Genomic DNA, 115,343 nt, shown 5'->3' on the forward strand with positions numbered 1-115,343 from the left:
GCTCTGGTTTCTATCCCCTATGTCAACCTGGTCACGCCCCGTGATATTGCTGCTTTGCGGCCTGATGTTAATGACGGTCGCAATTGCCGTGCTGAATACGCTCGTTCCACTGTGGCTGACGCATGACTTACTGACAACCTGGCAGGTGGGCATCGTAAGCTCCTCCTATTACACCGGTAATCTCGCAGGAACTCTGCTGGCTGGCTGGTTAATCAGGCATTACGGCTTCAACCGCAGCTACTACCTGGCTACCTTGATGTTTGCCGTCGCAACCCTGTGCCTGGCGATGATGTCGGGTTTCTGGGCATGGAGTTCAATGCGTTTCATCGCCGGTGTCGGCTGTGCGCTGATGTGGGTGGTGGTCGAGAGCGCACTTCTGTGCAGCGGAACGGTACGTAATCGGGGACAGCTGCTGGCGGCCTATATGGTTGTCTATTACATCGGCACCGTGACAGGCCAGTTGCTGGTCAGCAAACTGTCTACGGAATTACTCAGCGTGATTCCGTGGGTGACGTCGCTGGTCTTCTGCGCCGTGCTGCCACTGGTCTTTACTCGCGTCTCCGCCAGCGGTGAAGCGACAGAAGCCGCTCCGGCCCGCATCTGGCCGATGCTGCGTCGCCGTAGCTCACGTCTGGGCATCAATGGCTGCATTATCTCTGGCATCCTTCTGGGCTCGCTTTATGGCCTGATGCCGCTTTACCTGTCACATCAGGGAATGAGTGATGCCAATGTGGGTTACTGGATGGCGTTGCTGGTCAGCGCAGGCATTGTGGGCCAGTGGCCAATTGGCCGTCTGGCCGATCGTTTTGGTCGCATGCTGGTGCTGCGAGTCCAGGTATTTGTGGTTATCCTGGGTGCGATGGCCATGTTAACCAATGCCGCGATGGCGCCAGCGCTATTTGTTCTGGGACTGGCAGGCTTCACACTCTATCCGGTGGCGATGTCCTGGGCTTGCGAGACGGTCGCACATCATGAACTGGTAGCGATGAATCAGGCACTGCTGATGAGTTATACCGTGGGCAGTCTGGCTGGACCGGCAATGACCTCTGTTCTGATGCAGAATTATTCTGACCAGCTACTGTTCGTGATGATCGCTGCTGTGGCGCTGATTTATCTGGTGATGCTGCTGCGCAAAGCGAATCATCAGGCTACGCCAGTGGCACATGCCTGATCGCTGAACAGCAAAAAGGGAGCGTTAAGCTCCCTTTTTTTGTGGCAGATTCTTCAGTACATCACTTCGTGGCCATAGCTGGCGAGAATGTTTTTCACGCGCTCCATTGTCTCTTTGCTCGGTGGCTTCACCCCGTCCAGCTTGTACTCTTCACCCATCGCAATCCATTTATGCTTACCCAGCTCGTGATAGGGCAGCAATTCAATCTTCTCAACGTTCTCCATATCACGCGTGAACTCCCCCCAGCCGATGCGCGGTGTCATCATCGTCGGAATAGCCGGGCACCACGACAAAACGGATCCATGTCCGTTTGCCTTTTTTCTGCAGGTAACGGGCAAAGTCCAGCGTACGGTGATTAGAGACACCCACCAGAATCTGATGGACGTCATCATTCATCTGTTTCAGGTCGAGCATCACTAAGTCGGTAACGTCGAGCAGTTCATCGATCACCGGATCATAGCGGCGTACGAAGCCGTTGGTGTCGAGACAGGTATGAATACCTTCGGCCTTACAGGCACGGAACCAGTCGCGCACAAATTCAGCCTGAAGAATGGCTTCACCACCCGACGCCGTGACGCCGCCGCCAGAGGCGTTCATAAAATGGCGATAGGAGAGCACATCCGCCATAAGCGCTTCGACGCTGATCTCTTTGCCACCGTGCGTATCCCAGGTGTCGCGGTTGTGACAGTAGAGGCAGCGCATCAGGCAGCCCTGGAAGAAGGTGATAAAACGGATACCGGGACCATCGACGGTGCCGCAGGATTCAAATGAGTGGATACGACCGTTAACTGACATTGCGATGTTTTCTCCAGTAAGTCTGCCGGGACAGACGGCGCAATCTCTGTTGCGCTCAGGGCAGGAAATCGATTCTGGTGGGAACCTTGATGGAGATGACCACCAGAACAGACTTTTAATTAAAAGGCTCCGCGAGGAGCCTTTTTTTATCAGGTAGAGCAGTAATTACAGTGATTTAGTGAAGGTTCGGGTAATCACATCCTGCTGCTGTTCTTTAGTCAGTGAGTTAAAGCGTACAGCGTAACCGGAAACGCGAATGGTCAGCTGCGGATATTTCTCTGGATGTTCCATCGCATCCAGCAGCATTTCACGGTTCATAACGTTAACGTTGAGGTGCTGACCGCCTTCGATGCTGGCTTCGTGATGGAAGTAACCATCCATCAGACCGGCAAGGTTGGTTTTCCGCACGTTATCATCTTTACCCAGCGCGTTTGGTACGATTGAGAAGGTATAAGAGATACCATCTTTCGCGTAGGCAAACGGCAGTTTCGCGACGGAAGTCAGTGAGGCAACTGCACCTTTCTGGTCACGACCATGCATCGGGTTAGCACCTGGTCCAAACGGCGCGCCAGCGCGACGTCCATCTGGTGTGTTACCGGTTTTCTTACCATATACCACGTTCGAGGTAATGGTCAGAACAGACTGCGTCGGCACGGCATTACGATAGGTGTTCAGCTGCTGAATTTTCTTCATGAAGCGTTCAACCAGATCGCAGGCCAGGTCATCTACCCGTGAGTCGTTGTTACCGAACTGCGGATATTCGCCTTCAATGTCGAAGTCGATGGCCAGACCATCTTCGTCACGAATCGGTTTCACTTTGGCATATTTAATGGCAGAAAGTGAATCCGCAGCGACGGAGAGACCCGCGATACCACAGGCCATGGTGCGGTAGACATCCCGATCATGTAAGGCCATCAGTGCCGCTTCGTAGCTGTATTTATCATGCATGTAGTGAATGATGTTCAGCGAAGTCACATACTGTTTTGCCAGCCAGTCCATGAAGTGATCCATACGCTCCATGACGGTGTCGAAATCCAGTACGTCGTCGCTGATTTTGTCGCCTTTCGGTCCAACCTGCATTTTCAGCTTTTCATCCACGCCGCCGTTGATTGCGTAGAGCAGCGTTTTCGCCAGGTTGGCACGTGCGCCAAAGAACTGCATTTGTTTGCCGACAATCATCGGGCTCACGCAGCAGGCGATTGCGTAGTCATCATTGTCGAAATCAGCACGCATCAGGTCATCGTTCTCATACTGCAAAGATGAGGTATCGATAGAGACTTTAGCGGCATATTTTTTGAAATTAATCGGCAGTTTTTCTGACCACAGGATGGTCATGTTCGGCTCAGGTGAAGGACCCATGGTGTAGAGGGTATTCAGGAAGCGGAACGTACTTTTTGAGACCAGGGTACGGCCATCAACGCCCATACCTGCCAGGGATTCCGTTGCCCAGATTGGGTCACCTGAGAACAGCTCATCATATTCAGGTGTGCGCAGGAAGCGAACCATACGCAGTTTCATCACCAGATGGTCAATCAGTTCCTGTGCCTGCTCTTCAGTTAGTTTACCGGCTTTAAGGTCACGTTCGATGTAAACATCAAGGAAGGTTGAGACGCGGCCAAATGACATGGCAGCACCGTTTTGTGATTTAACTGCAGCCAGGTAGCCATAGTAAGTCCACTGTACTGCTTCAACCGCATTGGTAGCCGGACCGGAGATGTCATGGCCATATTTTGCTGCCATCTCTTTAATCTGGGCCAGCGCATGATGCTGGTCAGAAATCTCTTCACGCAGACGAATAGTCGCTTCCAGATTAACGCCATTCTCTAAATCTTCCTGCAGTGAGGCGAACTGAGCGAATTTATCCGCCATCAGGAAATCGATGCCGTACAGCGCCACACGACGATAGTCACCGATAATACGGCCACGGCCATAAGCATCAGGAAGGCCGGTCAGGATACCTGATTTACGGCAGCGCAAAATGTCCGGGGTATAAACATCGAACACGCCCTGGTTGTGCGTTTTGCGGTATTCGGTGAAGATTTTTTTCAGTGAAGGGTCGAGTTCACGGCCATACACTTTGCATGACCCTTCGACCATTTTGATGCCGCCATAAGGAATGATGGCGCGTTTTAATGGCGCTTCGGTCTGCAGACCGACAATTTTTTCCAGTGGCTTAATGATGTAACCCGCGTCGTGCGAGGTAATGGTTGAGGCGAGATCGGTGTCGAAGTCGACTGGCGCGTGGGTGCGGTTCTCAATTTTGATGCCTTCCAGCACGCTTTCCCACAGTTTGGTGGTCGCTTCGGTGGCACCCGCCAGGAATGACTCGTCACCTTCATATGGGGTGTAGTTTTTCTGAATGAAGTCGCGCACATTGACGCTATTCTGCCATTCGCCTTCAGCAAATCCTTCCCATGCTGAAGCCAGTTTTGCATTAAGTTCGGTCATAATATACCTGCCTTATATGAGGAGACTTTACGGTCGGGCACAGCCAACTTCCTGTGCCGTCAAAAATGCGTTTAATGAACCTGGTCACCTTTACGGAGATAGATAACCCAGTAGGTCAACCCAACCAGAACGCCGCCGCCGATAATGTTTCCGATGGTCACGGGAATCAGGTTGTCGATAATAAAGTTACTGAGGGTCAGCGAGTGAAACTGTGCCGCCGTGGTGCCAGCTGCCTGCCAGAATTCAGGTGTCGCGAAGTCACGAATAGCAATGGCATAGGGTATAAGAAACATGTTGGCGATACTGTGTTCGAAACCGCTTGCGACAAACATCGCAACAGGCAGAATCATCACGACCAGCTTATCGGTCAGGGTGCGGCCTGAGTAACTCATCCAGACGGCGAGACAGACCAGCAGATTGGCCAATGTACCCAGACAAACCGCCTCTATGAAGGTGTGATGCATCTTGTGGTCGGCGGTTTGCAGGACATTTAATCCCCAGGCACCATTCGCGACCATGTGCTGTCCGGCAAACCACATCAGGGCGACAAAGAAGAGTGCACCTGCAAGGTTACCGGCGTAGACGTTAATCCAGTTGCGGGCCAGCTGGCCCCAGCTGATACGGCCACTGGCTTTGGCGACAACGATTAATACAGTAGAGGTAAAAAAGGTCAGCACCACATACCACGACCAGCATTAAGCCAAGTGAAAAGCAGATACCTCCAATCAGTTTGGCTATGCCATAGGGCATCGCGCCGCTACCGGTGGTTGCTGTAATATAAAAAACGAATGCGATTGAGATAAATACGCCGGCGTTTATTGCCAGAAAGAAGGTCGTAAAAGGATGTTTGGTTGCTTTATAGATACCCGCGTCTTCGGCCACTTTCGCCATCGCGGCGGGTAATAAAAGATTAAAAGGGTTGTCAGTTTTCACACTAACTTACTCCTGAAGTTGTCTGAAAAAATACTAACAAAGGAGTATAGGTCAGTAATTGATATGGATCATGTTTGCCAGGGTGGTAACCCACTGGTCGCCAATTAATGAGAAAATTATGAGTTAACTAACTGAATATAAACAAATAAATTTATTTTAAAAATACAAAAATATTTTAATATAAAGTGATGCGCCACTTTTTTTAGTTCAGCCTGTGTTATTAATTAATGGCTTATATGTTAATTAAAATGATGTGATGTAATGGGAAGGAATTTTAAAGTAGCTAATGTTTCATAGAGAAAGTGGGGAAGGATGGCACCAGATAAATCCAGTGCCATGTTTAACCGTCTGCTTTCAGTCTGACGCGTCAGGGCTTACGCGTTTTTCCAGTAGTGACGTTTGGCGTTTTGCAGTTTTTCGTAGGCGGCAAGCAGCGACTGATGGGCAGGGAAGGCCTGCAGCTCATCATCAACAGCCTGAAGGCCGTTAAACGGATTCTCACCACTGATCGCGGCGGAGGCTGCTTCCATTGCGCTCTCACCATACATCCGCAGGAAAGCGTGATGATACTGCAATGGATCACGCTCATCTTCCATAGCCAGTAACAGCAGGGTCTGCAGGCAACGATAGTAGTTAGCGCGCTCTGGCGTAAAGATTGAGCTGTTAAACTCCATCGTCCATTCTGTCCAGATCAATGCCTGATCCAGATCGCCGCCCGCCAGCGCCAGCATCGCTTTTAATTCGCCAACACGCAGCGTGTACCAGCCATTGTCTTTACCGGTCGCCAGACCCAGCAGCTCACGAACGCGGGTGAAGTCATCAAAGCCTTCATCATCAAGCTGTCCAATCAGATCCAGATACTCTTCCGGATTCCAGTTGCTGTCAGGCAGGGCCAGCAGGGTTTCACGCATGCCCGCTCCCATGCTGTTGTTCGCCAGGAACAGGTCTTCTGCCGGGTAGATATCAGACATGCCTGGCACGATGATGCGGCAGGCATAGACACCCAGATGCTCGTAGTCTGCAATATAGACTTCCTGATCTTCCGAGGTGAAGATTGCCATCAGCGTGGCGAATTCCTGTTCGGTGCTGCCCGCGAATGACCAGTCGACAAAAGGATAATCCGCAGTTTCTTTAAACAGATCCCAGGAGATCAGGCCGCTTGAATCGATGAAGTGTGTTTCAAGGTTGGCATGCTCAGCCACTTCTTCGTCATCAAAGGTCGGTGGAGTAAACACATCCAGATCTTTGAGGCTTCGGCCCTGCAGCAACTCGGTAACGGTACGCTCCAGCGCCACACCGAAATCAGGGTGAGCACCAAATGAGGCAAAACAGGTTCCGTTGGTTGGGTTAAACAGCACCACGCAGATAACCGGATATTTACCGCCGAGAGAGGCGTCATAAGCGAAAATCGGGAAGCCTTCCGCTTCAAGACGTGCAATGGCTTCGATCACCTCAGGATAACGCTGCATCACGTCATCAGGAATCGCAGGCAGGCTGATCGCTTCAGCAATAATGCGGTTTTTAATATAGCGCTCAAACACTTCAGACAGCCCCTGAACACGCGCTTCGTTCGCGGTATTACCTGCCGACATGCCGTTTGAGACATAGAGGTTGCCGATAATATTCATCGGGATATAGACAGTCTGCTGGTCGGACTGACGGGTAAAGGGCAGGGCGCAGATACCACGTTCAGTATTCCCGGACTGCAGATCAATCAGGCCGGAAGCCGTCAGGGCATTATCGGGATCGTAAAATGCGCGCAGGCGTGGATCCAGAATACCTTCAGGTAAGGACTCATCATCAGGTAACGCAAACCATTTTTCATTGGGATAGTGAACAAAATCGCCGTTAGCGATCTTTTTTCCCAGCCAGAAGTCAGCAAAAAAATAGTTAGTTGAGAGACGCTCGAAATACTCGCCAAGCGCGGAGGCCAGCGCCGCTTTTTTTACTGGCGCCCTTGCCGTTGGTAAAACAGAGCGGGCAATCGCGGTCGCGGATATGCACTGACCAGACATGGGGGGACAGGATTCAGCCAGGATGCTTCTTCAATGTTAAAGCCAAGATCCTGCAGCTTGTTCTGGAAACGCGCAATGGAGTCTTCCAGTGCGGCATCTTTGCCCGGGATAAATGTTTGCGTCATAGTGCCGCTCTCTCAGTTGTCATAGGGTGCGTAAAGCGCGCAATGATACGGATTTTGCTAACAGACCGCTATCAGGGCGGGACATTTTTACCGGCTTACTTTACCGGCTTAGTTTTCATCACTTTCGCTCTCAGGCCAAACGCGGATTAATGGCGCTGGATAAAGCCTCACAAAATTCCGCGCAGGTTTGCATTGGTAACATAACCTCCGGCGAGCCAGATTCAGAAAATGTGACCGCTCCCTGATTTATGATTGCAGCTATCAGAATGCAGTGATAAAACCGGATGGTTATTCATAACCGTTCGATATGACAGTGGTGAGGGGAAATGACGCAAGTTTATAATTTTAGCTCTGGCCCGGCGATGCTACCGGTTGAAGTGCTTCGTCGTGCAGAACAGGAACTGACGAACTGGCGCGGTCTGGGTACCTCTGTAATGGAGATCAGTCACCGCAGTAAAGAGTTTATTCAGGTGGCTGAAGAAGCGGAGCAGGACTTCCGTGATCTGCTAAAAATACCGTCGAATTACAAAGTTTTATTCTGTCATGGCGGGGCGCGTGCGCAGTTCGCTGCCGTACCGGGAAATCTGCTGGGTAAAGCGACCAGTGCCGACTATGTTGATGGCGGTTACTGGGCGCATAGCGCAATAAAAGAAGCGGAAAAGTATTGTTCCCCACGCACGCTGGATGTCAAAACAACGCGCGACGGTAAACGAGCCATCCTGCCGATGAGCGAATGGGAGGTGAGTGAGACGTCCGCTTACCTGCATTTCTGCCCGAATGAAACCATTGATGGCATCGCGATTGACGAACAGCCCGACTTTGGCAGTAAAACTGTTGTTGCTGATTTCTCATCCACCATTCTGTCTCGCCCGATTGATGTGAGTCGTTACGGTGTGATCTATGCGGGTGCGCAGAAAAATGTGGGCCCGGCCGGATTAACGCTGGTTGTCGTTCGCGAAGATCTGCTGGGTCAGGCGCACGCCTCTGTGCCCTCAATCCTCGATTACAAAGTGCTGGCCGATAACGATTCGATGTTTAACACCCCGCCGACTTTTGCGTGGTATCTCTCAGGGCTGGTGTTTAAATGGCTGAAAGAGAAGGGCGGTGTCGCTGAAATTGATCGTATCAATCAGGCAAAATCTGACCTGCTTTATGGCGTAATCGATCACAGTGGCTTCTATCGTAATGATGTGGCAACAGAAAACCGCTCACGCATGAACATCCCTTTCCAGCTGGCCGATGCTTCACTCGATGCGCTGTTCCTGGAAGAGTCGTTTAAGGCGGGATTACACGCGCTTAAAGGCCATCGTGTAGTAGGCGGTATGCGCGCCTCTATTTATAATGCGATGCCGCTGGAAGGTGTGAAGGCCCTGACCGATTTCATGGTCGATTTTGAACGCCGTCACGGCTGATTATTAAGATATCAGCATTGATGCTGATGCCAGACCTCGTCACACGGCGAGGTCTCTGTATTTTTTGAGGATTTCGTTTCACATGCAGGACTCCCTGACTCTCCAACCGATTGCGCGCGTCAACGGCACGGTAAATCTGCCCGGCTCAAAGAGCGTTTCCAATCGTGCATTGCTGCTGGCTGCTCTGGCTAAAGGTACAACCCGTCTTACCAACCTGCTCGACAGCGACGACGTTAAGCACATGCTGAACGCGCTGACCGCGCTTGGTGTAAGCTATACGCTTTCCAGCGATCGCACCCTGTGTGAAGTGACGGGAAATGCCGGGCCACTGCACGCATCTCAACCGCTGTCACTGTTTCTGGGCAATGCCGGAACCGCAATGCGTCCGCTGGCCGCGGCGCTTTGTCTGGGCCAGCACGATATCGAACTGACCGGCGAACCCCGCATGAAAGAGCGTCCAATCGGGCATCTGGTTGACGCACTTCGTCAGGGCGGAGCAACCATTGAGTACCTGGAAAACGAAAACTATCCGCCGCTGCGTTTACGCGGTGGTTTTACCGGGGGTGAAGTCAGTGTGGATGGCAGCGTTTCCAGCCAGTTCCTGACAGCGCTGCTGATGACCGCGCCGCTGGCACAGCAGGATACCTGCATCACCATCAAAGGTGATTTGGTGTCGAAACCTTACATCGATATTACCCTTAATCTGATGCAGTGCTTTGGCGTCGAGGTTGAGAATCAGAACTATCAGCGCTTCCTGATCAAGGGACAGCAACAGTATCAGTCGCCGGGTGATTACCTGGTTGAAGGCGATGCCTCTTCCGCTTCCTATTTCCTGGCCGCTGCCGCTATAAAAGGCGGAACGGTTCGCGTCACCGGGATTGGACGCCAGAGTGTGCAGGGTGACATCCGGTTTGCTGACGTGCTGGAAAAGATGGGCGCGACGATTGAGTGGGGCGATGATTACATTGCCTGTACGGCCGGCAAACTGCAGGCCATCGATATGGACATGAACCATATTCCGGATGCTGCAATGACCATCGCGACTACGGCGCTATTTGCAGAGGGCACTACCCGGTTACGCAATATTTATAACTGGCGGGTAAAAGAGACCGATCGACTGAGCGCAATGGCCACAGAGCTGCGTAAAGTCGGGGCAGAAGTCGAAGAGGGTCATGACTACATCCGCATTACGCCGCCAGCGACGCTGATTCATGCGGATATTGGCACCTACAATGACCACCGCATGGCGATGTGTTTCTCTCTGGTTGCACTTTCTGATACCCCAGTGACCATTCTCGATCCTGGCTGTACTGCAAAAACCTTCCCGGACTATTTCGTTCAACTGGCTAAAATCAGCCAGAGCGCCTGATATCTTCCCTTCCGGTGCGGTTCGCACCGGAACTCCCTGATTTTATCTGGCTGTAACAGGCCAGAGATCCTCTGAATTGACTAAGATTACGAACCTGATCAGTGCGAAAGGGTAACCAAGCCGTGCTATGCAGCGTATAATGCTAGTCATTAATGGTGACCGAAAGGTCAGGAAGCACGCAGCAACAGGAGGGAATAATGACAGTAACTGCCCCGGTCATAACTATTGATGGGCCAAGTGGAGCGGGAAAGGGAACCCTGTGCAAAGCGATGGCGGAATCGCTGCAGTGGCATCTGCTGGACTCCGGTGCTATTTATCGCGTGCTGGCGTTGGCCGCATTGCATCATCAGGTGGAGATTGAATCTGAAGAAGCGCTAGTGCCGATTGCTGCTCACCTGGATGTGCGCTTTGTGTCACAAAATGGTGAAATGCAGGTCATACTTGAAGGTGAAGATGTCACCGGTGAAATCCGTACTCAGGAGGTCAGCAACACCGCTTCTCGTGTTGCCGCTTTTCCCCGGGTACGCGAAGCATTATTGCGCCGCCAGCGCGGTTTCCGCGAGATGCCGGGCCTGATTGCTGATGGCCGTGATATGGGCACCGTGGTTTTTCCGGATGCGCCAGTGAAAATTTTCCTTGATGCCAGCCCGGAAGAGCGTGCTCAGCGCCGTATGCTACAGTTGCAGGATAATGGCTTTAATGTTAACTTTGACCGCCTTTTAGCCGAGATAAAAGAACGCGACGACCGCGATCGTAATCGCGCAATTGCGCCTTTAGTAGCCGCTGGCGATGCATTGGTTCTGGACTCTACCGAGATGTCTATCGATCAAGTCATTGAAAAAGCGCTACAATATGCCCGCGAGAAGCTGGGTATTACGGCTTAACTGAATCTACCACCCTGTACCATGGATCCGGTGCCGGGCATGTGAAACAACCCCATCCGACATGAAGTCAGATGGACGTTAAATTGAAGAATCCTGAAGATTATCAATATGACTGAATCTTTTGCTCAACTATTTGAAGAATCCTTAAAAACAATCGAAACCCGCCCGGGTTCTATCGTTCGTGGCATCGTCGTTTCTATCGACAAAGATGTCGTTCTGGTTGATGCGGGTCTGAAATCTGAATCTGCAATTCCTGCAGAGCAGTTCAAGAACGCAGCCGGCGAACTGGAAATCCAGGTAGGCGACGAAGTTGATGTTGCTCTGGATGCAGTGGAAGACGGCTTCGGTGAAACCCTGCTGTCCCGTGAGAAAGCTAAGCGCCATGAAGCATGGATCACGCTGGAGAAAGCTTACGAAGACGCTGAAACTGTTACCGGTGTTATCAACGGCAAAGTTAAAGGCGGCTTCACAGTTGAGCTCAACGGTATCCGTGCGTTCCTGCCAGGTTCACTGGTAGATGTGCGTCCGGTGCGCGATACGCTGCACCTGGAAGGCAAAGAGCTTGAATTCAAAGTGATCAAGCTGGATCAGAAACGCAACAACGTCGTGGTTTCACGTCGTGCGGTTATCGAATCCGAAAACAGCGCAGAGCGCGATCAACTGCTGGAAAACCTGCAGGAAGGCATGGAAGTCAAAGGTATCGTTAAGAACCTGACTGACTACGGTGCATTCGTTGATCTGGGCGGCGTTGATGGCCTGCTGCACATCACTGACATGGCATGGAAACGCGTTAAGCATCCAAGCGAAATCGTCAACGTGGGCGACGAAATCACCGTTAAGGTGCTGAAGTTCGACCGCGAGCGTACCCGTGTTTCTCTGGGTCTGAAGCAGCTGGGCGAAGATCCATGGGTTGCTATCGCTAAACGCTATCCGGAAGGCACTCGCCTGACCGGTCGTGTTACCAACCTGACTGATTACGGCTGCTTCGTGGAAATCGAAGAAGGCGTTGAAGGTCTGGTACACGTGTCTGAAATGGACTGGACCAACAAAAACATCCATCCGTCTAAAGTTGTTAACGTAGGCGACGTGGTTGAAGTTATGGTTCTGGACATTGACGAAGAGCGTCGTCGTATCTCCCTGGGTCTGAAGCAGTGTAAATCTAACCCATGGCAGCTGTTCGCTGAGACGCACAACAAAGGCGATCGTGTTGAAGGTAAAATCAAGTCAATCACTGACTTTGGTATCTTCATCGGCCTGGATGGCGGCATCGACGGTCTGGTTCACCTGTCTGACATCTCCTGGAACGCGACTGGCGAAGAAGCCGTTCGTGAGTACAAAAAAAGGCGACGAAATCGCTGCCGTTGTACTGCAGGTTGATGCAGAGCGCGAGCGTATCTCTCTGGGCGTTAAACAGCTGGCAGAAGATCCGTTCAACAACTACATCACTTTGAACAAGAAAGGTGCCATCGTCACCGGTAAAGTGACTGCAGTTGATGCTAAAGGTGCTACAGTTGAATTAGCAGACGGCGTTGAGGGTTACCTGCGCGCTTCTGAAGCTTCACTGGACCGCATTGAAGATGCAACTCTGGTTCTGAACGTTGGCGACGACGTTGAAGCTAAGTTCACCGGCGTTGATCGTAAAAACCGTGTCGTAAGCCTGTCTGTCCGTGCGAAAGACCAGGCTGATGAGAAAGAAGCTATCAATACTGTTAACACCAAACAGGAAGAAGGCAATTTCTCTAGCGCTATGGCTGAAGCGTTCAAAGCGGCTAAAGGCGAGTAATCGGCCTGAAGCACCGGGTGGGCAACCACCCGGTTTCGGTAAAAGCTGTCATACATTCCCATAGGGATAAACCGGAGGTTACATGACCAAGTCAGAACTGATCGAAAGACTGGCGGGACAGCATACTCATATACCGGCGAAAGTCGTTGAGGATGCAGTAAAAGAGATGCTTGAGCACATGGCCACTACGCTGGCACAGGGCGAACGCATCGAAATCCGGGGATTCGGCAGCTTTTCTTTGCACTATCGCGCTCCGCGTACTGGACGTAACCCGAAAACGGGTGACAAAGTGGATCTGGAAGGCAAATACGTTCCCCACTTTAAGCCAGGCAAAAAGAGCTGCGCGATCGCGCAAATATCTACGGCTAAGCCGATACCGAACCAGATAAACGACATCTCCGGATGTCGTTTTTTTTTGCCTGCGATTCAGGCTCAGACCTGACATCCGGATTGCTGTCATCAACACTGCAACACCACACTCTCTTTGTGAGAGCGCTCCAGCCTGCCTGATCATCCGCTGTTACTTTCATCTCCTTTGCCCAGAATAATCGAACTGAATCAATGGATACGATTATGCTGACATGGACCGTTCTGGCGCGACTGGCGATCGTTGCAACGTTACCGCTAATGCTGATGGCCCGGCTGCCTTCCGGTGAGGTGATGTGGGGCTTCCTCCTCACAGGACTGGCTCTGCTGCATTGCCCTTACCAACCCGTCCGTCTGGCCGGTATTACTCTGCTGTTGCTGGCATGGGCCTGTAACGACGCCCGTCTGATAGTGCGGGATATCGAAAAGTTCTCGGCGCGTCCTGCCACCTACACCCTTCAGATCAGTGAACTGCGGAAAGAGCGGAAGCAAATCCGGGTTCGTCTGCTGAAAGAGGAGGGCAGGATGATTTTTCCGCCTCGCTTTGCCTGGATCTGGTTTGATGCTGATCCGGAGGTCTACTGTCCAGGACAACGCTGGACGATGAAACTGCGTCTGCGATCGGTACATGCCCGCCTTAATGAGGGCGATTTTGATGCGCAGCGTTTTGCACTGGCTAATAATACGCCGCTTCAGGGACGAATCCTTAAGCAGACTGCGGTAAGCGATCGCTGTGATAGCCGCTGGCGATTTATTTTATGGCATCGTGACAGGACCCGTGCAATGCCTGCACGTGCAACGCTGGAGGCACTGGCTTTTGGCATTCGGGATGAGATGAGCCAGCAGACGCGTCAGCTACTGCGGGATACCGGTACCGCGCATCTGATGGCGATATCGGGCATGCATATCGCCCTGGCCGCCAGCACCGGCTGGATGATTGCGCGTGGGGTGCAATTTATCTTGCCAGCCCGTTATATCAGCTATCTTTTCCCCCTCATCGTGAGCTGGCTGTTTGCTGCAATCTATACCTGGCTCTCCGGTGCACAGCCTCCCGCAGAGCGTTCGCTGCTTGCCCTGACGCTATGGGCGATAACACGGTTTGCGGGTGTTCAGCTGAATAGCTGGCAGGTCTGGACGTTCTGTATTGCGTTGCTGCTGGTAACCGACCCGCTGACCGTGCTCTCTGACAGCTTCTGGCTCTCGGTACTGGCTGTGGGCATGCTGCTGGTCTGGTATCACTGGTTCCCGCTGCCTGCGGCGTTCCGTCAGCAACGGCGCTGGATTCCGTTACAGCTGCTGCATTTACAGGCGGGCATGATGATTTTAATGGTGCCGTTGCAGGTGGCGATTTTCAACGGCATCAGCCTGACTGCGCTGGCGGCGAATGTTGTCGCGATTCCGGTCGTCTCGTTTATTACCATGCCTCTGGTGACGCTCGCCCTGCTGCTGCCGGTGGCGAATTTATCTGGCTTCTTCTGGGGAGCGGCCGATCTCTCTTTACGTGCACTGTTTCATTGCCTGACGTTGCTGCCACCAGGCTGGTGGCCGCTGAGTGGCACAACCTGGTTTACGGTTATGGTATGGGGCGGCCTGATTCTCTGGCGTGCGCAGCTCTTCTTCTCTCTGCCACTAAGCAGTTGCGCCTTAGCGCTGGCGATGATATTGAGTCGCCAGCCAAATCCGGAGCAGGGCTGGCGCATCGATATGCTGGATATCGGGCACGGTCTGAGTCTGGTGATCAGCCAGGGCGACGAGGCCGTGATGTATGACACCGGCCCGCGCTGGCAGAACGATAATGCGGGGAGTCGGGTGATCATTCCATGGCTGGAGCGCAGGCAGTTACGGTTAAAACAGGTCATCCTGAGTCATAAACATCTGGATCATACTGGCGGGCTGGCGGCGATTACTCAACGCTGGCCAGCGGTTGAAGTCAGAAGTGCGCTGGCTGATGAGGCACACTTACCCTGCGTACGGGGCACGCAGTGGCGCTGGCGGCAGCTCCACTTTCGGGTGGTCTGGCCGCTGACGGCACCCCTGCCGGGCGGAAATAATGACTCCTGTGTGGTGATCGTCGATGATGGTCAGGTCCGGCTGATGTTAACCGGTGATATTGAAGCGAAAGCGGAACGCCAGCTGGTGGCGCTGGAGAAGCAGGGGCTGAAGGTCGATATTCTGCAGGTCCCGCACCACGGTAGCCGGACGTCGTCGACCTCATTGCTGCTGCGTAAAGCCGCAGGCCACACCGCTATCGCCTCGCTGGCACGCTACAATGCATGGCGCATGCCCGCGAAAAATGTGCTGGAAAACTACCGAACGGCCGGTTTTCAGTGGCTGGATACGGGCCAGTCAGGACAAATCAGTATCAGGATAGAGCAGGGCAGAGCGCAGGTTTCTACCCTGCGGGAACAATTAATGCCCCGTTGGTATCATCAGTGGTTTGGCGTCAAACGCGAATCCAGGTAGAATGGCCGGCTATTTCCAACAGCGTGAATAAATAATGCATCAAGATAAAGATCTCTCTACGTGGCAGACGTTTCGCCGACTCTGGCCGATGATCGCGCCTAATAAAGCGGGATTAATTGCGGCCTCAGTCGCCCTGATTATTAATGCTGCGGGCGACGCCTTAATGCTCTCACTGTTGAAACCGTTACTGGATGATGGTTTTGGTAAAGCTGACAGATCGGTGATGCTGTGGCTGCCGTTAGTGGTTATTGGCCTGATGCTGGTACGCGGAGTCACCAGTTATATCTCCAGCTACTGCATCTCCTGGGTCTCTGGCAACGTCGTGATGAACATCCGCCGTCGTCTGTTCAGCCATATGATGGGCATGCCGGTTTCGTTTTTCGACCAGCAGTCAACCGGCACCCTGTTGTCACGCATTACTTACGATTCTGAGCAGGTCGCCTCCTCTTCTTCGGGCGCGCTGGTCACCGTAGTGCGTGAAGGGGCTTCCATTATTGGCCTGTTTATCATGATGTTCTACTACAGCTGGCAGCTGTCGCTGATCCTGATTGTACTGGCACCTATCGTCTCCTTTGCTATCCGCACCGTCTCTAAGCGCTTCCGCACCATCAGCAAAAGTATGCAGAACACTATGGGGCAGGTGACAACCAGCGCCGAGCAGATGCTGAAAGGGCACAAAGAAGTGCTGATTTTTGGCGGTCAGGACATTGAATCGGAACGCTTTTCCCGCGTCAGTAACCGGATGCGTCAGCAGGGAATGAAACTCGTTTCAGCCTCCTCCATTTCCGATCCGATTATTCAGCTGATCGCGTCGCTGGCACTGGCTTTTGTGCTCTATGCCGCCAGCTTCCCCAGCGTCATGGATACCCTGACAGCCGGTACCATCACCGTGGTCTTCTCCTCGATGATTGCCCTGATGCGCCCGCTTAAGTCTCTGACCAACGTCAACGCCCAGTTCCAGCGTGGGATGGCGGCCTGTCAGACACTGTTCTCTATTCTGGATAGTGAGCAGGAAGTGGATAACGGTACGCGCGAAATCACCCGTGCTAAAGGGGATATTGAATTCCGTGATGTGACCTTTACCTACCCAGGTCGTGAAATTCCGGCACTGCGTAATATCAATCTGTCGCTGCCAGCAGGAAAAACGGTGGCGCTGGTGGGCCGTTCCGGTTCCGGTAAGTCTACGATGGCGAGCCTGCTGACCCGCTTTTATGATATCCAGCAGGGCGAAATCCTGCTGGACGGTCATGATCTGCGTGAGTACAGCCTGCGCTCATTGCGTAATCAGGTGGCGCTGGTGTCACAGAATGTGCACCTCTTCAACGACACGATTGCCAATAACATCGCGTATGCCCGCAGTGAGCAATACAGTCGTGAAGAGATCGAGCAGGCGGCCACCATGGCGCATGCCATGGACTTTATCAATAAAATGGATAAGGGCCTGGATACGATGATTGGCGAGAATGGCGTGCTGTTATCTGGCGGTCAGCGTCAGCGTATTGCCATCGCCCGTGCGTTATTACGTGATTGCCCGATCCTGATCCTCGATGAAGCCACCTCGGCGCTGGATACCGAGTCTGAACGCGCGATTCAGTCTGCACTGGATGAGTTGCAGAAGAACCGTACCTCGCTGGTGATTGCGCACCGACTCTCTACCATCGAGAAAGCGGATGAAATCGTGGTAATTGAAGATGGGCAGATTGTTGAACGCGGTACGCATCAGGTGCTGTTAGCAGAACGCGGTGCCTATGCACAGCTGCACAAGATGCAATTCGGCCAATGATTGAACGTATCTGGAGTGGTCGCTCACCGCTATGGCTACTGCTATGGCCATTCAGCCTGCTGTATGGTGCGATCACGGCCCTGATACGCTTCAGTTACAGGCGCGGCTGGCGTAAAAGCTGGCGTGCGCCTCTGCCGGTCGTGGTGGTGGGTAACCTGACTGCCGGCGGGAATGGAAAGACGCCGGTGGTCATCTGGCTGGTCGAGGCATTACAGCAGCGCGGCCTGCGCGCTGGCGTGGTCTCCCGAGGATATGGCGGCAAGACGGACCACTATCCCTTGCTGGTCACGGCGCAGACCCCCACCGAACAGGCCGGGGATGAGCCGGTATTGATCGCCCAGCGCACCGGGGCGCCGGTCGCGGTCGCCCCTCAACGGCGCCGGGCGATTGAGGCGTTACTGAAACAGGGTTCGCTGGATGTGATCATCACGGATGATGGCCTGCAACATTACGCCCTGCAGCGCGATCGCGAAATCGTGGTGGTTGATGGGGTCCGTCGCTTTGGTAATGGCTGGTGGTTGCCTGCCGGTCCGATGCGTGAACGTGCCGATCGTCTGCAGCAGGTCGATGCCGTGATCATTAACGGCGGCGAAGCACAGCCCGACGAGATTGCCATGCAACTTCAGCCTGGGCTGGCCACCAATCTGCTGACCGGTGAAACCTGCCCGCCGGAGCAACTAGGTGCGGTAGTCGCCATGGCCGGTATTGGTCATCCCCCCGCGTTTTTTCACCACGCTGAAACAGCAGGGTATAACGCCGGTCGCAGAGATCGCCTTTGCCGATCATCACGCCTACAGCAAAGATGAACTGACCCGATTAATCCAGGCGGGGCAGCAACTGCTGATGACCGAAAAAGACGCGGTGAAATGCCGTCATTTTGCCCAGCCTGACTGGTGGTATTTGCCGGTCGATGCCCGTTTGACCGGTAACGCCGTGACGCCGTTACTGGATGACATTGAACAACTCTGTCGCCATATTTCCTGATACCCGCCCCCGTTCAGGTGAAGCCTGATAAGGAAGAGGATGAACAGTACGCATTCACTTTCGTTACAGCAAGCACGCCACCTTCATCTCGCCGCGCAGGGCCTGCTACGAGCTCCGGCAAAACGCGCTGTTTATCAGGATCTGATTAACTGCATTTCCCGCATGTCGCTGCTGCAAATCGATACCATTCATGTGGTGGCCCGCAGTCCGTATCTGGTGCTGTTCAGTCGCCTGGGGAACTATCCTCAGGCATGGCTGGAACAGGCTCTGGCACAGGGCGAACTCTTTGAGTACTGGGCGCACGAAGCCTGCTTTATTCCCCGTGCCGATTACAGACTTCTTCGTCATCGCATGCTGTCGCCGGAACGTCTGGGCTGGAAATACAATGCGCAATGGGTCGCTGAGCACCAGCAGGCTATTGCCGAATTACTGCAGCAGATCAGAGACAACGGCCCGGTACGCGCCGCCGATTTTACCCATGCCGATAACCCGAAGTCAGGCTGGTGGGCATGGAAACCGCACAAACGTCATCTGGAAAATCTCTTCAGCGCTGGTGAGCTGATGGTCACCGAACGCCGTAATTTTCAGCGCTTCTACGATCTGCGCAGCCGCGTAATGCCTGACTGGCAGGATGCGATACATGGCATCAGTGAAGCGGAGGCGACCCGTCAGATGCTGATGAACAGCGCCCGCAGCTTAGGGATTTTCCGCGCGGCCTGGCTGGCGGATTACTACCGCCTGAAGCGGGCACCCGTGAACGACTTTATCGCTGATGCCCAGGCTGCGGGCGATCTGGTCGCCGTCAATACAGAGGGACTAGGTGAGATGTGGCTGCATCGTGACTACGTGCCGTTGCTGGATACGCCGCTGCAGGCGACGCACAGCGCGCTGCTGTCACCGTTTGATCCGGTGGTCTGGGATCGCAAGCGTGCGCGTGAGCTGTTCAATTTTGACTACCGTATTGAGTGCTATACCCCAGAGGAAAAACGCAAATTTGGCTATTTTGTTTTGCCCATCCTCCATCGCGGCCAGATAAAAGGGCGGCTGGATGCCCGCATGCTGCGTCAGGCAAAACAGCTGGAGATTAAAAATATCTGGCTGGAGGAGAAGACCCGCGTTACGGCACGATTTTTGCTGGATATCCGGCGTGCTATCGAACGCTTCGCGACGTGGCAGGGTGCTGAAAGTGTCGCTATCCTGCAGGCACCCGACGCGCTTAACGATCAGTGGCCAGCCCTGTGGACGCTGGATTAATCAATTTTGCGGCAGCCGCTGCGGGATGGCGTTTTACCCCATCCCGCACGCGCCGCGCTATGGTATGCTTGAATCCTTAAGCATTCGGTCCCTGATGGAGGACATATGGATCATCGTTTACTCGAAATCGTTGCCTGCCCGGTTTGCAATGGCAAACTCTACTTCAACAATGCTCAACAGGAGCTGATCTGCAAACCTGATGGCCTGGCCTTCCCGGTCCGGGACGGCATTCCGGTGCTGCTGGAAACCGAAGCCCGCACGCTGTCAGTTGAAGAGATTCATCCATGAGTTTCACCGCTATCATTCCTGCGCGTTATGCGTCAACCCGCTTACCCGGCAAGCCGCTGCTCGATATCCACGGTAAACCGATGGTCGTGCATGTAATGGAGCGGGCCCGTGAATCGGGTGCCAGCCGGGTCATTGTTGCCACCGATCATCCCGACGTGGCGCAGGCAGTGGAAGCGGCAGGCGGCGAAGTCTGCATGACGCGCGCCGATCACCAGTCTGGCACTGAGCGACTGGCGGAAGTGATCGAAAAATATCAGTTTGCCGATGATGAAATCATCGTAAACGTGCAGGGCGATGAGCCGATGATTCCGGCCGAGATTGTGCGTCAGGTGGCGACCAATCTGGCGGGGTCGGCGGCCGGGATGGCGACGCTGGCGGTGCCGATCACCGATGTGGAAGAAGCTTTTAACCCGAATGCGGTGAAAGTCGTCATGGATGTGAATGGCTACGCGCTCTATTTTTCACGGGCGACCATACCCTGGGATCGTGAACGGTACGCCGCATCGCGCGAGCAGATCGGTGATACGCTGCTGCGCCACATTGGCATCTACGCTTACCGTGCTGGTTTTATACGCCGCTATGTCGCCTGGGCGCCTTGTCCTCTGGAACAGATTGAGCTGCTCGAGCAACTGCGTGTTTTATGGTACGGCGAAAAAATTCATGTCGCCGTCGCGAAAACCATTCCCAGTGTGGGTGTGGATACGCCAGACGATTTGCAACGCGTTCGTGATGCCATGCAGGCCTGACAAGCGGGGAGCCTGTCTCCCCGTTTCAGCGCAACGTTCTTGATCCGCCGCTAAACTTATCTCCAACACTTCCTTCAGGATATTGTGATACTCATCTGAGGAGGATGCCGCATGGAACAGCTTAAATCGGAACTCACGCTGGCGCTGGGTGAAACCATCAGCCGCCTCGAAATGATCAGTGAACATCCACCCACCCGGCTTTATGCGTTATACGATCGGGACGGGCGCCCCATGCCGGTGGTGGCGAAATATTTTCGTCATCAGGGCCGGGCGGCGATGGAAGCCAGAAAGCTGGCGCTGCTGGGCCAGGCCGGACTGATCGCCGTGCCAGCGGTCTATGGTCTGGTGATGAGCCAGCAGCCGCCGGTGCATGAAATGCTCCTGCTGGCGCGACTGAATGGCGTAACGGCGGAAGCGCCTGCGCGGGATGCTCAGCGCTGGCAACAGTTTTGCGAACAGGTGGTCGAGGGAGTGCTGGCCTGGCACCGGCTCGACAGCCATGGCCTGGTCGGTACGGTGGACAGCACGCAGCAGAACAGCTGGCCCGCCTGGTATGCACAACGGGTTGAGGTGCTATGGGCGACCCTGAGCTATCTGCGTCCTCCAGCCTTTACGCTGGAAGATCGTCAGATTCTGTTTCGCTGCCGGGCACGACTGGCGCATCTGTTTCGCGGCTTCGACGATCCCTGCGTGATGGTTCACGGCAACGTTCAGCTGCAGAGCATGCTGAAAGATAGCCGCAGTGACCAGTTAATCGCGATGACACAGCCGGGCACCATCCTCTGGGCACCCCGTGAATACGATCTTATCCATCTGGATACCTCGCCTGCAGAAACGGCGCTGCTGCACAATTACCTGCAACGGGCGCCGGTTTCAGAGGGTTTTGTCTGGCGTCGGTGGGTTTATCAACTGTGGGACTGCATTGAGCATCTGGTACAGACCGGCACGTTTAATCGTCCGCGTTTTGACCATGCACGCGCGCAATTACTTCCCTGGCTCGGCTGAGTCCGACTCCTCGCCTTTCAGCCGTTGCAATAGTGTGCCAAGCGTTTCGTAGACCGCACGTTCGCTGTGACTCAGCCAGATCGATGAGGGTATCGCCCGCTCCCATCCATTCAGCGGTGACGTAATCGCCAGCTGATTCGCGGGAGCGGCCATTGGCTTCAACCCGATCGCGTGGAAAAAGCGTATTGCGCGCGGCATATGATTCGCGGATGTGACCAGCAGAAACGGGCGATCGCCCACCACGGTTTTGACCGCCTGCGCTTCATCCGCGGTGTCGCGGGGCTGGTCGAGAATCTGAATATGTTCGCGGGGAACGCCCAGACTTTCCGCCACCTGTGACGCTACCCAGGCGCTACTCTTTGGATTGGTGCCGCCCGCTGCGCCGGTAAAAATCAGCGTCGACTGCGGATTCCGCTGCCACTGACGAACGCCTTCTGCCACGCGCGGCAGACTGTTATTCAGCAGGTTTGAGCTGGGTGCCCACGCCGGGTTAAAGGTGTAGCCTCCACCCAGCACCACAATGTAGTCCACCTTCTCTGATCCGTTCCAGGTCGGATAGCGGCTATCCAGCGGCAAAAGCAGACGATCGGCCAGCGGTTGCAGGCTCAGCAGCAGCAGTAACAGCCAGCTGACGGAGATCACGGTTTTGCCGCTTTTCTGCCAGCCAGTAAACCAAAGCAGTAAAATGCCAAGCGCCATCAGCAAAAGCAGAAACGGCAGGGGTAAAAGCAGCCCGCCGATAACTTTTTTAAGGGTAAATAACATCAAAAAAAGAGTCCTGTTGTCCGAAAATAGAGCACCCGGAAGGGAAGATGGGGATGAAAGGTTCATTCTTCTGGTGCCTGTGACAAAATAGCACAAGTCTCACCGCAGCATACCGGAGCGCATGCCATGCAGGATCGTAACTTTGACGATCTCGCGGATAAATTTTCGCAAAATATTTACGGCACCACTAAAGGGAAGATACGCCAGGCCATTCTCTGGGATGAGCTGGAGAAGATTCTGCCCGGTCTGTCACCGCACCCGCTATCGGTGCTGGATGCTGGCGGCGGTGTCGGCCAGGTCTCCAGCGGGCTTGCTGCGCAGGGCCATCAGGTTCTGCTGTGCGACCTTTCCAGCGAGATGCTGCGCCGGGCCGGGGAAAATGCGGCGGCGCAGGGTGTGAGCCACAACATGCAATTCAGACAAATTAGCGCTCAGCAGGTGGGTGAACATTTGGATAAGCCGGTGGATCTGGTATTGTTCCACGCTGTGCTTGAGTGGGTCGCTGAACCGGAGAAGGTGCTGAAAGCGCTGTTCGATCTGCTGCGTCCGGGGGGGCGTCATGTCGCTGATGTTTTACAATCTGCACGGCCTGACATTGCGCACCTTAACGCTGGGTAACTTCGGCTATCTGCGCACCAACCTGACTAAACGCAAAAAGCGAACGCTGTCGCCTGACTATCCGCGCGACCCCGAGCAGGTCTATCGCTGGCTGGAGGCGTGTGGCTTTATGATTGAGCAGCGTGCCGGGATCCGGGTGTTCAGTGACTACATGAAGCCGCCGAAGGGCGAGCCAAAAAGCGACGACGAAATTATTGAGATGGAGCGGCGTTACTGCCGTCAGGAACCCTTTTTGAGCTTAGGGCGCTACATCCACGTGACCGCGCGTAAACCCGGGCAGAAGGACGAATTATGAGTGAATTTTCCCAGACGGTACCTGAACTGGTCTCCTGGGCGCGCAAAAATGACTTTTCCCTTGCGCTGCCAGTGGAACGTCTGGCCTTTTTTGCTGGCTATCGCCACCCTCAACGGTGAGCGGATGGATGGCGAAATGAGCGAAGGCGATCTGATTGATGCTTTCCGTCACGTCAGTAAAGCTTTCGAACAAACCCATGAAACCGTGTTGGTTCGTGCCAACAACGCCATCAACGACATGGTGCGACAGCGCCTGCTCAACCGTTTTACCAGCGAAATCACGGAAGGCAATGCCATCTATCGCCTGACGCCGCTGGCGATCGGCATCACTGACTATTACATCCGTCAGCGTGAGTTCTCGACCCTGCGCCTGTCGATGCAGCTGTCGATTGTGGCCAATGAGCTTAAGCGGGCAGCCGATGCCGCGCAGGAAAATGGCGATGAGTTTCACTGGCACCGCAATGTTTTCGCGCCGCTGAAATATTCCGTGGCGGAGATCTTTGACAGCATCGATATGACCCAGCGTCTGATGGATGAACAGCAGCAGGCGGTTAAAAATGATATCGCCGAACTGCTGAACAAAGACTGGCGCGCGGCCATCTCCAGCTGTGAAATGCTGCTTTCTGAAACCTCAGGAACGCTGCGTGAACTGCAGGATACGCTTGAAGCCGCGGGCGACAAACTTCAGGAAAATCTGCTGCGCATTCAGGATGCCACGCTGGACAGTCCCGATCTGGGCTTCGTCGATAAGCTGGTGTTTGATCTGCAAAGCAAACTCGACCGTATTACCAGCTGGGGCCAGCAGGCGATTGACCTCTGGATCGGCTATGACCGCCACGTCCATAAATTCATTCGTACCGCCATCGACATGGATAAAAACCGCGTCTTTGCGCAGCGCCTGCGGGTATCGGTGCAGAATTACTTCGACGCGCCCTGGGCGCTGACCTATGCCAACGCCGACCGCCTGTATGACATGCGTGATGAGGCGCTGACGCTGCGTAACGACGAAGTGATGGGCGAACTGCCGCCGGAGATGGAGTACGAGGAGATTAACGAAATCCGCGAACAGCTGGCAGCGATGATTGAAGAAGCGCTGCAGGTCTACAAATCGCAACAAAAACCGCTCAACCTCGCGTCAGTGATGCGCGACTACCTGGCCCAGTATCCCCGAGCCCGCCATTTCGATCTGGCGCGCATTGTGGTGGATCAGGCGGTGCGCCTTGGCGTAGCGGAAGCTGATTTAGCCGGTTTGCCTGTGGAATGGCAAGCCATCAATGATTACGGAGCCAAGGTGCAGGCACATGTCATCGACAAATATTGAACAAGTGATGCCGGTTAAGCTGGCACAGGCACTGGCCAACCCGATTTTTCCCGCGCTGGACAGCCAGTTACGCGCCGGACGCCATATCGGTATCGAAGAGCTGGATAATCACGCTTTTCTGATGGACTACCAGTCGTTTCTCGAAGAGTTTTACAGCCGCTATAACGTTGAGTTAATCCGTGCGCCGGAAGGCTTTTTCTATCTGCGTCCGCGTTCAACCACGCTGATTCCGCGTTCCGTGCTCTCTGAGCTGGACATGATGGTCGGGAAGATTCTCTGCTATCTCTATCTCAGCCCGGAACGACTGGCCAATGAAGGTATCTTCACCCAGCAGGAGCTGTACGACGAACTGCTCTCTCTGGCCGATGAGAACCGCCTGCTGAAGCTGGTCAACCAGCGCTCAACCGGTTCGGATCTGGATCGCACCAAACTGCAGGAGAAAGTGCGCGCCTCTCTGAGTCGTCTGCGTCGCCTTGGCATGGTGTGGTTTTTCGGCAACGACAGCAGCAAGTTCCGCATCACGGAATCGGTGTTCCGCTTTGGTGCCGACGTGCGCGGCGGTGATGATGCCCGTGAAGCGCAGCTTCGTCTGATTCGTGATGGCGAGGCCATGCTACTGGAAAACGCGACAGCACCGGTCGACACCGATGACGGTGAAGGGCAGGAAGGCGACGCGAGTGAGAACGCAGAGGAAGAACAGGCATGATTGAGCGCGGAAAGTTTCGTTCGCTTACGCTGATCAACTGGAACGGCTTTTTTGCCCGTACTTTTGATCTCGATGAATTAGTGACCACGCTGTCAGGCGGTAACGGTGCGGGTAAGTCCACCACGATGGCGGCATTTGTCACCGCGCTGATCCCCGATTTAACGCTGCTGCACTTCCGTAATACCACCGAAGCGGGCGCGACATCAGGATCTCGTGACAAGGGTCTGCACGGTAAACTGCGGGCTGGCGTCTGCTACTCCATGCTGGATGTGGTGAACTCACGCCATCAGCGAGTCGTGGTCGGTGTCCGTCTGCAACAGGTCGCCGGACGCGATAAAAAGGTCGATATTAAGCCATTCAGTATCCATGGCCTGCCCACCGACACCAACCCAACCGATATGCTGACGGAAGTGCTCAACAGCCGTCAGGCTCGCGTATTACCGCTGAACGAAGTCAAAGAGCGGGTTGAGGCGCAGGAAGGCGTGCAGTTCCGCGCCTATAACTCAGTCACCGATTATCACGCCATGCTGTTTGATCTTGGTGTGGTGCCGCGTCGTCTGCGCTCTGCCAGCGATCGCAGCAAGTTTTATCGTCTGATTGAAGCCTCGCTGTATGGCGGTATCTCCAGCGCCATCACCCGATCGCTGCGTGATTACCTGCTGCCAGAAAACAGTGGCGTGCGCAAAGCGTTCCAGGATATGGAAGCCGCGCTGCGCGAGAACCGCATGACGCTGGAGGCGATCCGCGTTACCCAGTCTGACCGCGATCTCTTCAAGCATCTGATCTCCGAGGCGACCAGCTACGTTTCGGCTGACTATATGCGCCACGCCAACGAGCGTCGGGGACATCTCGACAGCGCGTTACAGCTGCGCAACGAGCTGTTCAGCAGCCGCAAGCAGCTCACCACCGAGCAGTATCGTCATGTTGAGATGGCGCGCGAACTGGCCGAGCACAGTGGTGCAGAAAACGATCTAGAAGTCGATTATCAGGCCGCCAGCGATCACCTGAACCTGGTACAGACGGCGATGCGTCAGCAGGAGAAGATTGAGCGCTACGATGCGGATATCGAAGATCTGACGCTGCGGCTGGAAGAGCAGACCGAAGTGGTCGCCGAAGCGCGTGAAATTCAGGAAGAGAATGAAGCGCGGGCCGAAGCGGCTGAGCTGGAAGTAGATGAGCTGAAAAGCCAGCTGGCCGATTTCCAGCAGGCGCTCGACGTGCAGCAAACCCGCGCTATCCAGTATCAGCAGGCATTGCAGGCGCTGGAACGCGCCCGCACGCTCTGCCAATTACCCGATCTGAGCATTGAAAATGCGGCTGAATGGCAGGAAAGCTTCCAGGCCAAAGAGGAAGAGGCGACAGAACGGTTGCTGCGCCTGGAGCAGAAGCTGAGCGTAGCGGAAGCGGCGCACAGTCAGTTTGAACAGGCGCTGGCGCTGGTGACCAGCATTGCCGGTGACGTGACCCGTCAGGACGCCTGGCAAACCGGCCGCGAACTGCTGCGTGATGCCAGCAACCAGCGTCATCACGCCGAACAGCTCTCTTCGCTGCGTCTGCGTCTCAATGAGCTGGAACAGCGTCTGCGCGAACAGCATGAGGCGGAGCGCCTGCTGGCGGAATTCTGCAAGCGTCAGGGGCAGCATTATGAAGCGGATGCGCTGGCAGGCCTGCAGCAGGAGCTTGAAGCACAGATTGAACAGCTGAACAGCAGCGTCTCCGACGCCGGTGAGCAGCGCATGATGATGCGCCAGGAGCTGGAGCAGCTGCGCGAACGCATCACCAGCCTGACCGCCCGTGCGCCACACTGGCTGGCGGCGCAGGAGATCCTGACTCAGCTCAGCGAACAGACCGGCCAGGCGCTGAACAGCAGCCAGGACGTGACCGAATATATGCAGCAGCTGCTGGAGCGTGAGCGTGAAACCACCGTCGAGCGCGACGAAGTGGCCGCTCAAAAACGTGATATCGAGCGGCAGATTGAACGTCTTAGCCAGCCAGGCGGTGCGGAAGATGCGCGCCTGACCCAGCTTGCCGAACGTTTTGGCGGCGTGTTGCTGTCAGAGATTTACGATGATGTGACGCTGGATGATGCGCCTTACTTCTCGGCGCTCTACGGTCCGTCGCGTCATGCGATTGTGGTGCCGGATCTCTCGCGCGTTCGTGAGTTGCTGGATGGTCTGGAAGAGTGTCCGGAAGATCTCTACCTGATCGAGGGTGATCCGCAGTCGTTCGATGACAGCGTCTTCAGCGTCGATGAACTGCAGAATGCGGTGGTGGTGAAGGTGGCAGAGCGTCAGTGGCGCTACTCCCGCTTCCCGAAAATTCCGCTGTTTGGCCGCGCGGCGCGTGAGAATCAGCTAGAGCTGCTGCACCTTGAGCGCGATAAGCTGGCCGAACGCTACGCCACGCTGTCGTTCGACGTGCAGAAAACGCAGCGTCTGCATCAGTCATTCAGCCGCTTTATCGGCAGTCATCTGGCCGTCGCCTTTGACGCCGATCCGGAAGCGCAGATCCGTCAGCTCGGCGCACGCCGGGGTGAGCTGGAGCGCGCGCTGAATCAGCATGAGAGCAACAATCAGCAGCAGCGTCAGCAGTATGAGCTGGCCAAAGAGGGCGTATCACAGTTAAACCGGCTGCTGCCACGCGTCAATCTGCTGCTGGATGAGACGCTGGGCGATCGCTGCGAAGAGATCCGCGAGCAGGTCGATGCGGCACAGGAAGCGGCGCGCTTCCTGCATCAGCATGGCGCTAAGCTGGCGAAACTGGAACCGATCATCGCCGTGCTGCAGAGCGATCCTGAACAGCATGAGCAGTTACAGGCGGATTATCAGCAGGCGCAGCAGCAGCAGCGCAACGCCCGTCAGCAGGCCTTTGCCCTGACAGAAGTGGTGCAGCGTCGCGCCCACTTCAGCTACGACGACTCGGCCAGCATGCTCAACGGCAACAACGACCTCAGCGATAAGCTGCGTCAGCGTCTGGAGCAGGCTGAGGGCGAACGCAGCCGCAGTCGTGATCGCCTGCGTGAACATCAGGCGCAGCTGACGCAATACTCCCAGGTGCTGGCCTCGCTGAAAAGCGCCTATGATGCCAAGCGCGACATGCTGAAAGAGCTGCAGCAGGAGATGCAGGACATTGGCGTCCAGGCTGACAGCAGCGCGGAAGAACGCGCGCGCGTTCGCCGTGACGAGCTCTACACGGCACTGAGTCATAACCGCGCCCGCCGCAATCAGCTGGAGAAACAGCTTACCTTCTGCGAAGCGGAGATGGATAACCTGCAGAAGCGACTGCGTCAGCTGGAGCGTCAGTATCATCAGGTGCGTGAGCAGGTGGTCAGCGCCAAAGCGGGCTGGTGTACCGTACTGCGTCTGGTGAAAGAGAATGGCGTTGAGCGTCGTCTGCATCGCCGTGAACTGGCCTACCTGAGCGGCGATGAGCTGCGCTCTATGTCGGATAAAGCGCTGGGTGCGCTGCGTCTGGCGGTGGCGGACAACGAACATCTGCGCGACGTGCTGCGACTGTCGGAAGATCCAAAACGTCCGGAACGTAAAATTCAGTTCTTTATTGCGGTTTATCAGCATCTGCGCGAGCGTATTCGTCAGGATATTATTCGGACTGACGATCCGGTCGAAGCAATTGAGCAGATGGAAATCGAACTGAACCGTCTGACGGAAGAGCTGACGGCGCGTGAGCAGATGCTGGCAATCAGTTCGCGCAGTGCGGCCAACATCATCCGTAAAACGATCCAGCGTGAACAGAACCGTATCCGCCAGCTCAACCAGGGCCTGCAGACCGTCAGCTTTGGTCAGGTACGCAGCGTGCGGCTCAACGTGAACGTGCGTGAAACCCACGCCATGCTGCTGGATACGCTGTCGGAAGAGCACGAGCAGCATCAGGATCTCTTTAACAGCAATCGCCTGACCTTCTCGGAGGCGCTGGCGAAGCTCTACCAGCGTCTTAATCCGCATATCGACATGGGGCAGCGTACGCCGCAGACCATCGGTGAGGAGCTGCTGGACTACCGCAACTATCTGGAGATGGAAGTGGAAGTCAACCGCGGTTCCGATGGCTGGCTGCGCGCAGAGAGCGGGGCGCTCTCAACCGGTGAAGCGATCGGTACCGGTATGTCCATTCTGGTGATGGTGGTGCAGAGCTGGGAAGAAGAGTCCCGTCGTCTGCGCGGCAAAGATATTTCGCCATGCCGACTGCTGTTCCTTGATGAAGCGGCCCGTCTTGATGCCCGTTCCATCGCCACGCTGTTTGAACTCTGTGAGCGACTGGAGATGCAGCTGGTGATTGCAGCGCCGGAGAATATCAGTCCGGAAAAAGGCACGACCTACAAACTGGTGCGTAAGGTGTTTAATAACACCGAGCATGTGCATGTGGTTGGTCTGCGTGGTTTTGCTGCCGATCCTTCGCCGGTGCGGGCGGGAAGCGACGCAGATGCGCTGCCCGATTTAACCGCTGAAAATTCGCAGGCGGAAACGTAGTCAAAAACTGAACCATTCGTTAATCTGGTTACGGCATTTGTCGCATGAGGCAAATGCCGTTTTTGTTTGTATACTCACATGATGAGTCACGGCGCGGTCGCAGTGGATACAGGGAACACTGCGAAGTTGAAAAACAAGGGGGCAGGGATGTTGCTGGTAAAAAAAATTAAATCATCATCGCGTTCTATCATTGTTAGCGCTGGCGCTAACCGTTGTTCCATTTACGCTACCGCAGGCCGCTGTCATCGCCGCTTTGCCCGGGACAACGCAGGCGGCTATCTCCGTTTCCGAAAGTCAGCAACGCATCCGGCAGGCGTTTTCCAGCGCCGATCAGCCGTTTTATCTGGCACCGCTGGCGACGCTCTATGCATCCCGCCATATGCAACCGCTCTGGCAGGATCCCCAGGCGATACAAAAATTTCAGCAGCAGCTGGCTGAAGTGGCGCTTTCTGGTGTTCAGCCACAGTTCACGCGCTGGATTGAGCGTCTGACAAACCCGGCGATCACCGGCTTTGCCCGGGATGTCGCGCTGTCCGATGCGATGCTGGGCTATCTGCAATTTGTTTCGAATGTGCCGACGCAGGGTGAAACCTGGCTTTACAGCAATGTTCCCTACCGGCTGACACAGCCGTCGGTGGCGGTCGTGAATCAGTGGCAGAACGCGGTCAATGCAGGATCGGGCAACACGTTTATTGCGTCACTGCAGCCGCAGCACCCGCAGTATCAGCCGATGCACGCCGCGCTGAAAACCCTGCTAGGTGATAAGCAGCCCTGGCCGCAGCTGAAGAGCAGTGAAACGCTGCGTCCGGGACAGGTCAGTGACGATGTGCCGGCGTTGCGTGAAATCCTGCAGCGCAGCGGCATGTTAACGGCGCAGGTTAATGCACCTGCACCGGATGACGATGCGGTGCCGGTGGCCGCCTCACCAGTGACCCACAGCGACCAGCCGGTTGCGGTCAGCCCTTCTGCCGCGCCAGTCACCGATCTGTCTGCGCCTTCACTGCAATCGCCGGGTAACGTTCAGAGTCAGACGCTGGAAGGGAACACCGCCAATGTCTATGACGAGACGCTGGTGGCGGGTGTGAAGCGTTTCCAGCAGTGGCAGGGACTGGATGGCGACGGTGCTATCGGTGCCAGAACGCGGCAGTGGCTTAACGTCTCTCCGCAGATGCGTGCTTCGTTGCTGGCGCTGAACATTCAGCGACTGCGCCTGCTGCCGGACGATATGCACAACGGCATAATGGTGAACATCGCCAACTACTCGCTGATTTATTACAACAACGGCAACAAGATCCTCTCATCACGGGTCATCGTCGGGCGTCCGGATCGCAAAACGCCGTTGATGCGCAGCGCGCTCAATAATGTGGTGCTGAACCCGCCGTGGAATGTGCCAACCACGCTGGTGCGTAAAGATATCATTCCTAAAGTGAAGCAGGATCCGACCTATCTCTATAAGCATGGCTATACCCTGCTGTCGGGCTGGAGCGCTGACGCTGAAGTGATCGACCCCAGCATGATCGACTGGCGCATGGTCACCGCTTCATCGTTCCCCTATCGGTTGATTCAGGCACCGGGTGTGGCGAATGCGCTGGGCCGCTATAAATTTAATATGCCCAGCTCAGATGCGATCTATCTGCACGACACGCCGAACCACAACCTGTTCCAGCGGGATATCCGCGCGCTCAGCTCAGGCTGCGTCCGGGTAAATAAAGCGTCCGAACTGGCGGGCTTATTACTGCAGGACGCGGGCTGGAACGATGCCCGCATCTCCAGTACGTTAAAAGAGGGTGACACCCGCTACGTGCCCATTCGCCATCGTATTCCGGTCAATCTCTATTATCTGACGGCGTGGGTCGCTGATGATGGCAAACCACAGTTCCGCACAGATATTTACAATTATGATGACACCGCGCGTTCGGGCAGTCAGGCTTTGAGTCGGGCTGAGCAATTGCTGCTCTAGTGATTGATTTTAAATCGTTAGCGGCGGGCCGGTTATTCAGAAAAATGTTATCAAATGGCGATTCCTGCAGGGATCGCCACGCAAACAGGTTGCAGATGGGTTGACGCTCTACTGAGAGAAAGTTATGGTTCGGGCTGTGCGCTTTTTGCACATTTCTATGGCTTCACTCTCAGGTAAATCGTTACATGTCTACTATTGATTCTTTTCGTCGCAAACTACTGCTGTGCGGTAGCGCCGCCGCCGGTCTGGCATTATTACCCGCTTCTGCAAGGGCTTCGCTTTCTACCTCTCGCCCGCGTGTATTGATGCTTAATAATCTTCATACCGGTGAAACCCTTAAAACTGAGTTTTTTAATGGTAAGAGTTACGACAAGGATGAGTTGTCACGATTAAATCACTTTTTCCGTGACTATCGCGCCAATAAAGTGAAAAGCATCGATCCGCACCTGTTTGATCAAATCTTCCGCCTGCAGGCGCTGCTGGGAATGCGTAAACCGATACAGCTGGTTTCGGGCTACCGTTCACTGGCAACCAACAACATGTTACGTGAGAGCGGTCCTGGGGTGGCAAAGCACAGCTATCACACCAAAGGCCAGGCAATGGATTTCCATATCGAAGGAGTTTCTCTGGCTAATGTACGCAAAGCGGCGTTATCTCTGCGTGCGGGTGGTGTAGGATATTATCCCCGCAGTAACTTTGTACATATTGATACCGGGCCGATCAGGCACTGGTAATGACACCGGCAACGCTGCGTGAGCCGGTCATGGAGCGTTATGAATTACCACATTATTCCTGTTACCGCGTTTGCCCAGAACTGTTCAGTTATCTGGTGCGAGTCCACTCGTGAAGCCGCGCTGGTCGATCCAGGCGGCGATGCCGATCTGATCAAAGAGACGCTGGAACAGCTCAGACTTAAACCTTCCCGGATTCTGCTGACTCATGGACACCTTGATCACGTCGGGGCCGCCGTTGAGCTGGCTGCCTTCTGGCATATTCCGATTGTCGGACCACAAAAGCGTGATGCATTCTGGCTGGAGGCGCTGCCTACCCAGAGCCGGATGTTCGGACTTGATGAGTGCGCGCCTTTTACCCCCGATCGCTGGCTGGAAGAGGGGGAGAGCGTACAGGTAGGGCTGACCACGCTGGAAGTCCTGCACTGTCCGGGCCATTCGCCTGGCCACGTGGTGTTTTTTGATCGTCCGGGACGGTTATTGATCTCAGGCGATGTGATTTTTAATGGTGGTGTGGGACGCACAGACTTCCCACAGGGCGATCATCAGCAGTTAATCGAGGCTATCCGCACGAAACTGCTGCCGCTGGGCGATGATGTCACTTTTCTGCCCGGTCACGGCCCGATTTCTACGCTGGGGCATGAACGCATCAGCAATCCTTTCCTGCAATAAAAAATGGGCCAGCAGGCCCATTTTTCAATTCGGTCATCCTGCTTACAGCACGGCGACAATCGCTTCGCACAGCGCCGACATATTGTCTGGCGTCATGCCCGCCACATTCACCCGACCTGAGTTCACCGCGTAAACGCCAAACTCTTCACGCAGGCGAATGACCTGCTCTTTGGTTAAGCCACTGAACGAGAACATGCCGTTCTGCTTAATAATAAAGCTGAAGTCGCGCTGTGCGCCTTTTTCCGCCAGCGTGTTTACGAAGAGCTGGCGCATGCGCTGAATACGCTGGCGCATGTCCGACAGCTCCTGCTCCCAGATGGTACGCAGGGTATCGTTGCCCAGAATGGTGGCGACGATGGCGGCGCCATGTGCCGGCGGATTGGAGTAGTTCGCGCGAATGGTGTACTTCACCTGACTGAACGCGGTATCAGCCACGCTTGCTTCGGCGGCAACCAGCGTGATGGCACCAACACGCTCGTTATACAGGCCGAAATTCTTGGAGTAAGAGCTGGCGACGATCAGTTCCTGATGCGAGGCGGCAAAAATACGCAGGCCTTCTGCATCTTCCTCCAGACCACGGGCAAAACCCTGGTAAGCGAAGTCAAACAACGGCAGCCAGCCGTTGGCCTGTGACAGCTCCGCCAGCTGTTGCCACTGCTCAGCGGTCGGGTCGATACCGGTCGGGTTATGGCAGCAGCCGTGGAACAGCACCACATCGCCTGGCTGAACCTGTTTCAGTGACGCGACCATGCCATCGAAATCCAGCGTATGGTTTGCCGGGTCGTAATAGTGGTATTCACAGACCTCAAGACCGGCAGCGTTAAACACGTTGTTGTGATTCGGCCAGCTTGGATTGCTGATCCAGACCCGCTTCACCGATGTTTGCGTGGCGAGGAAATCGGCTGCAACGCGTAGCGCGCCTGTACCACCCGGTGTCTGAGCCGTGCGAGCGCGGCCAGCGGTGATTAGCGGGCTCTGGTTGCCGAACAGCAGGGCCTGTGTGCAACGGGCAAAATCAGCCAGACCATCAATACTGAGATAGTTTTTGGTGGTTTCATTTTCCAGCAGATATTGCTCAGCTTTTTTAACACTGGTCAGCACCGGGGTCTTGCCGGTTTCGTCTTTATAGACGCCAATGCCCAGATTGATTTTTTCCGGGCGGTCGTCAGCACGAAACAGATCGGCCAGCCCAAGAATAGGATCGGCGGGTGCAGCAGAGATCGATTCAAACATGTGTCAGGTCCATTAGCGTGAACTTAAGCAAGAGAGCTCTCAGGTTAGCGTCCGGCCAGGCAAATGCCAACCGTTTGCGAGACAAATTCATACATTTTGCGGTGCGGATTGCGCGACGGGGAAGTAAAGACGTTTTAGCGGAGTAGAAGGGCGTGAGGAAACAGAGTTCTGGTGAATAACAGCCATAAAAAAACGGGACCGTAGCCCCGTTTTTCAACATGTTCGAAGCAGGATTAGAACTGGTAAACCAGGCCTACACCAACCACGTCGTCTGAGTTCATACCCAGTGCGTTGTCGTCATCCAGCTGGTTGATTTTGTAATCAACATAGGTAGACATGTTTTTGTTGAAGTAGTAAGTCGCGCCAACATCGATGTATTTGTACAGGTCAGCATCGCCCACGCCTTCAATATCTTTGCCTTTCTGCTGCACGTATGCGATGGATGGACGCAGACCGAAGTCAAACTGATACTGAGCAACTAACTCAATAGTCTGGCTTTTGTTAACATAGGCAGTGCCATTAGTGGTTGAGCCAGGGAGAGCGCCAGCGGCGGTGTTAGGTACGGTAGCGTCATAAAATGAAGAGTTACGGCCTTCGCCATACATTGCCGCCAGGTAAACGTTGTTCGCATCATATTTCAGCGCAGTTGCCCAGTTCTCTGCACGTTTGCCCTGACCGATTACGTTACCGTTCGCGTCAGTAGTACCCGCTGCCTGTGCATTAGTACGGTCGCTGCTGCTGTATGCACCAACGATGCCTACACCGATTGGTGAGGTGTAAGAAGTTGAGAACGCGTAGCCGTCGCCGTTAGAACGACGCACACCGTCGCTGTTACCGTCACGATCGTTTTTACCCTGATACTGAGCAGCAAAGTCCCAGCCATCAACCAGACCGAAGAAGTTGGTGTTGCGGTAGGTCAGCAGGCCGCCGCTACGACCGTTCATGAAGTTATCTGAGTTACCCCAGTCACCACCAAATACTGGCAGCATATCGGTCCAGCCGATTGCATCGTAAACCAGACCGTAGTTACGGCCGTAGTCGATTGAACCTGCATCGCCGAATTTCAGACCGGCAAAGCCCAGACGGGTTTTGTTGCCGTCTTGTGCGTCAGAACCTTCAGAGTTGTTCGCCTGAACGTTGTATTCCCACTGGCCGTAACCGGTCAGCTGGTCATTAATCTGGGTTTCGCCTTTGAAGCCGAAGCGCACATAAGACTCATCGCCATCATCACCAGCGCTATCAGAGAATTGGTGACGCGCATCCACTTTACCGTACAGGTCCAGTTTGTTGCCGTCTTTGTTATAGATTTCTGCAGCGTTTGCTGCGCCAGCTACTAACAGAGCAGGGATAACCACTGCAAGAATATTGCGCTTCATCATTATTCATTACCCTCATTGGAGTTATTTGTACACCTGCCACTGCCGTCAGGAAATCTTTACAGAACCCTGAACGAAGTTTGGTGTCTTCCTGTGTCTGCACGCATCTTTCCATCCCACCCGCCGTAATTCTAGCGCTTAAATGCTACTAAACTCGTAATCTTGTTTCAGTAAGAAAATATGTATTACAAAATGTAAAAAAACACGGAACTTTGTGAGAGAACTCAAAATTTACAAAAATAAAAAAAGGCCGGCAGTGCCGACCTCGTTATATATATGAATTTCTTATATTTAATGCCGAATATCAGAAACTCGCGTTGCGTGGGGTGCGCGGGAAGGGGATTACGTCCCTGACATTTTGTACGCCGGTGACATAGGCGATCAAACGTTCAAAGCCTAATCCAAAGCCAGAATGTGGCACGGTACCGTAGCGACGCAGGTCACGATACCACCAGTAATCTTCTTTATTCAGACCCATCTCTTCCAGACGCGCATCCAGGACATCCAGACGTTCTTCACGCTGTGAACCGCCAATGATCTCACCAATGCCTGGCGCCAGAACATCCATCGCCGCCACGGTTTTGCCATCGTCATTCAGGCGCATATAGAACGCTTTAATGTCTTTCGGATAGTTTTTCACCACCACCGGCGCTTTAAAGTGTTTCTCGGCCAGGTAACGCTCATGTTCAGAGGAGAGGTCAATACCCCATGAGACCGGGTTTTCGAAGGTCTGACCGCAGTTCATCAGGATCTCAACCGCATCGGTGTAATCCACCTGCGCGAAATCGGTGGTGATGAAACGCTGCAGACGCTCAACCGCCTCTTTATCTACCCGCTCAGCAAAGAAGGCCATGTCATCGGCACGCTCTTCCAGCACCGCGTTGAAAACATACTTCAGCATTGATTCGGCCAGTGCAGCGGCATCATCCAGTGAGGCAAAGGCGATTTCCGGCTCCAGCATCCAGAATTCCGCCAGATGGCGGCTGGTGTTGGAGTTCTCTGCGCGGAACGTCGGACCGAAGGTGTAGATCTTCGACAGGGCACTGGCATAGGTTTCGCCATTCAGCTGACCTGAAACGGTCAGGAACGCCTCTTTACCAAAGAAATCTTCGCTGAAGTCAACTTTGCCCTGATCGTTACGCGGCAGGTTTTCCATATCCAGCGTAGAGACACGGAACATTTCGCCGGCACCTTCGGTATCGGAGGCGGTAATCAGCGGCGTCGAGACCCAGAAATAGCCATTTTCATGGAAGAAGCGATGCAGCGCCTGCGCCAGGGTGTGGCGAACGCGGGCGACCGCGCCAATCAGGTTGGTGCGCGGACGCAGGTGAGCCACTTCGCGCAGATACTCGATACTGTGGCGTTTCGCCGCCATCGGGTAGCTATCGGGATCTTCCACCCAGCCCACGACTTCAAGGCTGGTCGCCTGAATCTCAAACGCCTGGCCCTGACCCGGCGAGGCCACCACTTTACCGGTGACGATAACGGAACAGCCCGTGGTCAGACGCAGCACTTCATCCTGATAATTATTCAGAGAATTATTGACGACAGCCTGAACGGGATTAAAGCAGGAGCCGTCATAGACAGCGATGAAGGAAAGACCGGCTTTGGAATCTCTTCGGGTACGCACCCAACCACGTACGGTGACTTCACTGTCAACCGCGACGCGACCGTGCAGTACGTCCGCTACAGGCACTACGCTCATAAATATCTCTCTATATAGAAGAAGTGAGTAAAAAAGTTGCCCCATCCGGGGTTTTGCTATGTTACTTGCGAGTCTTCAGGAAACAAGCAAAATTCAGGGGGGAAAGCAGATTTATTACAGCAGAGGCGGGGCGTATCAACGCCCCGATAAGAAGAGGATTAACTCGCTTTTTTCACCAGCGGCAGATCAAAAGCTTTACGCAGGGCTCTGACAAAGGCTTTATCCTGGCAGATAGTTTTGCCCGGGCTGTCTGAGAGTTTCGCCACCGGCTTGCCATTGCACTGCACCAGTTTGATAACGATGTTAAGTGGCGTCACGCCCGGAATATCGCAGGTGAGGCGGGTACCGATGCCGAACACCACGTTAGTTCGCTGGCCAAAGTGGCGGTAAAGCGCTAGCGCTTTGTCGAGATTTAAGTTGTCAGAAAAGACCAGGTGTTTGCTTTGCGGATCGATACCCAGCTTCTGGTAGTGGGCGAGGGCTTTCTCGCCCCATTCGACCGGATCGCCGGAGTCGTGGCGCAGTCCCTGGTAGCGGCGGGCAAACACCGGGCCGAAATCGCGCAGGAATGCGTCCATAGCGATGCAATCGGTCAGGGCGATGCCCAGCTTATCGTCATACTCATCCAGCCACGCCTGCAGCGCAGCGCGCTGGCTGTTGGCCAGTACCGGACTGATCTGCTGGAAGGCCTGGAACCACTCATGCGCCTGTGTTCCCACCGGCGTCAGTGACAGACGGCGCGCCAGATCATAGTTACTGGTGCCAATCAGCCACGGAAATTCCTGTTTCAGCGTTGAGACGATCGACTGCTGCACATCCTGCGAATAACGACGACGGGTGCCAAAATCCATCAGGCGGAAGCGTGACATATCAAGGTCAGCCACCTGGGCTTTAAAGTCGCCGAGTTTCTGATGTAAGTGGTCAAGTGCCTGCTGAGTAGTGACCTGCGGCGTGCGATGACGATGCACAATCTCACTGATCAGCGCCAGCAGCGGCACCTCCCACATGATCACTTCTCGCCACGGCCCCTGAATACGGAGTTCCAGCTTGCCATGATGATTGCGCACCTCAACCTGATCCGGGTTATAGCGGAACTGGCGTAACCAGCTGAGGTAATCCTGCCGGAAGAAGGGAAGGTGAGACAACCAGGTCGCTTCATCATCAGTCAGCGCCAGGTGTTGCATTGCGGTTATCGCGTCACGAATTTCGTCAGCGTAGAGACCCAGCAGTTCGTCGCCGCGGCAGCGAAACTCCGCCGCCACCGTTATGTCATGATAGCGGTGGAAAACGGCCTGCTGCATATGGAGCTTATAGGCGTCCGTATCCAGCAGCGAGGTCAGTATCGGGGAAGCATGTCCTGTCATGGCGCGTTTCAGCATCCTGTTCGGTGGCGCAGAGCCCGGTGTTGTACACAGTCATAAAGACGCAAAAGTATAATTCACTATCTGAAGCCGATCACAGCATATTTCAGACGGGCGGGTCGAGGCCAATCTGTGCCATTGTTAACAAAGTGTAGCCATTTCACCCTTTAGGTGCATTGTGCGTGGCAAGCTTGTAGTAACAAGCTTAGACTTTGCCGGTAAACTTATAACAACGCGAGACGCAATATGACGCAACAGCCCCAAATCAAGTATCGCCACGACTACCGTGCGCCTGAGTACACCATCACCGATATCGATTTAACTTTTGAACTGGATGCGTCCACCACCCGCGTAACGGCCATCAGCCAGGTTAAACGACTGGGCGACAGCCAGGCTGAGCTGCGACTGGACGGCGAAGCGTTAACGCTGATAGCGCTGGAGGTCGACGGGCAAGCCTGGACGGCCTTCCGTGAAGAAGAGGGCGCACTGGTCATCAGCCAGCTGCCGGAAAGCTTCACCCTGAAAATTATTAACGATATTCATCCGGACCAGAACACCGCGCTGGAAGGGCTGTACAAATCGGGCGAGGCGCTCTGCACCCAATGTGAGGCTGAAGGCTTCCGTCATATTACCTGGTATCTCGATCGCCCCGACGTGCTGGCGCGCTTTACCACCACCATTTATGCCGATGGTGAGCGCTATCCATTCCTGCTCTCCAACGGTAACCGCATTGACAGCGGCCGGGATGAGCAGGGTCGCAGCTGGGTGAAGTGGCAGGATCCGTTCCCGAAACCCTGCTACCTGTTTGCGCTGGTGGCGGGCGATTTCGACGTGCTGCGCGACAGCTTCACTACCCGTTCAGGACGTGATGTGGCGCTGGAGATCTTCGTCGATCGCGGTAACCTCGACCGTGCCGACTGGGCGATGACGTCGCTGAAAAACAGCATGAAGTGGGATGAAGAGCGTTTCGGTCTGGAGTATGACCTCGACATCTTTATGATCGTGGCGGTGGACTTCTTCAACATGGGCGCCATGGAGAACAAAGGCCTTAACGTCTTCAATGCCAAATATGTGCTGGCTAAAGCGGAAACGGCGACGGACAAAGATTACCTGGGCATTGAAGCGGTTATCGGTCACGAATATTTCCATAACTGGACCGGTAACCGCGTGACCTGCCGCGACTGGTTCCAGCTCAGCCTGAAAGAGGGACTGACAGTGTTCCGCGATCAGGAGTTCAGCTCTGATCTGGGTTCACGCGCGGTGAATCGCATTGATAACGTGCGTATCGTACGCGGTGCGCAGTTCGCCGAAGATGCCAGCCCGATGGCACACCCCATCCGTCCGGATCAGGTCATCGAGATGAACAACTTCTATACCCTGACGGTGTATGAAAAAGGGTCAGAAGTGATCCGTATGATGCACACCCTGCTGGGTGAAGAGAATTTCCAGAAGGGCATGAAGCTCTATTTTGATCGTCACGACGGCAGCGCCGCCACCTGTGATGATTTTGTTCAGGCGATGGAAGATGCCTCGAATGTTGACCTGTCGCAGTTCCGCCGCTGGTACAGCCAGTCCGGTACGCCAGTGCTGACGGTGCGCGACGATTACAACCCGGAGCTGGAGCAGTATACGCTGCACGTCACGCAGCACACGCCAGCGACTGCCGATCAGAAAGAGAAGCTTCCGCTGCATATCCCGCTGGATATTGAACTCTACGATGGCGAAGGCAAGGTGATCCCGCTGCAGAATAATGGTCATCCGGTGCATCATGTGCTGAATGTTACCGAGGAGTTCCAGACCTTTATTTTCGATAATGTCTACTTCCAGCCAGTGCCGTCGCTGCTGCGCGAATTCTCTGCCCCGGTGAAGCTTGATTACAAATGGAGTGATGCTCAGCTCACCTTCCTGATGCGTCATGCACGCAACGACTTCTCCCGCTGGGATGCGGCTCAGAGCCTGCTGGCGACCTATATCCGTCTGAATGTTGCCCGCTATCAGCAGGGCCAGCATCTGTCACTGCCGCTGCATGTCGCCGACGCCTTCCGCGCGGTGCTGCTGGATACCGACTGCGACCCGGCGCTGACCGCGCTGATCCTGACGCTGCCGTCGGAAAATGAGATTGCCGAGCTGTTTGATACTATCGATCCGCAGGCAATTGCGCTGGTGCGTGACGCGCTGCAACGCACGCTGGCACGCGAACTGGCCGATGAGTTTTTTGCGATCTACAACGCCAATCAGCAGCCTGAATACCGCGTGGAGCATGACGCGATTGGTCAGCGCAGCCTGAAAAATATCTGCCTGACCTATCTCGCCTTCAGCGATGCGCAGCTGGCGGATAAACTGGTGCAGACCCAGTATCACCAGGCGACCAACATGACCGATGCGCTGGCGGCGCTTTCTGCTGCTGTTGCGGCACAGTTACCGTGCCGTGATGCGCTGCTGGCAGCTTACGATGAGCGCTGGCATCAGGATGGTCTGGTGATGGACAAATGGTTTGTGCTGCAGGCGACCAGTCCGGCCGCTAACGTGATGCGCAATGTGCGTCAGCTTCTGAATCATCGCTCCTTCACCATGAGTAATCCGAACCGCGTTCGCTCGCTGGTGGGTGCCTTTGCCTCGGCTAACCCGGCCGCCTTCCATGCTAAAGATGGCAGCGGGTACAAGTTCCTGGTGGAGATGCTTACCGACCTTAACACCCGCAATCCGCAGGTTGCGGCACGGATGGTGGAGCCGCTGATTCGCCTGAAACGTTATGACGAAGGCCGTCAGGCGATGATGCGCCAGGCGCTGGAGCAGCTGCTGGAGCTGGATAAACTTTCTGGCGACCTCTACGAGAAAATTACCCGGGCACTGAACGCCTGATAATTAAAAAAGGGGAGTGTCTGAGACACTCCCCTTTTTTAGCGCTGCTGCGCGTAACGAACCGGCTGCGGTCGTTCCGTACGCTGCATGACCCGATCCAGTACCTCTGCTTCCAGCTCGGCCAGCCGCGCCGATCCGCGGCGGCGGGGACGGGGCAGATCCACCAGCAGATCCAGCCCGATCTGACCCTCTTCGATCAACAACACGCGATCTGCCATCACCACCGCTTCACTGACATCATGCGTGACCAGCATTACGGTAAAGTGATGCTGCTGCCACAGTGACTCAATCAATCCCTGCATTTCAATGCGGGTCAGGGCATCCAGCGCCCCCCAGCGGTTCATCCAGCAGCAGTAAACCGGGCCGGTGGATCAGCGCTCTGGCCAGTGCGACGCGCTGTTTCTGGCCGCCGGAGAGGGCGGCTGGCCACTCATCAGCCCGATCGGCGAGGCCTACCGCCGCCAGCGCATCCAGCGCTGCGCTGCGCCATTCGCGTCCGCGCAGACCCAGTCCGACGTTATCGATCACTTTTTTCCACGGCAGCAGTCGCGCATCCTGAAACATCAGGCGGGTATCTTCACGAGCCGACTGCAGCGGCGCATTGCCTGCCAGCAGTTCACCGCTGGAGCTCTGTTCGAGACCGGCCAGCAGGCGCAGCAGCGTGCTTTTGCCACAGCCGCTGCGACCCACCACCGCCACAAACTGACCGGAGGGAATATGCAGGTCAATCTTATTCAGAATGGTGCGGCTGCCATACTGTTTGCTGACGCCGTTAACGCCAACCGGGGTGCCGGTGTTGAGGCGCGCCGGTGAGAGAGTCTGGCTCATGCGTTCTCCTCCTTCAGTTGATAAGCGGGATGCCAGCGCAGCCAGACACGTTCAAGCAACAACGCGGCGACATCCGCCAGTTTGCCGAGCAGGGCGTAAAGAATAATGGCGACCACCACCACATCGGTCTGCAGGAATTCACGCGCGTTCATGGCCAGATAGCCGATACCCGCGTTGGCAGAGATGGTCTCTGCGACAATCAGCGTCAGCCACATCAGGCCCAGCGCGAAACGCACGCCGACCATAATATTGGGCAGCGCGCCGGGCAGGATCACCTGAATAAACAGGCTCCAGCCGGAAAGGCCATAGCTGCGCGCCATCTCAACCAGCCCGCGATCGATGTTGCGGATGCCGTGATAAGTATTCAGGTAGATCGGGAACAGCGTCCCCAGCGCCACCAGAAAGATCTTGGCGGACTCATCAATACCGAACCAGAGGATTACCAGCGGGATCAGCGCCAGATGCGGCACATTGCGCAGCATCTGTACCGAGGTATCCAGCAGTCGTTCACCGGTTCTGGAGGTGCCGGTAATCAGCCCGAGCAGCAGGCCGATAGAACCGCCGATACTGAAGCCGATCAGCGCCCGCCAGCTACTGATCGCCAGGTGTTGCCAGAGCTCACCACTGGCGGTCAGCTGCCAGAAGGTGGTCACAATTTTCTCCGGTGCGGGCAGAATACGGGTCGACAACCAGCCGGTTTGCGAGGCAATCTGCCACACCACGACCAGCAGCGTCGGCAGCAGCCAGGGCACCAGCGTATCAGCAAGGCGTTTTCGGGTTCTGGTCATCATGCTCTCCTCAGCCCCGGGCGACTTTTTTCTCAGGGGTAAAATCGTTGGCTACCGCTTCACCGTGTGCCTGAACCACGCGCGGCTGGGGCACCAGTGGAACCTGCAGATCAAGATGCGGGAACAGCAGTTCGCCGACGCGATAAGCCTCTTCCAGGTGCGGATAACCCGACAGGATAAAGGTCTCAATGCCCAGCGCTTCATACTCTTTGATGCGAGCGGCCACGGTCGGACCATCGCCGACCAGCGCGGTCCCGGCTCCGCTGCGCACCAGGCCGACGCCTGCCCACAGGTTAGGGCTGATTTCGAGCTTGTCGCGGCGACCGCCATGCAGTGCGGCCATCCGGCGCTGCCCCACAGAGTCTGCCCGCTGGAACGCCGCCTGCGCTTTCGCGATGGTGGCGTCATCCACATTGGCAATCAGTTTGTCTGCGGCCTGCCAGGCCTCTTCATTGGTTTCACGCACGATCACATGCAGACGGATGCCGAACCGGACGGTGCGCCCCTGGGCTGCCGCTTTCGCGCGCACCTGATCAATCTTCTCTTTAACCTGCGCAGGTGGTTCGCCCCAGGTGAGGTAAACATCGACCTGTTCGGCCGCCAGCTCCTGGGCGGGTTCAGAAGAGCCGCCAAACCACAGCGGGGGGACGAGGCTGCTGCACCGGTTTAAACATCAGACGCGCACCGCGAACCTTCACGTGCTTGCCTTCATAATCGACGGTTTCGCCTTCCAGCACCCGGCGCCAGACGCGGGTAAACTCGGCGGATTCCGCGTAACGCTCGCGGTGATCGAGAAACACGCCGTCGCCCGCCAGCTCTTCCGGATCGCCGCCGGTCACCAGATTAAACAGCGCACGTCCGTTAGAAAGACGGTCCAGCGTGGCGGCCTGACGCGCTGCCTGGGTTGGTGAAATCACCCCAGGACGCAACGCCACCAGGAATCGCAGGCGCTGCGTCACCGGAATCAGCGAGGCGGCAACCAGCCAAGCATCTTCACAGGAGCGGCCGGTCGGGATCAGTACGCCGCCAAAGCCAAGGCGGTCAGCGGCCTGCGCCACCTGTTGCAGGTAGGCGTGATCAACCGGTCGCGCCCCTTCGGCAGTACCAAGATAGTGGCCGTCGCCATGCGTCGGCAGGAACCAGAAAATGGATACGCTCATTGTTGCTCCTTATTGCGTCACGGTATGCGGATGCCAGATGCGATCCTGAATCGTCACTTTTACTGGCAAGAGATGATTGGCATAGAACAGGTCAGCGGTGCGCTGCTGGGCGGCCGCGGTTTCGGCACTGACCGGCGAAATGCGGGTTGGCGGCCGATGGCTGAGGTAGCTGGCGATAACCGGTTCGGGCAAGCCCATCGCCTGCGCCAGTAACGTGGTGCTCTGCTGACGCTGGCTGATTGTCAGCGCGTCAGCAGTGCTGAAGGTGTCGAGCACCTGCTGAATAAACGCGCCATGGGCTTCGGCGTAGCTGCGGGTCGCTAAATAAAAGGAGCCGGTCAGGTTAAGGGAGCTGCCATCAATCAGCAGGCGCGAATTCCCCTGCAGCATCACCGATGAATAGTAGGGGTCCCAGATTGCCCAGGCATCAACGTCACCCTGCTGGAAGGCGGCGCGCGCATCGGCGGGGGTGAGATAAACCGGCGTGATGTCTTTAAAGGTCAGACCCGCCTGCTGTAAGGCGCGCAGCAGTAAGTTGTGAGAGCTGGAGCCTTTCTGGAAAGCCACTTTCTTGCCTTTCAGATCCGCAACCTGTTTCAGCGGGCTGCTTTTTTGGCACCAGAATCACTTCCGCTTTGGGTTTTGGCGGCTCCGCGCCAACATAGAGCAGATCCGCGCCCGCGGCCTGGGCAAACAGCGGGGGGAAGATCACCGGTACTGCCCAGGTCGATACTGTTGATATTCAGCGCTTCCAGCATTTGCGGACCTGCAGGGAACTCGATCCACTTAATCCGGGTATGGGGAAAACGCTTCTCCAGTAACTGATGTGACTTCGCCAGCACCATGCTGACCGAACCTTTCTGATAGCCGATGCGAATCTCAGACGGATCGGATTCGGCGGCCTGTACCTGAAGGCCGGCCAGCAGAAGTCCGGCCACCAGCCACTTTCTCAATCTCAGCTTCATCGATCGCTTCCTTATACCGCTTGCGCAACGGGATGGTGGTGACGGGTCAGTGCCAGCCAGAAGGCGGAGACGGCCTCATCCAGGCGCTGTGACAGTGAATCCTGCAGTTCGGGCTGACGGTCGTAATGACTGATCTGATGATCCTCGGCATAAACACCATGCAGGATCTCCTGCGCCTTTAAGGCGTTGAGCACCGGCTTCAGGGCGTAGTCCAGCGCCAGCATATGACCGGCACTGCCGCCGCTGGCCAGCGGTAACACGACTTTGTGTTCCAGTGCGCGTTCAGGCAGCAGATCGAGCAGCGTCTTCAGCGCACCCGAAAACGACGCTTTATAGATAGGTGTCGCAATAATCAGTCCATCAGCCGAAGCCAGATCGTCACGCAGGGCGAGAAGCGCAGGTGCATCAAAACGCGCATTGATTAAATCGTCAGGCTGAAAGTTGTGAATATTCCACGGAATGACTTCAATACCACGCGCCTCCAGCTTGTGCTGACACAGCGTCAGCAGTGAGGTTGAGCGGGAGGGGAATCGTGGGCTGCCTGCCAGCGTAATAACTCGCATCATCACTCCTTATAACTAAAAGTTATTGATTATCAAATGTTGAGAACTTATGCCTTCATACTGTCAGAGCAGGGGAGTGGGCTTAAATGATTTATCCGGCAAAGTAAGGGTGAAATCTGCAAATAGAAGGCGTTGCGACAGATGTCAGCATCACCGCTTCCGATAATTCTTAAATTAAGCGCTGACAGCGAAACAATTCATTAAGGGGCATGATACGAGATCGTCAAAATGTGTCGGTTGAGCAGAAAAAATATCTTTCGTCTGATTGCATAATCATTTTTTCTGAGAGTGGCGCGGCCATAAAGCGCAACGGCTGACAAAATAGCGCTGCGAAGCAGCACAGAATCAGCTTATCTGCGGCAGCCTCTGCCAAAGATTAAGATTTATTGCAGAAAGCAAACTGTAATAATAATGAAGGAATGCTGAAATTATTCATCGTTTCAGATGTTCGCTTACAGATTCCTGAATCTGGTTACGTCTGCTTTGCAGGGCTAATTTAAATCGATCCTCAACGGTTTTAACATTACTGCGGGCTATAGATGCACTTTCGTTAAGAGTGATGCTCACGTGAAACATTAAGATGATTTTTACGGCTGGTCTTTTTTTCGCATTACAGGTTTAAGATAATCGGGCTCAATGAAAGCAATCATAATAATCGCGCCTTACTCTTTTCGACGTTTCGCCTCTGGTCAGAACCTGCATCAGGCAGGTGAATCGTATTGTCATTTTCTAACAGCAGAGAATTGCATATGTCTGACATCCTGTTATCCGTTATTATTCCAACCTACAATGTTGAGAAATATATTGTAGAGTGCGTCGATTCGTTATTACGCCAGGTTAAAGCGCCCAATGAAATAATCATTGTGAATGATGGATCTACTGATGGAACATTAGCCTTAATTGAACAGAATTATGCGCACCTTTCTCAGGTGAAAGTGATCACCATTGAAAATGGCGGCCTCGGCAATGCACGGGACACCGGCATTGCACTGGCAAAGGGTCAGTTTCTCTTTTTCTGTGACCCGGATGATGTCGTGGTTGATGGCCTCGTCACTGAGCTGGCAATGGTGGCGGAGAAGCATCCTGAAACGGATCTTTTCTGTTTTAACTCCTGCGTCTATGAAGATGGCCACATTGATATCACCTCGCCAAAAGTGAAGCATGACCAGTTTGGCCAGCAGAAACCACAGGAGGTCTTTCTGCGCCTGCTGCGTAATGGCAGATATACCTCTGCCGTCTGGAATTACGTCTTAAGAAAAAGCGTCATTGAACAGCATAAGTTGCGCTTTGTCCGTCGGGTTCATGAAGACCACAACTTTACGCTCTCCGTGTTTATGAAATGCCAGCACGCATGGGTCAGCCGTCAGGTCTATTATAAGCAGCGCATCCGCAGTGGTTCACTGACCAACAGTACCAAAGGCAATGAGTTTTTCTATCAGCGCTATGACGCTTTTATGCATGCTTATAATACGTTAACCAGTTCGCTCCCTAAATCAGCCTGGCGTAGTTCGCTGGAAAAGTCTTATTTACTTCATTCGTTCCGTCTGATGATCTATTTGTCTCTCTATAATAAAACGCCGGTGCCGGAATATGTCTGTAATGCCATTCGCTTTATGGGTCGTAATGTAAAATCAGAAAATCTTAAAGAGTGGTTGTTGTTTAATCGCCCGGAGCTCTTTATTGCGCTGCAGCACTACAAGGTTAAAAAAGAGCTCAAGCGCGCAGCCTGATTCTGAAAAATGTTTAGCGATATTGTTTATGCCTTAGCGAAATGAGAAGGTGAGACATGCAATGTGTATAAGGTTGTTGCGACATGGCAAAAGTACTCGATAAAAGTCTGGTTATTAATATTTTCTCGCTGCTGGCTTACCGTGGCGCATCGTTTCTGTTTCCGCTGGCCACGCTGCCCTATCTTGCCCGCGTTCTGGGTGTAGAGCAGATGGGTACGCTGGCGCTGGCGATCGCCTGCGTCCTCTATTGCAGCACCATCTCCGACTGGGGATTCAATGTCTTTACCACCAAAGATATTGCTCACCATCGTGATGACAAAGAACGCGTCAGCCAGCTCTTCTGGTCAACATTCAACGCCAAGCTGATGCTGCTGGTGGTCACCAGCGGCACGCTGCTGACCGCGACCTGGTTCAATCCCTCCTGGCACCCTCTGTTCTTCATCATTCTGGCGAACTGCACCACGCTGGTCGGCTCGCTGTTTTCATTCGGCTGGCTGATGCAGGGCTTTGAGAAGCTGGGTAAGACGGCGATGATCGCCACCTTCGGTAACTTCTGTGCGATTCCGCTGACCTTTTTGCTGGTGAAATCTCCGCAGGATACCTGGCTGGCTGCCCTGATCCCTGGCGCGGTCTCCATTATCAGCGCGGCGATTACGCTGAAGTTTGTGCTGGAGATGAAAGTCATAGGCCGCTACCGCTTTGAACCGCGCGAAATCAAACAGCGCATCACCGACAGCATGGATGTGTTTATCGCCATCGCCGGCGCTAACCTTTTCAACAGCGTCAACGTGGTGATTCTCGCCACCTTTGCTTCTACTTACATGGTCGGGATCTACAACGGCGCCGATCGCCTGCGTAAAGCGGCTAACTCTGTGCCGGAGCAGATCGGCAGCGCCTTCTTCCCGCGCGTCAGCCACCTGTTCGGCCGGGATAAACGGGCCGCGATTGCCGCGACACGCAAAAGCCTGCTGCTGTCGTTTTCCCTGAGTCTGTCGATTGTAATCTTCACCTGGTTCTTTGCTGACCTGGTGGTCTCAATATTGCTGGGTAAAGACTTTATCCAGTCAGCGGATGTGCTGCGCGTCTTTGTGCTCTGCTTCCTGTTTGGCAACATTGCCTACCCGGCTGGATTACAGATTCTGATCCCACATGGTCTGGCCCGCCAGCGTATGTGGGTGATGATGGCCGCTGGTGTGGTTAACGTGCCGCTGTGCTGTTTCCTGGCGTGGAAGTTTGGCGCAATCGGTGCCGCATGGTCGATGGTCGGGGCTGAAGCGTTTGTCTGTCTCGGTATTTTTGGCATCATGCAACGTCACGGCATCCTGCGGGAATATCTGTTTCCCTCTGAGGTGAAAAATCACCCCGTAAACGATTCCGCCGCGTAAGATCAAAGCATTTTCAGATAGTTTTATGCATCCCCGCTGTTCGATTTACTTTTGCGCCAGAGCACTTTACCATTCTGGCGCACATTTTCCCGTGCACCGACTTCCACGATCGCTTCCGTCCTTCAGGAGAGTGCATGTTTTATCCTATCGTCCGACCGGCGCTGTTTAAACTTGATCCCGAACGCGCACACGAACTCACTTTTCAGCAACTGCGTTTTATGAACGGCACCCCACTGGAGATGTTTTATCGCCAGAATCTGCCGTCGCGTCCGGTCACCTGTATGGGACTGACCTTTAAGAATGCCCTTGGCCTGGCGGCGGGTCTGGATAAGAACGCAGAGTGCATTGATGCGTTTGCGGCGATGGGCTTTGGCTTTGTTGAAGTCGGCACCGTCACGCCGCGCGCCCAGGCAGGAAATGATAAGCCACGCATGTTTCGTCTGGTGGAAGCGGGCGGAATTATCAATCGGATGGGGTTTAATAATCTGGGTGTTGATCACCTGGTTGAAAACGTGAAGAAAGCGCGCTTTAACGGCGTGCTGGGGATCAATATCGGTAAAAATAAAGATACGCCGGTCGAGCAGGGCAAAGATGATTATCTGATCTGCATGGAAAAGGTTTATGCCCACGCCGGTTATATCGCCATCAATATTTCCTCACCTAACACCCCAGGTTTACGTTCGCTGCAATATGGCGAGGCGCTGGATGATCTGCTTTCTTCCATCAAACAGAAACAAAAAGAGCTGGAACAGCGTCATCTGAAATATGTTCCGCTGGCCGTAAAAATTGCGCCCGATCTCTCTGAAGAAGAGTTAATTCAGGTCGCGGACAGTTTAATTCGTCATCAGATTGATGGCGTGATTGCCAGCAATACCACGCTCGATCGTTCGCTGGTGAGCGGTCTTAAGCATGCTGAGGAAGCGGGTGGGTTAAGTGGACGGCCAGTGCAGTCGCGCAGCACGGCGGTGATCCAGCGTCTCTCTCAGGAACTGCAGGGACGGTTGCCGATTATTGGGGTAGGCGGGATCGATTCTCTGACGGCAGCGCGTGAAAAAATCGCCGCCGGGGCAACACTGGTTCAGATTTATTCAGGCTTTATTTATCAGGGGCCAGGCTTAATTAAAGATATCGTCACCCATCTCTAAGACAATTCTCACAATCATTGGCCGGGGGGGTTTATTTATCCCCTCGGCTCGTTTATATTTTGTCCTGTTGCACGCTTTTTCAGCTTTTCCTTATGTTTCTTTTTTCGCTGAATTCTGCGTGATTTTTGGCGCAGCGGTAAATACAGGGCACACGATGAAAATTAAACCCGATGATAACTGGCGTTGGTATTTTGACAACAGCCACGACCGAATGATGCTCGACCTGGCAGACGGTATGCTTTTTCGTTCCCGTTATTCCCGCAAGATGCTCACGCCGGATGCCTTCACTGAATCGGGTTTTTGTGTCGATGACGCCGCCCTTTATTACACCTTTGAAGAGACCTGCCGTCAGTGCAAACTCAGTGGCAGCCATCGCGCCGAACTGGTGTTAAATGCGCTGGTCGCTGCACGCTTCCTCAAGCCACTGATGCCGAAAAGCTGGCATTTCGCCTCTTATGCTCCGGCAATGCAGCCCCGTCCCGGTGAAATGGTACAGGTTACGCTGGCAGAAGAGGGAACGCAGGCACGACTGCTGGTGGTTGAGAGTGGCGATAACGCGGCACTCTGCCTGCTGGCGCAGCCGGGATTGACGCTGGCCGGAAAAAACATGGTGCTTGGCGATGCCATCAAGGTGATGAACGATCGCCTGCAGCCCCTGTATCAGGATGTCGCGCCGCGCTACGCCCGCGCAGTCTGACTACCTTAGTTCTACATCGCCAGCCGGAATACAGCTGCAGCTCAACAGCGTGCCGTCCTGACGCAGGGCGCTCTGTTTCAGCGCCTTAACCTCACCCGCGACCAGACTCAGCTTGCAACTGCCGCACAGTCCCGCCCGACAGGAGTAGGGGATCCGGAAGCCCTGCATCTCCAGCTGATCCAGTAATACCTGCTGATTATCCCCGGTGAACGTCTGACCCTGAAACGTGATAGTCACGGCATCAGGCGCCTGCTGCTTTGGTTTCAGTGTTTCGACCACTTCACCGGCACCATAGCTGCGCGGTGCATGACGTTTCAGGACAATCATCTCATCACCAGCGCGCACCACCCCGCTGTTGCGCGCCACTAAGTTCAGACCGAAATCGATATCCCCGCTGCCATCCAGGGCGGTACGGAACGTCTGCAGCGTGGCCAGCGGATGACCGGCAGGATGCTTAACGCCGGTTTCGGTGCTGACAGTGGTGAGCACGCAGCGACTGCATGGCTTAGACACCTCGAATATCACGTCGCCAATCTGAATCTCCGCCCATCTGTCTTCATCCCATGCGGCAGCGCCGCTGACGACCAGATTCGGACGAAACTGTTCGGCACGGACGCTGGCCGGGCAGCGCTGTTGCAGATCATGCAGCGACGCGTTGTTGATCAGCAAAAACGGAAAGCCGTCGGCAAAGCTCAGCGGAATATGATTAAACGCTTTAACCCGGCGGCTGGGTTGCGGCCCGACCCAGCGCAACTGAACCTCACGCGGGAAGAACTGGCTCAGCCATTGGTTAATCGCAGGCGGCGCTATGCGCGCGGTGAAATGATTTCCCCAGACTTCGGTGGGGTGATCCTGCTCATCGAAATCGCTGAAGCGGATCAGGGAGTGACTGCCATCCGGGGCCGTCAGCAGCAGGCCATCCGGTAAAATCGCGGGCGTGAAGCGCACCATCTCCGGATGCTGACGCGCGGTAATAAAGGTGCCATCAGGTTCGGTCACCATAAACAGACGATCAAATGCCAGTCCGCTGTCAGTGACCAGCGCGTGTGACAGCGCTAATCCCCGCATCGACTTCACAGGATGAATAAATAAGCGGGAAAGCGTGATCATGGTGTTCTCCTTGAACCCGACGCGCAGCACAAAAGAAGCTAACTTTATGACATAGGTCTCCGATTCGCTATAATGCGCGACAATTTTCTCAAGAGTTAAAAAGTGACGATATGAATTCTCTGTTTGCCAGCACGGCGCGTGGGCTCGAAGAGCTGTTAAAAAGTGAGCTGGACGCGCTGGGCGCGCAGGATTTGCAAGTGGTGCAGGGAGGCGTTCACTACGAAGCCGACGATCGCACTATGTACCAAAGCCTGATGTGGAGTCGTTTAGCATCACGCATCCTGTTGCCGCTGGGAGAGTTTGGCGTCTACAGCGATCTGGATCTCTATCTGGGTGTGCAGAGCGTGGACTGGCCGACGATGTTCGGCAGTGACAAAACCTTTGTTGTGCATTTCAGCGGCACCAACGATTCGATTCGTAACAGCCAGTTTGGTGCGCTGAAAGTTAAAGATGCCATCGTGGACAGCTTTACCCGTCAGAATCTCGAACGACCTAACGTCGATCGTGAACAGGCAGATATCCGTGTCAACGTCTGGCTGAATGACGATCGCGCCAGCATTGCGCTGGATCTCAGCGGCAGCTCGCTGCATCAGCGTGGTTATCGCCAGCAGACCGGTCAGGCGCCGTTAAAAGAGACCCTGGCGGCGGCCATCGTGCTGCGTTCTGGCTGGGAGCCGACGACACCGCTGATCGATCCGATGTGTGGTTCCGGTACGCTGCTGATTGAAGCCGCACTGATTGCCTGCGATCGTGCGCCAGGCCTGCTGCGCAAGCACTGGGGCTTCACCGCCTGGAGCCAGTTTAACGCTGCGTTGTGGCAGGAGGTTAAAACTGAGGCGCAGAACCGTGCCCGCACTGGCACGGCTGCCACCCAGGCGCGCTTCTTTGGCTACGACAATAATGGTCGGGTGCTGGAGTGGGCGCAGGCGAATGCCCGCCGCGCTGGCGTCTTTGAACTTTTCACCTTCGGCCAGCAGGATCTGCTGAAGCTGACTAATCCGGTTGACCCGGCGGTTCACGGTACGGTGCTGAGTAATCCTCCTTACGGTGAACGTCTGGAGAGCGAACCAGCCCTGATTGCGCTGCACAGCCAGCTCGGACGTCTGATGAAGCAGCATTTTGGCGGCTGGAACCTGTCGCTGTTCAGCGCCTCGCCAGAACTGCTGAGCTGCCTGCAGCTGCGTGCCGATCGCCAGTTTAAAGCGAAGAACGGTCCGCTGGATTGCGTGCAGAAAAACTATAAGCTGGCGGTTAACAGTCATGAAAGCGCCGGACAGATTGCGGAAGATTACGCTAACCGACTGCGTAAAAACGTGAAGAAACTGGAGAAGTGGGCGCGTCAGGAAGGCATTGAATGCTACCGTATTTACGATGCCGATCTGCCAGACTACAACGTTGCTGTCGATCGCTATGGCGACTGGGTGATTATCCAGGAGTACGCGCCACCAAAAACCATCGATCCTGATAAAGCGCGTCAGCGTCTGTTCGATGTCATCAGCGCGACGCTGAGCGTGCTGCAACTGCCTGCCGACCGTCTGATTATGAAAACGCGTGAACGCCAGAAAGGCAAAGCGCAGTATCAGAAGCTCAGCGAGAAGGGCGACTATTTCGAAGTTAAAGAGTTTAATGCGCGTTTCTGGGTGAATCTGACCGACTATCTCGATACCGGCCTGTTCCTCGATCACCGCATTGCCCGTAAAATGCTGGGCCAGATGAGTCAGGGCAAAGATTTCCTGAACCTGTTTGCCTATACCGGTACTGCCAGTGTGCATGCCGGTCTGGGTGGCGCGCGTTCAACCACCACGGTAGATATGTCGCGTACCTATCTGGAGTGGGCGGAGCGCAACCTGCGTCTTAACGGACTGACCGGGCGTCAGCATCGTCTGATGCAGGCGGACTGTCTGAGCTGGCTGAATGAGAGTGACGAGAACTTTGACCTGATCTTTATCGATCCGCCAACGTTCTCCAACTCAAAACGTATGGAAGAGAGCTTCGACGTTCAGCGCGATCATATGATGCTGATGCGTAACCTGAAGCGCCTGCTGCGTCGCGGCGGCACCATCATGTTCTCCAATAACAAACGCGGTTTCAAAATGGACATGGATGGCCTGAAATCACTGGGCCTGCAGGCGCAGGATATTACCCAGAAAACGCAGTCGCAGGACTTCGCGCGTAACCGTCAAATTCACAACTGCTGGCTGATCACTCACGCCGGTAAGGAATAAGCTTACATGTCATTAATCAGTATCCACGGCGCTTATCTCTCCTTCAGCGATGCGCCGCTGTTAGACAATACCGAACTGCACATCGAAGAGAACGAACGCGTCTGTCTGGTGGGCCGTAACGGTGCGGGTAAATCCACGCTGATGAAAATCATCAATGGCGAACAGCCACTGGATGATGGCCGCATTATTTATGAAACCGATCTGGTCGTGGCGCGTCTGCAACAGGATCCGCCGCGCAATATTACCGGTTCGGTGTATGACTTCGTGGCCGAGGGCGTTGAAGAGCAGGCTGAGCATCTGAAAGCCTATCACGCCATTTCCCATGTGGTGATGGAAGATCCCAGCGATAAAAACCTCAATGAGATGGCGCGTCTGCAGAGCATTCTCGACCACCAGAATCTGTGGCAGCTGGAGAGCCGCATCCATGACGTGCTGGAGCAGATTGGTCTGCAGCCCGATACCGAGCTGTCGTCGCTCTCGGGCGGCTGGCTGCGTAAAGCGGCGCTGGGCCGTGCGCTGGTGAGTAACCCGCGCGTCCTGATGCTGGATGAGCCAACCAACCACCTCGATATCGAAACCATCGACTGGCTGGAAACGTTCCTGAAGAACTTCACCGGCAGCATCATCTTTATTTCCCATGACCGTTCGTTTATCCGCAACATGGCGACGCGCATTGTCGATCTGGACCGTGGCAAGCTGGTCTCCTGGCCAGGCAACTACGATCTCTATCTGGAAGGCAAAGAGGAAGCGTTGCGCGTTGAAGAGATGCAGAACGCGGAATTTGACCGTAAGCTGGCGCAGGAAGAGGTGTGGATCCGTCAGGGCATCAAAGCCCGTCGTACCCGTAATGAAGGTCGTGTGCGTGCGCTGAAAGCGCTGCGTCGTGAACATTCAGAACGTCGTGAAGTGATGGGCAAAGCCAACATGCAGGTGGGCGAAGCGTCCCGTTCCGGCAAGATTGTCTTTGAGCTGGAAAATGTCGACTACGCGGTCGATGGCAAAGTGCTGGTGAAGGACTTCTCAACCCAGGTGCAGCGTGGCGACAAAATTGCGCTGATCGGGCCAAATGGCTGCGGGAAAACTACCTTACTGCGCCTGATGCTGCAGCAGCTGAAAGCTGACCATGGTCGTGTGCATTCCGGTACCAAGCTGGAAGTGGCCTACTTTGACCAGCATCGCGCTGAACTGGATCCGGATCGCACCGTGATGGACAACCTGGCCGAAGGCAAGCAGGAAGTACTGGTCAACGGCAAACCGCGCCACGTACTGGGCTATCTGCAGGACTTCCTGTTCCATCCAAAACGTGCCATGACGCCGGTGCGCGCCCTTTCGGGCGGTGAACGAAACCGTTTGCTGCTGGCACGCCTGTTCCTGCGTCCCAGCAACCTGATGATTCTGGATGAACCGACTAACGACCTCGACGTCGAAACGCTGGAACTGCTGGAAGAGCTGATTGATGGTTATCAGGGCACCGTGTTACTGGTGAGCCACGATCGTCAGTTCGTCGATAATACCGTTACCGAGTGCTGGATTTTTGAAGGCAACGGTGAGATTGGCACCTTTGTTGGCGGTTATCACGATGCTCAGCAGCAGCGCGCCGCCTACCGGCAGCACAAGGCGGCAGCACCGGCGAAAGCGACGGGCAACGCCTCTAAGCCTGCAGCAGAGAAGGGTGATGCGAAGCGTAGCGTGAATAAACTCAGCTACAATCTGGCGCGTGAGCTGGAACAGCTGCCGCAAAAACTGGAGCAGCTGGAAGCGCGTATCGGAGAACTGCAGGCGAAGATGAGTCATCCCGACTTCTTCAGTCAGGCACACGATCAGACGCAACCGGTGCTGGATAATCTGGCTCAGACTGAGCAGGAGCTGGAAACCGCTTTTGCGCGCTGGGAAGAGCTAGAGTCACTGAAAAACGGCGCGTAGGGCAGGGCTAACGGATGTGTTCAGCAGTGAAAAGTAACGCGTGGATGCTCTGTCCACAATGCGATTTAATGATTAAGCTGCCGGACATTCCCGTTGGCAGCCGTGCGTCATGCCCGCGCTGCCACACCTCCCTGACGGCCAACTGGCACGAACCGCGTAAACGGCCAACGGGCTATGCGCTGGCAGCGCTGTTTATGCTGCTGCTGGCGAATCTGTTTCCTTTTGTCTCAATGAAGGTGGCAGGGCTGACCAGCCAGATCACCCTGGCGCAGATACCTCAGGTGATGGTGACGGAAGATTACAGCAGTCTGGCGACGCTGTTCCTTCTCTTTGTGCAGGCGGTTCCGGCCTTCTGCATGATCACCATTATCCTTCTGGTCAATCGGGTCCCGTTGCCGACTGGACTCAAAACTGGTCTGGCACGTATTCTGTTTCAGCTGCGTAACTGGGGCATGGCAGAAATCTTTATGGCGGGCGTGCTGGTCAGTTTCGTCAAGCTGATGGCCTATGGCGAGATCGGCCTGGAGACCAGCTTCTGGCCGTGGGTTCTGTTCTGTCTGCTGCAGTTGCGGGCCTTTCAGTGCGTTGATCGACGCGGCTTGTGGGACAGTCTGTCCCCCCCGGCCTGCACTGCCCCATCCGCCCGAAGTGGGCATCAGTGGTTTAGAGCAGGGTCTGCGCTCCTGTCCCTGCTGTACGGCCATTCTGCCGGAAGCAGAGCATAAGTGTCCCCGCTGCGGCGTCACGGCTGAGGCACGGCGTAAGCACAGCCTGCAGTGGACGCTGGCGCTGTTGTTCACCTCAATACTGCTTTATATCCCGGCCAACCTGTTGCCGATCATGGTGACGGAAACCCTCGGCACAGCCTATCCCTCCAATATCATGGCGGGGGGTGATTGTGCTGTGGGGTGATGGCTCCTATCCGGTGGCGCTGGTGATCTTTATCGCCAGTATCATGGTGCCTACGCTGAAAATGCTGGCGATTGGCTGGCTTTGCTGGGATGCCAGCGGACGCGGACAGCGTGACAGTCACAGGATGCACAAAATTTATGAAGTGGTCGAATTTGTTGGCCGCTGGTCAATGATCGACGTGTTTGTTATTGCCGTGCTCTCTGCGCTGGTGCGCATGGGGCAATTAATGAATGTTTATCCCGCGTGGGGGGCAGTATTGTTTGCAATGGTGGTGATTATCACCATGATTGCTGCCATGACCTTTGACCCGCGATTAACCTGGGATCGTGTACGCGAAAACAATATGAAGGAGTCGCGCCTTGACGGAAACTAATCACGGCCATGCAAAGGTGGAACAGATTAAGCGCTGGTCGCCGGTCTGGATTGTCCCCATCGTTACGCTGTTAATCGGCGGATGGATCCTCTTTTATCACTTCAGCCATCAGGGGCCGGAAGTCACCCTCATCACCGAAAACGCCGAAGGCATTGTTGCGGGTAAAACCACGATTAAAAGCCGTAGCGTGGATGTCGGTGTGGTGGAAAGCGCGGTGTTAAGCGACGATCTCCACCATGTGGAAATCAAAGCGCGCCTGAATTCAGGCATGGAAAAACTGCTGCACAGCGACAGCGTTTTCTGGGTGGTGAAACCGCAGGTGGGTCGCGAAGGGATCAGCGGTCTCGGCACTCTGTTATCCGGTGCCTATATCGAATTACAGCCGGGCACTAAAAGCCAGGCACCCGAGCAGTTTAAGCTGCTGGATGCGCCGCCGTTAGCGCCACCGGATGCCAAAGGGATTCGCATCGTGCTGGACAGCAAGAAAGCGGGTCAGCTCAATCCGGGGGATCCGGTGCTTTTCCGTGGCTATCGCGTCGGTACAGTCGAGACCAGCGCTTTTGATACCGAAAAACGCATGATGACCTATCAGCTGTTCGTCGCTGCGCCTTACGATCGCCTGATTACAACCAACGTGCGCTTCTGGAAGGACAGCGGCATCGCCGTGGATATGTCCGCTTCAGGAATGCGGGTGGAAATGGGATCGCTGACCACGCTGTTCAGCGGCGGCGTCAGTTTTGACGTGCCGGATGGCTGGGAGCTGGGTCAGCCTGCGCAGAATAAGTCTGACTATCATCTGTTTGACGATCAGCGCAGCATTCAGGACTCGCTCTACACCAACCATATTGATTACCTGATGTTCTTCACCGACTCCATCCGTGGTCTGCAGGCGGGGGCGCCGGTTGAGTTCCGCGGCATTCGCCTGGGTACCGTCTCAGAAGCGCCATTGATGAAAGCCGGTCTGGACCAGGCGCTGAACAATGATTACCGCGTGCCGGTGCTGATTCGCATTGAGCCGGATCGCTTTATCAGCCGACTGGGTGAGAACTTCGATCTGCAACAGCATCTGCAGGATGGTAAAAAACGTGGCCTGCGTGCGACGCTGAAAACCGGTAGCCTGTTGTCGGGGGCGCTCTATGTCGATCTCGACTTCTATGACAATGCACCGCCTTACAAAGGGCCGCAGAAAGTCTCTGGCTATGAAGTTATCCCAACGGTCAGCGGTGGCCTGAGCCAGATTCAGCAGAAGCTGATGGCGGCGCTGGATAAGATCAACAGTCTGCCACTGAACGGTATGGTCAATGAAGCGACAGGCACGCTGAAAGAGAGCCAGAAAACGATGCGTGATCTGCAGCGCACCATCGACAACATCAACAAAGTCACCGCCAGTCCGGCTATGAAAACCCTGCCGGAAGACCTGCAGCAGACATTGCGCGAGCTGAACCGCAGCATGAAAGGCCTGCAGCCAGGTTCACCAGCCTACAGCAAGCTGGTGGGGGGATATGCAGCGCCTGGATAAGGTTCTGCGTGAACTCCAGCCGGTGTTAAGAACGCTTAACACCAAGAGCAATGCGCTGGTATTTGAGGCAAAACCGGGACAGGATCCCCAGCCGAAGAGGGCGAAACAGTGAATAAAGGATTGATACTTTGTGCCGCGCTGGTGTTGAGTGCGTGCAGTAGCAGCGTTGACAATACCTGGTATCAGCTGCCCTCCGGGGCGGCTTCCATGCAGGTCAGCAGCAGCCAGCTGAATGAAGCGCAACCGATGTTATGGGTGCAGCAGGTGACGGTGCCGGACTATCTGGCAGGCAACGGACTGGTTTATCAGACCAGCGATGTCAAATACGTTATCGCCGCGAATAATCTCTGGGCCAGCCCGCTCGATCAGCAGTTGCAGCAGACATTGATCACTAACCTGAGCAAGGCGCTGCCAGGCCGGCTGGTAGCCGGTTCACCTTTAGGCGCGCAGCACGATACGCTGAATGTGACCGTAACAGGCTTCCAGGGGCGCTATGATGGCAAAGCAGTCGTCAGTGGCGAATGGACGCTGGAACATCAGGGCCGGCTGACCAAACAGGCGTTTAACCTGGTACTGCCGCAGACCGAAGATGGCTACGATGCGATGGTCAGAACCCTGGCGGCGGGCTGGCAACAGACAGCACAGAAGATTGCCAATAGCGTGGTTGCGTTAAATTAAGATTGATGTGAATAAATAAGCTAAGCCCCTGACCGATTGTCGTGCTTTCCCGACAGGGGTCAGGGGCTTTTTTTATTAGCTTAATCAGAATGATAGTGTTGTCGCATGCATCACAGAACGTCATTATTTTTACCGATTAAGGTCACATTTATGACACTGGCATGAAGATTGGGCATTGATCTTTGGGTGCGCAGGAGGTAGAACATAAGGGTGGTTGAACATTAATTCACCACTTTTCTTTCCACCAGATTCCACAGACCTTACATGAGGGACACGGAGTATGAAGAGACAGAAACGAGACCGCCTCGAACGCGCCCATTCACGTGGTTATCAGGCAGGCATTACTGGACGCTCAAAAGAGATGTGTCCGTATCAGTTGATTGACGCTAAGTCTCACTGGTTGGGAGGTTGGCGACAAGCCATGGAGGACAGGTCGGTAGCTGCATAACCGGATGTCACTGAAAAGGGAATATAACCTCCGCCATGCGCGGAGGTTTTTGTTTCCGGGAGAAACGCTTAGAAAGCGGCGGTATCTTTAAACAGGCCGACTTTAAGATCGCTGGCGGTATAGATCAGATTACCGTCAACCAGCACTTCACCATCTGCCACGCCCATAACCAGTTTGCGGTTAATAACGCGTTTGAAGTGAATGCGGTAAGTCACTTTCTTCGCATCTGGCAGGACCTGACCGGTGAATTTCACTTCACCCACGCCCAGCGCACGACCTTTACCTTCGCCGCCCAGCCAGCCCAGATAGAAACCAACCAGCTGCCACATGGCATCAAGGCCCAGACAACCCGGCATCACCGGATCGCCAATAAAGTGACAGCCGAAGAACCAGAGATCAGGATTGATATCCAGCTCCGCTTCAACAAAGCCTTTGTCATATTTGCCGCCGTCTTCGGTCATTTTGACCACGCGGTCCATCATCAGCATGTTGCCGGATGGAAGCGGCGGACCATTTTCGCCAAACAGTTCACCACGACCTGACAGAATCAGATCTTCTTTGGTATAGGATTCGCGTTTATCTACCATGTTTTCAATAAGCCTTGTTTTAGTGAATCACGAATATTAGCGAACAGTTGTACGCTGAGCAAATCGGATTAACGGTGGTTGAACCAGTTAAGCCAGCGCAGCGCCCAGGGACGTTGCGGACCGTCCGGCTGGTTGAACAGGCTAATGCGTTCCTGGATGGTATTCAGCAGGCAGTCGCCCAGGCCATCCTCGGTACTCCAGATTTTACCGGTCAGCAGCGGTAGCGCTTCATCGGCACGGTCAATTGCCCAGATATGGAAATGACCCTGTTCAACCGCACTGACAACCGCCTGGCTGAGGCTGAGATGACGGACATTGCTGGCGGGAATAATCACGCCCTGCTGACCTGTCAGTTCTCGCTGATGGCAGATATCAAAAAAAGCCTTCGATTTTCTCATTCAGTCCGCCCACCGGTTGTACGTTGCCGAACTGATCAACCGAGCCGGTCACCGCAATTTGCTGATTGATGGGCTGATTAGCCAGCGCGCTGATTAAGGCACAGAGTTCAGCCAGTGAAGCACTGTCACCATCCACCTCGGAGTAAGATTGCTCAAAGACCATTGAGGCCGAGAAGGGCAGTTGCTGATCGAGTTCCAGTTCGGCAATCAGGTAAGCCTGCATAATCATCATGCCTTTGGCATGAATATTACCGCCCAGCTCCGCTTTACGCTCGATATCCATGAATTCACCATCGCCGGGATGTACCACGCAGGTAATACGCGAGGGATCGCCCCAGGCACGGGGATGGCCAGGATATTCAACGACCGACAGGCCATTAATCTGACCAACCACTTCGCCTTCTGTTTCAATCAGAATCTGTCGCAGCAGGATCTCGTCACGCATCCGCTCATTGAGATAATTCTCGCGCCACAAACGCGCTTCCAGCGCATCACGCAGCGCTTCAGCGTTCAGTTCATCGCCCATCAGGGCCGATTCGCGCATCTGGCGTTGTAGCCAGCGGGGGCAGAGTGGCAGCGTCTCCTGATCGCCGCTGTAGCGGACGCCTTCTTTAATCAGTTCTGGCCAGAAGTCCGCTTCCGGCTGGGGCAGACCCGCCTGTTGCGCCAGTTCGATGTTCCAGCGACACCAGGCAAGCATGTCATCTTCATCCAGAATCTGAATATTCTCTTCAAATTCAGTATAGATGGCCATTTCGTGAGCTTCGGGATCCAGCTCCTGAAATTCTGCCAGCGCTTCCCGATCGCCACACAGGACCAGTTTCAGATTGAGGGGCAAGGGAGGAATCGAGACTGGCAGCGGCCGGCGTTCATCCTGAGATGTCCACTCAACATAGCCCTGCTCAACACACTTTTTCAGGCGCAACCAGAGAATCGGCTGCGTCATCAGGCTACGCAGTGAAAGCAGCAGCGTGCCGCCATTAGCACGATGGATCAGGCCCGGTTCCAGCTGGATGCGATCTTTATACTGGCGCACGCAGCCAAACAACTGCTCCATCTCAGTCCATTCAGCAAAGTGAATACCACCCTGACTGGTGAACGGGCGTTGAGGATCGGAGGGGGGCTGGAGCGTGACGTTGTCGGCCATGATATGGTAATCACCGCCGAATAGAGTGGTACTGTCGGCCATGACCCGCTCTGCGGCCTGGGCAATGAATGTCAGATAATCGCGATTCTCCTGGCTACGAACCAGCAGTAACGGGAAACCCTGCGTCTGGTGGTGTAAATGCGCCAGTGCATTCAGCAACCGGGGCTGTACCGTTGCCAGAGCATCAGTTTCTTCATCAGCAATTCGGGAGAAAACGGATTGGTATTGCGCGCTATCTGGCTGTAAGGTCTGCCACGTAAGTTGAGTGCTGGTCAAAATAATCGCATTTGTCTGTTTTAAGAAAAGCGAGATTATACAGGATTCACCCTTGTTAAGCACTGCAGACTTCCTGTTGAAGATGTGATGGTGACAGCATGTTTTTCGTTGCTGCATCCGGGAAAAAAGCTGTTATTCTTAGTTCGTTACGTGATCACGATGAGATTCCGATGAAATACCAGCAACTCGAAAATCTTGAATGTGGATGGAAGTGGAAATACCTGGTGAAAAAACATCGGGAAGGTGAACTGATCACGCGTCACCTTGAGTTAAGCGCGGCGCAGGCAGCAGTGGATAAAGCTGCTGGCAATGGAAAATAATCCGGTTACAGTGAATGAATGGATCGCAGAACATATTCACGCTGATCTGGATAACCGACTGAAGCAGACCATCCGAGCCCGACGAAAACGCCATTTCAACGCTGAACATCAGCATACGCGAAAAAAATCGATAGACCTGGAGTATCTGGTCTGGCAGCGACTGGCAGGTCTGGCACAGCGGCGCGGCTGCACGCTCTCTGAAACGATTGTTCAGCTGATAGAAGATGCAGAACGTAAAGAGAAATATGCCACTCAGATGTCGAGCCTGAAGCAGGATTTGCAGGCGATTCTGGGTAACTCCGGTTCAGAGAGCGAATAATCGGGCAGGGCAATCAAAGCCTTCATCTCTCAGTCCGGTTTTATTACCGGCATAAAAAAAACCCCGCCTTAGCGGGGTTTTTTTATTACGTGTAAACTTAAGCCTGTGGCTGAGTTACAACGTCTTTGATACCTTTAACGTCGATTTCTACACGACGGTCCGGCGCCAGGCAGTCGATCAGGGCATTACGGCCTTTCACGCTGTCACAGGTGTTGCCGGTAACTGGGTTAGATTCACCCATGCCACGTGCAGAGATCTTGTTAGAAGGAATACCTTTAGATACCAGGTAATCTACGACTGACTGAGCACGTTTCTCAGACAGTTTCTGGTTGTACTGCTCTGAACCGATGCGATCGGTGAAGCCCAGTACGACAACGGAACCATCTTTAGGATCCATTGAGCTCAGCTGGCTGTACAGCTGATCCAGAGCCTGCTGGCCTTCTGGCTTCAGGGTAGATTTGTTGAAGGTGAACAGAACGTCAGACTTCAGAGTGAAACGCTTAGTTTCAACAACTGGAGCTGGTGCTGGAGCCGGAGCTGGCGCCGGAGCAGCGACGTCATCCTGACCGAAGCGGTATGAAACGCCTACGCTCAGCATGCCGTTGTCTGGACGAGTACCAACGGTCTGTGCATCACCGATGTTGTTAACCCACTGGTAATCCAGACGGGTAGCCCAGTTTTTGGTCAGCGCATATTCAACACCAACAGCAGCCAGCGGAGATACGCCGGTGTCGTGGTCGCTGATGCGGCCAGTAGTTGGGTTAGTCTGCGTTGAGTCTGCACGCCATACCATGCCGCCCAGACGAGTATACACGTCCAGATCGTCATAGATTGGGTAGCTCAGTTTAGCAGCCAGCTGAACGCCCTGTGCTTTGAATGCGCCGTTAGTCACGTTGCCTTTGTTAGGCATGCGACCCAGCCAGTCATAGCCCAGCTCGAAGCCCAGGTATGGATTTGCCTGGTAACCAACGAATGCACCTGCACCCAGCTGGCTTTCATGAGTTGGACCGTCATTGTTTTCGTAACCGTTACCGTAGTAACCAGTGTCGTGATACTGAGACCAGCCCAGTTTAGCACCGGTGTACCAGGTGTCATCTTTCGGAGCGGCCTGCGCTACGGTAGCGAAGCCAGCCAGTGCCACTGCAATTGCGATAGCTGTCTTTTTCATTTTGCGCCTCGTTATCATCCAAATAGGCAATGAGCAAAAAGGTTGCTCTTGGTTTAAATCCTTCGCCGGGTCAAAACGCTCGCTTATGACTCTACCGCAAAAAACGGAGGTTATTGAGCACCCTGGCGAGCTAAAGTCTACAACGAGATTGGAAACTTACAAGTATGATGTGAGGCGCTTATGTAAAAAAAACAGCGATTTATACACAATTTCTAACAATTAGGCTGGTCTTATTGCCGCGGCAAAAAGCCCTAAAAACTTGCTAAACCATTGTCAACGCTCGAACTAACAGAATCAGTGGTTTAGCTGCGACAGATAAGAAAAATAGCTTGGGAAACTTCTGATTTTTACTTAATGAAACAAATCCGACTGAATTTTTATCGCAGTTTGCGGTCTGAGAGGCGCTTCTGATGTCCCGCTTGCACGCAAAATCAATCCCAGCGCTTCACCCTCTGCCGCCGCATTTTCAAGTTGACGTCGTTCATCTTCGTCAAGATCGTAAGGAATCCATGCCAGAACGACACTGTAATTTCCTGTACGCAATGCTTTAACCATCGCTTCAACCGCATTCAGACGTTCAGAATCGGCGATATGCATACTTTTATCCAGTGGTAATCCTGATTCCTGCAGCCAGGTGCGATTCAGTTTATATGCCGGTGTTAACCACAACTGCCAGCGCGATTGCTGACTCAGCTGCTGCAATAATGGCAACAGTAACATCTGCATCATACCGGGCTGTTCGCTGTAGCGTAACTCAGTAATTCCACCGCCCTGAGAGGCCGGAACGGAAGTGGACGCATAATGATGAGCATAGCGTGCATTATTAGGATGTTGTGTTCGCATAAGTTAATCACCAGCAGTGGACTGTATGAATATACAGTACTGTCATCCTGGATAAAGATCAACCCAAATTTCTGAAAACGCCTCGCAAAATCGCGACAAGATTAGTTGAAACGCTATTTATTCATTGAACCCGTTGACGCTTTTTTTTATCTTCTAATTACCTGATACCCAAGGTAATTTACGATATATTTCTTACATGGAGGTGGTGCAATGAAAAAGGTGAATCCGGTTGTAGAGCGCTCCAGAGCGCGCCTGGCCCCATTAGGAACAATAGAGTCGCGCACCCAGTTCGGAGGCTATGCCCTGGCTGTAGAAAGTGTGGTTTTTGCCTTAATTAATAAAGACGAACTCTATCTGCGTGCCAGTGAACCTTTGCGGGAATACCTTACAGATCGTCCGCTGCAACCCCTGATTTTTCGCAAGCGGGGCAAGCTGGTGAGTCTCAATTACTTTCGGGTCGATGAGGCGTTGTGGCGCGACCCTGACCATCTGCTGGCGCTCTCCGCTGCCTCTTTAGAAACGGCGCAACTTGAGTTGCAGGACCGACAATCCTCACCGCGGTTAAAAGATCTGCCAAATCTCAGCGTACGTATGGAGATGATGCTGTACGAGGCGGGCGTCATGAGCGTCAATCATCTCTACCAGATGGGGGCTAAACAGTGCTGGCTGAAGCTTAAAGCGATCAACCAGCACGTTGGGTTCCAGACGTTACTTGCGCTGCAGGGGGCCATCACGGGCCACCATGCCGCCGCGCTGCCGCAGGCGACACGGGCGGAGCTGAATGCGTGGTTCCAGCGCACGCTTTTATCAAACCCCAATCTCAGAAGCGGCGAAGGCTAATCAGTGATTAGCGTGCGGCGCAGGCGAGCCACATCGGGCATTAATGCCACCAGCAGACCGAGTTGCTGGAGCACCAGCGGCGCACGCGTATCCGCATCTGCGGCCAGCTGGCTGATTCGCTGAGCCAGTTGATGGCGCATCGTTTCTACGTGCTCATCGCTGACAACTTCCGTTTGCAGCACATCCTCCACATAGCAAACCGTATCATCCAGCAATGTCAGCAGTTCGGGTGCGGTAATTTTATCGCGGTGAGCGCCCAGCGCAGAAATGTAACTCAGAAACGAATGGTTGGAGCAAAGCAGTTGAAAAGCCGAATCGCGCAGCTTCTGGCTGGTGCGACTTTCACTGCTCATGTTTGAGACCACTGACGCCAGTTCAGCATCCGCGTTATGCGCATCACGCCGTGCAATGCGATAGGCGAGACGGTTATCTTTGCCCTGATGATATTGCTCCATGATCGCGTCCAGATAGCGGCAATTCGCTTTCAGCGTTCGTTCTGCCACGGCAGGTAACTGACGAAAGCGCCAGTCTGGCCAGATAAACGCGACAGCCAGCCAGGCCAGCCCACAGCCCAGTAGGGTATCCACTACCCGCGGCAGGGCAACTTCAAATCCTTCACCCAGCAGGTTAAAGCAGAGCAGCACCAGCAGAGTGATAAACAGCGTGGCCTGTGCATACTGCACCTGCCTGAAAGCGAAGAACAGGACGCCCGTGATCACTATCAGGATTAACTGACCTTCAATCGAAGGCACCAGCCATAAAACGGGCAGACCAATCGCAATCCCCGCCAGCGTTCCGCCGATGCGCAAGGCCAGTCGTCGCTGCGTTGCATTGTAGTTGGGCTGGCAGACAAACAGGCTGGTCAGCAAAATCCAGTATCCCCGCTCCAGCCCGGTTACCTGAATAAAACCATATCCAATACAGAGCACCACAGACATCCGAACCGCATGCCGGAACAGCGCCGATGCGGGCGAGAGGTGGCGGCTGAAGCGCAGCCGGATATCACTCCAGCCACTCAATCCTTCGCGTGACAGCAGATTGTCACTGTGCTGAGGATCTTCACCGGCCAGCGTCTGTTCTGATTCGATCGAAGCAAGCTGTGCGTCGATGGCGCGCAGGTTGCGCAGCAGCCAGAAAAGAGCACGGGTATGCGTAGCGTCAGGATCATGCTGCTCCAGACGTTCTATCGCTTTCTGTAATCGTTCAAATGCACGCTCAAAACGGCTGTCATGCACCCACCTTTGACGCATCAGAATGCAATGTGCCAGCTGGCGACAGGCCTGAGCCTGCATATTCAGCAGGCGCTGAAAGCGAAACAGAATTTCGTTGTAGCGCCAGTCGCCGCGCAGCAGATGATATTGCAGATGGGAAGAGCTGGCCCGTTCATGAATATCCTGCGCCACAAAGTAGTAGTGCAGACTACGGCGGGTGCCGCGCGACCCGCGATCGCCGCGCAGACGACTCTGCAGTGTGGTCTTGGTCAGATTAAGTTGCGCCACTAACTGGCTGTTGACCATCGCCGCATCGATAAACGCGGCATCATCCTGATCGCCTGCGTCGGGATCGAAAAGGTTCGCTTTGGCATCAAGGTAACGCGCCAGTTGTGAAAAACTCCCGGCCAGTTGCTCCTGCACCGGCCGGACCGGAAACATCAGATGGCCCAGTAATGTCAGCAGGTTGTACCACAGCGCGCCGACCAGCAGCAGCATCGGCTGCATATACCACTGGCTGAACAGTCCGATGCCGAGCATGGTATAGACCGCAATCAGCAGAGCACCAAAGGCGATAGTCGCATAGCGCTGGCCAAGGGCGCCCAGCAGAATAAAGCCCCAGGTCGAGATTGCCAGCCCGATAATAAAGGCGAACGGATAAGGAAACAGTAACTCGACTGAAACCGAGGCGATGCAGAAGCAGAGCAGGGTAATCAGCAGATTCTTCAGGCGACCGGCCAGGCGATCATCAAGATCGGCCAGCGCAGCAGCGACCACTCCCAGGGTCAGAGGGATCGTCCACTCAATCTGATGCAGCCACCAGGGAATGGCGGCGCAGCCACTCAGTGCAAACAGGATCCGCAGCAGATAGCGCCACGTACTGTTAAACAGATATTTGCGCCAGCCTGGCACGGCATCCGACATCATATTAGTAGCGGCGGGCATTGGCTTCGCGCGCGGCGCGCGCCTCTTCCACTGATACCACCCTGCGGCCAACCGGCCAGAGCGCGATAGCGGCGATCTTAAAGTTCGCAATCCCTACCGGAATACCGATGATACTGATGCACTGCACAATCCCCACGGAGATGTGCGAAAGGCAGAGCCACCAGCCGAAGAAAATCAGCCAGAAGATATTCAGAAAGGTGCCGCCGGTATTCAGAATATGACTCTTACTTTCCGGACGCAGTACATCAATATGCACCGCCTCGTTGCCAAACGGCAGCAGCGAGAGTTTGGTGATTTCCCAGCAGGAGCGGGTCAGCGGCAGGGTAAAAATCAGCACGATGCTGATTAACGTGGCAAACAGCCAGCTCAGGGTGGTGAAAAAACCGCCCAGAACAAAATTAAGAATATTTAAAACGGTGCGCATGATCTTCTTTTCCTTTTGCATTCCGCAAGATGTGACGCCAAGTTTAGCCTGTTTTAAGGCTGGAGCGCTAAGGGTCTGACAGGTAAACTCCCCCTAATCCTATTCTCTGACGTTGGTGTCGGCGTGGAACTGAAAGCAACCTCGATGGGCAAACGGCTTGCCCAGCATCCTTATAATCGTGTCCGTTTGATGGCGGCAGGCGTCGAAGTCAGCGGCGATAAGCATGAGTATCTGATCCCCTTTAACCAGTTACTGGATATCGCCTGCAAGCGCGGGCTGGTGTGGGGCGAGCTGGAGTTTTTGCTGGCCGATGAAAAAGTAGTCCGCCTGCATGGCACGGAATGGCAGGAAACGCAGCGCTTTCACCACTATCTGCTGCAGGCCTGGCAGAGCTGGAGTCTGGAGATGAGCGCAGTGTGCCGCGAGGTGCTGCAGGCGCTACGCGACGAAATCGAGGCGTTTGGCGCGCAGGATCGCTGGCTGAACCGCCACGAGTTGCAGGCGCTGAAAACCAACATCCTCAAACAGTTCGATGCATTGCCGATGCCGCTCTCCCGCTTAAAAGATTTTGCTGACTGCCGGGATAACTGGCAATTCTGTCAGCGCTGGCTGGAGCAGGGCGAAACGGCGTTGCGGCAGCGAAACCGTGACTGGACGGCCGCCATGCTCAACCGCTATCAGGATTTCTTTGCCAGCGTCGAGAGCACGCCACTCAATCAGTCGCAATGTGAGGCGGTGGTTAATGGCGAGAATTCTCTGCTGGTACTGGCAGGCGCGGGCAGCGGTAAAACCTCGGTGCTGGTGGCTCGTGCAGGCTGGTTAATGCAGCGCAAGCTGGCCAGCGCCGATCAAATCCTGTTACTGGCATTTGGCCGCCAGGCGGCTGAAGAGATGAACGCACGTATCCAGTCGCGGCTCTCCGCTGATGACATCCAGGCGCGGACTTTCCATTCTCTGGCGCTGCATATTATTCGTGAAGGCAGTAATAAGCAGCCGGTTATCAGCAAACTTGAGAGTGATGCCGATGCGCGTCGCACGCTGCTGATTCAGCAGTGGCGGCAGCAGTGTCATGAGAAGAAGGCGCAGGCAAACGGCTGGCGTCAGTGGCTGCGTGATGAACTGGAGTGGGAGTTGCCCGATGGGCCATTCTGGGAGGACGACAGGCTGGCAAACCGGCTGGCGTCACGGCTGGAGCGCTGGCTTGGTCTGATGCGCATGCATGGCGGTGCGCAGGCAGCGATGATCGCCGACGTGCCCGAAGAGATCCGCGATCTCTTCAGTAAGCGCATCAAACTGATGGCACCGTTGCTGAAAGCGTGGAAGAGCGCATTAAAAGAGGAGGGCGCGGTCGATTTTTCGGGTCTGATTCACCAGGCGATTGCCATTCTGGAAAAAGGACGGTTTATCAGTCCGTGGAAACACATTCTGGTGGATGAATTCCAGGATATCTCGCCTCAGCGTGCCGCGTTGCTGAGCGCATTACGCCAGCAAAATAAGCGTACCGCACTGTTTGCTGTTGGGGATGACTGGCAGGCCATCTACCGCTTTAGTGGGGCGGAGATGACGCTGACGACGGCATTCCATCACTATTTTGGTGAGGGAGACCGCTGCGTACTGGACACAACCTACCGTTTCAACGATCGCATCGGCGACATTGCCAACCGGTTTATACAACAGAATCCGCAGCAGCTGGCAAAACCGCTGAACAGCATTACCAAAGGCAATAAAAAAGTCGATTTCGCTGCTGGCACAGGATCAGCTGGAAGCCTTGCTGAACAAACTCAGCGGTTACGCGAAGCCTGATGAGCGAATTCTGCTGCTGGCGCGTTATCACTATCTGCGACCGGATTTACTGGATAAAGCCAGAACCCGCTGGCCAAAGCTCAATCTGGAATTTATGACGATTCATGCCAGCAAAGGTCAGCAGGCGGATTACGTTATTCTTCTGGGATTACAGCAGGGTAAAGAGGGCTTCCCGGCAGAGGCGCGCGAATCGATCATTGAACAGGGCTTATTACCGCAGCCAGAAGCGTTCCCTGATGCAGAAGAGCGCCGTCTGGCCTATGTGGCACTGACGCGCGCGCGTCAGCAGGTTTTTCTGATGTTCGATAAGGTAGCGCCGTCACCGTTTGTCGATCACTTCCGCGAGCTGGGTGTGCCGGTGCTGCGTAAAGCCTGAGTTACTTCAGACGATCGGCCAGATAGCGCTGATAGTCGGGGATCATAATCTCTACACTTTGCGCAAACAGTGGCGACTGAATGATAAAGTCAGCCGTGGAACGGTTAGTGGCTACCGGGATATTCCATACGGTAGCCAGACGCAGCAGTGCTTTGACATCCGGATCGTGCGGCACTGCGTTGAGTGGATCCCAGAAAAAAATCAGTGCATCGATCTTCCCTTCCGAAATCAGCGCACCCACTTGCTGATCGCCGCCCATCGGGCCGCTCAGCATGGCTGTCACATTCAGACCCGTATCGCGATTGATCAGATTCCCGGTAGTGCCGGTGGCATAGAGGATGTGCGATTCCAGCGCGGGCTGGTTTTGTTTCACCCAGTCAAGCAGGGCGGCTTTGCAGTGGTCGTGGGCGACCAGCGCGATATGTTTTGTGGTGCCGAGGGTACGAACAGTCTGTTCCATAAAGGCGTCCTGGTAAGGCTCATGCGCAAGAAGAGAGAGCACGAGTGTACCTCTGGCCTTTCGACTCTATCAACTCGTACGTAGCATTTTGACCAGCGTCAGAAGCTGCTGACGCGTGGCTTCATCGAAGCGGTGAAACCAGCGGTGCAGCGAGGGCAGTTCGGCCTGAGTAGTCCAGTCCAGATCGGCGGTAAGCCGGACGGAAGAGGGCGTTGCAGAAGGGGTATTTGCAAACCGCGGCACAGAGGCAATCTGGCGGGTGCGATTATAATTCAGCATCGCTTTTTCCATATCTGCGGATGTGGTGACCGGCAGGTGGTCGCGCACGCTGGTAATCTCCGTGCCTTTTTCATCCACCAGCTGAAAGTTCAGGCTGCGGTCAAAATGATAACGCTCGCGTTTTGTCTCCAGCGCAGGCAACCGAATGGTAATGGTTTTGGCAACCGCGGTGAACGTGACGATCATCGGCACCGACTGATAAGCGATGACGTTCTCATTCTGACCTTTGCGCTGCTGCTCTACCCGAAACAGAAACTGATGCTGACCGCGGTCCAGCTCCGGGCTGTCTGCGCCTTTGAGGAGGGAGCCTGAAATTTTTCGACCATCCAGCACCAGCAAATCGATCTGAGGATCGAGCTTTAATGTGATGGCAGAACAGGACGCCGAAACGAGGAGGGTAATTAACCCCGTAACAGCCAGCGACAGCTTCATTTCAACTCCGGTAACTGAAGACACAAAGGATGGTGTGTAGCAAATTCTTACATTATGGCAGTTAATTTACATTTAAACATATTTATTCGTGCGCGGGTTCAATTAATTTCGCTGAGGACTTACCCGCTAAAGGGCACGCCAATCTACACTCAACACTGGCCTGAAAGGAGATAAACATGAACGATCAGACAATTCGTGAGGTGCTGACGCGCACCCAACGTATCGCCTTAGTCGGAGCAAGCGATCGCCCCGAACGTCCCAGTTACGGTGTGATGAAATATCTGCTCGACCAGGGATATGAGGTGATCCCGGTCAGCCCGAAACTGGCAGGGAAAACGCTGCTGGGGCAGCAGGGGTATGCCAGCCTGGCGGATGTACCGGGCAAGATTGATATGGTGGATGTCTTTCGCAATTCTGAAGCCGCGTGGGGCGTGGCGCAGGAGGCTATCGCCGTGGGGGCAAAAACATTATGGCTGCAGCTGGGTGTGATTAATGAGCAGGCGGCGGTACTGGCACAGGATGCGGGCATGACGGTGATTATGGATCGCTGCCCGAAGATTGAAATTCCGCGTCTGGGAATAACGCGTCAGAAATGATGAGTGTGGCGGCAGAGCGTGCCGCCACAGATTAATGTCGCAGATGAGGTGCCTGTAATTGCTGACGTACCGATGCTGCCAGCTCATCCATTGAAGGCTGCTCAGGGTGTTCAATGCTGGTTTCGCCGGAAAGCTGAATCTCAGCAACGTAGGTATGTACCTGATCGCCTTCCTCATCTTCCATCACCACATGATACCAGGGCGCGGTGCGCATTTTCTCTTCCGCGCCAACATCTTCAATTTTAGGCTCATCTAACGAGTATTCAGGATCGACATCGACGATAACGCCCAGTACGCCGGACAAACGATGACGAACCTGCTGACCAATACCAAATTTACTGGCAATCATTGTGACCTCCGAAAAAAAGCTCTCTTACCAATATGGGGGCAGGAGCCGTTTTTTCAAGTCACATGACGCGGCAGGCGAAACCTTTCAGGTAGAGACCTTCCGGATAGCTGGCGATCACCGGATGATCTGCGGCCTGGCGGAACTGTTCGATAAACTGTACTTCGCGGCCAGCATCCAGCGCGGCATCGGCGATGATCTTCTGGAACAGATCGGTGGCCATCAGACCGGAGCAGGAGAAGGTCATTAATACGCCGCCCGGATTCAGTAACTGAATGGCGAGCATATTAATGTCTTTATAGCCGCGACAGGCGCCCATCAACTGGCTTTTGTTTTCGACGAACTTTGGCGGATCCATAATGATCAGATCAAATTTCTCGCCACTGTCACGATAACGGCGCAGCAGTTTGAAAACATCATCACGCTCAAATTGCGCGCGGGAGAGATCCAGCTCATTGAGTTCAACGTTCTGACGGGCAACGTCCAGCGCCTCCTGGGAGGTATCCACGCTGATCACTTCTTTACAGCCACCCATCAGCGCCGAAACCGCGAATCCACCGGTGTAAGAGAAGCAGTTAAGGACGCGGGCATCCTGTGCGTAACGACGCGTGGCGAGACGGCTGTCACGCTGATCAAGGTAATAGCCGGTTTTGTGACCGCCCTGGATATCCACCAGCAGCTTCATGCCATGTTCAGTAATCGGCAGCAGCGGCGGCGGCAGTTCACCGGTAACGGTGCCCTGCGTCAGCGCCAGACCCTCTTTCTTACGAACGGCGACGTCAGAACGGTCATAGATGGCGCAGCCAGGGAAACAATGCTGCAGGGCGGTGATGATCGCTGCACGCTGATATTCTGCGCCTGCTGAGAGCAGTTGCATCACTAAAAAGTTGCCAAAGCGGTCGATGGTAACGCCCGGTAAACCATCAGATTCACCGGCGATCAGGCGATAGCTGTCCAGACCATCGCGGGCCGCCAGCCATTCGCGCCACTGCTGCGCCTGTTCAAACCGGCGGACAAAGAAGGCGATATCGATGGATTCATCGGCCTGCCAGCTCCAGACGCGGGCGCGGATCTGCGACTCGGGTGAATAAGCGGCGCGAGCCAGCCATTTACCGTTGCTGTCACAAACGTCAATGGTTTCACCCAGTTGCGCTTTACCTTCCAGACGCGCAACGGCACCTGAAAAGACCCATGGATGGCGACGGAGCAGGGACTTTTCACGTCCCTTTGCGAGAATCAATCTGACTGTCATAGTTTGCTATGCTTACCTGAAAAAATGAGGCGCCATTGTCCGGTGGATAACGGGAAATTGCAACGAACAGCAGCAGGAGAGAATAATGTCAGCAGCCTGTTTTAAAGCATGGGTTCATGGCCGCGTCCAGGGCGTCGGGTTTCGTTACAGTACTCAGGCAGAAGCCAGGACGCTGGGCGTACTGGGCTATGCGCGAAATCTGGATGACGGCAGTGTCGAGGTGCTGGCCTGGGGTGAGGCGGAGCAGGTCGATGCGCTGATCGCCTGGCTTAAAGCGGGCGGGCCACGCAGCGCGCGCGTTGAAAAGGTGCTGGTGGAGCCGCACCAGCCCGCAGAGCCACCCCGCGATTTTACGACCGGTTAATTACAGACATTTCGCCGGCTTAGGCAGACCGGCGATTTTTGTCGCCTGTTTAGCCGGCCCTTCAGGGAACAGGCGGAACAGATAGCGGCTATTGCCTTTCTCTTCGCCATATTTCTGCGCCATCGCCTTCACCAGCATTCGCACGGCGGGTGAGGTGTTATATTCCAGATAAAAGGCGCGCACAAAATGGACCACTTCCCAGTGTGCTTCAGTCAGGGTCAGGCCTTCCTGATCGGCGATGTGGACAGCCAGTGCTTCACTCCAGTCGCCGGGATGCTTCAGATAGCCTTCGGCATCGACGGCGATTTCGTTACCGTTAAAATTCACGTGACATCCTCTTAGTAAATGACGGCGCAGTTTATCAAACCTGGCGGGCAGTAAAAGCAAAAACCCCGCCGAAGCGGGGTTTTACAGGCTACTGTCACTGCGGATTAGTTACTGCGGGCAAACCCCAGCAGGCTCAGCAGGCTGACAAAGATGTTATAGAGCGAAACATAGAGGCTGACCGTCGCCCGGATGTAGTTGGTTTCGCCACCGTGAATGATGTTGCTGGTTTCCCACAAAATCGCACCGGCTGAAAACAGAATGAACAGGGCGCTTATGGCCAGATGCAATGCAGGCAGCTGCAGGAAGATGTTGGTTACCACAGCAACCAGCAACACGACGAAACCTGCCATCATCATGCCGCCGAGGAAGGACATATCACGACGGGTGGTCAGCACGTAAGCCGAACAGCAGAAGAACACCAGCGCCGTGCCGCCCAGCGCCAGCGCTATCACGTCACCCATGCCTGCGGTTAAGAATGAGCTCAGGATAGGCCCCAGGCAATAACCCAGGAAGCCGGTAAAGGCAAAAGCGGCCAGAATGCCCATCGGGCTGTTAGCCAGACGGTAGGTTAAAAACATCAAGCCATAGAAGCCAACCAGCATCAGGATTAAACCCGGCGCAGGCAGGGCCAGCAGGGTGCTGGCGGTAGCCGTAACGGCTGAGAAGGCCAGGGTCAGCCCGAGAAGAAAATAGGTATTGCGCAGAACTCTGTGCGTTGACAGCAATGAGGACTGCGATGAGGTGACAATTCTTTCCATGTTGCGCTCCTTTAAGCAGAACACCAAATATGTGCCGAGAATACGCAGGCCATTAAAGAGGGAAAAGGCGTTTTACCCTTCTTTACGCGCTAAACTGCTAATTGTTTGAGCAGAGTGGCGATTTTGACACCGAAAAATCACAATCTGGCTGTTTTTCAGGCGAATAGACAGATAGGTGCTTTACATCCCTAAACGGGGTGTTTATAGTGCGCGTCATTGCGGAGGGGTGGCCGAGCGGCTTAAGGCAGCGGTCTTGAAAACCGCCGATGGGAAACCATCCGAGAGTTCGAATCTCTCCTCCTCCGCCACTTTATCTGCCCTGGGCAATAAAGCGGCAAAAATAGATGTTTTGCCAATGCAGTACAGTTTCAAAACGGAGGGGTGGCCGAGCGGCTTAAGGCAGCGGTCTTGAAAACCGCCGATGGGAAACCATCCGAGAGTTCGAATCTCTCCTCCTCCGCCACATTTTACAGGCCAGCACGCAGTGCTGGCCTGTTTCGTTTCGGCTCTCTCTGTTACTTCTTCCTGTCCGAAAAAAGCGTGCCACTCTCTGTGACGCGTGGCTGCGCATTCATCTCTCCGGTGCATCTCTGCTATAGTCCACTCACCGTTTTTGCAAACATCTGGCGCTTTTCTGAGGCGAGCTGAGTTACACTGTTGATTACATCGCTCTGAGGCGAGCTAATGGGTTGATAGCCAGAGTGTTTCTTTACTGAATGAATGGAATAGGCACAATGATCAAGAAACTGAGTCTTTGCGCATTGTCAGTGCTCGCTGCATTGCCGGTCGGAACGGTAGCATTTGCTGCTGAGGGTGATATGCAGCTGCAACAGGTGCTGATGTTAAGTCGTCACAATCTGCGTGCACCGCTGGCTGATAATGGCAGCGTGCTGGCGCAGTCGACCAAAAAGAGCTGGCCGCAGTGGGATGTTCCCGGCGGACAGCTGACCACGAAAGGTGGTGTGCTGGAAGTCTACATGGGTAACTACACCCGTCAGTGGCTGGCACAGCAGGGCCTGGTGAAGAACGGCAGCTGTCCTGACAGCAATAACGTCTTTGTTTACGCCAACAGCCTGCAGCGCACTGTGGCCACCGCCCAGTTCTTTGTTAATGGCGCCTTCCCGGGCTGTGACGTCGCTGTTTCTCATCAGGATGAAATGGGTTCCATGGATCCTATCTTCAATCCGGTTATTACAGATGGCAGTGAAGCATTCAATAAGAAAGCGCTGGCTGAGATGGCCGCTGCAAATGAAAAACTGTCGCTGAAGCCTGCCTTCCAGCGCCTGGAAAAGATTGTCGACTACAAAGCATCGCCTGCCTGCAACAATAAAAAGCAGTGCGACCTCAGCAGTGGTCAGAACACCTTCAGCGCTGAAAATGGTAAAGAACCGAATGTCAGTGGCCCGCTGAAAACGGGGAATTCCCTGATGGATGCGTTCACGCTGCAATATTACGAAGGTTTCCCGCTGGATCAGGTTGCATGGGGCCAGATCAAAACGCCTGAGCAGTGGAAAGAGCTGTCAGCGATTAAAAATGGTTACCAGGATGCGCTGTTTACCAGCCCGGACATTTCCCGTGAAGTGGCGGCACCGCTGGTGGACTACATCCGCAGTCAGTTAGTGGACCAGGACAAAGCCAACGCGCCAAAAATTACGCTGATGGTAGGCCATGACTCAAACATCGCCTCGCTGCTGAGCGCGTTGCAGGTCAAGCCTTATGAACTGCCTGATACCTTCGAAAAAACGCCGATTGGCGGTCAGGTTGTTTTCGAACGCTGGCATGATGCGAAAAATGATAAAGACCTGCTCAAAGTTGAGTATGTCTATCAGAGCGCCGATCAGCTGCGCAACGCAGACGTGCTGAGCCTGAAGAACCCACCGAAGCGCGTTACGCTGCAGCTGGCGGGTTGTGAGACCGATGCAAACGGCTATTGCAGCTGGGATCAGTTCTCTCAGGTGCTGAATGCTGCGTTGCAGGGCACGCCAATGCAGCCAGTGGCGGCACCACAACCGGCAGCCCAGTCTGACGACGACAGTGCGAAAGCCGCAGCGACCAATGACGCTGCTGCTGATAAGGCTGAAGCGGATAAAGCGACCGCGGCGAAAGAGAAGGCTGACGCCGATAAAGCTGCCGCTGAGAAGTCTGAAGCGGATAAAGCCGCCGCTGAAAAAGCAAAAGCGGACAAGGCAGCAGCCGATAAAGCTGCGGCTGAGAAGGCAAAAGCGGACAAGGCAGCAGCGGATAAAGCCGCCGCTGAGAAGGCAAAAGCAGACAAGGCAGCAGCGGATAAAGCCGCCGCTGAGAAAGCGAAAGCGGACAACGAGGCAGCGAAATCAGCCAGTGCCGATAAAGGTGCGGCTGACCAGGCTAACGACTCGAACACGCCTGCAACAGCGCACAACGACGAATCAAAGTCAGCGGCTGTGGCAACACAGTAATCGTGCTTTCCGGCTGATAATAAAAAAACCCCGTCGAGACGGGGTTTTTTTTATGGCTGCAAGGCGATTAATCCGCCACGACCACCAGTTTCTGGTTAGCAAACTCTTTGATGCCCAGGTCAGACAGCTCACGGCCATAACCTGAACGTTTCACGCCACCAAAGGGCAGCTCCGCTGAGGTGTCGCTCTGGGAGTTGATAAACACCATGCCGGTTTCAATGGCGGAGGCCAGTTTACGACCGCGTGCAATATCGCGTGTCCAGACCGAGCCGCCCAGACCATAGTGAGAGTCGTTCGCCAGCGCCACAGCCGCCTGATCGTCACCTATGACATAAACCTGCGCGACCGGACCGAAGAACTCCTGATAATAGGCGGGATTATCCGGGGTAATGCCAGTGAGAATGGTTGGCTGATAATAGCAACCTGCACCTTCGACGGCTTTGCCGCCCGTAACCAGTTTTGCGCCATTGGCGACGGCTTCGTCTACCTGTTTTACCAGGCGGTCACGCGCGTCAGCGGAAGAGAGCGGGCCAAGCGTAGTCTTCTCATCCAGCGGATCGCCCAGCGTAGCGGAACTCAGTGCAGCGCTGAACTGGCTGATAAAGCGATCGGCAATCTTCTCATGCAGAATAAAACGTTTTGCGGCGGTACAGACCTGTCCGCAGTTGCTGAGGCGAGCCTGCACGCCCTGACGTACCGCTTCATCAAGATCGGCATCATCCAGCACCACAAACACGTCATTGCCACCCAGCTCCAGCGTCGATTTCTTAAGATGCTTACCGGCCTGCTCAGCCACGGCGCTGCCCGCGCGCTCGGAACCAGTCAGGGCGACACCCTGTACGCGGTCGTCAGCAATCAGATCGGCGACCTGATCGGTGGAGATGAACAGGTTAGTCCAGGCCCCTTCAGGCGCACCCGCTTCACGAACCAGCTTCTCAAAGATATCGGCACAGTGCGGCACGATATTGGCATGTTTTGCCAGCACCGGGTTACCCAGCGCCAGGTTAGGTGCCAGCACGCGCATCAGCTGATAGTAAGGGAAGTTCCACGGCTCGACGGCGACTAAAACGCCAATCGGGTGATACTCAACCCAGGCTTCGCCCAGATCGCTGGGATAGGACTGCGGCTGCAGAATACGTTCCGCATTCTCTGCGTAGTAGCGGGCAATCTGCGAGCAGATTTTCACTTCTCCGCGGCTCTGACCAATCAGTTTACCCATCTCTTTACTGGCGATGGTGGCCAGTTCTTCCGCGCGGCTATCAATCAGGTCAGCCAGTTTTTTCAGTACCTGCAGACGCGGCTGAATATCACCTTTGCTCCATGAAGAATGGAAAAGGCGATCGGCCACTTCGAGGGCATGGCTGACGGCGGCTTCATCGTGTGACGGCCAGCTTTTCAGCAACTGGTTGTTTGCGGGATTAATGCTTTGGTAGGAAGACATAGCGTACTCCTTGGTGAGCTAAAAATTGAGGGCGGGAAAGTCCCGCCCCTGAATCAGACGTTCTTACGTTCTACGGGCTTGTCATCCCAGGTCAGGAGATCTTTATCGGTTTTTTCAAAGGCGCGAATCAGCACGTCATCACTGCCTTGCTGACGCCAGATCTCTTCTGCCAGTTTTTCATCGTAGTCAGCCACTTCGAAAATGGCCTCGGCAATTTCAGGGGAGGTATGACGCAGACTTGCCCATTCGCCAACGTGATGTGCTTTCGATTGTTCAGTAGACATACTTTTCTCCTTTGATTAAATCAGTCCTGCAGTTTGACGGTCAGTCCGGCAACATGTTCGCCCTGAAAACGGGCGATATTCAGTTCCGCTTCGGTAGGCTGACGCGAACCATCGCCGCCCGCCAGGGTGGTGGCTCCATAAGGCGTTCCACCGCGAACCTGTGAAATATCGAACAACTCTTTGGTTCCGTAGCCGATTGGCACAATCACCATGCCGTGATGCGCCAGGGTGGTCCAGACAGACGTGATGGTCTGTTCCTGTCCGCCGCCGGTGCCGGTTGAGGTAAAGACGCTGGCAACCTTGCCAAACAGCGCGCCTGACGCCCAGAGTCCGCCGGTGCGATCCCAGAATGTCCGCATCTGTCCGGCCATGTTGCCGAAGCGGGTCGGGGTACCGACGATAATTGCGTCATAGTGCGGCAGCAACTCGGGCGTGGCTTCTGCTGCCTGCTGATCGGTTTTGCCGCCCACCTGTGCAAAGCGATCGGCCTCCATCGTTTCTGGTACCCGCAGGATATCCACTTCCGCGCCGGGAACCCGACGAGCGCCTTCTGCAACCGCGTTCGCCATTGTTTCAATATGTCCGTACATCGAGTAGTAGAGCACCAGAATCTTAGCCATTGATCTCTCCAGATGGTTTTGACGTCCAGAAAAAGTATAGAAGAGCTTTCGTTTTACGCAGGCGATGCCTAAGCCGGAACGGAGGAGTCGGGCAATAAATCAGCAGCTAATCGGTTGTAAGTCGGCAGAGTGTTCGTTGTTTAGCCAAATTTCTGGTGATTACTCTGTTGCTAAATGTGACTGGCGGACGAGTGAAGGGATAATCTGGCTATTATTTAAACATGGGCTGCTCCCGGGTTTCGGGCCGTCAGCCCTCTGTTTTTAATTCTTAATTATCGCACTACGCGACAGGAGCAAATCATGACAACACATCGTGGGGGTTCTGGAAATTTTGCTGAAAACCGTGAACGTGCCGCAGAAGCGGGACGTAAAGGGGGAAAAAACAGCGGCGGTAATTTTAAAAACGATCCGCAGCGCGCCGCGCGTGCCGGGGAGAAAGGGGGGACGCAGCAGTCCTAAAAAACCGGACGCATAACCCCACACTGCCGCCGGTTGAGACCGGCGGTTAACGTCGTTGCTTTTCCCCCCTCGCTCTCCCCACAATATTGTCCGGACACATTATCAGGTGAATTATGTCGGACACACTCCGCGGTTTAACCCTGCGCCTGACGCGGCAGGAGCTGGTATTACTTTTCATAACCATGATCTGGGGCGGCACCTTTCTGGTGGTGCATCGTGCGATGCAGCACTCCGGCCCGTTCTTCTTTGTCGGCCTGCGTTTTGCCACCGCCGCGCTGCTGCTGGCGCTCTTTTTCCGCCGCTATCTGGCAGGCATGACCTGGCTGGAGGTGAAAGCGGGTGCGCTGATTGGCCTGTCGATCGCCGGGGGGCTATGGTCTTCAGACGTGGGGAATGCAGACCATCTCCAGCAGTCAGTCCGCCTTTCTCACCGCACTCTATGTCCCTGTCGTGCCGTTGCTGCAATGGCTGTTTCTGCGCCGTCCGCCGGGATTGATGTCGTGGCTGGGGATTGTACTGGCGTTTACCGGCCTGTTGCTGGTGGCCGGGCCGCAGGATGGTCGCATCACTCTGAATGCGGGTGAAATAGCGACGCTGATCAGTACCCTGGCGATAGCTGCCGAGATCATCTTAATCAGCCGCTATGCCGGTAAGGTCGATGTGCGCCGTGTGACCCTGATCCAGCTGGCGGTGGCGTCGCTGTGCGCCTTTGGTCTGATGATCCCCAATGGGGAAACGGTGCCTGCCATCTCAACGCCGCTGCTGCTCAGCGCGCTGGGGCTGGGTGCGGCCAGCGCCCTGATTCAGGTCACCATGAACTGGGCGCAACGCAGCGTTTCGCCGACCCGCGCTACGGTGATTTATGCCGGGGAACCAGTCTGGGCTGGCGTCGTGGGGCGTATTGCGGGTGAGCGCCTGCCTGCGCTGGCGTTGCTGGGCGGCGCGCTGATCGTCTGCGGGGTGATCGTCAGTGAGCTGCGGCTGAAACGAAAAAAGCGGTGCAGCCTGCTGCCACACCGCTGGAGTAGGTCGTTAACCCTGCTGTCGCGCCAGTGGCTTGTCCTGCTTTGCCGCACTGCGTCGGCGCAGAATCGCATTGAGGATAATCGCGCCAAAGGTGGCGGTACCGATACCCCCCCAGCGTGAAAGAACCGATTTTCAGCGCGAAATCACCGGCACCGAGCACCAGTGTGGTCGCCACCATGATCAGGTTACTGTTCTGGCCTAAATCAACATGGTTCTGTACCCAGATGCGGGCACCCGCTACCGCAATCAGCCCGAACACCACAATGGATGCGCCGCCAATCACCGGTGCCGGAATAGTGTGGATCAGCGCACCAAACTTCGGCGAGAAACCGGCGAGGATGGCGATGACCGCCGCGGCGACAAATGCCAGCGTAGAATAGACTTTGGTCACCGCCATCACCCCGATATTTTCGGCATAGGTGGTGACGCCACTGCCGCCGATCGAGCCGGAGAGCATGGTGGCCAGGCCATCGCCAACAAAAGCGCGTCCCATGTAAGGATCGAGATTGCGTCCGGTCATGCCCGCCACCGCTTTCAGATGCCCGAGGTTTTCAGCCACCAGAATGATCGCCACCGGGGCGATAAGCACCATCGCCTGCAGATCAAAGGTGGGAGCGGTGGTGTGCGGCAGACCAAACCAGGCGGCCTGTGACAGCAGGGTAAAATCGACCGGCTTACCCAGCCCCAGACCGTTGGTCAGCAGTGCATAGATCGCCCAGGCCAGAATCAGGCCGACCAGAATCAGCAGTCGCTGAATCATCCCGTGGGTAAATACCGCTACCAGACCAATGCAGAGTACGGTCATCACCGCAACCCAGCTGTCGAACGACGAGGCGGAGACGCTGTGAACCGCAATCGGGGCCAGATTCAGCCCGATAGCCATCACCACTGCACCGGTCACGACCGGCGGCATCAGATTTTCAATCCAGCGCGTGCCGGACTTCATCACCACCAGACCAATCAGCGTGTAGAGCAGGCCGCAGGCTATCACGCCGCCCAGCGCCACGCTGAGATTGGGATTCAGCCCCTGACCGCTGAAGCCGGTTACCGCAATGACCACGCCGACAAAGGCAGCGCTCGACCCGAGATAACTGGGCACCCGACCGCCGGTGATAAAGAAGAACAGCAGCGTGCCTATACCCGAGACCAGAATGGCCAGATTGGGATCCAGCCCCATCAGCAGGGGCATCAGCACCGTTGCGCCAAACATCGCTACCGCATGCTGTAAACCCAGCACCAGCGTCTGCCCCAGAGGCAGGGTCTCATCCGGGGCGATAATACCGTTTTCTGTTAATGCCGACTTCTTTTGCCATTGCGGAAACCAGGATCGTGCCATCGTCTACTCCAGAGCGTTATGAATGCCGGTGGGATTCAGGGAAGCGTTAACAGGCATCCTGCCGCAACAGGGGGATGGTATCCCCGGTCAAACCACGCCAGACCGTGGGTGTCATCATTGCGCACTAACCCCACGACTTCGCAGAACAGCGTGTCATGCGTACCGACGCTGACAATCTGAGTAATGCGGCAGTCAAAGGACGCGACGGCGCCGCTCAGCACCGGCGAGCCGGTCACGGCCGTTGACCACTCAGCGGCAATAAAACGATCAGCCATTGGCGTTTTGCCGCCGAACAGATTGGAGAGCGTTTCATGGCCCGCCGCCAGCGTATTGACGCAGAGCTGCATGTTTTCGCGGAACACCGGGTAAACCGAGGCAGAGCGGTTAAGGCAGACCAGCAGCGTCGGCGGCGAATCCGTGACGCTGCACACCGCCGAGGCCGTAAAGCCTGCGCGTCCGGCCGGGCCTTCAGTGGTGATGATGTTGACCGCAGCACCCAGCCGCGACATCGCATTACGAAACTCAGTTTTCTCAACGGCAGGGGTAAGGGTATCCAGGCTCATCGTGTTCTCCGCGAAAAGGTTATCCGACGACGCGCTGCAGCGGCTGCACGTCATCAGTCTGATCCAGCCACTGCAGCAGCAGGGCATTAAAGTTTTCGGGGGCGGTGACGCTCATGGCGTGGCCGCCCCAGGCCATCATCTGTTCAGTCGCATTGGGCAGCGCCGCGGCCAGCTCAGTTGAGCAGCTCCACGGCACCAGCAGATCGTCCTGGCTGGCGATCACCAGCACCGGTTGTGGAATGGCAGCAGCCCGCGCGCTGAAGTCGGCGCTCATCAGGGCGTGCAGCCGCCGCATCAGATTTTCCATCCCCTGAAAATGTGCGACGTGATGGCTATCTTCCTGATCCAGCCGTGTCTGATGCTGTGCCATCCACTCCGCAGGATAGAGAAACAGCGGCTGAGCGCGGACAAATGCCTCGACGCCGACGTTGAGCAGCAGGTCCTGGCGTACCTGAAAGCAGCGACGGGTATGGGGATGCAGCGCCAGCCAGCCATTGATCACCGCGATCCGTTCGATCCGATCCGGATAATCCAGCGCCAGCTGCATCCCCATCAGACCGCCCAGCGCGTGACCGATCAGGCTGAAGCGCAGGATGCCGTGCTGCGCCAGCGCGGCGGCCAGTTCTGACGCCATCATCGCCATGCTGTAGCCTTCCGGCAGTCTTTCAGCGCTGCGACCGGTGCCGCGCTGGTCATAGGTCACCACCCGATAGCGTGCCGTTAGCGCGGCCAGCTGCGGCTGCCAGAAACCTGCCACGCCGCCCAGACCGGATGAGAGCACCAGTGTCGGTGCATCGGGATTTTGCAGACCCAGAATATCCAGCTGCATCAGACCTCCGCTTTGCCGATGTGCGCCACGCTGGCGATCTCAATCAGCGCATCAGGCTTGACCAGACCGCACTGAATACAGAAGCGCGCCGGTTTTTCGCCGGGAAAGAACTCGGCATAAACCTGATTCACCGCGGCGTAGTTCGACCAGTCGGTGATAAAAATCGAATTAAACGTCACATCGGTCATGCTGCCACCGGCGGTCTCGATCACCTTTTTAATGGTTTCCAGCACGTGGCGGGTCTGCGCTGCGGCATCACCCACATGCACCACGTTGTTGTCAGCATCAAACGGCAGCGTACCCGAGACATAGACCACGCCATCCGCCAGCGTGCCGGGAACGAACGGGGCGATGGGGGTGGAGGTGCCTGGCGGAACAATAATACTTTTCGGCATAGCGTCGTCCTTATCGTGGATTAGCGGGCATTCAGGCTTTCGCAGAAGGTATCGACATCCGATACCCAGCCAAAAAAGGTTTCGATATTGAACAGGGCAGCCTGCTGAGCAAAGGGGGGGCCGGCCTGATAAGTGGCGTCTTCCAGCACCACGCCGAAGTACTCCAGAAAGAAGCCGTCGCGCAGCGTCGATTCAACGCAGACGTTGGTGGCGATGCCGGTAAACATCAGATGACGGATCCCGCGGCTGCGCAGCATGCTGTCGAGCGGGGTGTTATAGAAGCCGCTGTAACGCGATTTCGGCAGCACGATGTCACCGGGTTGCGGCACCAGTTCATCGACCAGCGCGTAATCCCAGCCGCCTTTTGACAGCAGCGAGCCCTGCAGTTCAGGCCGTTTACGCATGGTTTTCAGGGCATTCGATTTGTGGAAATTGGGGGGAACCGGCGTCGCCCGCTTCTACATAGTCACTGTCCCAGCCGTTCTGGAACCAGATGATCTGGACACCTGCCGCACGGGCCGCCGTCACCGCCTGATGGATTTTCGTAATCACCGGCTTGGTGGCGGAAACATCGAAGCCCGCCAGATCGAGATAGCCGCCTTCAGTGGCGTAGGCGTTCTGCATATCCACGACAATCAGCGCAGTCTGGCCAGGCGGAAAGGCGATCGGCTCTGGCCGCGCCGGCAGTTCAACCTGGGGAACATCCGGCGTGTGAGCACAATAAACGGTAGCCATCATGCCACCTCCTGCTGTGCGTCGAGCAGGGCGCTGCGACAGGCCATCAGCGGCTGAATGTGCTGCCCGAAGTTCTCGATACCCTGCAGGAAGTCATCAAACGTCAGCAGCACGCCGTGGGTGCCTTCGACCTGCGCAACCTCATCCAGCATCCGCGCCACGCTGGCATAAGATCCCACCAGGGTGCCCATATTGATATTGACTGCCGAGGTCGGATCCGCCATCTGGCGCACATTGGTGTCGCTGCCCGATTTGGTGTCCTGCTGACTCTGGGTGGTGAGCCAGGAGAGCGCCTCTTCATCCGCACCGGCTTTGTAGTGTTCCCACTTCGCCCGCGCTTCTTCGTCCGTTTCAGCAGCGATGATCATAAACAGCACATAGGAGCCGACATCGCGGCCCGCTTTTTCAGCGGCCTGCTTCATGCGAATCGAGGTAGAGCTGAACGCGGCAGGCGTGTTAACACCTTTACCAAAGCAGAAGTTGTAATCGGCGTGCTGAGCAGAGAAGGCCATACCGGCATCGCTCTGTCCGGCGCAGATCACCTTCATCGGGCGCTGCGGCTGCGGACTCACCCGGCAGTCGTTCATGGTGAAGAACTCACCTTTAAAATCCGATTTTCCGGTGCCCCACAGGTCGCGCAGCACGGTAACGTATTCGGTCAGATAAGCGTAGCGGCTGCTGAAGTACTCATCGCCAGGCCACATTCCCATCTGTTCATATTCCGGCTTCTGCCAGCCGGTCACCAGGTTGACGCCAAAGCGACCGCCTGAAATGGAATCGATGGTGGACGCCATGCGCGCCACAATCGCCGGAGGCAGCGTCAGGGTGGCGGCGGTTGCGTAGATCTCAATGCGTGATGTCACGGCGGCCAGGCCAGCCATCAGGGTGAACGACTCGAGATTATGATCCCAGAACTCGGTTTTTCCGCCGAAGCCGCGCAGTTTGATCATCGAGAGCGCAAAATCGAAATGGTAATGCTCTGCTTTCAGCACGATCGCTTTGTTCAGTTCAAAGGTCGGCATGTACTGCGGCGCATTGGACGAAATCAGCCAGCCATTGTTACCAATCGGAATAAAGACGCCTATCTTCATGTGAAACCTCGTTGCGATGGGGGAAAGGTGTTTCACGCGCTGCACTGCATCCTGCATCGTCCGTGTGGGCCGCGCTCAGTCACAATTCTGCAAACTGTGTGCCACTTTTTTTTATTGTTTTAAATAACAGTGAGTTAAAATTAACCCGAAAGAGGTAAGTGGAGTAACTGGTCCATTTCAGACCGTCTGGTCAAAATTCGCTGCACGTTTTCCATGCAGGCTGAGCAAAAAAGGTGCAGGGCGCGGATTGGGCAGCGATGAATCCCTTTGCTATGATGCGCTGACACCAGAAGGATGAGGTAAACGTGTGAATACCGATGAAAAAAAGCCAACGCGACGTTCGCGTGCGGTCGCAGCGAAGCGGGCCGCCATACTGGAAGCGGCATTAACCTTCTTCTCACAGTTTGGCATTCACGGCACCAGCCTCGATAAGGTGGCCGAGCTGGCCGATGTCTCTAAAACCAATCTGCTCTACTATTTTCCCTCTAAAGAAGTGCTCTATGTGGCGGTGCTTAAGCAGATTCTGGATGTCTGGCTGGCACCGTTGCGCGCGCTGGCGCACGATCAGGATCCATTGGTCGCGATTCGTCGCTACATCCGGCTGAAGCTGGAAGTGTCGCGCGATCATCCTCAGGCTTCCCGGCTCTTCTGTCTGGAGATGTTGCAGGGTGCTCCGCTTCTGAAAGGGGAGCTGGCAGGCGATCTTAAGCAGCTGGTGGATGACAAAGCGGCAATTATTGAGCGCTGGATTGATGAAGGACGACTGGCGGGCGTACAGCCGCAGCATCTGATCTTTATGCTGTGGGCCACCACGCAGCATTACGCCGATTTTGCCACTCAGGTTGAGGCCGTTACCGGCCAGACGCTCAGCGATCCGGCGTTTTTCGATCAGGCTGTTGATAACGTGCAGCGCATGATCATCGAAGGGATTCGCGTACGCTAATTCAGGATACATCCACGGTTCAGGTACGGAGTTAATCAATGGATTCTGTTTCGCAGCTGGTGCTGGGTGCCTCAGTCAGTGTCGCAGTGATGGGACGTCGGGTTCCGGTCTGGCAGGCCGCGCTGGTGGGCGGCGTCTGCGGCACCTTACCCGATCTCGATGTCTTTCTTGATCATGGCGATGCGATACGCAACATGACCCTGCATCGCACGGAAACGCATGCGCTGCTCTGGCTCACGCTGCTCTCGCCACTGATCGCGTGGCTGGTGGCGGGGCTGTTTCGCCAGCGGGTGAAGTGGGCAGCATGGTGGCCTGCCATCTGGCTGGCGCTGATTACCCATCCGCTGCTCGATTTGATGACGGTGTATGGCACCCAGCTTGGCCTGCCGATCACCGATTATCCTTATGCCATCGGCAGTATCTACATCGTCGATCCACTCTATACCCTGCCGCTGCTGGCAGGCCTGGGCGTCGCGCTCTGGCGGCGCAGTGATAAAGGGCTACGGGGAAACCGGCTCGGGCTGATGCTGAGTACCCTTTATCTGGTCTGGAGCGTGGTGATTCAGGGCGTCGCAGGCTGGCAGATCAGAGCGTCGCTGGCGGAGCAGGGTATTCCGGACAATAAAGTGCTGGTGACGCCCACGGCCTTTAATACGCTGGTATGGCGCAGCGTGATTATGACGCCGGATCGCTATGGCGAAGTTTACTGGTCGCTGTTGTCGCCCTCACGGCCACTGCAGGTGGCGTGGTACCCGCGTCATCCTGAACTGTTCGACGCCTTTCGGGGCAGCTGGTATGCAGAACGTGTCGCCTGGTTCAGCCACGGCTTCTACGCGCTGCGGGAGCAGGACGGGCAGACGACGATTGCCGACCTGCGCATGGGCGAAGGCGATAAGTATACCTTCACCTTTGGTCTGGGCACGCCTCAGCAGCCCGATCCCCGGCCGCAGCGCTTACCTTATGAACGCCCCTCTTTATCCGCCATTTTCTCTGCGCTGGGCGATCGCCTGTAAAAAAAAAGCCCGGTCATCTGACCGGGCTTTGTTCATGATATTACCGATTAGCGGCTACGACGATTACGCAGCATCCAGCCGACACCCAGCAGGGCAAACCAGAGTGGCGTAACCATCAGCGCCTGGCGCGTATCTTCCTGCAGCGTCAGCAGCACCAGCACAAATGCGAAGAATGCCATGCAGACCCAGCACATGAATTTGCCCAGCGGCATCTTAAATGCCGACTCCGCATGGCGCTGCGGATGCTTTTTACGGTAGGCCAGATAGCTGCACAGAATGATGGTCCAGACGAACATAAACAGAATGGCCGAGACGGTGGTCACCAGCGTGAAGACCTTCATTACATCCGGGATCAGGTAGATCAACGCCACACCAATCAGCAGGCACAGGCAGGAGAAAAACAGGCCGGTAGTCGGCACCGCACGGGCAGAGAGTCGGCCAAAGGCGCGGCTGGCCACACCCTGCTGCGACAGGCCATAGAGCATACGGCTGGTGGAGAAGATGCCGCTGTTGGCTGAGGAGGCGGCAGAAGTCAGCACCACAAAGTTAACGATACTCGCAGCCGCAGGCAGACCAATCAGAACGAACATCTCAACAAACGGACTGCGATCGGCCATCACCTGGGTCCAGGGCGTTACCGCCATAATCACCATCAGCGCCAGCACGTAAAACATAATGACCCGCAACGGAATCGCATTAATCGCGCGCGGTAACACTTTATGCGGATTGTGGGTTTCAGCCGCTGCCGTGCCCACCAGTTCAATGCCGACAAAGGCAAACACCGCAATCTGGAAGCCGGCAAAGAAGCCGCTGAGGCCTTTCGGGAACATGCCGCCGTGATCCCAGATGTTGCTGAGTGACGCTGTGCCGCCGCCCGGTGAGGGGTAGTGAATCGATACCAACACAATCCCGGTTACGATCAGCGCCACAATGGCGACGATTTTAATGATCGCGAACCAGAACTCCATCTCGCCAAACAGCTTGACGGTGGCAATATTGAGCGCCAGAAAAACCACCACGCAGAGCAGCGCGCTCATCCAGATCGAGAAGCCCGGAAACCAGAGCTGGAAATAGGCGCTGATTGCCACCACGTCGGCAATGCCGGTTACCACCCAACAGAACCAGTAGGTCCAGCCGGTAAAGTAGCCCGCCCACGGGCCAAGCAGATCAGCGGCAAAATCGCTAAAGGATTTGTACTCAAGGTTGGAGAGCAGCAGCTCCCCCATGGCGCGCATCACAAAGAACAGCATAAAACCGATGATCATATAGACGAAAATGATCGAGGGGCCAGCCAGGCTGATGGTTTTACCTGAGCCCATAAACAGGCCGGTACCGATAGCGCCACCAATGGCGATCAGCTGGATGTGACGATTGTGCAGATTACGCTGGAGTTTATCGGGCGTTTCGTGGGTGCTTGCGGTTTCTTTAGATTGATCAACCATAGAATTGTCTTTCCTGTCGTGATGTTGTGTTCAGCTCTGCTGGCTGTTAGTCAAGGCGTCTGCCTGAGGGCAAGTCGGCATAAGATAGAGGAAGAGAGCCGGAATCGGGTAACGCTTTTTTACCAATTGTGATGCCTGCCATCCCGGAAGCGGCAATAAAGCGCGATTTTGTTCAAACCTTCGTCAGCCTGGGTAATTATTCATCACGTTATGTCAGTCAGGCGGCGTGAAGGGCGATGGGCTTCTACACTTTTTGTTTGCTAATCATCATGCTGCGAGAGGGACTATGCGCACGATTATCCTGTTTTTGCTATTGCTTGCGCTGGGATGGGTCAGCTTACCCTGGCTTAAGCAGCATCTGCCGCCGCAGTTTAATCCCTTTACGCCACTCTCTGTTACCGATCCGCCGGGCTGGATGACGCAGATTAAGATGAAAAGGCTGGCCAGCGATCCCGACGCATGTCTGGCGGTGATGCGCCGCGCTCAACAGGCGGGCTGGGTCAGCTTCAGCGAGCGTCCGGACGTCACGGGTCACTGTCCGCTCAGTCATCCGCTGCGGGTTCAGAAATTTGGCCCGGTCAGCCTCAGCAGCAGCTTTCTGGCCAGCTGTCCTATGGCCGTCGCCAGCACCATGTATGCTCTGCGCAGTCGTGAACAGACCGCCAGAGAGATGCACAGTCCACTGGTACGAATTACGCATGTCGGCAGTTACGCCTGCCGTAATATTTATCATCGTGCCCAGGGGCGGCTCAGTGAACATGCCACCGCCGATGCCTGGGATGTGACAGGCTTTCAGCTGGCTGATGGCCAGCGGCTTGAGGTCAATCGTCACTGGCAACAGCCGGAAGAAAAAGCAGCAATGCTTCATACGCTGTGGCGTGGCGGCTGTGAGGTATTCGGCAATGCGCTGGGGCCGGACTATAACGCCGCTCACGCCTCACATTTTCATCTGGGTATGCGTGGTGCAGGCTACTGCCGATAAATCATCAGACAGGATTAATACCGTGTTTGATTAAGAAATGTTCTTATGGTGCCAGTAAAACCCATCCAGTTATCATTGCTGAACCTGATCCCTTACTGAAATAGTCTGACAACAGGTCAGGATGCGCATAAAAAAAGCCGATTTCAGGGCCATCTGTAAGAATAAAACGATGCCTGCGGGATAAAACCCTTGTGCAGATTCTCAGCCTCATTTGCTCAGCGCCTGCTGGCGGCATGATGAAATTATTTCACGGTTGCGCTGGCAGAAATAAGGGAAAGGTATCGCATAAATAAAGCGTGCGTGATTGAGAAAAGAACGGATTTTTCCTGCAAATTTATTTTCATATGATTTAGTTGCGTGACTATCGGGAAAGTGATTTAACTGATTAAAATAGAGTCAGTGTTGAGCATTACGCCATAAATAGTGATCTCCGCCACGTATTGCGGTCAGACAGCAGAGTAAGTAAACGAGACTTTACGGACGCGCTGTCCTGGATCAGGTATTCGCAGTCAGATAAGTCGATAAACCACAGCAGCATGTGAATCGACGGGCACAGAGCATGGTCGGGCAGGGGAGACCAGAAAAGGTTTATTAAACAGCACATCGTTACGCTTACAGGGCTGCCACGGAAAACCGGGACAGGTCTTTCACCGGCAAGCGCGTGGCGCGGGCAGCATGCCGGTTAGCTGCCTCAACAGACGCCACAGGGGCTGAGGGGTCGTCTGACGAAACCGGTCCTGATGCTGCAAAGAGAGAGCCGGGCTTATTTCCTGATAAAAAATATGTCAGAAATTTGTCACTGCCGCTTCGCTTATAACGGAGTAATTAACGCCTTGTTTACTCGTTATTTACCCAACAATCAGCATCGCGATTCAATATTTTCAGCAGACGTTTCGGGTCTGAAATAAAATTGCACTGGAGGTCAGGGATTGAAATCCTATCAGAAAAATCTTATTCTCCTGGGGTGATTGAAATTGCTGTGATCGGCCTCACCTTGTAAAGGCAGGAACACTTTTTCACTCCGCTCCAACGGTGAAAGGTTAAATGCGCTGTAGATCGCGACAGATTCGTCCTGAACGATAAATTAATTTTCTTCTGCAAATTTAATTTTATCCGATGAATCCGAATGAATATTACCGGAAGGGCGAGTGAAATTAACGCTGAGGCAATATGAGCACTGAAAATTATTTCGCCTGGCGACATGAAGCGAAAGAACAATTTCAGGCATTAACGGTTTCTTCTGAATTGAAGCCGTTATTGCAACAATTTACTGAATCATTAGGCTTCGATTATTTTGCCTTTTTGATTCAGCACCCGGTGCCTTTTAACCGACCGCGCATTCATTTACATAGCACCTATCCCAGATTATGGGTTAAACGCTATGAGAAGCAGAATTATTACGCTGTCGATCCGGTGCTCAGGTTGTGTCAGCGACCGGGCAAAGGCATGGCGTGGACGGAGGAACTCTTCGCCGACGCCGGCAATTTGTGGCATGAGGCGAGAGAATATGGGCTGCAGAGCGGATTTTCTTGCTCTGCAATGGCACCAAATCGCGTCATTGGTATATTATCTATATCGTCGCAACAGCCCATTTCTGTCCAGCTCTGCCATGCTGAGCTGGAGGTGAAACTACACCTTTTAGCGGAACTAAGTCTGGATACGCTGGAACGCTTTAGCGATGATGCAATGATGGTACTAAAAAAAGAGTTTAGTCAGCGCGAGCTGGAAATTTTGAAATGGACAGCCGAAGGAAAAACGGCGGTCGAAATTTCACTTATTTTATCCATCTCTGAACATACCGTTAACTTTCACCAAAAAAATATGCAAAAGCGTTTCAATGTTTCCAATAAAACGCAGATTGCCTGCTATGCAGCGGCAATCGGACTGATCTGAACATAAAGCAACGGCTACATTTCGCCGTTCCTTTGCACAGGTCTGTTGTCTACCCTGCGCCGGGACTTTGCCAGGCTGGCGCAAAGAAATCATTGCAAACATGGGGATGTCAGAGGCGCATGATGAAAATAGTGCAAACGCAATTAAAGGATATGCCATCCTCTTTGCTTGCCGAACTCGGCAGCTACCGATACAGCGTCTTTGCGCGCGGCGAAGGGTGGTCAATTCCGCCACGCCTGAGCACGCCAGGACAGGAATATGATCGCTACGATCGTTCAGATGTCACCTGGCTGATCGCATGGAATGCGCGGGAGGGCATCAGCGGCTGTGCGCGTCTGATGCCCTGGTTCGAACCTGAACTGAGTGAAGGCATCGTACTGCCTTTCAGCCATGAGAAAGTGTGGGAAATGTCGCGCTTCTCGGCACGGCTGGATGTGGACGCTGAACTGCCACTGAATATTCTCTGGCACGCCGTGCAACTGGCAGAATTGAACGGTATGGAATACATCATCAGTTCGGCAACGCCGATGCTGGAGAAGATGTTTGAAGAGCATCAGGTGGTGTATGAGCCGCTGACGCCGGGACTTATTCTGTCAGAAGATAATCTGTTTGCGATCCGTATTCCGGTGGTTCAGCCAGCGCTGGCTGAAAAGTATCGGGGAACGCGGCGCTTTAGTCCGGAAGAGGTACTGCCTACGCTGGGCGTTTCGGTTAACTGGCAGGCGCACAGTTAATTAATTTGCCCCCGCGGCTGTGGGGGCAAGCAAGCTTACTGACGGTAGGCTGTTTTGATCTGCTTAATGGTATTGCTGAATACTTCCGCCTGAGGCTTGTCGCCCAGCGTCTGTACATAGCGTTCCATGTTGATAATCACTTTGCCGGCATCAGCCTGGCCCATACCTTTCAGGATCAGGGTGATCATCATCTTCAGACCCGCGATTTCATCCGCTAATTTCCGGGCTTCCTGCGAAGTTGCAAAATCTTCATCGCTCATGCGTTTCTCCTTGGTGAATGACAATGTGTCGGCAATCTGTCCGAACAGCAGTGCGTGAGTATATCACAGGGTCAGTAAGTTGCTGGAGCAGCCGGTTCGCTTCGCTATAAACAGCTGGTTTGTCCAGTACAACTAATCAATCGCTGAAAGTAATTACAGGTGTTGCCGGGCCAGATATCACAAGGGCCTGCAGCGATAAGGCACAGCAAAGTCTGGTGTTAATACCATGAAATAGTAAGAGTTTAAGGATTATTCAGTACGCCTGTCGGTTGTAAGAAATCTCTGTTATTGCTGGCTGCACGGGGCTGGAAATCGTTATGCGAAGCGTCGACTGTTTTGCTTTGTTGATGTGCTTTTGAGGTAAAAGCGGGTATGATTATCGCCTGTATTCGTTAATTGATTCCTCTTTTTTTAGCCTCTGGAGTTTCCCCGTTGATCAGTGTGCTTCTTGTTGATGACCATGAACTTGTCCGTGCCGGAATCCGTCGCATCCTGGAGGATGTCAAAGGTCTGGCCGTGGTCGGAGAGGTCAACTGTGGCGAGGATGCCGCTAAGTGGTGCCGTGCCAATCAGGTTGATGTGATCCTCATGGATATGAACATGCCGGGCATCGGTGGACTGGAGGCGACGCGCAAAATCGTGCGTTACAATCCCGATATCAAAATCATCATGCTGACCATTCACACGGAAAATCCGCTGCCTGCGAAAGTGATGCAGGCGGGGGCTGCAGGCTACCTCAGTAAAAGGCTGCGCCGCAGGAGGTGATCAATGCGATTCGCTCGGTCAATGCCGGACAGCGCTACATCGCTTCAGATATCGCTCAGCAGATGGCGCTGAGCCAGATTGAGCCACAAAAAGCGGAATCCCCCCTTCAGCTGTTTGTCGGAAAGGGAATTGCAGATTATGCTGATGATCACCCGTGGACAAAAGGTGACGGAAATTTCCGAGCAGTTAAATCTCAGTCCTAAAACCGTTAACAGTTACCGCTACCGGATGTTCAGCAAGCTGAATATCAGTGGCGATGTAGAGTTAACGCATCTGGCCATTCGACATGGCCTCTATAATGCGGAGCCGTTAATCAGTAGTGAATGACGTTTTTGATTCCAAAGCCTTTCTGAGTACGGTAACCAGCAAGCCCGGTGTTTACCGCATGTATGACGCCTCAGGCACCGTCATCTATGTGGGCAAAGCCAAAGACCTGAAGAAGCGTTTGACCAGCTACTTCCGCACTCAGGTCGGCAGCCGCAAAACCGAAGCGCTGGTTAGTAATATCCAGCACATCGATGTCACCGTAACCCACACCGAAACCGAAGCGCTGCTGCTTGAGCATAACTACATCAAGCTCTACCAGCCGCGCTACAACGTGCTGCTGCGCGACGATAAATCTTACCCCTACATCTTTCTTAGCAGCGATACCCATCCGCGACTGGCGATGCACCGTGGTGCAAAGCATGCCAAAGGCGAATACTTTGGCCCGTTCCCCAACGGCTATGCGGTGCGTGAAACGCTGGGGCTGCTGCAAAAAAGTTTTCCCTATCCGCCAGTGCGAAAACAGTGTCTACCGCAATCGCTCCCGGCCCTGTCTGCAATATCAGATTGGTCGCTGTCTGGGTCCCTGTGTCGCGGGACTGGTCAGTGAGGAGGAGTATGCACAGCAGACCGATTACGTGCGCCTGTTCCTGGCGGGGAAAGACGATCAGGTTCTCAACCAACTGGTCAAACGGATGGAAGAGGCGAGCATCGGCCTGCGCTTTGAAGAGGCGGCACGCCTGCGCGATCAGATTCAGGCTGTGCGACGGATCACCGAAAAGCAGTTTGTCTCGAATCAGGGTGATGACCTTGATGTGATGGGTGTGGCTTATGAAGCGGGCATGGCCTGTCTCCACGTGCTGTTTATCCGTCAGGGCAAAGTGTTAGGCAGCCGCAGCTACTTCCCGAAAGTGCCCGTCGATACCGATCTGGCTGAGGTCGTTCAGACCTTTGTCGGGCAGTTCTACCTGCAGGGGAGTGAGGCACGTACGCTGCCTGGCGATATTCTGCTGGACTTTACCTTGCCAGAGCGTGAACTGCTGGCAGAGTCGCTCAGTGAGCTGGCCGGACGTCGGGTGAGTATCCAGAGCAAGCCGCGCGGGGATCGCGCCCGTTATCTCAAACTGGCGCGCACCAACGCCGCGACGGCGTTAACCACGCGGCTGTCACAGCACTCCACAATTCATCAGCGGCTGATGGCGCTGGCGGAGTTTCTTGAGCTGGACAAAATTAAACGCATGGAGTGTTTCGATATCAGTCATACCATGGGTGAGCAGACCATCGCCTCCTGCGTGGTGTTCGACCAGAATGGTCCGCTGCGTGCCGATTATCGTCGCTACAACATCAGCGGCATTACGCCGGGCGATGACTATGCCGCCATGAATCAGGTGTTACGCCGCCGTTATGGTAAAGCGATTGAAGAAGATAAGATCCCGGATGTAATTCTGATCGATGGCGGTAAGGGGCAGCTGTCTCAGGCGAAGCAGGTCTTCACGGAACTGGATGTGCCCTGGGACAAAAGCCGGCCGATTTTACTCGGCGTAGCGAAAGGCAGCGATCGTAAAGCCGGACTGGAGACGCTGTTCTTTGAAGCGGAAGGTGAGGGCGTTTCGCTGCCACCCGATGCACCAGCGCTGCATGTGATCCAGCATATTCGTGATGACGCTCACAATCATGCCATTTCAGGCCACCGTAAAAAACGGGCCAAAGTAAAGAACACCAGCGCACTGGAAAGCATCGAAGGGGTGGGGCCGAAACGGCGTCAGCAACTGCTTAAGTACATGGGGGGGCCTGCAACCGCTGATGAACGCGTCGGTCGAGGAGATCGCCAATGTACCCGGTATCTCACATGCTCTGGCAGAAAAAATATACTACTCGTTGAAACACTAGCATTGAAACGGGGTGGGCAATGTAGGAACATAGGCTAAATTCTACCTATATCCAGACAGTTACCGGCATATGCAATTAAACATCCCGACGTGTCTCACCCTGTTTCGAGTCGTGCTCATCCCGTTCTTTGTGCTGGCTTTCTATCTGCCGTTCACCTGGGCGCCGCTGGCGACTGCACTGATTTTTGTTTTTGCTGCCATCACCGACTGGTTTGATGGCTTTCTGGCGCGCCGCTGGAAGCAGACAACACGCTTTGGTGCGTTTCTCGATCCGGTAGCGGATAAAGTGATGGTGGCCATTGCGCTGGTGCTGGTGGCTGAATATTTCCACGCCTGGTGGATTACGCTGCCCGCTGCCACCATGATTGCACGCGAGATCATTATCTCTGCGCTGCGTGAATGGATGGCGGAGATTGGTAAACGCAGCAGCGTGTCGGTTTCCTGGATTGGTAAAGTGAAAACCACTGCCCAGATGCTCTCACTGTTTGCCTTGCTGTGGCGTCCCGATGCTACCGTCGTGGCGATTGGTGTGGTGGCGTTATACATTGCTGCCGTGCTGACTTTCTGGTCTATGTTCCAGTATTTAAGCGCCGCGCGCGGCGATCTGCTCGAACCGTGATCGATACGATTTAAAAAGCAGCAAACGGACGCGCTGTGAGGATAATTTTATTGACTCATTGCGTCATCTAAGTAGAATGCATCGCATCGAACGGCAGCCAGGCTGCCAGAAGATAAATAAAATCAGCAGGTTCGACGAAATTGTTGAATTGCGGGAATAGCTCAGTTGGTAGAGCACGACCTTGCCAAGGTCGGGGTCGCGAGTTCGAGTCTCGTTTCCCGCTCCAGATTCGCAGGTCAGGTTAACCTGACGGCACATCAGTTTAAGGCGCGTTGGCAGAGTGGCTATGCAGCGGATTGCAAATCCGTGTACCTCGGTTCGACTCCGGGACGCGCCTCCAGTTACACCCTGCCCGGGTGGTGAAATCGGTAGACACAAGGGATTTAAAATCCCTCGGCTGTAAGGCTGTGCGGGTTCAAGTCCCGCCCCGGGCACCATATTTCTGCCGAAGAAAATCTAATAAAATAAAAGCAATATGCAGTAATGTCGTAACCGCCCAAGGGCGGTTTTTTTGTGCCTGCTATCTGGCGGATATGGCGACTGCAACCTCCGTTTAGCGGTATAAGCCGGCATCAGCCCCGGGAGCTGAATACCAGCTCATCATCAGTGTCACTCACCAGCACCATCCGTTGCGCCTCACCACTGGAAGAGACAAAGGTCACTTCATGGCCGATGCTGATATCATCAAAGGCGTCGGTTGGCTGTGACTGCTTCCGGATCTCCAGTACCATCCGCGAGGGATAGGGTTTATCATTGACCGTATCAATATGATAATTGGCGGTAAAATTCAGTTCGGGTTGATCAACCACGTAAAATTGTCCTGACGGCATAGTCTTGACCTCTGCAAAATGTTGGCCATAAGTCCCGGTCGGAACAGGCTGCCTGAAACTTAAGGTTAGCTGAATAATCAATGCCTACAGGCAGCAGCACCTCTTTTTTTGATTTCATACGACGGTTGCAAAAATACCTGCCGCTTGCGCTTGCCTGGTCAGAAAGTCGTACTACGCTTCTTGTTCACATAGCGCGGCTTTTCCAGGCACGCCATTCGGGCATGGTATAAAGGTATTACTGCAACTCTTAACGGGTTGACGATGCGGGTTCAACTCCTGCTGCCCGGTCCCTCTCCTGCATCTACGTTAACGCCAGCCTTATCCCTTTTGGGTTTCTGCCGATCTATTCCAATTACATCCGATTTCACTCATTTTTGCGGCCTGTGTCGAACTCTGTAACCTGTTGAAACGTTGTGGTTTACCGTATTGTGGTGGCTATTGTTTGCCGTCGCAGAGAATTAATGCCAATGATTACACCTTCCACACCTGACTTAACTGAACCGGCGGCCCCTCCGGTTATCGGTGTTGTCGCCAGTCAGTTGCTCAATCCGTATCAACAAAAAATGCTGGACGAAGTGATGCGCCAGCTTAACGCGCGCGGTGTTATCTCGGTGCTACTGAGTGCCGAAACCGACGTCACACTGACCGCACTCATCCGGCAGGCTACACCACTCGGGCTGCGTGGTTTGCTGTTACTCCCCGGTAACCGCGTTACTGATGCCTGCAATTTGCCAGTGCTTCAGATTGACGCTGAGCCTGAACTGCAGGCGGATGCACTGCGGGCGGGTGAGGTGACAGCGGAATTATTGCTTAAACAAGGGCATCAGCGGTTTGGCTTTATGCAGGCTCAGCCAGGCGAACTGGCGCAAAAACAGGGCTATCGCGCCTCTCTACTGGCGTCGGGCACGGCGTTGAACGCCGAACTGACTGTGGGCAGTGATAATCGTGACTGCGCTTATCAGGCGATGATGTCTTACCTGAAAAAGACACGTGCTGCTGAGCGTATCCAGGCACTCTTCTGTGAAAGCGATCTGATGGCCTTTGGTGCAATGCAGGCGATTCGGGATTTTGGTCAGGGTATCCATCTGGCAGTGGCAGGTTTTGGCGATAGTGAAGAAGCCCGCAGCTCAACCTGGCATCTTACCAGCTGGTCACCTGACATCCGGCAGATCGCTGGCCGCGCGCTGGATCGCTGGCTGGGACAGCAGGCAGGCAACAGCAGTGCTGAAGAGCAGGGGCAATTACAGCGGCGTCACTCTCACGCAGGCAAAGTGCTGCCGGGTGAGATGTCAGCCTGCGGCTGCGCCTTCCGGCATTAACCAGCCCGCAACGCAGGCTGGCAGAATAATGTCAGGCCTGCGGTTGTCCTGCCGGGCCGCTGCCGCCGGGTGCGCCCACCGGCTGCTGCCCGCCAGGTGGTGGCGGTGGCGGGGCATCTCTGCCCGGTGGCGGCGGTGCACAGGCCGTAAGCGTGGCGAGGATAGCCAGTGTGGATAACAGATAAGCAGTACGTTTCATCGTAATTCCCCGATCAGGTAAGCGGAACGTTGAGTATAGAGAATCGCAACAAAATCGCCTGGACAGGGCTAAATCATCAACACGCATGGCAAATTGTCGACGATTATTTGAGACGCCTCGCAACTCGTGCATGCTGACAATGCGTTTCAGGCCGGAGCGCGCTAAGGTAGCGCTTCATTTAAGAGGAGTCGTTATGAATGGCATGATGAAGTTCGTCCGCGGGTGGCTGGTGTTCTCTGTACTGTGGGGCGTATTCATGTGGTTTATGTCATGGCATCAGCAGGGCAAAGAGCCTGGTCTGGCGATTCTGACAAGTCTCTACGCCGGTTTAATCTACCAGGCGCTGATTACGATGGTTGGACGCTACCGCGCGCGGCGGCAACAGGCTGAGTGAGTTCTGCTGCCGGAGAGGCAGCAGAACGGCGTTTTTAGCCGAAATTACCGGTCAGACGCTGATGGAAGTCCGTGCTGCGTGGGTCCAGCCCCTCAATGGTCACCTCTGCACCATAACGCTGATAGCGATACTCAATGCCATCCAGCGCCGCGACGCTGGACGCATCCCAGATCTGCGCGTGCGTTAAATCGATAGTGACCTTTTTAGGGTCATGGCCATAATCGAAATGCTCGAACAGGTCGTTGCTGCTGGCGAAAAACAGCGGGCCGCGCACCACATAGCGCACCGACTCGCCATCTTCGCTCAGCTGACGCTCCGCATGAATAACGTGCGCAATACGGCGGGCAAACAGCAGCATAGCCAGGATTACCCCAGCCAGAACGCCCAGTGCCAGATTACCTGTCCAGACAGTCACCGCTACCGTCAGCACCATAATCAGCGTCTCTGACCACGGCATACGTTTCAGGGTAGCGGGTTGCAGGCTATGCCAGTTAACGGTTTTCACGGCCACCACCATCATGATCCCGGCCAGTACCACCATCGGGATTTGCGCCATAATCCGGCTCAGTCCGGTCACCAGTAACAGCAGCACCAGACCGGCGGCCACGGTGGAAACCCGGCTGCGCGCCCGGCCCAGTTCAACATTGACGATGGTCTGACCTATCATCGCGCACCCGGCGATACCGCCATAAAAACCCGCCAGAATATTCGCCACGCCCAGGCCCCAGGATTCACGACGCTTACTGGAGGGGGTATCGGTCAGGTCATCGACCAGTTTGGCGGTCAGCAGTGACTCCATCAGCCCGACAAAGGCGATGCTCAGGGCCGTGGGCCAGATAATCTGCAGGGTCTGCAGGTTAAGTGGCACCAGCAGGCTGTTAAAACCGGGCAGACCGGGACTCATCGGCCCTTCATCGCCCACGTTCGGCATGCGATAGCCCATTAGCAGCGCGACGGCAGTCACTACCACAATGGCAACCAGCGGTGAAGGAACACTTTTTATCAGACGCGGCAACAACAGCACGATAGCCAGTGTGACGGCAAAGAAGATCCACACCAGTGATGATTGTCCCCAGACGTGCGGCACCTGAGCAAAGAAAATCAGCACCCCGAGCGCATTCACAAATCCCAGCATCACCGAGCGGGGGGATATAACGCATCATGCGCGCCAGGCCGGCCACACCAAACAGAATCTGAATGACGCCGCCCATCACCACCGCGGGCAGAATATATTCAACGCCATGCAGATGGACCATCGGCCCGATAACCAGCGCCACTGAACCCGCAGCCGCTGTTACCATCGCCGGACGTCCGCCCAGTATCGACAGGGTCAGGCAGAGCACCACCGAGGCGACGAGGCTGACTTTAGGGTCTACACCGGCAATAACGGAAAAGGAGATCACTTCAGGGATCAGCGCCAGCGCGGTAATCACCCCGGCCAGGCATTCGCGGGTCAGCAGCGCAGGCGAACGCAGAACGCGCCCTACACTGATATCGCCCGCCACAACGTCGGTTGCGGCAATATCATTGGTTTGAGTCATAAAGGATTGCAGGCTCTTTAGTTATTTTGCTCCCGCGCGAGGGGCGGGAAGATCAGGATAAACAGTGAGGGGCAGATAGTACCGGGCGACTGGCGAAGATACCAGAAAAAGGCAGATGACTCCTTCCGTGGAGTCGATGCTACAGTGAAAAATCGTCCGGGGTTTTATGGACCACCAGTTCAAGCAGCTGTCGGTAGATATCCAGTAATTCCCTGTCGCTTTCCAGCTCCAGCCGATGAATAAGCTTTGAGATAATCGCTTTATTGTTCACTGGCATGCCTGACTGCAAAATTTCTGCAACCAGGATACCCAGCATCTCCATCTCGCTGGCGGGTTTATTGGCGGCAGGATTAAAATAATCAGCAATTTCCTGATTGGTCCGGGGAAGAATATATTGCATGTGTAAGCCCTTCAGAACAGCCCGATTCCGGTTCGGATGTCAGGACAAAAGCGATCAAAAAAACCACCGCATGGACAGATGCGATGGTACCAGTGTCACAAATTGAACAGAAAAAATAACCTCTGAAGGTGGAAATCCACTGACACCTTCAGAGGCGACGCAAGTGCATCATTCGTTACAGAGTCGCATGACAACTCGTGGCAGTAAACTTATACAATGAAGCCCAATCTGTACAATCGGATTCTTTAACAAAGTGTGCTATTTGACACTTATCAGCAGCTTATAAGGACTATTCCGAAACGAAAGCTGTACAAGTAACCTGTACAAACGGCGGGGCCGAGGGGCGGGAGGGGAAAAACAGGAAGCCATGACCAGCTTCCCGCAAAAAGATTAGCTGAATAGCGCCAGTTTTGCCGTCAGCTTTCGCAGGGCTTTTTTTATCGCCGACGATGGCGACGCCCAGCAGGCGCCACTGCTGACGCGGTTGCTGTCGCAGGACGGCGCTCAGCGCCTGATAATCGGTAGTGGTCTGGCCCTCTTCCGGAAACAGCACCAGATCGTATTCAGCCTGTTCGCACTGTTCCCGCAATGCACTGAGCTGTTCATCAGTCGCGGCCAGCACCGGAATCCCGGTAGTGATCAAACCGGGAGAAGGGCGCCTGTCAGCATCCTCCAGGGTGTCGCCAATCAGCGCCGGATGTCGCTGTCCCAGGGTTAATGCCATCACGGCGGCAGCATTGGTGGCTTTGCCAGGCGGCAGAGCGGCATTGAGTATCATTACACAGCGTGGGTCTTGCATTGCGCTTCTCCTGACTAAAAAAACGCATTGTGGCAAGTGGCTTAACCCAGGTCTGGAAGATTTGTGCAGGCGTGCTGATAACGGGAAGGGGTAAGCTGGCAGGCGCGTTTGAACCAGCGGCCCAGGTGACTCTGATCGGCGAAACCCAGCGCGGCTGCCACATCGGCGACGGGCTGGCCCTGCGCCAGCTGACGACGCGCCTGGCTCAGCCGCCACTGCACCAGCCAGGCGTGGGGCGGTAAACCCCAGTGAGCCTGGAACAGGCGCGATAACCGGAAGCGATCCACCTGCAGGTGCTGCGCCATCTGCTCCAAGCCGGGATTATCCGCATGATGGGCAATCAGCCAGTCACGCGCCTGCAGCGCCAGCCGCGCATCTTTATCCGGGGGCTGAGCGGGCAGTGACCACTGCCGGTGCGGGATGAGCTGACCAAACATCCGGTCCAGCGCCGCCTCTTTGATGATGGCGGGATGGTTGTGCCACAGCGCATCAAACGCATGCCAGACGGCATAAGCCAGTGGACGCTCGTCGCGCAGCGTGGCGGCAAAACGTAGCTCACGCAGTGAGGGTTTATCAGCCAGCATCGGAGCCAGGTGCTGCGCAATCTGCTGCGGTGAAAGATAGAGCATCCGGTAGGTAAAACCGCTTTCGTTGATGGCATCACCGTCATGCAGCTCCTCCGGCTCCAGCATAAAGACCGTGCCTGGTCGGCTCTGATGCTGTTTGCGCCGCGAATGAAACTGCTGTACACCTCGCTCGGTCACGCCAATCAGATAACTGTCGTGCCAGTGAGGATCATAGGCGTGTCCGGTAAAATGGGCGCGTAGCGCCTCAATACCGCTGACGGCGTCACGGCGCAGATCGACCCAGTTTGCTGATGCCTGTTTCATGTTATCCGGCTCCCGGTTGCGGCCTCTGGACATTCTGCCGCGATCCACTAATTTTTAACAGACCGGACGCTTTTCATTGGCGTTTCGCTTTGCGTATAATAACGTCACCACTTAATTAGAACTCTTACTATTAGGCTGCTAACATTTGTCTCAGCACACGCGTACCTTTACCCACTTATTGCATCTGACCGCACATGCCTGGCGCCTGGCGGTGGATCGTCACCTTAAAGATAGCGGCTTAAGCATGAGCAGCTGGATGGCCATCGGGCTGATTGCCAGTGAGCCGCAACGCATGACCCAGACCGAGCTGGCACAGCTGCTGGGGCTGGAAGATGCCAGCATGGTACCGCTGGTGGATCGGCTGGTGAAACAGTCACTGCTGATGCGGGTACAGCCGCCAGAAGATCGACGTAAGCGTCACCTGGTGCTGACTGATAAGGGTAACGAAGCGTTCGCCAAAGTGAAAACCGAGGCTGACGCACTCCGTACTGAAATGCTGGCCGATATTGACCCTCAGGATCTGGCCGTGACCGAGCGCGTATTGCAACAACTCCTGAGCCGCATGGGAAGTATGTAGCAGTGGCAAAGCGAAATCCCTACGCTGCACGCGAGTGGTTGCCGCACGAAAAACCGATGCTGCCGGGATCGCCCTCGACGCCGCTGCATCCGATGCCAAAACGCCTGGCGTTTGGCCTGATCGGTTTACTTATCTCGCTGACCGGTGCGCTGAGTAACGCGCTGGTCACGGCGAATCTGGTCAACCTGCAGGGTACCTTTGGTGCCTGGTCGAATGAGATTGCCTGGCTGCCCGCGGTCTACGTGATGGGCAACATCTCTATTAACCTGCTGCTGGTCAAATTCCGCCAGCAGTTTGGCCTGCGTGTCTTTACCGAGGCGTTTCTGGTGCTGTATGTACTGGTGGCGTTTTTCCATCTCTTCGCCAACGATCTCAGTTCGGCAATCATTGTGCGCACCGCTCACGGTATGGTGGCTGCGGCGCTCAGCTCTCTGGGCATCTACTATCAGGTACAGGCCTGGCCTGCGAAACATCGGCTGAAAGCGCTGGTGATTGGCCTGACGGTATCGCAACTGGCTATCCCGCTGGCCCGCTTATTCTCTTCGGAATTGCTGCAGCTCAACGAGTGGCGCGGCCTCTATCTGTTTGAACTCGGCCTGGCGCTGATTGCGCTGGGCGGGGTACTGCTGGTGAAACTGCCACCGGGCGATCGCATCAAAACCTTTGAAAAGATGGATTTCGTCACCTTTATCCTGCTGGCACCCGGTATGGCGCTGCTGTGCGGCGTACTGACGCTGGGCCGTATTGAGTGGTGGTTTACCACGCCCTGGCTCGGTATCTGTACCGCGATCGCCCTGACGCTGATTGTCGCTGCGATTGTCATTGAGCATAACCGGCGCAACCCGCTGATCAATACCCGCTGGCTCAGCAGCGGCATGATGGTGCGGCTGGGCATTGTGATGATCATGATCCGTATCGTACTGGCGGAACAGAACACCGGTGCAATCGGCTTTCTGCAGCAGATTGGCTTGCAGAACGATCAGATGCGCGGTCTGGCGCTGGCGATCATGGCCGGGGTTATTGCGGGCATCGCCGCCAGTGCGCTGACTATCAAGCCCAATCATCTCAACTGGCCGATTGTTACCTCGCTGGTAGTGATGATTATCGCCTCGCTGATGGATGCGCAATCCAGTCCACTGACCCGCGCCAGCAATATGTATTTCAGCCAGTTTCTGCTGGGCTTCAGCAGCGCCTTTTTCATGGCGCCCGCGATGCTGATGGGCATTGGCAGCGTGGTGACTCAGCCGAAAAATCTGGTGAGCTTCGTGGTGCTGTTTGGCATGAGTCAGAACCTCGGCGGGCTGATCGGCTCGGCTATTCTTGGCACGTTTCAGGTCTGGCGGGAAAAATATCACTCCAGCCTGCTGGGCGATCAGCTCTCACTGCTCGATCCCAACGTCACCGAACGGCTCAGCCAGTATAATGCGCTGTTTAATTCGCTGGTGGGTGACGACGTTCTGCGCGGCGCGCAGAGCACCAGCCAGTTACAGGTAATCGCCACGCTGCAGGCCAACGTGCTCGCTTATAACGACACCTACCTGTTAACCGCTGCGCTGGCACTGGTCACCCTGATGTGGGTGATCTGGCGTTTGACCCGTCGTCGTTATCTTGACTGGCGCCAGGCGCAATTTAACCTGCGTGAGCAGCAACAGCTGGCCGCATTACAGGAATCAACGGAGAAACAATGAGTCAGCAGGATGAGCTTCATGCGGCGGAACGCGAACGCGCGAATCGCCGCCGTATTCTTTCTATCGCCGCAGGCAGCGGCATTGTGGTGATTGGTGTACTGGTTATTCTTTATGCCTGGCAACTCTGGCCCTTCACCAGCGCAATACAAAGCACCGAGAATGCCTATGTGCGCGGTCAGGTGACCTTTATCAGCCCGCAGGTTAATGGCTATCTCACCTCAGTCGAAGTGATCGATCTGCAGCCAGTGAAAAAAGGGCAGTTGCTGATGACGATTGACGACCGTATCTATCGCCAGCGGGTGCATCAGGCGCAGGCGCAGCTGGCGATGAAGCAGGCGGCGCTGAACAATAACCTGCAGCAGCGTCGCAGCGCAGAAGCGACCATCCAGAGCAATAAAGCGGCACTGGAGAATGCCAAAGCACAGGCGCTGAAAAGCGGCTTCGATCTGAAGCGTGTCGAAAATCTCACGGCGGATGGATCCCTGTCAGTGCGTGAGCGCGACGCCGCCCGGGCCGCAGACGCCCAGGCGCAGGCACAGGTTCGTCAGGCTGCGGCGCAGATCGCCGTCGCCCAGCAGAATCTGCAAACCGTCATCGTTAACCGTGACGCACTGAAAGGCGATGTCGACAGCGCCCGCGCCGCGCTGGAGCTGGCGGAAATCGATCTGGCGAATACCCGGATTACCGCGCCCGATGATGGCCAGCTCGGCCAGCTGGCGGTGCGCACCGGCGCCTATGTCACGGCAGGTACGCGCCTGACCTCGGTAGTGCCTAATCACAAATGGATTATCGCGAATCTGAAAGAGACCCAGCTGGCAAATATTCGTCCTGGCCTGCCGGTGACGATTCGGGTCGATGCGCTGGATGGCAAACGCTTTACGGGTCAGGTTGAATTTATCTCTCCGGCCGCAGGCTCAGAGTTCAGCGCGATTTCGCCCGACAACGCCACCGGTAACTTCGTTAAAATTGCGCAGCGCATTCCGGTTCGCATCCGCATCAATGACCAGGATATGCATCAGTTACGCCCGGGTATGTCGGTCGAAGTCAACATCGACACCGCCGCACAACCCGCTGGTGAGGGTGCGCCATGATGCGGCGCGGCTTAATGGTAAGCGCACTGGCACTCCTTCTGACCGGCTGTGCCACGCAGGTTGAAAAGGCACCGGCCTCTCTGCCGATCCCTGACGCCTGGCGCAATAGTGTCGGGCCATCTGCTGCACCGGAGGCGGAGTGGTGGCGCGCTTTTCATGATGAAAATCTCAACCGGCTGGTGACGCAGGCGCTGCGCAATAACCCCGATATCCTCACGGCGCGATCCCGGGTTGACCAGTATCGCGCCCAGCTGCGCGCCACGCAGGGCGATAACTTTCCGACCCTGAGCGCCGGTGTGGCCGCGACCCGGGAGCGTACGCTCTCGTCAGTGACGGGCCAGCCCTATGAAACCGATATTTTTCAGGGCTTATTACAAGCGAACTACGAGGTCGATCTCTGGGGAGCACGCAGCAGTAGCATCACCGCATCGCAGGCGAGTTTAGCGGCGCAGCAGGCCGCTGCGTCTGCCGCCGAGCTGACCATCGCCAGTTCGGTGGCGTCAGGTTATCTCAACCTGTGCGCGCTGGATGAGCAGTTACGGGTCACGGAGGCAACGCTGGCGACCCGCAACAATTCGCTGAAGCTGGCACAGCGTCAGTTTGAAACCGGCTACACTTCCAGGCTGGAGTGGATGCAGGCCGCCTCGGAATATCAGTCGGCCAAAGCGCAGATGCCCCAGTTGCAGCACCAGATCACTCAGCAGGAGAATGCGCTGAGTCTTCTGGTGGGTATGAACCCGCGCAGCATCGCCCGTCGTCAGCAGTTTGACCAGATTGCACCGCAGCGGATGCCGTCACTGCTGCCATCAGAGCTACTCAATCGCCGTCCGGATATTGTGCAGGCTCAGCGCCAGTTACTGGCCGCAGATGCCAGCCTGGCATCGTCGCACGCTAAGCTGCTGCCTGGGCTTAACCTCACCGCGACCGGCACCCTGCAGAGTTCGGTGCTGCACCAGCTCGCGGATGATCCGTTCCGGCTGTGGAGCGTGGGCGGCAGCATTCTGGCACCGCTGCTGAACCGTGAAGCGCTGACGGCGCAGGTGGATGTCTCAATGGCGACGCGAAATCAGGCACTTTATGGCTATGAAAAAGTGGTGCGCAACGCCTTCTCGGAAGTTAACGATGCAATAGACGCTATCAGGCAGCGTGAGGCACAACTTCAGGAGCTGCAAAAGCAGGAAGCCTATGTGACGGAAGCGCTGCGCATTGCCCGCAATCGCTATCAGAACGGCTACGCCTCCTATCTGGATGAACTGGATGCGCAGCGCACCCTGTTTTCAACGCAGCTGAATCGGGTGACTGTCAAAAATAACCTGCTGCTGGCGCAGATCGATCTCTACCGCGCGCTGGGCGGTGGCTGGACACCCGCCTCCACACAGTAATCCCCAGACCGATCCAGCCGCAGCCAGAGTTTCTGCGGCCGGGATCGGCCTCTGCGCTGTCGCGACGACTGCGCATATCCCCCCGCTTTAATCCCCCCAAATAACCCCCTAAAACCCATGCATACTTCTGCTTACCTGTCTTTACATTCGGTGGTATCATGCGCGGGTTTTAAGCCAGCCAGATGGAAAAGCGCACTGAAAGCTTAGCCTGCGCGAGACGGATTATCCGTTTAACTTACTGATATAAAAATAAAAGAAGGGATTCATCATGAATAAAAAAAACTATTTTCGCACTGGCCGTGGTCGCTGCGTTATTAACCGGCTGTGCGCGCACTGCGCCGATTCATAACGTGAATCAAACGCTCACTCAGCGTTACAGCGACAACCAGATGAAACTGGCGATCATTGAAGCGGGTATTGGCCGGAAATGGGTCATGACTCCCGTTTCGCCTGGCGTGATCAATGGTCGTCTGGCCCAGCGTGATTTCGTGGCGACTATTCGCATCACGTATACCAGCCAGAACTACCGCATCGATTATGTCAGCAGTGAGAACCTGAAAGCGGGGCAGGGCGAGATCCACAATAACTACAACCGCTGGATTGCCAATCTCGATCAGGATATTCAGTTACGACTCTCTGCTCTTGCCGCTCAGTAATGCGTGCGCTGTCGCAATGATGTGTCGACAGCCGATCAAAGCATAAAAGATCTCCGGCAGCCGGCCGACAAATCAGATGAGCTGCTATTGCTGAACCACTGAGTAACCCTCTACCGTGAAGGCCTGATGCGGAATCGGCAGAGGGTTTCCCGGACGCACTTTTTTTGCAGAGGGCTGGGGTGACGCCCCGATGAACGCTGACGCCACACATATGACAAAAAGAGTGTTGAGATGAGACTCGCTTACTCACTGGTCGACTGGCAGGCTCTGGCTCCGGGATTACACGGGGGCGAGGGCTGGCAGCACTGGGCGCAACAGGGCATCGTCATAGACCCTAAAGAGGCGATGGCAAAGCCGCAATTTTTACCGATGATGACAGCACGTCGTCTGAGCGGCGGCAGTCGTGCGGCGGTAGAGTGTGGGCTGGCGCTGCTTGCGCGTCAGCAGGTTGACGCTATCGTGTTCACCAGTCGTCACGGTGAACTGGAACGTAATCTGCGTATCCTCACAACCCTGGCCGATCAGCAGTCTATGTCACCCACGGATTTTGCCATGTCGGTTCACAATTCGGCGGTCGGCAGCCTGACTATTGCAGCCAAAGCACCACTAGTCTCCACCTCAATCGCCGCCGGAGTCGACTCGTTTCAGCAGGGATTGATCGAAGTCAGCGCGCTGCATCAGGCGGGTTATCAGCAGGTACTGCTGGTCGATTTCGACGGCATCGTGCCTGACTACTATCTGCTGTGGCTGCCGGAACAGCGTGTGAACTTTCCCTATGCGGTGGCGCTGCTGCTGCGCCCGGGCGACCAGCTGCACTGCACTGGCCGTGCTGGCAGAGAGGAGAGGGCAGAAACAGGGTTACCGCAGAGCCTGCGCTTTCTGCAGCAGTGGCTGGCGGAATCGCCCTCCTTCAGCCTGTCGGGCGAACGCCTGACATGGCACTGGGAGAGACATCATGGCTGATTGTTCACAACCGGCGCACTACACCGGCAGCCGCATGAACTATTGCTGGCGGCTGGTGATGACGGCGGTGAGTTTTACGCTGTTTGGCATAGGCGGGCTGCTGCTGTCGCTGATTGGCTTCAATCTGCTGCTGCTGGTACAGCGCGATTCGCTGCGCCGCCGCCTGCTGGCCCGACGCGCTATCGCCTTTAGCTTCCGTTGCTTTCTGCGATTCTGCCGGATGACCGGGGTCTATGACTACCGGATTGAAGGCGCAGAGCTGCTGCAACAGGATCGCGGATGCCTGATTGTCGCTAATCATCCATCACTGATCGACTACGTGATGATCGCTTCGGTACTGCCAGAGATGGATTGTCTGGTTAAAGCCGATCTGCAAAAGAACCCCTTTATGCGTGGGGTGATCCGCGCCGCGGACTATCTGATCAACAGTGAAGCGGAGACGCTGTTGCCGGACAGTCAGCAGCGACTGGCGCGCGGCGACAATATCCTGATCTTTCCGGAAGGCACCCGCACCCGCTACGGTCATCCACTGACTCTGCAGCGCGGGGCAGCCAATATTGCGGTGCGCGCCGGATGCGATCTGCGTGTGGTTCACATCACCTGTAGCCAGCGTATGCTCGATAAACAGAGCCGCTGGTATCAGATTCCGCCGGTTAAACCACTGTTTACCGTGCGTGTACAAACGCGAATCGACAGTCAGTCGTTTTGTGAAAGCAATCCCGATGCGCAGCCGCTGGCCGCGCGTCGCCTGACCCGCCATTTACAGCAGGCGCTGGTCCCCCAGAACAGGTAAGACGAAAACCGGTATGGATTCATTAATTAACGATATCAAACAGATGATTATCGACACGCTGAACCTTGAAGATCTCAGTCCCGATGATATAGAGACCGACGCTGCACTGTTTGGCGACGGACTGGGGCTGGACTCGATTGATGCACTGGAACTTGGCCTGGCAGTGAAAAATCGCTACGGCGTGGCGCTGTCCGCTGAGAGTGAAACCCTGCGCGCCCACTTTTTCTCTGTTGCGACGCTGGCTGCGTTCGTCAACCAACAGCGCGGCTGAAAGCGGAGACAACCTTATGATGAACAAAGAACAGATCTATCAGGAAGTGGCTTCGCTGCTGACCAGCCTGTTTGAAATTGCGCCTGAGGATATCCATCCCGAGGCACGTCTGTATGAAGATCTCGAACTCGACAGCATTGATGCCGTCGATATGGTGGTTCATCTGCAAAAACGTACCGGCCGTAAAATTAAACCGGAAACCTTCCGCGCAGTGCGCACCGTGCAGGATGTGGTGGATGCCGTGGAACAACTGATGCGCGAAGACGCCTGATCCCGCCGTGCCTGCTGCTACGCTTCGCCTGCTGAATCTGCTTACGCTACTGGCCTGGCCACTGCTGGTCTGGCTGGCGCTGACCCAGCCGCGCTGGCAGGGGCTTTTCTGGCTGCTGGCACTGCTGTTTGGCCTGCGCTGGCTGCAGCTGCGTCGTCAGCAAAACGCCATGGGCGCGGTCATGGGCTGGCTGGCGCTGCTCGGCGCACTGCTCTGTGTCAGCAGCCAGCTATTACGCACTCAGCATCTGCTGCTGTGGTATCCGGTGGCGGTCAATCTGGCGATGCTGCTGGTGTTTGGCGCCTCACTCTGGAGTGCGATGCCGCTGGTGGAACGCATCGCCCGGCTGCGTGAGCCCGTGCTTCCCCCTGCGGCAGTGCGCTATACCCGCCGCGTCACCCAAATCTGGTGCCTGTTTTTTATCGGCAACGGCAGCATGGCGATCTATACCTGTTTGCTGGGCGATCTGCGGCTCTGGACGCTGTGGAATGGCGGCATAAGTTATCTGCTAATCGCAGCGCTGATGAGTGCTGAATGGCTGGTACGTCAGCGCGTGAGGCGAAAAGCATGAGAGTGGCCGACTGGCTGACGGGAGACGATCGCGAGGTCGCCTGGCGCGGCGATCAACGTTTGATGCTCAGCGCGATGCATCGTCAGGTCGTGGCGCTCCGCCAGCGCTTGGCAGCACAACCGGGCAGCCACTGGGCGCTCTGTTTTGATGACAGTTACCGTTTTTGTGTGGCGCTGCTGGCATGCTGGTATGCCGGTAAAACGCCGGTGATGCCGGGTCACTGCCGCGCCGCGCTGCTGGATGAGAGGCAGGATCGGCTGGATGGCGTGCTGTGCGACATGCCGCTGGCGGTCAGCCTGCCGCTGCTGGCGTGGGACGACGCAGAAGCGCAGGGGCCGCTGCCGCCGCTGCCGGAGAGTGCAGAACTGGTGCTCTTCACCTCGGGATCCACCGGTGCACCGCGTCAGGTAGTGAAGTCGCTGGCGGTGATGGAGCAGGAGAGTCGCTGGCTCAGCAGCCTGTGGGCCGAACAGTTGCGTGGGTGCCGGGTCATCGCCTCGGTCAGCCATCAGCATCTCTACGGTTTATCGTTTCGACTTTTCCTGCCGATGATGCTCAGGCTGCCGTTTGCCGCCCAGCCGCTGTTTTACGGTGAACAACTGGCCCAGCTTCCGCGCGACGTTCGCTATGCCTTTATCAGCAGCCCGGCCTTTTTATCGCGGCTGGACAGCACGCTGAAAGCGCCCGCCTGTGAACTGATTGTCTCTGCCGGTGGCGCACTGCGCGACTCTGATGCGGAGCAGGTCTGGCAGCGATTTGGCTGTCAGGTCAGTGAAATCTACGGCAGCACCGAAACCGGCATTCTGGCCTGGCGTCAGTGCGATCGGGCGGAGGCGCCGTGGCGCCGCTTCCCGCAGGTCAGGCTGGAGCAGGTGACGCCCGATCGCTGGCAGGTCTGGTCGCCGCTGATTGCCGGTGACAGCGGGCTGCAGCTCGACGATCGACTGACTATGCAGCCGGACGGCGGATTTCAGCTGGCAGGACGCCACGATCGCATCGTAAAAATCGGTGACAAGCGCATCTCATTAAGCGAGATAGAGCGCCGTCTGACCGACCTGCCGGAAATCGAGGATGCCGTAGCGCTGGTGGTCACGCGTCATGAGCGTCAGGCGATTGGCGTCGTGCTGGCGCTGAACAGCGCACTGGATGAGGCGGCTCTGCATCAGCGCAGGCAGCAGTGGAAACGCCAGCTGCAGCGCTGGCTGGAACCGCTGGCGATGCCGCGCTACTGGCGGATTGTGGCCACTATTCCGGTGACCACCCAAAGCAAACGCGCCTGGCCGCAAATAGAGGAACTTTTTCATGTTGCCGATTGAACGCAGCCGGGAGCTGCGGGCTGACAGCGTCACGCTGACCCTGCAGATAGATGCCGGACTCTTCTGGTTTCAGGGCCACTTTCCGCATCTGCCCATTCTGCCGGGTGTGGCTCAGCTGGACTGGGTGATGCACTACGGCGTATCACTGCTTGCGCCCGGTAAACAGTTTGCCGCCGTTGATAACATTAAATTTCAGCAGCCGGTATTACCCGACTCGCTATTGCAACTGCATCTGGACTGGGACGCTGAAAAATCCCGCCTGAGTTTCCGTTACAGCCTGCTGAAGAACGACGGCGAGCAGATCGCCAGCAGCGGGAAGATCGCGCTGTGTTAAGCGCCCCGTTTTCACCCTGCGTGGTGATCCCCTGCTACAACCACGGCGCGATGATGGCGTCAGTGCTGGCACGGCTGGCGCCCTTTAATCTGCCGGTAATCGTGGTGGATGATGGCAGCGATGCGGCCACTCAGCTTCAGCTGGCGACGCTGCACGCCCCGCAGCTCAGCCTGCTGCGACTCGACAGCAATCAGGGTAAAGGCGCGGCGGTGATCCACGGTCTGCGGGCTGCGGCGGCACGCGGCTTCACCCATGCGGTGCAGCTCGACGCGGACGGCCAGCATCAGGCGGAAGATCTGCCGCTGATGCTGGCGGAAGCGGAGCGTTATCCCGACGCGCTGATCTCCGGTCAGCCGCTCTATGACGACTCGATCCCCAAATCACGCCTTTACGGTCGCTACATCACCCACTTCTGGGTCTGGATTGAAACGCTGTCGCTGTCGATCCGCGACAGCATGTGCGGCTTCCGCGTCTATCCACTGGCCGCGACGCTGACGCTGTGCGATCGCCGGGCCATCGGTCAGCGCATGGATTTTGATACCGAGATCATGGTGCGGCTCTACTGGCAGGGAACCCGCAGTCGCTTTATCCCGACTCGCGTCACCTATCCGGCCAGCGGGCTGTCACACTTCGATGCGCTCTACGACAACCTGCGCATCTCCTGGATGCATACCCGGCTGTTTTTCGGCATGCTGCCGCGCATTCCTCGTCTGCTGGCGATGCGTAAACCGTCGACGCACTGGTCTGCGGAAACGGAGCGGCGCGGACAGTGGGGATTACGTTTTATGCTGGCGGTCTATCGCTACGGCGGGCGGCTGCCCTTTACGCTGCTACTCTGGCCGGTAGTGGCGGTCTATTGGCTGAGCGGTCAGCGCGCGCGACGCGCTTCCCGGCAGTGGCTGGCGCAGGTCGCTACCGCCGCGCAGCAGCAGCAGATTGCGTTACCGCCACGGCTTAACAGCTACCGCCATTTCCTGCGGTTCGCCGGGGCAATGCTGGATAAAGTGGCCAGCTGGCGCGGCGATCTGCGCTGGGGACGTGATATCGATTTTGCGCCAGGCGCAGAAGCGGTGATCCGCACACCCACGCCGCAGGGCAAGCTGATTCTCGCTTCCCATCTTGGTGACATTGAAGCCTGTCGCGCGATGGCGCAGCAGGTCAGCGGGCTGGTGATTAATGCGCTGGTGTTTACCGACAACGCCCGG

Annotated in this window: 86 protein-coding genes, 6 tRNA genes and 22 pseudogenes (1 of these 114 running past the window's edge); 70 read left to right on the forward strand and 44 right to left on the reverse strand. The window is 55.3% G+C overall.

Going from position 1 to position 115,343, the window contains the following annotated elements:
* The first annotated feature begins 19 nt into the window (after positions 1-19).
* On the forward strand, positions 20-1,171 hold the full coding sequence (locus JNO11_RS06145; RefSeq protein WP_010254932.1) for an MFS transporter: 1,152 nt from the start codon (positions 20-22) through the stop codon (positions 1,169-1,171).
* 53 nt (positions 1,172-1,224) lie between these two features.
* Here the strand turns inward: JNO11_RS06145 and pflA are convergent.
* The 4 genes and pseudogenes from pflA to ycaO form a co-directional block, all read right to left on the reverse strand.
* Positions 1,225-1,966 (reverse strand): annotated as a pseudogene (pflA, locus tag JNO11_RS06150) (pyruvate formate lyase 1-activating protein).
* Positions 1,967-2,131: 165 nt separating this feature from the next.
* Positions 2,132-4,414, reverse strand: a complete 2,283-nt coding sequence (pflB, locus tag JNO11_RS06155; protein ID WP_010254936.1) for a formate C-acetyltransferase — start codon at positions 4,412-4,414, stop codon at positions 2,132-2,134.
* A 71-nt stretch (positions 4,415-4,485) separates the two neighbouring features.
* A pseudogene (gene focA, locus JNO11_RS06160) lies at positions 4,486-5,347 on the reverse strand (formate transporter FocA).
* Between the two features lie 374 nt (positions 5,348-5,721).
* Positions 5,722-7,487: pseudogene (gene ycaO / locus JNO11_RS06165) on the reverse strand (30S ribosomal protein S12 methylthiotransferase accessory factor YcaO).
* 326 nt (positions 7,488-7,813) lie between these two features.
* On the opposite strand from ycaO, the gene serC reads away from it, so the two are divergent.
* From serC to JNO11_RS06225, 12 genes and pseudogenes are all read left to right on the forward strand, one after another.
* The gene (serC, locus tag JNO11_RS06170) at positions 7,814-8,899 is read left to right on the forward strand and encodes a 3-phosphoserine/phosphohydroxythreonine transaminase (protein ID WP_010669757.1); all 1,086 of its coding nucleotides are present in this window, start codon (positions 7,814-7,816) and stop codon (positions 8,897-8,899) included.
* Positions 8,900-8,981: 82 nt separating this feature from the next.
* A complete protein-coding gene (gene aroA, locus JNO11_RS06175; RefSeq protein WP_010254943.1) occupies positions 8,982-10,268 on the forward strand; it encodes a 3-phosphoshikimate 1-carboxyvinyltransferase in 1,287 nt (428 codons plus the stop codon).
* A 197-nt stretch (positions 10,269-10,465) separates the two neighbouring features.
* Entirely contained in the window at positions 10,466-11,152 is a 687-nt protein-coding gene (cmk, locus tag JNO11_RS06180; RefSeq protein WP_010254946.1) for a (d)CMP kinase, read from the forward strand.
* A 108-nt stretch (positions 11,153-11,260) separates the two neighbouring features.
* Positions 11,261-12,935: pseudogene (rpsA, locus tag JNO11_RS06185) on the forward strand (30S ribosomal protein S1).
* 82 nt (positions 12,936-13,017) lie between these two features.
* Positions 13,018-13,304, forward strand: a pseudogene (gene ihfB / locus JNO11_RS06190) (integration host factor subunit beta).
* A gap of 204 nt (positions 13,305-13,508) precedes the next feature.
* Positions 13,509-15,764, forward strand: a complete 2,256-nt coding sequence (locus JNO11_RS06195; RefSeq protein ID WP_325177076.1) for a DNA internalization-related competence protein ComEC/Rec2 — start codon at positions 13,509-13,511, stop codon at positions 15,762-15,764.
* A 34-nt stretch (positions 15,765-15,798) separates the two neighbouring features.
* Positions 15,799-17,547 (forward strand): lipid A ABC transporter ATP-binding protein/permease MsbA, encoded by a 1,749-nt coding sequence (msbA, locus tag JNO11_RS06200; protein WP_010669759.1) that lies wholly within the window; start codon positions 15,799-15,801, stop codon positions 17,545-17,547.
* A pseudogene (lpxK, locus tag JNO11_RS06205) lies at positions 17,544-18,531 on the forward strand (tetraacyldisaccharide 4'-kinase). The gene msbA and the pseudogene lpxK overlap by 4 nt, the downstream one beginning before the upstream one ends.
* Before the next feature lie 39 nt (positions 18,532-18,570).
* A complete protein-coding gene (locus JNO11_RS06210) occupies positions 18,571-19,785 on the forward strand; it encodes a winged helix-turn-helix domain-containing protein (protein ID WP_325177077.1) in 1,215 nt (404 codons plus the stop codon).
* 105 nt (positions 19,786-19,890) lie between these two features.
* On the forward strand, positions 19,891-20,073 hold the full coding sequence (locus JNO11_RS06215; RefSeq protein ID WP_003849374.1) for a Trm112 family protein: 183 nt from the start codon (positions 19,891-19,893) through the stop codon (positions 20,071-20,073).
* A complete protein-coding gene (gene kdsB / locus JNO11_RS06220) occupies positions 20,070-20,819 on the forward strand; it encodes a 3-deoxy-manno-octulosonate cytidylyltransferase (RefSeq protein ID WP_010254955.1) in 750 nt (249 codons plus the stop codon). Before JNO11_RS06215 ends, kdsB begins: the two co-directional genes overlap by 4 nt.
* Positions 20,820-20,930: 111 nt before the next feature.
* Positions 20,931-21,824 (forward strand): fructosamine kinase family protein, encoded by an 894-nt coding sequence (locus JNO11_RS06225; RefSeq protein ID WP_158149433.1) that lies wholly within the window; start codon positions 20,931-20,933, stop codon positions 21,822-21,824.
* Here the strand turns inward: JNO11_RS06225 and elyC are convergent.
* A complete protein-coding gene (gene elyC / locus JNO11_RS06230; RefSeq protein WP_307380448.1) occupies positions 21,804-22,589 on the reverse strand; it encodes an envelope biogenesis factor ElyC in 786 nt (261 codons plus the stop codon). The two genes, JNO11_RS06225 and elyC, sit on opposite strands and share 21 nt — an antisense overlap.
* 126 nt (positions 22,590-22,715) lie before the next feature.
* On the opposite strand from elyC, the pseudogene cmoM reads away from it, so the two are divergent.
* The 7 genes and pseudogenes from cmoM (at position 22,716) to JNO11_RS06265 (ending at position 33,375) form a co-directional block, all read left to right on the forward strand.
* A pseudogene (cmoM, locus tag JNO11_RS06235) lies at positions 22,716-23,502 on the forward strand (tRNA uridine 5-oxyacetic acid(34) methyltransferase CmoM).
* Positions 23,499-24,822 (forward strand): annotated as a pseudogene (gene mukF / locus JNO11_RS06240) (chromosome partition protein MukF). Before cmoM ends, mukF begins: the two co-directional pseudogenes overlap by 4 nt.
* A complete protein-coding gene (gene mukE, locus JNO11_RS06245; RefSeq protein WP_010669765.1) occupies positions 24,803-25,528 on the forward strand; it encodes a chromosome partition protein MukE in 726 nt (241 codons plus the stop codon). Before mukF ends, mukE begins: the two are co-directional and overlap by 20 nt.
* A complete protein-coding gene (gene mukB, locus JNO11_RS06250) occupies positions 25,525-30,012 on the forward strand; it encodes a chromosome partition protein MukB (protein ID WP_325177078.1) in 4,488 nt (1,495 codons plus the stop codon). Before mukE ends, mukB begins: the two co-directional genes overlap by 4 nt.
* Before the next feature lie 190 nt (positions 30,013-30,202).
* A complete protein-coding gene (ldtD, locus tag JNO11_RS06255; protein ID WP_325177079.1) occupies positions 30,203-31,972 on the forward strand; it encodes a L,D-transpeptidase in 1,770 nt (589 codons plus the stop codon).
* Positions 31,973-32,157: 185 nt separating this feature from the next.
* Complete coding sequence (locus JNO11_RS06260) at positions 32,158-32,706, forward strand: YcbK family protein (protein ID WP_010254972.1); 549 nt, start codon at positions 32,158-32,160, stop codon at positions 32,704-32,706.
* Positions 32,707-32,745: 39 nt separating this feature from the next.
* Entirely contained in the window at positions 32,746-33,375 is a 630-nt protein-coding gene (locus tag JNO11_RS06265; RefSeq protein WP_325177080.1) for an MBL fold metallo-hydrolase, read from the forward strand.
* A 42-nt stretch (positions 33,376-33,417) separates the two neighbouring features.
* On the opposite strand, the gene JNO11_RS06270 is transcribed toward JNO11_RS06265, so the two are convergent.
* From JNO11_RS06270 to pncB, 4 genes are all read right to left on the reverse strand, one after another.
* Entirely contained in the window at positions 33,418-34,608 is a 1,191-nt protein-coding gene (locus JNO11_RS06270) for an amino acid aminotransferase (protein ID WP_111533586.1), read from the reverse strand.
* Between the two features lie 233 nt (positions 34,609-34,841).
* A complete protein-coding gene (gene ompF, locus JNO11_RS06275; protein WP_033779477.1) occupies positions 34,842-35,987 on the reverse strand; it encodes a porin OmpF in 1,146 nt (381 codons plus the stop codon).
* Between the two features lie 301 nt (positions 35,988-36,288).
* On the reverse strand, positions 36,289-37,689 hold the full coding sequence (gene asnS, locus JNO11_RS06280) for an asparagine--tRNA ligase (protein ID WP_010254981.1): 1,401 nt from the start codon (positions 37,687-37,689) through the stop codon (positions 36,289-36,291).
* A gap of 158 nt (positions 37,690-37,847) precedes the next feature.
* A complete protein-coding gene (pncB, locus tag JNO11_RS06285; protein ID WP_010669771.1) occupies positions 37,848-39,053 on the reverse strand; it encodes a nicotinate phosphoribosyltransferase in 1,206 nt (401 codons plus the stop codon).
* Positions 39,054-39,296: 243 nt separating this feature from the next.
* Between pncB and pepN the strand changes: the two genes are divergently transcribed.
* Positions 39,297-41,912 carry an aminopeptidase N gene (gene pepN, locus JNO11_RS06290; RefSeq protein ID WP_033766848.1) on the forward strand — a complete coding sequence of 872 codons (2,616 nt, stop codon included), beginning with the start codon at positions 39,297-39,299 and terminating at the stop codon, positions 41,910-41,912.
* A gap of 38 nt (positions 41,913-41,950) precedes the next feature.
* Here the strand turns inward: pepN and ssuB are convergent.
* The 5 genes and pseudogenes from ssuB to ssuE form a co-directional block, all read right to left on the reverse strand.
* Positions 41,951-42,740, reverse strand: a pseudogene (gene ssuB, locus JNO11_RS06295) (aliphatic sulfonates ABC transporter ATP-binding protein).
* On the reverse strand, positions 42,737-43,528 hold the full coding sequence (ssuC, locus tag JNO11_RS06300) for an aliphatic sulfonate ABC transporter permease SsuC (RefSeq protein ID WP_010254987.1): 792 nt from the start codon (positions 43,526-43,528) through the stop codon (positions 42,737-42,739). The pseudogene ssuB and the gene ssuC overlap by 4 nt, the downstream one beginning before the upstream one ends.
* 10 nt (positions 43,529-43,538) lie before the next feature.
* Positions 43,539-44,688: pseudogene (ssuD, locus tag JNO11_RS06305) on the reverse strand (FMNH2-dependent alkanesulfonate monooxygenase).
* A gap of 9 nt (positions 44,689-44,697) precedes the next feature.
* Positions 44,698-45,653, reverse strand: a pseudogene (locus JNO11_RS06310) (sulfonate ABC transporter substrate-binding protein).
* Between the two features lie 11 nt (positions 45,654-45,664).
* Entirely contained in the window at positions 45,665-46,216 is a 552-nt protein-coding gene (gene ssuE / locus JNO11_RS06315; protein WP_010254991.1) for an NADPH-dependent FMN reductase, read from the reverse strand.
* A gap of 749 nt (positions 46,217-46,965) precedes the next feature.
* On the opposite strand from ssuE, the gene JNO11_RS06320 reads away from it, so the two are divergent.
* The 4 genes from JNO11_RS06320 to JNO11_RS06335 all read left to right on the forward strand — a co-directional run bounded on the left by JNO11_RS06320 (position 46,966) and on the right by JNO11_RS06335 (position 51,173).
* Positions 46,966-47,946, forward strand: a complete 981-nt coding sequence (locus JNO11_RS06320; RefSeq protein ID WP_010254993.1) for a glycosyltransferase — start codon at positions 46,966-46,968, stop codon at positions 47,944-47,946.
* An 83-nt stretch (positions 47,947-48,029) separates the two neighbouring features.
* Complete coding sequence (locus tag JNO11_RS06325; protein WP_052270876.1) at positions 48,030-49,331, forward strand: flippase; 1,302 nt, start codon at positions 48,030-48,032, stop codon at positions 49,329-49,331.
* A 134-nt stretch (positions 49,332-49,465) separates the two neighbouring features.
* A complete protein-coding gene (gene pyrD / locus JNO11_RS06330) occupies positions 49,466-50,476 on the forward strand; it encodes a quinone-dependent dihydroorotate dehydrogenase (protein ID WP_010255000.1) in 1,011 nt (336 codons plus the stop codon).
* 154 nt (positions 50,477-50,630) lie between these two features.
* On the forward strand, positions 50,631-51,173 hold the full coding sequence (locus JNO11_RS06335; protein ID WP_010255003.1) for a cell division protein ZapC: 543 nt from the start codon (positions 50,631-50,633) through the stop codon (positions 51,171-51,173).
* Here JNO11_RS06335 and JNO11_RS06340 read toward each other — a convergent pair whose 3' ends face one another.
* A complete protein-coding gene (locus JNO11_RS06340; protein WP_325177081.1) occupies positions 51,174-52,283 on the reverse strand; it encodes a YcbX family protein in 1,110 nt (369 codons plus the stop codon).
* Positions 52,284-52,393: 110 nt separating this feature from the next.
* Here JNO11_RS06340 and rlmKL point away from each other — a divergent pair, with 110 nt between their 5' ends.
* The 6 genes and pseudogenes from rlmKL (at position 52,394) to rmf (ending at position 60,361) form a co-directional block, all read left to right on the forward strand.
* Positions 52,394-54,508, forward strand: a complete 2,115-nt coding sequence (rlmKL, locus tag JNO11_RS06345; protein WP_010669780.1) for a bifunctional 23S rRNA (guanine(2069)-N(7))-methyltransferase RlmK/23S rRNA (guanine(2445)-N(2))-methyltransferase RlmL — start codon at positions 52,394-52,396, stop codon at positions 54,506-54,508.
* Between the two features lie 6 nt (positions 54,509-54,514).
* A complete protein-coding gene (locus tag JNO11_RS06350; protein WP_031592840.1) occupies positions 54,515-56,431 on the forward strand; it encodes an ABC transporter ATP-binding protein in 1,917 nt (638 codons plus the stop codon).
* Between the two features lie 14 nt (positions 56,432-56,445).
* A pseudogene (gene pqiA, locus JNO11_RS06355) lies at positions 56,446-57,716 on the forward strand (membrane integrity-associated transporter subunit PqiA).
* Positions 57,703-59,347 (forward strand): annotated as a pseudogene (pqiB, locus tag JNO11_RS06360) (intermembrane transport protein PqiB). Before pqiA ends, pqiB begins: the two co-directional pseudogenes overlap by 14 nt.
* On the forward strand, positions 59,344-59,913 hold the full coding sequence (gene pqiC, locus JNO11_RS06365; RefSeq protein ID WP_022625928.1) for a membrane integrity-associated transporter subunit PqiC: 570 nt from the start codon (positions 59,344-59,346) through the stop codon (positions 59,911-59,913). The pseudogene pqiB and the gene pqiC overlap by 4 nt, the downstream one beginning before the upstream one ends.
* A 280-nt stretch (positions 59,914-60,193) precedes the next feature.
* Positions 60,194-60,361, forward strand: coding sequence for a ribosome modulation factor (rmf, locus tag JNO11_RS06370; protein WP_008925875.1), 168 nt, complete (start codon positions 60,194-60,196; stop codon positions 60,359-60,361).
* Between the two features lie 68 nt (positions 60,362-60,429).
* Here rmf and fabA read toward each other — a convergent pair whose 3' ends face one another.
* On the reverse strand, positions 60,430-60,948 hold the full coding sequence (fabA, locus tag JNO11_RS06375) for a bifunctional 3-hydroxydecanoyl-ACP dehydratase/trans-2-decenoyl-ACP isomerase (protein ID WP_009091047.1): 519 nt from the start codon (positions 60,946-60,948) through the stop codon (positions 60,430-60,432).
* Positions 60,949-61,016: 68 nt separating this feature from the next.
* A pseudogene (locus JNO11_RS06380) lies at positions 61,017-62,886 on the reverse strand (Lon protease family protein).
* 53 nt (positions 62,887-62,939) lie between these two features.
* On the opposite strand from JNO11_RS06380, the pseudogene matP reads away from it, so the two are divergent.
* A pseudogene (gene matP, locus JNO11_RS06385) lies at positions 62,940-63,408 on the forward strand (macrodomain Ter protein MatP).
* 97 nt (positions 63,409-63,505) lie between these two features.
* On the opposite strand, the gene ompA reads toward matP, so the two are convergent.
* Together ompA and sulA are read right to left on the reverse strand one after the other, a co-directional pair.
* Positions 63,506-64,576, reverse strand: a complete 1,071-nt coding sequence (ompA, locus tag JNO11_RS06390) for a porin OmpA (protein ID WP_010255028.1) — start codon at positions 64,574-64,576, stop codon at positions 63,506-63,508.
* A gap of 351 nt (positions 64,577-64,927) precedes the next feature.
* Complete coding sequence (sulA, locus tag JNO11_RS06395; protein WP_064690094.1) at positions 64,928-65,419, reverse strand: SOS-induced cell division inhibitor SulA; 492 nt, start codon at positions 65,417-65,419, stop codon at positions 64,928-64,930.
* Between the two features lie 210 nt (positions 65,420-65,629).
* Here sulA and JNO11_RS06400 point away from each other — a divergent pair, with 210 nt between their 5' ends.
* A complete protein-coding gene (locus JNO11_RS06400; protein ID WP_022625925.1) occupies positions 65,630-66,259 on the forward strand; it encodes a TfoX/Sxy family DNA transformation protein in 630 nt (209 codons plus the stop codon).
* Here the strand turns inward: JNO11_RS06400 and yccS are convergent.
* Positions 66,256-68,397: a YccS family putative transporter gene (gene yccS, locus JNO11_RS06405; RefSeq protein ID WP_227438656.1), complete on the reverse strand. Its 2,142-nt coding sequence runs from the start codon at positions 68,395-68,397 to the stop codon at positions 66,256-66,258. The genes JNO11_RS06400 and yccS overlap by 4 nt on opposite strands.
* Before the next feature lies 1 nt (position 68,398).
* The gene (locus tag JNO11_RS06410) at positions 68,399-68,839 is read right to left on the reverse strand and encodes a YccF domain-containing protein (RefSeq protein WP_052270881.1); all 441 of its coding nucleotides are present in this window, start codon (positions 68,837-68,839) and stop codon (positions 68,399-68,401) included.
* Positions 68,840-68,962: 123 nt separating this feature from the next.
* Here JNO11_RS06410 and helD point away from each other — a divergent pair.
* A pseudogene (gene helD, locus JNO11_RS06415) lies at positions 68,963-71,018 on the forward strand (DNA helicase IV).
* Between the two features lies 1 nt (position 71,019).
* Here the strand turns inward: helD and mgsA are convergent.
* Positions 71,020-71,478, reverse strand: coding sequence for a methylglyoxal synthase (gene mgsA, locus JNO11_RS06420; RefSeq protein ID WP_010246657.1), 459 nt, complete (start codon positions 71,476-71,478; stop codon positions 71,020-71,022).
* Between the two features lie 69 nt (positions 71,479-71,547).
* Complete coding sequence (locus tag JNO11_RS06425) at positions 71,548-72,189, reverse strand: DUF2057 family protein (RefSeq protein ID WP_325177082.1); 642 nt, start codon at positions 72,187-72,189, stop codon at positions 71,548-71,550.
* A gap of 176 nt (positions 72,190-72,365) precedes the next feature.
* Between JNO11_RS06425 and JNO11_RS06430 the strand changes: the two genes are divergently transcribed.
* The gene (locus JNO11_RS06430; protein ID WP_010669789.1) at positions 72,366-72,785 is read left to right on the forward strand and encodes a CoA-binding protein; all 420 of its coding nucleotides are present in this window, start codon (positions 72,366-72,368) and stop codon (positions 72,783-72,785) included.
* Positions 72,786-72,816: 31 nt separating this feature from the next.
* Here JNO11_RS06430 and hspQ read toward each other — a convergent pair whose 3' ends face one another.
* Both hspQ and rlmI read right to left on the reverse strand, forming a co-directional pair.
* Positions 72,817-73,134, reverse strand: a complete 318-nt coding sequence (gene hspQ, locus JNO11_RS06435; RefSeq protein ID WP_010246651.1) for a heat shock protein HspQ — start codon at positions 73,132-73,134, stop codon at positions 72,817-72,819.
* 58 nt (positions 73,135-73,192) lie between these two features.
* Positions 73,193-74,383 (reverse strand): 23S rRNA (cytosine(1962)-C(5))-methyltransferase RlmI, encoded by a 1,191-nt coding sequence (gene rlmI / locus JNO11_RS06440; RefSeq protein ID WP_022625919.1) that lies wholly within the window; start codon positions 74,381-74,383, stop codon positions 73,193-73,195.
* Positions 74,384-74,468: 85 nt separating this feature from the next.
* Between rlmI and yccX the strand changes: the two genes are divergently transcribed.
* Complete coding sequence (gene yccX, locus JNO11_RS06445) at positions 74,469-74,747, forward strand: acylphosphatase (RefSeq protein ID WP_010246647.1); 279 nt, start codon at positions 74,469-74,471, stop codon at positions 74,745-74,747.
* Here the strand turns inward: yccX and JNO11_RS06450 are convergent, their stop codons facing one another.
* Together JNO11_RS06450 and yccA are read right to left on the reverse strand one after the other, a co-directional pair.
* A complete protein-coding gene (locus tag JNO11_RS06450) occupies positions 74,748-75,074 on the reverse strand; it encodes a TusE/DsrC/DsvC family sulfur relay protein (protein ID WP_010246645.1) in 327 nt (108 codons plus the stop codon).
* Between the two features lie 104 nt (positions 75,075-75,178).
* On the reverse strand, positions 75,179-75,832 hold the full coding sequence (gene yccA / locus JNO11_RS06455; RefSeq protein WP_325177083.1) for an FtsH protease modulator YccA: 654 nt from the start codon (positions 75,830-75,832) through the stop codon (positions 75,179-75,181).
* Between the two features lie 220 nt (positions 75,833-76,052).
* On the opposite strand from yccA, the gene JNO11_RS06460 reads away from it, so the two are divergent.
* The 3 genes from JNO11_RS06460 to agp all read left to right on the forward strand — a co-directional run bounded on the left by JNO11_RS06460 (position 76,053) and on the right by agp (position 78,270).
* Positions 76,053-76,140: transfer RNA gene (locus JNO11_RS06460), tRNA-Ser, on the forward strand.
* A gap of 67 nt (positions 76,141-76,207) precedes the next feature.
* A tRNA-Ser gene (locus JNO11_RS06465) sits at positions 76,208-76,295 on the forward strand.
* Positions 76,296-76,566: 271 nt separating this feature from the next.
* Positions 76,567-78,270 (forward strand): bifunctional glucose-1-phosphatase/inositol phosphatase, encoded by a 1,704-nt coding sequence (gene agp, locus JNO11_RS06470; RefSeq protein ID WP_325177084.1) that lies wholly within the window; start codon positions 76,567-76,569, stop codon positions 78,268-78,270.
* A 67-nt stretch (positions 78,271-78,337) separates the two neighbouring features.
* Here the strand turns inward: agp and JNO11_RS06475 are convergent, their stop codons facing one another.
* From JNO11_RS06475 to wrbA, 3 genes are read right to left on the reverse strand one after another with little or no spacing between them, the layout of a single operon-like run.
* Positions 78,338-79,711 carry an NAD-dependent succinate-semialdehyde dehydrogenase gene (locus JNO11_RS06475; RefSeq protein ID WP_325177085.1) on the reverse strand — a complete coding sequence of 458 codons (1,374 nt, stop codon included), beginning with the start codon at positions 79,709-79,711 and terminating at the stop codon, positions 78,338-78,340.
* A 53-nt stretch (positions 79,712-79,764) separates the two neighbouring features.
* A complete protein-coding gene (locus tag JNO11_RS06480) occupies positions 79,765-79,995 on the reverse strand; it encodes a YccJ family protein (protein ID WP_010246639.1) in 231 nt (76 codons plus the stop codon).
* Between the two features lie 20 nt (positions 79,996-80,015).
* On the reverse strand, positions 80,016-80,615 hold the full coding sequence (gene wrbA, locus JNO11_RS06485; protein ID WP_010669795.1) for an NAD(P)H:quinone oxidoreductase: 600 nt from the start codon (positions 80,613-80,615) through the stop codon (positions 80,016-80,018).
* Between the two features lie 300 nt (positions 80,616-80,915).
* On the opposite strand from wrbA, the gene JNO11_RS06490 reads away from it, so the two are divergent.
* Both JNO11_RS06490 and JNO11_RS06495 read left to right on the forward strand, forming a co-directional pair.
* Complete coding sequence (locus JNO11_RS06490) at positions 80,916-81,074, forward strand: general stress protein (RefSeq protein WP_325177086.1); 159 nt, start codon at positions 80,916-80,918, stop codon at positions 81,072-81,074.
* A 113-nt stretch (positions 81,075-81,187) separates the two neighbouring features.
* Positions 81,188-82,102: pseudogene (locus JNO11_RS06495) on the forward strand (DMT family transporter).
* Between the two features lie 4 nt (positions 82,103-82,106).
* On the opposite strand, the pseudogene rutG reads toward JNO11_RS06495, so the two are convergent.
* The 6 genes and pseudogenes from rutG to rutA form a co-directional block, all read right to left on the reverse strand.
* Positions 82,107-83,436, reverse strand: a pseudogene (gene rutG, locus JNO11_RS06500) (pyrimidine utilization transport protein G).
* Between the two features lie 35 nt (positions 83,437-83,471).
* A complete protein-coding gene (gene rutF, locus JNO11_RS06505; RefSeq protein ID WP_325177087.1) occupies positions 83,472-83,999 on the reverse strand; it encodes an NADH-dependent FMN reductase RutF in 528 nt (175 codons plus the stop codon).
* A 19-nt stretch (positions 84,000-84,018) separates the two neighbouring features.
* Entirely contained in the window at positions 84,019-84,828 is an 810-nt protein-coding gene (gene rutD, locus JNO11_RS06510) for a pyrimidine utilization protein D (protein ID WP_325177088.1), read from the reverse strand.
* Entirely contained in the window at positions 84,828-85,223 is a 396-nt protein-coding gene (gene rutC / locus JNO11_RS06515) for a pyrimidine utilization protein C (protein ID WP_033779453.1), read from the reverse strand. Before rutC ends, rutD begins: the two co-directional genes overlap by 1 nt.
* Positions 85,224-85,243: 20 nt before the next feature.
* Positions 85,244-85,958 (reverse strand): annotated as a pseudogene (gene rutB / locus JNO11_RS06520) (pyrimidine utilization protein B).
* Complete coding sequence (rutA, locus tag JNO11_RS06525; protein ID WP_010669800.1) at positions 85,958-87,049, reverse strand: pyrimidine utilization protein A; 1,092 nt, start codon at positions 87,047-87,049, stop codon at positions 85,958-85,960. The pseudogene rutB and the gene rutA overlap by 1 nt, the downstream one beginning before the upstream one ends.
* A 307-nt stretch (positions 87,050-87,356) precedes the next feature.
* Between rutA and rutR the strand changes: the two genes are divergently transcribed.
* Both rutR and JNO11_RS06535 read left to right on the forward strand, forming a co-directional pair.
* A complete protein-coding gene (gene rutR / locus JNO11_RS06530) occupies positions 87,357-87,992 on the forward strand; it encodes an HTH-type transcriptional regulator RutR (protein WP_003849991.1) in 636 nt (211 codons plus the stop codon).
* A gap of 38 nt (positions 87,993-88,030) precedes the next feature.
* On the forward strand, positions 88,031-89,005 hold the full coding sequence (locus tag JNO11_RS06535) for a metal-dependent hydrolase (protein ID WP_010246619.1): 975 nt from the start codon (positions 88,031-88,033) through the stop codon (positions 89,003-89,005).
* Between the two features lie 47 nt (positions 89,006-89,052).
* Here JNO11_RS06535 and cycA read toward each other — a convergent pair whose 3' ends face one another.
* Complete coding sequence (cycA, locus tag JNO11_RS06540) at positions 89,053-90,447, reverse strand: D-serine/D-alanine/glycine transporter (protein WP_022625909.1); 1,395 nt, start codon at positions 90,445-90,447, stop codon at positions 89,053-89,055.
* A 286-nt stretch (positions 90,448-90,733) separates the two neighbouring features.
* Between cycA and JNO11_RS06545 the strand changes: the two genes are divergently transcribed.
* The 3 genes from JNO11_RS06545 to JNO11_RS06555 all read left to right on the forward strand — a co-directional run bounded on the left by JNO11_RS06545 (position 90,734) and on the right by JNO11_RS06555 (position 94,056).
* On the forward strand, positions 90,734-91,429 hold the full coding sequence (locus tag JNO11_RS06545) for an extensin family protein (RefSeq protein ID WP_325177089.1): 696 nt from the start codon (positions 90,734-90,736) through the stop codon (positions 91,427-91,429).
* Positions 91,430-92,599: 1,170 nt separating this feature from the next.
* Positions 92,600-93,322, forward strand: coding sequence for a transcriptional regulator SdiA (gene sdiA, locus JNO11_RS06550; RefSeq protein WP_045140567.1), 723 nt, complete (start codon positions 92,600-92,602; stop codon positions 93,320-93,322).
* A gap of 122 nt (positions 93,323-93,444) precedes the next feature.
* Entirely contained in the window at positions 93,445-94,056 is a 612-nt protein-coding gene (locus tag JNO11_RS06555) for an acyl-homoserine-lactone synthase (protein WP_029518973.1), read from the forward strand.
* Between the two features lie 35 nt (positions 94,057-94,091).
* Here JNO11_RS06555 and JNO11_RS06560 read toward each other — a convergent pair whose 3' ends face one another.
* Entirely contained in the window at positions 94,092-94,316 is a 225-nt protein-coding gene (locus JNO11_RS06560) for a DUF2594 family protein (protein ID WP_003849983.1), read from the reverse strand.
* Positions 94,317-94,757: 441 nt separating this feature from the next.
* Between JNO11_RS06560 and JNO11_RS24765 the strand changes: the two genes are divergently transcribed.
* The 8 genes and pseudogenes from JNO11_RS24765 (at position 94,758) to JNO11_RS06590 (ending at position 98,290) form a co-directional block, all read left to right on the forward strand.
* Positions 94,758-95,081, forward strand: a complete 324-nt coding sequence (locus JNO11_RS24765) for a response regulator (protein WP_346267493.1) — start codon at positions 94,758-94,760, stop codon at positions 95,079-95,081.
* Positions 95,078-95,284, forward strand: coding sequence for a hypothetical protein (locus JNO11_RS24770; RefSeq protein ID WP_346267500.1), 207 nt, complete (start codon positions 95,078-95,080; stop codon positions 95,282-95,284). The genes JNO11_RS24765 and JNO11_RS24770 overlap by 4 nt, the downstream gene beginning before the upstream one ends.
* Positions 95,226-95,408 (forward strand): LuxR C-terminal-related transcriptional regulator, encoded by a 183-nt coding sequence (locus JNO11_RS24775; RefSeq protein WP_346267494.1) that lies wholly within the window; start codon positions 95,226-95,228, stop codon positions 95,406-95,408. Before JNO11_RS24770 ends, JNO11_RS24775 begins: the two co-directional genes overlap by 59 nt.
* Positions 95,401-97,235, forward strand: a pseudogene (gene uvrC / locus JNO11_RS06570) (excinuclease ABC subunit UvrC). Before JNO11_RS24775 ends, uvrC begins: the two are co-directional and overlap by 8 nt.
* A 69-nt stretch (positions 97,236-97,304) precedes the next feature.
* Entirely contained in the window at positions 97,305-97,853 is a 549-nt protein-coding gene (gene pgsA / locus JNO11_RS06575; protein ID WP_325177090.1) for a CDP-diacylglycerol--glycerol-3-phosphate 3-phosphatidyltransferase, read from the forward strand.
* Positions 97,854-98,003: 150 nt separating this feature from the next.
* A tRNA-Gly gene (locus JNO11_RS06580) sits at positions 98,004-98,079 on the forward strand.
* A 40-nt stretch (positions 98,080-98,119) separates the two neighbouring features.
* A tRNA-Cys gene (locus JNO11_RS06585) sits at positions 98,120-98,193 on the forward strand.
* Between the two features lie 10 nt (positions 98,194-98,203).
* Positions 98,204-98,290: transfer RNA gene (locus JNO11_RS06590), tRNA-Leu, on the forward strand.
* Between the two features lie 135 nt (positions 98,291-98,425).
* Here the strand turns inward: JNO11_RS06590 and JNO11_RS06595 are convergent.
* A complete protein-coding gene (locus JNO11_RS06595; RefSeq protein WP_223565690.1) occupies positions 98,426-98,662 on the reverse strand; it encodes a hypothetical protein in 237 nt (78 codons plus the stop codon).
* A gap of 236 nt (positions 98,663-98,898) precedes the next feature.
* Between JNO11_RS06595 and JNO11_RS06600 the strand changes: the two genes are divergently transcribed.
* A tRNA-OTHER gene (locus tag JNO11_RS06600) sits at positions 98,899-98,971 on the forward strand.
* A gap of 179 nt (positions 98,972-99,150) precedes the next feature.
* Positions 99,151-100,002, forward strand: coding sequence for a substrate-binding domain-containing protein (locus JNO11_RS06605; RefSeq protein WP_033771398.1), 852 nt, complete (start codon positions 99,151-99,153; stop codon positions 100,000-100,002).
* Positions 100,003-100,033: 31 nt separating this feature from the next.
* Here the strand turns inward: JNO11_RS06605 and JNO11_RS06610 are convergent, their stop codons facing one another.
* Positions 100,034-100,201 (reverse strand): hypothetical protein, encoded by a 168-nt coding sequence (locus JNO11_RS06610; protein WP_010246480.1) that lies wholly within the window; start codon positions 100,199-100,201, stop codon positions 100,034-100,036.
* Positions 100,202-100,394: 193 nt separating this feature from the next.
* Here JNO11_RS06610 and JNO11_RS06615 point away from each other — a divergent pair, with 193 nt between their 5' ends.
* Positions 100,395-100,595, forward strand: coding sequence for a DUF6404 family protein (locus tag JNO11_RS06615; protein WP_010669807.1), 201 nt, complete (start codon positions 100,395-100,397; stop codon positions 100,593-100,595).
* Positions 100,596-100,629: 34 nt separating this feature from the next.
* On the opposite strand, the pseudogene JNO11_RS06620 reads toward JNO11_RS06615, so the two are convergent.
* From JNO11_RS06620 to JNO11_RS06635, 4 genes and pseudogenes are all read right to left on the reverse strand, one after another.
* Positions 100,630-102,136, reverse strand: a pseudogene (locus JNO11_RS06620) (SulP family inorganic anion transporter).
* A 139-nt stretch (positions 102,137-102,275) separates the two neighbouring features.
* Entirely contained in the window at positions 102,276-102,536 is a 261-nt protein-coding gene (locus tag JNO11_RS06625; protein ID WP_010246474.1) for a biofilm/acid-resistance regulator YmgB/AriR, read from the reverse strand.
* A gap of 390 nt (positions 102,537-102,926) precedes the next feature.
* A pseudogene (locus JNO11_RS06630) lies at positions 102,927-103,335 on the reverse strand (DUF2000 domain-containing protein).
* Between the two features lie 41 nt (positions 103,336-103,376).
* Complete coding sequence (locus JNO11_RS06635) at positions 103,377-104,225, reverse strand: AraC family transcriptional regulator (RefSeq protein ID WP_325177091.1); 849 nt, start codon at positions 104,223-104,225, stop codon at positions 103,377-103,379.
* 145 nt (positions 104,226-104,370) lie between these two features.
* Here JNO11_RS06635 and JNO11_RS06640 point away from each other — a divergent pair, with 145 nt between their 5' ends.
* The 13 genes from JNO11_RS06640 to JNO11_RS06700 form a co-directional block, all read left to right on the forward strand.
* Entirely contained in the window at positions 104,371-104,802 is a 432-nt protein-coding gene (locus JNO11_RS06640) for a MarR family transcriptional regulator (protein ID WP_010669811.1), read from the forward strand.
* A 2-nt stretch (positions 104,803-104,804) separates the two neighbouring features.
* Entirely contained in the window at positions 104,805-106,490 is a 1,686-nt protein-coding gene (locus tag JNO11_RS06645) for an MFS transporter (RefSeq protein ID WP_029518976.1), read from the forward strand.
* Entirely contained in the window at positions 106,487-107,581 is a 1,095-nt protein-coding gene (locus tag JNO11_RS06650; protein WP_050680302.1) for an HlyD family secretion protein, read from the forward strand. The genes JNO11_RS06645 and JNO11_RS06650 overlap by 4 nt, the downstream gene beginning before the upstream one ends.
* The gene (locus JNO11_RS06655) at positions 107,581-108,963 is read left to right on the forward strand and encodes an efflux transporter outer membrane subunit (RefSeq protein ID WP_050680309.1); all 1,383 of its coding nucleotides are present in this window, start codon (positions 107,581-107,583) and stop codon (positions 108,961-108,963) included. The genes JNO11_RS06650 and JNO11_RS06655 overlap by 1 nt, the downstream gene beginning before the upstream one ends.
* Before the next feature lie 272 nt (positions 108,964-109,235).
* Positions 109,236-109,619: a hypothetical protein gene (locus JNO11_RS06660; protein ID WP_325177649.1), complete on the forward strand. Its 384-nt coding sequence runs from the start codon at positions 109,236-109,238 to the stop codon at positions 109,617-109,619.
* A gap of 231 nt (positions 109,620-109,850) precedes the next feature.
* The gene (locus JNO11_RS06665) at positions 109,851-110,582 is read left to right on the forward strand and encodes a beta-ketoacyl synthase chain length factor (RefSeq protein ID WP_325177092.1); all 732 of its coding nucleotides are present in this window, start codon (positions 109,851-109,853) and stop codon (positions 110,580-110,582) included.
* Positions 110,575-111,375 carry a lysophospholipid acyltransferase family protein gene (locus JNO11_RS06670; RefSeq protein WP_022625895.1) on the forward strand — a complete coding sequence of 267 codons (801 nt, stop codon included), beginning with the start codon at positions 110,575-110,577 and terminating at the stop codon, positions 111,373-111,375. Before JNO11_RS06665 ends, JNO11_RS06670 begins: the two co-directional genes overlap by 8 nt.
* 13 nt (positions 111,376-111,388) lie before the next feature.
* Positions 111,389-111,646 carry a phosphopantetheine-binding protein gene (locus JNO11_RS06675; RefSeq protein WP_010669816.1) on the forward strand — a complete coding sequence of 86 codons (258 nt, stop codon included), beginning with the start codon at positions 111,389-111,391 and terminating at the stop codon, positions 111,644-111,646.
* A gap of 16 nt (positions 111,647-111,662) precedes the next feature.
* Positions 111,663-111,917 (forward strand): acyl carrier protein, encoded by a 255-nt coding sequence (locus JNO11_RS06680; protein ID WP_010246453.1) that lies wholly within the window; start codon positions 111,663-111,665, stop codon positions 111,915-111,917.
* 7 nt (positions 111,918-111,924) lie between these two features.
* On the forward strand, positions 111,925-112,488 hold the full coding sequence (locus tag JNO11_RS06685; protein WP_033757233.1) for a hypothetical protein: 564 nt from the start codon (positions 111,925-111,927) through the stop codon (positions 112,486-112,488).
* A complete protein-coding gene (locus tag JNO11_RS06690) occupies positions 112,485-113,804 on the forward strand; it encodes an AMP-binding protein (protein ID WP_346267495.1) in 1,320 nt (439 codons plus the stop codon). Before JNO11_RS06685 ends, JNO11_RS06690 begins: the two co-directional genes overlap by 4 nt.
* Positions 113,791-114,138 carry a hydroxymyristoyl-ACP dehydratase gene (locus tag JNO11_RS06695; RefSeq protein ID WP_033786574.1) on the forward strand — a complete coding sequence of 116 codons (348 nt, stop codon included), beginning with the start codon at positions 113,791-113,793 and terminating at the stop codon, positions 114,136-114,138. Before JNO11_RS06690 ends, JNO11_RS06695 begins: the two co-directional genes overlap by 14 nt.
* A protein-coding gene (locus tag JNO11_RS06700) for a glycosyltransferase (protein WP_325177094.1) crosses the window boundary here: on the forward strand, positions 114,132-115,343 show its 5' portion. The gene runs 498 nt beyond the window's last position; 1,212 of the gene's 1,710 nt are visible here — the first part of the coding sequence; its start codon is at positions 114,132-114,134; its stop codon lies beyond the right edge, outside the window. The genes JNO11_RS06695 and JNO11_RS06700 overlap by 7 nt, the downstream gene beginning before the upstream one ends.

The sequence above is a fragment of the Pantoea sp. 1B4 genome (genome assembly GCF_016925765.1).
Lineage (GTDB): Bacteria > Pseudomonadota > Gammaproteobacteria > Enterobacterales > Enterobacteriaceae > Pantoea > Pantoea agglomerans.

Excerpts from the sequence above, each read along its gene's own strand:
- pgsA (WP_325177090.1), top strand. The coding sequence starts at position 97,305 with ATGCAATTAAACATCCCGACGTGTCTCACCCTGTTTCGAGTCGTGCTC.
- cmk (WP_010254946.1), top strand. The coding sequence starts at position 10,466 with ATGACAGTAACTGCCCCGGTCATAACTATTGATGGGCCAAGTGGAGCG.
- pyrD (WP_010255000.1), top strand. The coding sequence starts at position 49,466 with ATGTTTTATCCTATCGTCCGACCGGCGCTGTTTAAACTTGATCCCGAA.
- rlmKL (WP_010669780.1), top strand. The coding sequence starts at position 52,394 with ATGAATTCTCTGTTTGCCAGCACGGCGCGTGGGCTCGAAGAGCTGTTA.
- JNO11_RS06195 (WP_325177076.1), top strand. The coding sequence starts at position 13,509 with ATGCTGACATGGACCGTTCTGGCGCGACTGGCGATCGTTGCAACGTTA.
- JNO11_RS06320 (WP_010254993.1), top strand. The coding sequence starts at position 46,966 with ATGTCTGACATCCTGTTATCCGTTATTATTCCAACCTACAATGTTGAG.
- ompF (WP_033779477.1), bottom strand. The coding sequence starts at position 35,987 with ATGATGAAGCGCAATATTCTTGCAGTGGTTATCCCTGCTCTGTTAGTA.
- JNO11_RS06480 (WP_010246639.1), bottom strand. The coding sequence starts at position 79,995 with ATGTCTACTGAACAATCGAAAGCACATCACGTTGGCGAATGGGCAAGT.
- cycA (WP_022625909.1), bottom strand. The coding sequence starts at position 90,447 with ATGGTTGATCAATCTAAAGAAACCGCAAGCACCCACGAAACGCCCGAT.
- sulA (WP_064690094.1), bottom strand. The coding sequence starts at position 65,419 with ATGCGAACACAACATCCTAATAATGCACGCTATGCTCATCATTATGCG.
- JNO11_RS06680 (WP_010246453.1), top strand. The coding sequence starts at position 111,663 with ATGATGAACAAAGAACAGATCTATCAGGAAGTGGCTTCGCTGCTGACC.
- kdsB (WP_010254955.1), top strand. The coding sequence starts at position 20,070 with ATGAGTTTCACCGCTATCATTCCTGCGCGTTATGCGTCAACCCGCTTA.
- JNO11_RS06560 (WP_003849983.1), bottom strand. The coding sequence starts at position 94,316 with ATGAGCGATGAAGATTTTGCAACTTCGCAGGAAGCCCGGAAATTAGCG.
- mgsA (WP_010246657.1), bottom strand. The coding sequence starts at position 71,478 with ATGGAACAGACTGTTCGTACCCTCGGCACCACAAAACATATCGCGCTG.
- JNO11_RS06650 (WP_050680302.1), top strand. The coding sequence starts at position 106,487 with ATGAGTCAGCAGGATGAGCTTCATGCGGCGGAACGCGAACGCGCGAAT.
- agp (WP_325177084.1), top strand. The coding sequence starts at position 76,567 with ATGATCAAGAAACTGAGTCTTTGCGCATTGTCAGTGCTCGCTGCATTG.
- JNO11_RS06535 (WP_010246619.1), top strand. The coding sequence starts at position 88,031 with ATGGATTCTGTTTCGCAGCTGGTGCTGGGTGCCTCAGTCAGTGTCGCA.
- JNO11_RS06545 (WP_325177089.1), top strand. The coding sequence starts at position 90,734 with ATGCGCACGATTATCCTGTTTTTGCTATTGCTTGCGCTGGGATGGGTC.
- pncB (WP_010669771.1), bottom strand. The coding sequence starts at position 39,053 with ATGACAGGACATGCTTCCCCGATACTGACCTCGCTGCTGGATACGGAC.
- JNO11_RS06475 (WP_325177085.1), bottom strand. The coding sequence starts at position 79,711 with ATGTCTTCCTACCAAAGCATTAATCCCGCAAACAACCAGTTGCTGAAA.
- hspQ (WP_010246651.1), bottom strand. The coding sequence starts at position 73,134 with ATGATTGCCAGTAAATTTGGTATTGGTCAGCAGGTTCGTCATCGTTTG.
- sdiA (WP_045140567.1), top strand. The coding sequence starts at position 92,600 with ATGAGCACTGAAAATTATTTCGCCTGGCGACATGAAGCGAAAGAACAA.
- pflB (WP_010254936.1), bottom strand. The coding sequence starts at position 4,414 with ATGACCGAACTTAATGCAAAACTGGCTTCAGCATGGGAAGGATTTGCT.
- JNO11_RS06225 (WP_158149433.1), top strand. The coding sequence starts at position 20,931 with ATGGAACAGCTTAAATCGGAACTCACGCTGGCGCTGGGTGAAACCATC.
- JNO11_RS06675 (WP_010669816.1), top strand. The coding sequence starts at position 111,389 with ATGGATTCATTAATTAACGATATCAAACAGATGATTATCGACACGCTG.
- rlmI (WP_022625919.1), bottom strand. The coding sequence starts at position 74,383 with ATGACAGTCAGATTGATTCTCGCAAAGGGACGTGAAAAGTCCCTGCTC.
- JNO11_RS06260 (WP_010254972.1), top strand. The coding sequence starts at position 32,158 with ATGTCTACTATTGATTCTTTTCGTCGCAAACTACTGCTGTGCGGTAGC.
- JNO11_RS06610 (WP_010246480.1), bottom strand. The coding sequence starts at position 100,201 with ATGAAACGTACTGCTTATCTGTTATCCACACTGGCTATCCTCGCCACG.
- JNO11_RS06270 (WP_111533586.1), bottom strand. The coding sequence starts at position 34,608 with ATGTTTGAATCGATCTCTGCTGCACCCGCCGATCCTATTCTTGGGCTG.
- JNO11_RS06265 (WP_325177080.1), top strand. The coding sequence starts at position 32,746 with ATGAATTACCACATTATTCCTGTTACCGCGTTTGCCCAGAACTGTTCA.
- JNO11_RS06215 (WP_003849374.1), top strand. The coding sequence starts at position 19,891 with ATGGATCATCGTTTACTCGAAATCGTTGCCTGCCCGGTTTGCAATGGC.
- rutC (WP_033779453.1), bottom strand. The coding sequence starts at position 85,223 with ATGCCGAAAAGTATTATTGTTCCGCCAGGCACCTCCACCCCCATCGCC.
- fabA (WP_009091047.1), bottom strand. The coding sequence starts at position 60,948 with ATGGTAGATAAACGCGAATCCTATACCAAAGAAGATCTGATTCTGTCA.
- JNO11_RS06555 (WP_029518973.1), top strand. The coding sequence starts at position 93,445 with ATGAAAATAGTGCAAACGCAATTAAAGGATATGCCATCCTCTTTGCTT.
- rutA (WP_010669800.1), bottom strand. The coding sequence starts at position 87,049 with ATGAAGATAGGCGTCTTTATTCCGATTGGTAACAATGGCTGGCTGATT.
- ompA (WP_010255028.1), bottom strand. The coding sequence starts at position 64,576 with ATGAAAAAGACAGCTATCGCAATTGCAGTGGCACTGGCTGGCTTCGCT.
- mukE (WP_010669765.1), top strand. The coding sequence starts at position 24,803 with ATGTCATCGACAAATATTGAACAAGTGATGCCGGTTAAGCTGGCACAG.
- JNO11_RS06430 (WP_010669789.1), top strand. The coding sequence starts at position 72,366 with ATGAACGATCAGACAATTCGTGAGGTGCTGACGCGCACCCAACGTATC.
- JNO11_RS24775 (WP_346267494.1), top strand. The coding sequence starts at position 95,226 with ATGATCACCCGTGGACAAAAGGTGACGGAAATTTCCGAGCAGTTAAAT.
- serC (WP_010669757.1), top strand. The coding sequence starts at position 7,814 with ATGACGCAAGTTTATAATTTTAGCTCTGGCCCGGCGATGCTACCGGTT.
- asnS (WP_010254981.1), bottom strand. The coding sequence starts at position 37,689 with ATGAGCGTAGTGCCTGTAGCGGACGTACTGCACGGTCGCGTCGCGGTT.
- JNO11_RS06490 (WP_325177086.1), top strand. The coding sequence starts at position 80,916 with ATGACAACACATCGTGGGGGTTCTGGAAATTTTGCTGAAAACCGTGAA.
- rutD (WP_325177088.1), bottom strand. The coding sequence starts at position 84,828 with ATGCAGCTGGATATTCTGGGTCTGCAAAATCCCGATGCACCGACACTG.
- msbA (WP_010669759.1), top strand. The coding sequence starts at position 15,799 with ATGCATCAAGATAAAGATCTCTCTACGTGGCAGACGTTTCGCCGACTC.
- JNO11_RS06410 (WP_052270881.1), bottom strand. The coding sequence starts at position 68,839 with ATGCGCACCGTTTTAAATATTCTTAATTTTGTTCTGGGCGGTTTTTTC.
- JNO11_RS06145 (WP_010254932.1), top strand. The coding sequence starts at position 20 with ATGTCAACCTGGTCACGCCCCGTGATATTGCTGCTTTGCGGCCTGATG.
- yccS (WP_227438656.1), bottom strand. The coding sequence starts at position 68,397 with ATGATGTCGGATGCCGTGCCAGGCTGGCGCAAATATCTGTTTAACAGT.
- JNO11_RS06340 (WP_325177081.1), bottom strand. The coding sequence starts at position 52,283 with ATGATCACGCTTTCCCGCTTATTTATTCATCCTGTGAAGTCGATGCGG.
- yccX (WP_010246647.1), top strand. The coding sequence starts at position 74,469 with ATGTCAGCAGCCTGTTTTAAAGCATGGGTTCATGGCCGCGTCCAGGGC.
- yccA (WP_325177083.1), bottom strand. The coding sequence starts at position 75,832 with ATGGAAAGAATTGTCACCTCATCGCAGTCCTCATTGCTGTCAACGCAC.
- JNO11_RS06425 (WP_325177082.1), bottom strand. The coding sequence starts at position 72,189 with ATGAAGCTGTCGCTGGCTGTTACGGGGTTAATTACCCTCCTCGTTTCG.
- rutF (WP_325177087.1), bottom strand. The coding sequence starts at position 83,999 with ATGAGCCTGGATACCCTTACCCCTGCCGTTGAGAAAACTGAGTTTCGT.
- mukB (WP_325177078.1), top strand. The coding sequence starts at position 25,525 with ATGATTGAGCGCGGAAAGTTTCGTTCGCTTACGCTGATCAACTGGAAC.
- ssuE (WP_010254991.1), bottom strand. The coding sequence starts at position 46,216 with ATGCGAGTTATTACGCTGGCAGGCAGCCCACGATTCCCCTCCCGCTCA.
- JNO11_RS06625 (WP_010246474.1), bottom strand. The coding sequence starts at position 102,536 with ATGCAATATATTCTTCCCCGGACCAATCAGGAAATTGCTGATTATTTT.
- JNO11_RS06615 (WP_010669807.1), top strand. The coding sequence starts at position 100,395 with ATGAATGGCATGATGAAGTTCGTCCGCGGGTGGCTGGTGTTCTCTGTA.
- rmf (WP_008925875.1), top strand. The coding sequence starts at position 60,194 with ATGAAGAGACAGAAACGAGACCGCCTCGAACGCGCCCATTCACGTGGT.
- JNO11_RS06400 (WP_022625925.1), top strand. The coding sequence starts at position 65,630 with ATGAAAAAGGTGAATCCGGTTGTAGAGCGCTCCAGAGCGCGCCTGGCC.
- JNO11_RS06325 (WP_052270876.1), top strand. The coding sequence starts at position 48,030 with ATGGCAAAAGTACTCGATAAAAGTCTGGTTATTAATATTTTCTCGCTG.
- JNO11_RS06655 (WP_050680309.1), top strand. The coding sequence starts at position 107,581 with ATGCGGCGCGGCTTAATGGTAAGCGCACTGGCACTCCTTCTGACCGGC.
- JNO11_RS06665 (WP_325177092.1), top strand. The coding sequence starts at position 109,851 with ATGAGACTCGCTTACTCACTGGTCGACTGGCAGGCTCTGGCTCCGGGA.
- pepN (WP_033766848.1), top strand. The coding sequence starts at position 39,297 with ATGACGCAACAGCCCCAAATCAAGTATCGCCACGACTACCGTGCGCCT.
- elyC (WP_307380448.1), bottom strand. The coding sequence starts at position 22,589 with ATGTTATTTACCCTTAAAAAAGTTATCGGCGGGCTGCTTTTACCCCTG.
- aroA (WP_010254943.1), top strand. The coding sequence starts at position 8,982 with ATGCAGGACTCCCTGACTCTCCAACCGATTGCGCGCGTCAACGGCACG.
- JNO11_RS06350 (WP_031592840.1), top strand. The coding sequence starts at position 54,515 with ATGTCATTAATCAGTATCCACGGCGCTTATCTCTCCTTCAGCGATGCG.
- JNO11_RS06335 (WP_010255003.1), top strand. The coding sequence starts at position 50,631 with ATGAAAATTAAACCCGATGATAACTGGCGTTGGTATTTTGACAACAGC.
- JNO11_RS06210 (WP_325177077.1), top strand. The coding sequence starts at position 18,571 with ATGAACAGTACGCATTCACTTTCGTTACAGCAAGCACGCCACCTTCAT.
- JNO11_RS06695 (WP_033786574.1), top strand. The coding sequence starts at position 113,791 with ATGTTGCCGATTGAACGCAGCCGGGAGCTGCGGGCTGACAGCGTCACG.
- ssuC (WP_010254987.1), bottom strand. The coding sequence starts at position 43,528 with ATGACCAGAACCCGAAAACGCCTTGCTGATACGCTGGTGCCCTGGCTG.
- JNO11_RS06635 (WP_325177091.1), bottom strand. The coding sequence starts at position 104,225 with ATGAAACAGGCATCAGCAAACTGGGTCGATCTGCGCCGTGACGCCGTC.
- JNO11_RS06690 (WP_346267495.1), top strand. The coding sequence starts at position 112,485 with ATGAGAGTGGCCGACTGGCTGACGGGAGACGATCGCGAGGTCGCCTGG.
- JNO11_RS06670 (WP_022625895.1), top strand. The coding sequence starts at position 110,575 with ATGGCTGATTGTTCACAACCGGCGCACTACACCGGCAGCCGCATGAAC.
- wrbA (WP_010669795.1), bottom strand. The coding sequence starts at position 80,615 with ATGGCTAAGATTCTGGTGCTCTACTACTCGATGTACGGACATATTGAA.
- JNO11_RS06605 (WP_033771398.1), top strand. The coding sequence starts at position 99,151 with ATGATTACACCTTCCACACCTGACTTAACTGAACCGGCGGCCCCTCCG.